The following is a 115,343-nucleotide window of genomic DNA, read 5'->3' as shown; positions in this document are numbered from 1 at the left end:
TATTGAATGAGCATATTGCCCAGTTACGTAAGTTCAAAGCCTGCCTGGAGAAAGAGAATTACGAATACCTGGCCGAGTTGATCGAGAAGGCGAACGGGATCAGGAGAATATTGAAATAGGGCAGCTTCGAGCTGCGAGCCATTAGCTGTGAGCTATCTGCGTATCGAAAAATATGGGGTAACGTTCTATCGACAAGCAAGATTAGGAAAAGCTCATGGCTCACAGCTCGCGGCTAATAGCCTGTCTGAAGAGGGAGGGCGAATTAGCAAATAGCTATTAAACATGAATCCGTTATCCGCTAATTCGCGAATGATAGCCGATAGGCGGAAGGAAGTACAAGTGTGCGACGCAAGAATAGCTGAAATCCACGCTGCTGCTGGGTTTCAAACAAAAAAAGGGTAAAGAGGTATATAAAAAGTACCTTTGCAGCAAATTTTTTATTACATGACGACATTTGAAGCGTTGGGAATTGATGCTAGATTGATTCAGGCAACGGATGAGTTGGGGTATGTGAACCCAACCGCAATACAAGAACAGGCAATCCCCGTATTGCTGAGTGGCACCAAGGACTTTATTGGCCTGGCGCAAACGGGAACCGGCAAAACAGCGGCTTTTGGCCTGCCTTTGCTGCATATTATTGATGCCGCGGCTAAATATCCGCAGGCGCTGGTGGTTTGTCCCACAAGGGAACTCTGCCTGCAGATTGTGAAAGAAATAGAGCTCTTTAAAAAATACATGTCTGGGGTATCCGTAGTGGCTGTGTATGGGGGCGCTTCTATCGGGTTACAGATCCGCGACCTGAAAAGGGGCGTGCAGATCGTGGTAGCTACACCGGGTCGTCTGATCGACCTGATCGAGCGTAAAGCGATCAATCTTGAGCAGATCAAGTACGTGGTACTGGATGAAGCGGATGAAATGCTCAACATGGGTTTCCAGGATGATATCGAATTCATCCTTAAGAATACCCCGGTAAGGGAAAGTACCTGGTTATTCAGTGCTACCATGCCGCCGGAGATCCGCAAAGTGAGCAAGAAGTACATGAAGGATCCCAAAGAGGTAACGGTGGGGAAGGTGAACACGACCAACAAAAGTATCGATCACCAATACTATGTTACCACGGCACAGCACCGTTATGAAACGCTGAAAAGGATCATCGATTTTAACCCGGGTATCTATGGGATCATTTTTACCCGTACCAAGATCGATGCTCAGGAGATCTCTGAAAGACTAACAAGGGAAGGATACGATATTGACGCCCTGCATGGAGACCTGACGCAACAACAGCGTGACCGTGTTATGGGACAGTTCCGCGATAAAAGCCTGCAGTTGCTGATCGCAACCGATGTGGCGGCGCGTGGAATTGATGTGGTGGGTATCACCCACGTGATCAACTACGAATTGCCGGATGATGTGGAGATTTATACACACAGAAGTGGTCGTACTGGTCGTGCCGGTAACCAGGGTATCTGTATCTCGATCGTACATGCGAAAGAGATGTATAAGTTCAAACAGATCGAACGGATCAACAACTCGCAGTTTCACAAGCTGGATATACCGAGTGGCAAGGATGTATGCCGCAAACAGTTCTTCCATTTCATGGATAAATTATTGTCGGCCGATATCAGCCATGGCGATTATGAAACCTATGTTCCCATGCTGGCAGAAAAGTTTGCCGATGTGAGCAAGGAAGATGTACTGAAACGTGTGGCAGCGATGGAGTTTGACCGCTTCCTGAAATATTATGAGAATGCGGAAGACCTGAACCTGCGCGAACGCAGCAAAATGGACCGCAACGACAGAAGCGAACCCAGAAGAAGAGATGATAGAGGTGAAGGTCGTGGCGATAGTCGCAAGGAATATACCAGAGGTGGCGGTTACAGCCGGCTGTTTGTGAACCTGGGAACCAAAGACGGGTTTTTTAAAGCCAGCTTCCTGCAGTTTATCCTGGATATGAGCGACCTGAAAAAAGAAGTACTGGGTAAGATTGATATGAAGGACATGAACAGCTGGATCGAGATCGATCGTGGCGCCGCGCAGCAGATGATCCGTTCTTTGGACGGTAAAAGCTACAAAGGCAGAAGGATCCGTATGAATGATGCGGATAGTGGTGGTCCGGCAGGTTTCTCCAAGAAACCCAGAAGAGGCGAAGGGTAATCAGATGTTAGCAGGTAAACCTGTTGATTGGTGATTGATTGCCGGCCAATAGATGGGTTTACCTGTTAACTGATCAACCAATAAAAAACATAAAAAGTAACAACAACAAACATGGAACAAGCAATCGAACAGGCAACAACGGTGGAGGCATTATTAAAGAAGCGTCCATTAATTATTTCCGGTCCCTGCAGTGCCGAAACAGAAGAGCAGGTGATGCAAACGGCAATGCGTTTGGCAGCTACCGGTAAAGTAGATATCCTGCGTGCAGGTATTTGGAAACCCCGTACCCGTCCCGGTAGTTTTGAAGGAATCGGCACCAAGGGCCTGCCCTGGTTACAGGCCGCCAAAAAAGCTTCCGGATTACCGGTAGCTATTGAAGTAGCCACCGGCAAACAGGTAGAAGATGCCCTGCATTTTGGGGTAGATGTGCTTTGGATCGGCGCCCGTACCACGGTAAACCCGTTCAGTGTGCAGGAAGTAGCAGATGCTTTACGTGGTGTAGAAGTGCCTGTTCTGATCAAAAATCCTATTAACCCGGATCTGGAACTCTGGATCGGTGCGATGGAGCGTGTAGCCAAAGCAGGTATCAAAGATATCGGCCTGATACACCGTGGTTTCAGTTCCTATGGCAATACCGAATATCGCAACGCACCCATGTGGCACCTGGCCATCGAAATGAAGCGTCGCTACCCCGAGTTATTACTGATCAATGACCCTTCTCATATCTGTGGCAGAAGAGATATTTTACAGGAAGTAGCCCAAACGGCTATCGATCTTGACTTTGACGGTCTGATCGTAGAAAGCCATATCGATCCGGATAACGCCTGGAGCGACGCCAAACAGCAGATCACACCGGAACAACTGGGTGAAATGATCGGCAATATCCGCTGGAGAAAAGAAGACATTGCTTCTCCCGAATACCATGCAGCACTCGAAAAATTGCGACAGCAGATCAATAACCTGGATGATGAACTGATGCAGATCCTCGGCCAGCGAATGAAAGTGGCAGAGAATATCGGTCAGTACAAAAAAGATAATAATATCACCATCCTGCAAACCAACCGCTGGAACAGCATTCTGGAAAGGGCTTTCGCCAAAGGCGATAAACTGGGCCTGAGTAAGGAATTTGTAACCAAATACTTTGATGCGGTTCACATGGAAAGTATTACCCACCAGAACAAGATCATGAATTCCTAATGCAAGCATTACAGATAGCGGATTGGCGGATCATATAATCCGCTCATCCGCCATCCGCTAATTCGCTAATCCCATGAAAAAAAGAAGTTTTACATTCTCCACTACCACGGTTAATTATTATTTCGATGCCGATTTTTCGCAGATAGAGAAACTGGCACCGAAAGAAAATGCGGTGATCATTACCGATGAACATGTTTTTGCCAAACACAAGAAGAAATTCAAGGGCTGGAATACGATCGTACTGAAAGCAGGAGAGAAGTATAAAGTGCAGCAGACCGTAGATGTAGTGATTGACCAGCTGATTGCATTCGGGGCCGACCGCAAAACCACGCTGGTAGGTGTGGGCGGCGGTGTGGTAACCGATATTACCGGGTATGTGGCAGGGATTTATATGCGGGGCATCCGTTTCGGACTGGTACCTACTTCCTTACTGGCCATGGTAGATGCGGCCATTGGTGGTAAAAATGGAATTGATGTGGGTGTGTATAAGAACATGGTGGGATTGATCCGTCAACCGGCTTTCCTGCTGTTTGATATCTCATTACTGAAAACCCTGCCCAAAGCAGAATGGCAGAATGGGTTTGCAGAGATCATCAAACATGCCTGTATCAAAGATGCGGTCATGTTCCGCCATTTGCAGAAACACAAACTCAGCGATTTTCAGAAAAGTCCCAAACTCTTGTCTGCCTTGATCGAACAGAACGTATTGATCAAAACCAAAGTAGTGGTAGGCGATGAGTTTGAACAGGGCGAACGGAAACTGCTCAATTTCGGTCATACACTCGGACATGCTATTGAGAATATGTACGATTTAAGTCACGGACAGGCCATCAGTATCGGCATGACCTATGCCGCCGTCATGTCGCAGCAACTGAAACATTTTACCGGTGCAGAACTGGTGGTGAAAGTGCTGGAACAATATGGTCTTCCCACGCTGGCCAAATTCAATACCAAAAAAGCTTTTAAGATCCTGCTGATGGACAAAAAGAAAGACAATGTAAGCATCAACTATATCCTGCTCGAAAAGATCGGGAAAGGCGTGGTGCAGCCCTTGCTCTTTGTTCAGCTCCAGGACATTTTTAAACAATTCGGAAAATAAGACCGGAGCTGGTGTCTAATCCGCAATCCGCCAATCCAACAATGATCGTAAGCATACAACCTTCCCAACTTACCGGATCCATCGTTGCCGCTGCGAGTAAAAGCAGTATGCAAAGGGCCTGCGCGGCAGCTTTGTTAACGGTGGGCGAAACCACCCTGCATAATCCCGGCAATAGTAACGATGACCTGGCAGCCATCGATGTGATCCAAAAACTGGGCGCATCTATTGAAAAAGCCGCCAATGGCGACCTGGTGATCAGTTCCCCGGGGATCTTCCCGAAAAATAAAGAAGTGAACTGTGGCGAAAGCGGCCTCGGTATCCGGATGTTTACCCCCATTGCCGCATTGAGCAGCGAACCCATTACCCTGAATGGAACGGGAAGCCTGCTCACCCGTCCTATGGATTTTTTCGATGAGATCCTGCCGAAACTGGGCGTAACAGTTGTCTCCAATGGCGGTAAACTGCCCCTGCAGATCCAGGGTCCGCTGCAACCGGCCAATATTGAAGTAGATGGCTCACTCAGTTCCCAGTTTTTAACGGGTTTACTGATGGCTTATGGTGCAGCCGGTGCGCATGATGTGGGGATCACTGTCAAAAATCTCAAAAGCAAACCCTATATCGACCTAACCCTCCAGGTGATGAAAGATTTTGGCTGGGAGGTAGAGAACCAGGCATACGAAGTTTTCCGTTTTACCCATACCCGAACCACTCCCGCTGCTGAAGCCGCCATTGAATATACGGTTGAAGGAGATTGGAGCGGCGCTGCTTTTCTGCTCGTAGCCGGTGCCATTGCTGGTCCGATAACGGTAAAAGGGCTGGATATCTATTCTACCCAGGCCGATAAAGCGGTTTTACAGGCATTATCGGATTGTGGCTGCTGTTTATCGATCCGACCTGATGAGATAGAGATTGGTCCACTGCCTTTAAAAGCCTTCCATTTCAACGCCAATGATTGTCCGGACCTCTTCCCCCCGCTGGTTGCCCTTGCCGCTTATTGCGAGGGAACCACTGTGATTGAAGGGGTAAACCGGCTCGCCCATAAAGAAAGTAACCGTGCCCTTACATTACAGCAGGAGTTTGCTAAATTGGGGATCGAAATTAACCTGCAGGGCGACCTGATGCTGATCAAGGGAGGAACCGGGGTAAAAGGAGCGGTTACCCACTCCCGCCACGACCATCGGATAGCCATGGCCTGTGCCGTGGCCGGATTAAAGGCTGATGGCGCAGTAACCATCGAGGAAGCAGAAGCGATCAACAAATCCTATCCTGCTTTTTACCAGCACCTGCAGCAACTCGGTGCCAGTGTTAGTAAGTAGACCAGTAAACGAGTAAACCAGTAAACCAATAAACCCCTCACCCGTGAACAGTTTCGGACGCATTTTCCGCATACATATTTTTGGCGAGTCGCATGGCGAATCGGTAGGGTTGGTTCTGGATGGCTGCCCGGCGGGACTGCCCCTGCGTACAGCTGATTTCCTGGAAGATATTGAACGCCGCAAAGGAGGTGTTCAAAAAGGAACCACCCCCCGTAAAGAAGACGACCTGCCCATTTTCAAGAGCGGGCTCTTTAACGGCCATACCACCGGAGCCCCCATTACCATCCTGTTCGAGAATAAGAATACCCGTAGCGGCGATTATGAGAAACAGCGGGAAGTACCCCGCCCCGGACACGCCGATTTTACGGCCCATGCCAAATACGGCGGTTTCGAGGATTTCAGGGGAGGGGGACATTTCAGCGGCCGCTTAACAGTTTGCCTGGTAGCTGCCGGAGTGATCGCCAAAAAGCTCTTGCAGGGAATAGAAGTTAAATCAACCATCCTGGAAATAGGGGGTGAAACCGATCTGGAAAAAGGATTGAATAAAGCCATCGAAGCCAAAGACAGCATTGGCGGTATTGTGGAATGTCGTGTAAATGGATTGCCTGTTGGACTGGGAGAGCATTTCTTTGATTCTGTAGAATCATTGCTGGCGCATGCCGTATTTGCCATCCCGGCTGTAAAAGGAGTGGAGTTTGGAGCCGGTTTTGCTGCTGCCAAAATGTTCGGGGTAGAGCATAACGATCCCATCCTGGATGCTTCCGGTAAAACCAAGACTAATCATGCCGGTGGTATTGTGGGAGGTATAACAAATGGTAATGAACTGGTTTACAGAATAGTTATAAAGCCTACTTCATCTACTCCTAAAGAACAGGTTACCTTAAATTGGGAGACAAATGAGCTCGAAACCTTCTCGGTAAAGGGGCGCCATGATCTCTGTATCGCCCTTCGCGTACCAGTGGTGATGGAAGCCGTAACCGCCATGGTGCTGGCCGACTTGCTCTTACTTAACCAAAAATTAAAGCCCGTATTGGGCTGATAACCGGTTCAAAACAATAAGTTGCTGCCGCTACCCGTTTTAATCTTTACGGATTAATACGTTATTAAATTCAAATACAATGGAATCAGATTACATATACCACGTTACTACCAAAGAACAGTGGGCCGAAGCTCAGCAGCTTGGTCATTACGATTCAGATACCCTCGCTACCGAAGGTTTTATTCACTGCAGTACTGAACCGCAGGTGGCAGGCGTTTTGGAGAGATATTACAAAGGCAGAGCCGGACTGGTGAAACTGAAGATCGAGAAAGCGAAAGTAGAAAGACCTCTCATATTTGAGCTGGCTGGTTCCATTAATGAGGTCTTCCCTCATATTCATGGCGCCCTAAACCTGGATGCCGTAATTGAAGTTTCTGAAATACAATAAGTTATGCACAGTTACCTCATAAATGCGTCGATCCAGTTATTGCCTGTGGTGCAGGATAGACATCCCTACGAATGGGTGGATGAAGCCATCGCCATCATCCAGCAATCTGGAATCAAACACGAGGTAGGTCCTTTTGCTACTGTATTGGAAGGCACTTATGCCGAAGTGATAGCCGTGATTAACCAGGTTAACGAATATCTTTTATCCCGCGGATGCCCGGAATGGATTTCGAGCATACAACTCCAGATCCGTAGCCAGGGAGATATGACGGCCGATGAAAAGACGGATAAATTCCGGTCGTAAAGAAAGGGCGGGCTGTTCTGGTCAGGGCCAGATAAATTCTCCATATACCCGCTCTCCCCAATATTGGTACCCCGCTTTTTTCTCGTACCTGGTGCCACTCAGTATGGTATGGATAAACCCATTTCTTGCCACTTGTTCTGTATGATAAATTTTTCTTTCTTGGTTGGTTTTCAAATGAATGTCGATTCTATTTGATAATGAACTGTAATTGATAAAGCTGCTGTCGGCACTTTTTGTAAAGCGAAAAGAGGCGGCGAGCTTTTGTTGCATCAGTTTGGTTCGGTACCAGGTGCCACCGGTAGGACTCACCAATGGTTTGCCATTATAGATCACTACACTATCGTTATAAGCCAGCAGGTTCAGGTGGTGCTTGCGGGAGGTACTCAGCCATTGCGTAAGCTTTTGGGTGTGCAGGGAGTCTTCATAACCGTAATCGCTATCAATGAAGGCAATCCGGCTAACTTCCCGGGGTATAGAGGATACAGCGTCCAGGTAGCCAAACAGGAAACTGCCTCCTCCACTATGGCTGTTTAATGCCAGTTCTGTATGGAATGGATGAAAAATGCCAGCTATTGAATCAACCATACGTTTGATCTCCCCTGGCCCATCTGCTTGCTGTCTTTTCCAGGCGGGCCAACTTTTCAGTTCATTGGCCATATAAGCCACCACTACCTGCCTGTCTTTCATAACCTCCCGGATAAACCGGGTTTGGGCTGCAATATGCTGTATATCATAATGCCAGTCATCTCCGGGTGCCATGGTTTTGCCCATGGTCCACTCGATGCTATTCCCGTTAGGCAGGGCGAAAAAGATCAAGAGTAGCTTTTTGGATCTCTTTAACCGGTGCAGACTGTCTGGCAGGTTGATCCATGTGATGGTTTTGTTAGCCGGGTTGAGGATCCGGATAGTGGTTTCTGTTTGCAGTTGCCGGGTAAGAGAGGGGCTTTGTGCCTTTACCCATATCGGCCCGTGGCAGATGATGAACAGGATAAGGAGGGCTGCTGGCAGCTTTGATCTGATCATCTGCATCCATTTTCCATTTTTTATAAATTCTGATATTATCATTGATTAATAGTATATTATAATTGTTTATTTAAACTTTAATGTCAATACAATCGTTAAAATTGGCATGGTTATTGGCAACCTGCGGCAACCATTGGCAGTAAAATTAATAAAAGAAAACTGCCTGGATCCGCCAGCTTTTCCTATTTTACTAATGGGGAAAAGCTGTGACGCGGTGTTAAAATGATCTTCATGATGCAAAAACTGATATTTCTATTCTCTTACCTGCTGATTGGTGTTAGCCTGTCTTTTGCCCAGGTTGATTCCACGCTCAGCCCAAAAACAGTTTTAGGACAGGTGTCGGATTCCTTTCAGGTAACCGGTAAGCCCATAACCGGGATGGCAGCCACCTATAGCAGCAAAGCAGATGGCAGCAAAACCACCAGTAAGGAGATTTTCTACAATGCACAGCCTACCGGCGCCTCTAATCAATTTCCATTAGGAACCTGGGTAAAAGTAACTCACCTCAAAAATGGCAAATGGGCCTTGGTTAGGATCAACGACCGTACTTCAAAAAAGAAATCGGCCCCGGTGATCCAGCTGAGTCGTTCTGTAGTGGCACAATTGGGCTTTTTGCGTACGGGTTCAGCTAAAGTTAAAATAGAGAAAATATTTATAAATAATTATCAATCAAATGATAATGTAGATACTGTACCACTTGTTGTTAAAACAGAACCTATTTCTGATACCATACAAACTGATACCCCGGGTTATATCATCAAAGGGAAATCGGTAAATGGTATTGCCAGCTTTTACAGCAGTAACCTGGATGGCACCCTGACTTCTACGGGGGAGCGATACCGTAATAATAAGCTGACAGCAGCCAGCAATAATTTCCCCCTCAACACCTGGGTAAAAGTAACGAGCCTGTTTAACGGCAAGTCAGTGGTGGTAAGGATCAACGACCGGATGCACCCCCGAATGAAGAAAAAAGGCCGGGTGGTAGACCTTAGCCGGGCTGCCGCCAACCAGCTGGATTTTATATCGCGGGGCATTACCAAAGTGAAAGTAGAAACCATTATCTGGCAGAAAAATGTGCTTATAAGTAAAGACCAAGCAGATAGTTTGCAGGCAGTATCTGATTCTGTGGTTAAGCGGGTAGATTCTTCCCTTATTGCCAGGGATAGTGCTGTTATGGTAAATAAGGATGCCGAAATAATCCTGAAAAAGGAAGATGGAACTTTACAGGGGATTGCCAGCTTTTATAGCAGCAATCTGGATGGTACCAAAACCGCTACCGGCGAGATCTTCCGGAACAAGAAAATGACCGCTGCCAGTAACCAATTCCCCCTAAACACATGGGTTCGGGTAACCAACCTGAAAAACGGAAGATCGGTGATTGTGAGAATCAACGACAGGATGCACCCCCGGATGAAAGTCAAAGGCAGGGTGGTAGACCTGAGCAGATCTGCCGCTCAGAAATTGGGTTTCCTGAAAAAAGGGTTAACCCGGGTAAGAGTGGAGAGGGTTAAAAAGGGCACTCTTAACTAATTGGGTATAATATAAAGTTATCATAATTTTCAAAAGTCAGTTTCTGACTGTATTTTTGCCCCATACATACTAAAACTCGTATTATGAAGAAATTCCTCTTTTCCCTGATAGCACTTGGCTTGTCAGCTGCAGCTTTTGCACAGCCTGCCACCATCAGCTATAAAAAAAGACCTACACTGACTGTTAACTTCCTTTTGAAAGACATGAGAACAGCTGATCTGATTGATCATAGCTCTTTGTCTTCTGTATTAAATAACGGACAATGGACGAAAGTGCGTGATATGTCTCCAGGTCTTGGTCTTCAATACTTTCAGGGGTTGACTGAGCATATCGACTTTATGGGATCTTTGGGTGGTTCATACGTTAAATATCCTTTCTCTTATAAATCCGGTGTTTCGCAGCAAACCAATAGCCGGTTTTTACTGGAAACATCTGCCAGCATGAATTTCAAGCTGTTAACAGATAAACATTTCCTCGTTCCTTACTTTACAGTAGGACTGGGTGCTTCCATGTACGCAGGTACTTATTTTGCAGCATATATGCCGTATGGTATGGGGCTGCAGATGAACCTGGGTGAGGGAACTTTCATTAACACCCAGTTTGGTTATAACGCCAAGATCTCTAATCTCGCTACCAACCACCTGACTTATTCTATCGGTATCGGTTCTCCCTTGAAAGAGAAAAAAGCAGAACCAGTTGTAGCAGCTCCCCCACCACCACCGCCGGTTGAAAAAGATACTGACGGTGATGGTATCCTCGACAGCAAAGACAAATGTCCTACTGTTGCCGGTACTGCCAAATACGACGGTTGCCCTGTACCTGATACAGATGGTGACGGTATTAATGATGAAAACGATAAGTGCCCTACCGTAAAAGGTCTGGCTAAATATCAGGGTTGTCCTGTACCTGATACCGATAAAGACGGCATCAACGATGAAGAAGACAAATGTCCTACCGTAGCAGGTGTTGCCCGTTACCAGGGTTGTCCGATTCCTGACCGTGATAAAGATGGTATCAATGACGAAGAAGATAAATGTCCGGATGTACCAGGTGTTCGCGAGAACAATGGTTGCCCTGTTATCAAAGAAGAGATCGTGAAAAAAGTAGCGGCCAGTGCCAAGAATATATTCTTTGCTACAGGAAGCAACAAACTGCTGGCTAAATCATTCAAATCACTGAACGATGTAGCTGCGATTCTGAAAGAAGATGCTGCCCTGAAACTGGATATTGAAGGTCATACTGATAATACCGGTAGCGACAAAATCAACCAGCCACTGAGCCATAAGCGTGCACAGGCGGTTTATGATTACCTGACTACCAAAGGTGGTATTGATGCCGGTCGTATGACACATGAAGGATTTGGTTCATCCAGACCTGTTGCTGATAACAAAACAGCCAAAGGCCGTAGCCTGAACCGTCGCGTTGAAATGAAATTGAAATATTATTAATCGTATTGGATTAGTAGTAACCTACAAAGAGGGCCATCGTTTGATGGCCCTCTTTACTTTTATAGACACAGTTGTGTAGAACAATCAGATAATGTTGACTTCTCTTTCGAGCAGGATTCCGAACTTTTCCTTAACAGAATCAATGATGGATTGGGACAACTCCCAGATATCCTGTCCGCTTGCTTTTCCGTAGTTCACGAGTACCAGTGCCTGTTTCTCATAACAACCGGCATCCCCTTTGCGATAGCCTTTCCAACCGCATTGTTCTATTAACCAGCCTGCTGCTACTTTGGTATATCCTTCACCAGCAGCATAACCGGGTATAGCAGGATATTGTGCTTGCAGGATATCGTACTGTCCGCTACTGATTACAGGATTCTTGAAAAAGCTACCTGCATTGCCGATCTGTTTGGGATCTGGCAGTTTGCTGCTACGGATCTGGATCACTGCCTGCGAAACCGCCTGGATGCTGAGTTCCTGTATACCCATCTGCTCCAATTCCTTCGCAATGGCTCCATAGCTGGTATGAAAATCAGGTTTTTTGTTGAGACGGTAAGTTACATCAAGGATCACGTATCGGCCTTTGTACCGGTTTTTGAAAATACTTTCCCGGTAACCGAAAGCACAGTCTTCCAACCCGAAATGCCGGATGGTCTTTTCCAGAAGGTCATAGGCACGGAGCTCGTGAAATACATCTTTGATCTCCACGCCGTACGCGCCGATATTCTGCATGGGAGAAGCACCTACATTACCCGGTATCAGACTAAGGTTCTCCACACCTGCATATTCGTGTGCAATACAATATTGTACAAACCCATGCCAGTTTTCACCTGCCTGGGCTTTGACATAGTAGTGATCCTCATCTTCTTTCAGCAGTTCTATGCCTGTCAGATCATTCTTCAGCACCCAGCCATCTACATGTTGGGTAAGTAGCACATTACTGCCGCCACCGAGAATCAGTAATGGATCTGTTGCAGGGATGGTATTGCCTGTTACCAGTTCTGCCAGTTCCTCTACCGAAGTAAAAACAGCAAAGGATCTGGCAGAAACATCGATGCCAAAACTGTTATAGGGACGGAGTGATATATTATGCCTGATCTCCATAAGGGTTATACGGGGTCCACATCGGGCAGGATAGTGACACCGCGGTATCTTTTATTGGATTGAATAATGACTGCCTGCTGCAGTATTTCTCTTTTACATAACTGGATCCTTCTGGCATCTTTGGGCAGTTTGATGAGGATCTCCCACAGGTATTGGTTCCGTACGCGGTCTACCACCGGTTGGGCCGGTCCATTACATTCTGCACCAAAATCCTTTTTCAATCCCTGCATCATAATATGCGCAGCTTCTTCTGCGAGATGTTTTTCCTTGTGTTTGAAAGTTACCTGGATCAACCGGGTAAAAGGCGGATAGGCAAATTGTTTCCTGTTGGCTATTTCGTAAGCAAAGAGCCGGGGAAAAGAATGTGCTTTTACAAACTGCAATACCGGGTGAACCGGATTACTTACCTGTATCAATACCATTCCCTTGCCATCCTTTCTTCCGGCCCTGCCGCTTACCTGTTCCATCAACTGAAAAGCTCGTTCATTTACCCTGAAATCGGTGAAGTTGAGAATGCCATCTGCATCTATCACACCTACCAGGTTCACGTGTTCAAAATCAAGACCTTTCACCACCATCTGTGTGCCTACCAGTATGTCTATCCGCTGCTGTTCAAATAATTTGATCAAGGCATCGTGATCATTTTTTCCTTTTACACTATCATAATCCATTCTCGCGATACGCGCATCGGGGAAAGCTTCGGTGACCAGTTCCTCTATTTTTTCGGTACCAAAATTTTTCTGTGTAAAACCATGACTACCGCAGGCGGCACAGGTTTGGATAACCGGGTAAGAAGTACCGCAATAGTGACAGCTGAGCGTATTCTTTATTTTGTGATAGGTTAAAGTAACATCGCAGTTGCTGCAATGCGGGATCCAGCCACAGGTAGTACAGAGCAGGTAAGGGGAGTAACCCCGCCGGTTCTGGAACAGGATCACCTGTTTCTGTTGTTGCAAAGACGTAGCGATTGCTTCCAGCAGCGTGGGTGTGAGCGCGATCTTACCTTTTTCTTTGGTTGGAACCCGCTTGATATCAATGATATTGATCTGGGGCAGTTCTACCTGTCCGAATCTTTCTTCCAGGGTTACCAGTCCGTATTTCTGCTGCTCACAGTTATAATAGCTTTCAATAGAAGGGGTGGCACTGCCCAGCAATACGCGTGCATCAGATAAAGCGGCATAATAAATAGCCGCATCCCTGGCATGGTAACGGGGTGCCGGATCCTGTTGTTTGTAGGAGGCATCATGTTCTTCATCTGCGATCACCAGTGCGAGGTCTTTGAAAGGAAGGAAGAGAGAAGAACGGGCACCTAAGACTACTTTGGTTTCTCCTGTTTTTACTTTGTTCCAGATCTCTACCCGCTCGTTAGGGTTGAATTTGGAATGATAAATCGCGATATATCCCCCAAAATGCTTCTGCAGCCTCCGGATGATTTGTGAAGTGAGGGCGATTTCGGGCAACATATACAATACCTGTTTACCCTCGCGGATATAGGATTCGATCAGTTTGGTATAAATCTCCGTTTTGCCGCTGGCGGTTACCCCATGTAACAAACAAACGGATTTGTCTGTAAAATGCTGTCTGATTTCACCCAGTGCAATTTCCTGCGCTTCCGATAAAGTGAAATCTATCTGTATGTCTTTGGGAAGGCTGCGGATGCGGTCCGTATTTCTTTTCTCAGCCCTTACTATTCCTTTTTCGCAAAGACCCTTCAATTGTGCGGCCGTGGCGTTCGATTTTTTTAATAACTGCGGTTGGGTTACTTCTCCTGCTGTTTTCTGCAGATGCAGATACGATAACAACAGCTCCATCTGCTTGGGTGCTTTGCTCCAGTTATTCAGCAGATCGGCCAGTTTTTCTTCCTGCTGGTAAACGGGATCAAGTGTGATATAGGTCTCCGTTTTTGTCTTGTATTTTTCCTTCAGTTCCTCCCACACATAACACACGCCTTTCTCGATTAGTTTTTTGATCACCGGGTATACATTCGATACATCCAGTAATTGCTGCACTTCTGTAAGCCTGAGTTCCTTTTTGATCTCCAGTGCCTCTGCCACCAGAAACTCTGCATCGGAGAGATCGCTGAAATCGTAACTTCTCTCTTCATTCCACACCAATATACTTTCGCTAGATAGTTTCAGGTTGGCAGGGATCGCAGCCTGCATCACTTCTCCTTCGCTGCACATATAATATTGGGCCATCCATTCCCATAAAGCCAGTTGATGCGGGTGAATCAGCGGTTCTGTATCCAGCACATTACTGATATCTTTTGGCTGAAAAGCTTCCGGTTTTTCGTTCAGTATTTTTTTTACGATACCGGCATATCGTTTGTTCCTGCCAAAGATCACTTCTACGCGTACGCCGGGTTGTATGCCTGCCTGCCACTGTTCGGGAACGGCCCAGGTATAGTTTTTAGGTAAGGCAAGTGGTATGATAACTTCAACAAACAAACTGTAGAATTTGATCAAAAATACGCTTTAAGCAGATGGATAGTTACGATACCTGCGCAGGCCGGCATCCATCATATCAAATACCCGTTGTTTCAGGTGGGGGATGTCTTTGCTGGTCAGGCCCGATACGGGTACTTCTTCGAGGTATACTACCCGGTTTTTACCAGGTGTAAGTTCAAAGAGACTTCTATAATGTAAGCGGTCAAGTGTATCTACCAGTAACAGGGGTTTAATGGGCGTTTGCGTTTCAATAGCGATCCGGAAAGCACCGTCGTAAAAATGTTTCAAAGGATGTTTTTCATTTTCATTGAAAGTGCCTTCGGGGAAAATAAAAATGGAGATATGGTGTTTCAAAGCCGATTTTAAGGCACGTACACTTTTGGCGCGGGTGTCGGCATTTTTCCGGTTCACGAGTATCACTGCTGCGCGGTAGATCCATCCGAAAACAGGCACTTTCACCATTTCATATTTGCCCAGGGCACGCATGGGCTGGTGTACGGCCAGCACCAACGGAGGAATATCCATATACGAGATATGGTTGGCCACGAAAATATACTGCCGGCTGGTATCATGCGGGTGTTCATAGATCTCTTTGTGCCTGACGCCGATCAGGCAGTACCAGATATAAGCCCAGGCATGACATAAGCGGTATATCATATTACCCCCCGTGATCTTCCCGAAGAACAATGACAGAATCACAAAGGGAAACACCAGCAGCATTACCCCGATGAACGTAAGCAAGGCATACACGCAATAGATGTATTGCAGGAAGCGTAGGATCCGTTTCATCCCCCGAACTTAGGAAATAAAACAATGCTTCCGCTGCCTGTAAACAAAAGAGACACCCGACGGGTATCTCTTTGCGTTTCTCTCATGTATAGGTAGAAAATTCTTGGTTAGAATCTGTAAACGGCGGCCAGTATAAAGCTGGCGGTGCTTTTGGTAGCAGTTCCGTTTCCTTTTACAAAAGCGGCACCGCTGCCACTGTCTAAACGTAATTCAGGAATGATGGTCAGGTTATCCAGTTTTACATTACCCGATAAGGTAGTGGCGAACATTTTTTTAGCACCACCCAGCAATGGCGACAGTTTCCTGTCATCGAAATAATCGGCACGGAGGGTAAGGCCGAATGTTTTGGCGGGGTCATAGTTCAGATAAACCGCATGACTTTTCCAGCTCGAATTGGTGGTTCCCTGTTTGGTTGATTGCAGGCTGCCATCATAAGCAAGACTGAACTGGTCTGATACAGCACCGGTTACCACGAGGTTGAATTGTGTGAGTCCTGTTCCTCCCTGGAAGTTCAGATAGCCTTTCACTTTATCATTGGCAGAACCGGTACTGAATTGTGCTATCAGCACTTTCACACTGTTGGGTGCACTTACATAATCGGTAGGGTTGGCCACACCCAGCATCAGGGCACTTTTGCCACCCAGAGAGATATCAGCTTTGATACCTGTATGGAAGAAAGGACCGTAAGAGAAACCGTAAGACATACTGTAATTACGGTTGGCATAGGCATCCAGCAGTTCATAACCCACATGGGTAGACCATTTACCGAAAGTGAATTTTACTTTATCGGAAGCGGCATAGCTCACAAACGCCTGTTTTACGGCAGTTAAAGTGGTGCCAATATCGTTGTATGAGAACTCCTGTGCACGGCGGCCAAAGCCCACATCTGCCGTGGCAGATACTTTGCCAAAACTATGGTCCACTTTGATGGAAGCCATACCCAGTTCGAAGGAATTTTTTGAATTGGTAAAACTGGTAAAGTTGTTGGTGCCAACAGGGGGATCGTTGAAATTAAAACGATAATACGCATCTACAGATCCTGTAAAAGTGGTGGTTGATTTTTTGCTGGAATCAGATTGTGCATTGGCCGAGACGAGGGTTAAAAATCCAATACAGAATACTCCTGAAATTTTCTTTAACATTGCAATAGGTTTTATGATTAACAAAAGGGTACAGCCGATATACCTGGTCAGAGGTGTATCATATGGCTGTACCTTATTTTTTGGAGACCCGGAAGCTTCTTTGTGCACACCCTGGTCAGAGGGTTCTTCGTTAGTAGAAAGGCACTTTTGTTGATGATGAAACAGCTACCGGTACTATGGGTTATTCCGGATGAATCATGAATCAGGCCAGTTGTGGCGTTCTTCCGTATTTTTCGTTGTGTTGAGAGGCATCCAGACCCTGGATCTCTTCTTCCTCCGTAACACGTAAAGGCAGGATCAGGTCAATGAATTTGAAAATAGCAAAGGATACCACAAAACTGTAGGCAACTACAATGGAGAGTGCTTTCACCTGTGTGAAGAAGAAAGCAGCGTTTCCATAGAACAAACCATCTGCTCCGGCAGCGTTAACCGATTTGGTGGCGAAAATGCCTGTCATCAGCATACCTACCATACCCCCCAGTCCGTGGCAGGGGAATACATCCAGTGTATCGTCCAGGCTGGTTTTGGTTTTATAGTAAACAGCGAGATTAGAAACGATGGCAGCTACGAAACCTACAAAAATGCTTTGTGGCACGGCAACAAAACCGGCAGCAGGGGTGATGGCAACCAGGCCAACCACGGCACCGATACAGAAACCGAGTACGGAAGGTTTTTTACCGCGGATCACATCAAAGAACATCCAGGAAAGACCGGCTGCAGCAGCGGCCGTGTTGGTAGTGGCGAAAGCAGATACAGAGAGTGCATTGGCACCCAGTGCAGATCCGGCATTAAAACCAAACCAGCCAAACCAGAGTAAACCGGTTCCGATCAGTACATACGGAATATTAGCCGGCGGAATTTCCTGTTGTTCCAGGTGAGATTTACGACGTTTTAATACCAGCGCACCGGCCAATGCGGCGCAACCGGCAGAAATATGTACCACGGTACCGCCTGCAAAATCGAGGGCACCCATTTTAAACAGGAAACCTTCAGGATGCCAGGTCCAGTGTGCAATGGGAGCATATACCAGCAGGCTGAACAATGCGATAAACAGGATATAAGCGGTAAAGCGGATCCGTTCAGCTACCGCGCCTACCACCAGTCCGGGAGTAATGATGGCAAACATCAATTGAAACAAAGCGAACAGGGCCAGCGGAATGCTGGGCGCCAGGCTCCAGGGAGCGCCGGAATTGATGCCTTTGAAAAAGAGGTGGGTGGTGGGATTACCGATAAATCCCCCGATAGACTCGCCAAAGCAAAGACTATAGCCTACAAATACCCAGAGAATACTAACCACTCCGGCGGCAACCACACTTTTGATCATGGTAGAGATCACATTCTTGCGGTGAACCATCCCGCCATAGAAAAAAGCCAGACCCGGAGTCATCAGGAATACCAGGGCGGTGGCTACAATGATCCAGGCGATATCGGCGGCACTGTATTTACCCCCATCATCAAAGTTGGGGAGGGAGGGGACAAATAAAGCCGCTACGGCTACTACTAATAAAAGAATGAAAGGTGCAAATTGCTTGACGGTTGATTTTGACATAGACTTAATATTAAATTAAATAATAATAATTATTTACAAATCTAAATTACTCATAAAATTTGTTAGAATTGATAAAATTGTTAACATTTTATTTAAAATAATATATAAAACCATCCAAGCCTTTTTTTCTTAGTTATTCTTTAATTATACAGCGATTTATTGAATAAAATAAAAATGCCTCCGGTTTTCGGAGGCATTTTGCGATACATTAAAATATATTATATGCTTACTAAATAACTCTTGTCCTTCGATTCCAGCACTGAACCACCCATCAGGTACTCATCTACTTTACGGGCGCATTCCCTCCCTTCGCTAATGGCCCATACCACGAGTGATTGTCCGCGACGCATATCCCCCGCTGTAAAAATCTTCTGGATATTGGTCTGGTAAGATTGTTCCGTTGCTTTTATATTTCCTCTTTCATCCAGGTCAATGTCCAGTTGTTTTAAGAGGCCTTCGTGCTGGGGATGTACAAATCCCATAGCCAATAAAGCCAGTTCGCAGGGGATCTCTCTTTCGGAACCGGTAACTTCCTCAAAGCGGGCCTGTCCGCCGCCCTCCGGTGTTTTCCAGGCCAGATCAACCACTCGTAGTGCTTTCAGGTTTCCTTTCTCATCGCCAATAAAGGCTTTGGTTGAAATAGACCAGTGCCGGTTGGCACCTTCTTCATGCGAAGAAGTGGTTTTCAGTGTCATGGGATACGTGGGCCAGGGCATGGATATGGTTCTGCTCTCCGGTGGTTTGGGCATCAGCTCAAACTGGGTAACCGAAGCGGCACCCTGGCGGTTGGAAGTGCCAACACAGTCGCTGCCGGTATCACCGCCTCCAATCACCACTACATTTTTAGCAGTGGCAAAAATATCTTCTCCCTCTACCGGACGGTTGCTGACTCTTTTGTTTTGTTGTTTTAAAAACTCCATCGCAAAATGCACGCCTTTCAGTTCCCTGCCCGGAATATCCAGGTTGCGGGGGATGGTTGAACCACCGGCCAATATGACTACCTGGAATTCGCGCAGCAGATCATTGATGCTGGTATTTACACCCACGTTCGCATTACAACGGAAAGTAACACCTTCTTCCTCCATCAATGCCACTCTTCTTTCCACTACCCATTTTTCGAGTTTGAAATCGGGGATTCCGTAACGCAGTAATCCGCCTGGTGCATCATCTCTCTCAAAAACGGTTACACTATGACCTGCATAATTTAATTGTGCGGCAACGGCCAGGCCGGCTGGTCCGGAACCTACTACGGCTGCTTTTTTACCTGTTCGCAGATTAGGCTTGCGGGGTTTTACAAATCCTTTTTCAAATGCGATCTCGATAATATGTTTTTCTATTTCTTCGATCGCTACCGGTGGTTGGTTAATACCCAATACACAGGCGCTTTCGCAGGGGGCAGGACAAATCCTTCCGGTAAACTCAGGAAAGTTATTGGTGGCACTTAAGATATCGTACGCTTCTGCCCAGCTTTTACGGTAAACGGCATCATTGAATTCGGGAATGATATTACCCAGCGGACAGCCGTTATGGCAAAACGGAACACCGCAGTTCATACAACGGGCTGATTGCTGGTTGAGTTTTTCTTCGGGGAATTTTTCAACAAATTCCCGGTAATCGTTAACACGTTCTTTCGAAGGGCGTTTGCCGGGAAGCTCTCTCGTAAATTCTATAAATCCGGTTGGTTTACCCATTGGGATAATCGTTTATTGGTTTACTGGTTGTTAGTGATCAGTTCGTGTAATGGTTTTTACTTTTGACTTTTTACTTTTGACTTCTCAGTTCTCTCCGCCAGTGCTTTCTTATAATCTCTCGGAAATACTTTCACGAAATTCTTCAGCTGGTTCTCAAAATCGCCCAAAACAAATTTGGCAACGCTGCTGGCTGTGTAAGCGAAATGACGGGTAATCATATCCTGTAACAGCTGCGCATCAGTCTGATCGAGTGGATCAAGATCTACCATTTCTTTGTTACAGAGCTGATCAAACTCACCGTTCACATCATATACATACGCGATACCGCCACTCATGCCTGCTGCAAAATTTCTGCCTGTGCTGCCTAAGATCACAGCTGTTCCGCCGGTCATGTATTCACAACCATGATCGCCCACACCTTCTACCACCACGCTGGCGCCGGAATTTCTTACGGCAAAACGTTCGCCTGCTTTTCCACGGATATAAGCTTCTCCGGCAGTGGCACCATAGAAGGCTACATTACCGATGATGATATTTTCTTCCGGTACAAAAGAAGCCTGTTTGGAAGGATACACGATCAGTTTAGCGCCGCTTAATCCTTTGCCAAAATAGTCATTGGCATCTCCTTCCAGTTCCAGTGTAACGCCTTTGGTGTTAAATGCACCAAAGCTTTGTCCGGCAGTACCGGTGAAGGTGAAGTGGATGGTATCTTCCGGTAATCCTTCGGCTTTATAGATCTTCGTGATTTCATTAGAGAGAATCGTGCCTGCCGTGCGATCTGTATTTTTAATCGGGAAGGAAGCTGCCACTCTTTCTTTTTTCTCAATGGCTGGTTGTGCGGCTTTCAGCAACTGCCAATCCAATACGTCTGCAATACCATGATCCTGCTCTTCCTGTTTGTATAAACCGGTGTCTGCGCTTGCGGGTTCTTTATATAATACACCAGACAGATCCAGTGTGCCATATTTCCAGTGGGTGATGTTTTCGCGCATCTCCAGCGAATCTACCTGGCCAATCATTTCGTTCACAGTTCTGAAACCGAGTTCTGCCATGATCTCCCGTAATTCTTCTGTGATGAAATGGAAAAAGTTAACCACATGATCCGGATTGCCTGTAAAGCGTTTGCGCAGTTCGGGATCCTGTGTAGCTACGCCAACAGGACAGGTATTCATATGACACTTACGCATCATGATACATCCTTCCACGATCAGTGCAGCAGTGGCCACACCCCATTCTTCTGCACCTAATAAAGCGGCAATGGCAATGTCGCGACCGGTTTTCATCTGTCCATCGGCCTGCACTACCACGCGGCTGCGCAATTTATTTTTGACAAGGGTTTGATGTGTTTCTGCAAGCCCCAGTTCCCATGGCAAACCTGCATGTTTGATGGAACTGATGGGAGAAGCACCGGTGCCACCATCAAAACCTGCGATCAATACCACATCGGCTTTGGCTTTGGCCACACCTGCCGCAATGGTACCTACACCTGCTTTAGATACCAGTTTTACATTGATCCTTGCCGCACGGTTGGCATTTTTCAGATCAAAGATCAATTGTGCCAGATCTTCAATGGAATAAATATCGTGGTGAGGTGGTGGAGAGATCAGTCCTACGCCCGGTGTAGAGTGCCTGGTTTTGCCGATCCACTCGTCTACTTTATGGCCGGGTAACTGACCACCCTCGCCGGGTTTGGCACCCTGTGCCATTTTGATCTGCAGTTCATCTGCTTCGGTCAGATAAAAACTGGTTACACCAAAACGGGCAGATGCTACCTGTTTGATGGCCGAACGCATCGAATCCCCGTTAGGTAAACGCTGGTAACGGATCTCATCTTCGCCACCTTCGCCTGTATTACTCTTACCGCCTAAACGGTTCATGGCAATGGCCAGTGTGGTATGCGCTTCCCAGGAAATGGAGCCGAACGACATGGCGCCTGTGGCAAAACGCTTGAATATATTGGCCGCTGGTTCTACTTCATCAATAGAAATAGAAGGGCGGTTGCGTTTGAACTGGAACTGGCTGCGTAAAGTGCAGGCTTTTTCAGTCTGGTCGTTTACCAGTTTAGAATATTTTTTGAATGTGGCATAATCATTCATCCTGGTTGCATGCTGCAAGAGGTGAATGGTTTGCGGATTGAATAAATGGAATTCACCTTTGCGTTTCCACTGATAAATACCGCCCACAGGTAAACGATCGATCGGAATTTCTTTTTTGCTGAAAGCGAAATAATGTTTGGCGAGAACTTCTCTGGCGATCTCATCCAGTCCCATGCCTTGTATACGCGAAGTGGCACCGGTAAAGTATTGATCCACCACGGTTTTATTCAGTCCGATGATCTCGAAGATCTGGGCTCCCTGGTAAGACTGTAAAGTAGAAATTCCCATTTTGGAAAACACTTTCAGTAATCCTTCATTCACCGCTTTTACGTAATTCTTTTTCAGGTATTCTACATCCAGTTCTGTCTGGAGTTTGTTGCCCAGTTTCATATCACGGATAGATGAAAGCGCTAGATAAGGGTTGATGGCGGTGGCACCAAAACCCAGCAGGCAGGCAAAATGGTGTACTTCCCACACATCCCCGGCTTCTACAATAATACCTACCTGGCCACGGTATCCTTTGCGGATGAGGTGGTGGTGTACGGCTGCCGTTGCCAGCAGGGAAGGGATGGGTGCGTGATCGGAGTCGATCGCGCGGTCGGTAAGAATGATCACTTCAAATCCATCTTCTACTGCATCCACTGCATACCGGCAGAGACGGTCAAGGCCTGCTTTCAGCGAACCTGGCTTGCCATCTGACCGGAAATAGGTTTGCAGTGTTTTGGCCTGGAAGATACCTGTATCGATACTACGGATCTTTTCCAACTCGTGGTTATTCAGTACCGGATGTTTCAGTGCTACACTGTGACAGGCCAGCGGATCTTCGACCAGTAAATTACCATTACTGCCGGCAAATGTGGCCAGCGACATCACCATTCTTTCGCGGATGGGATCGATCGGTGGATTGGTTACCTGCGCAAATAGTTGTTTGAAATAACTGCTGAGATGTTGTGGCTGTTCGCTGAGAATAGCGAGCGGAATATCGGTACCCATTGAACCGATGGGTTCTTTACCGTCAATAGCCATGGGGGCAATGATGGTATCGAGATCTTCTGTTGAATAACCGAATACTTTCTGGTATTTAAAGACCTGCTCGTGTTCAAGGTGTGTGAACATAACACGGGGTTCGGGTAATTCTTCCAGGCGGATCTTGTATTTATTCAGCCATTCTGCATACGGCTTTTGTGAGCAGATGTTTGCTTTCAATTCGTCATCACTGATGATGCGACCCTGTTCCATATCAACCACGAACATTTTTCCGGGCTGTAATCTTCCTTTTTCTTTAATGAGGGAAGGATCGATCGGTAACACACCTGTTTCAGATGCCATGATCACACGGTCATCGTGTGTAACAGCGTAACGGGAAGGGCGTAATCCATTCCTGTCCAAAGTGGCACCAATCATTTTACCATCGGTGAAAGAAATGGAAGCGGGGCCATCCCAGGGTTCCATCATACAGGCGTGGAATTCGTAGAAAGCTTTTTTTACCGGATCCATCTGGTCGTTACCGTCCCATGCTTCGGGTATCAGCATCATCATTACATGTGGTAAGGATCTGCCGGTGAGGGTAAGCAGTTCGATCATATTATCCAGGCAGGCAGAATCTGACTGGCCGGCGGTTACGATCGGTAACAGCATTTCCATTTCTTCTTTGCTGAAATAAGGCGAGGTAAACCCTTTTTCGCTGGTGCGTAACCAGTTCAGGTTTCCCTGCAGGGTATTGATCTCGCCGTTATGGGCGATATAACGGAATGGCTGTGCCAGTTTCCAGGAAGGGAAGGTGTTGGTAGCAAAACGGGAGTGTACCAGGCCGAAGGCTGATACCACTCGTTTGTCACTCAGGTCAGGGAAGTATTTCCTTACCTGCATGCTGGTTAACTGTCCTTTGTAAATAAGTGTTTTATAAGAAAGGGAAGCGAGATAAAAACCGATCTCATCTTTTTTTACTGAATTGCTGATGGTATGCGATGCATAGTTGCGAAGTACAAAGAGTTTGCGTTCAAATTCATCGGGATTGGTGATATGATCTGGACAAGCTACAAATACATGCTCCATACAGGGTTCTACAGAAAGGGCAGTGGGACCGATGTCTTCTTTGTTCACCGGCACTTTCCGGTAGGCGAGTATTTCCAAGCCGAGTTTTTCAGCGGCGCGGTTAAAAATGTCGCGGCATTCTTCGCGCAGGCGGATCTCTTTGGGAAAGAATACAACGCCCACGCCATATTTTCCGTAAGCAGGCAGATGAACGCCCAGTTGTAAACACTCATCAAAGAAAAATTCGTGGGGGATCTGCAGCATGATGCCGGCCCCATCGCCGGTATTTACTTCACATCCGCAGGCACCGCGGTGTTCCATATTTTCCAATACGGTCAATGCATCTGCAATGTGCTGGTGCGATTTGTTGCCCTTGATATTCGCTACGAAACCAATGCCACAGGCGTCATGTTCAAACGAAGGGTCATACAAACCTTCGCTATGTCTGGAAACAAGCATGTACAATCGAATTAATGTTCAGGAAATAAAATGGCAGGCAATCGTTGTGTGAATTTATGCAAAAAATCCGTCTTTATGAAAGATTATATGAATAAATTATCAAGATAGGTTGATAAAATTTAAACAAATAGCCGAATTGTTGAATATTATCTATTTGTTAAACTAACGGGTGTTAATCAGTCTGGTAGACGGTCCAGCCGGGTTGGCGTTGAATGGTGGGGTTGGTTCCTTGCTTAAAAAGACCGTACACGGTACTTCCGCTGCCCGTCATAGATGCATACAGGGCACCCTGGGCATAGAACTCTTCTTTGATAGCGGCGATCCCCGGGTAAAGGATGGCCACATTTTTTTCGAAATCATTTACAAGTAGTTCCTTCCATTGGCTGATGGGTAGTTGAATGATCTCGGCTATACTTTTTGCTGGTGGTTGTGGTTGTATGCCCGCAAACGCCTGGGCCGTAGATACATGAATACCGGGATTGATGAGGAGAAAGCGATAAGCTGAGAGGTCGAGGGTAACAGGGCGCATTATTTCGCCCCTGCCTGTTGCAAAACAAGGTTTGTTCAGAATAAAAAACGGGCAATCGCTGCCCAGTTGCAATGCATAACGGATCAGCTGTTCTTCGCTCAGTTCCAGTGCAAAAAGCCTGTTCAGCAATAATAAGGCAAAAGCACCATCGGCGCTGCCGCCGCCCAGTCCGGCACCCATGGGAATCTGTTTATGCAGGTGCATTTCTATACCACCGATCTCGGGGAAATCCTGTTTTAACAGCCGGTACGCTTTTACACAAAGGTTATCATCAGGATTGCCGGCTACTGCCAGACCCGAACTGCTGAACCGGATACCCTGCTCACCCATACGGATGGCTTCGAGCGCATCTTTGAGGGCGATGGGATAAAAAACGGTTTCCAGGTCATGGTAACCATCCTCCCGCTTGCGGATGATATTGAGACCGAGGTTGATTTTGCAGTTGGGAAAAAGAACCATGGTGAGTAGTGAGTAGTGAGTAGTGAGTAAAATTAAATGGAAATAGTAATCACTGACTATTCACCACTCACTACTCACGAATATTATTTCCTTTTATTAATCTCATCTCTGATCGAGATGGCGCGGATATAGTCTTCCTGTTCCAGTACTTCGTTCAGTAATGTCTGCAGTTCTTCCAGGTTCAGGGCACTGAGGTCGTCGTGGGTGGCGCTGTTGTCTTCGATGCCTACGGCTTCTCCTTTGTTCTTTTTAGGAGTGCCGTCTTCCATTAAGATGCCTGCATTTTCGAGGATATGTTCATAGGTATAGATCGGGCAACCAAAACGAACGGCTAAGGCCAGTGCATCGCTGGTGCGGCTGTCGATCTCAACGGTATCATGTTCTGTAAAGCAGACCAGTTTCGAATAAAAAATGCCTTCCTGCAGGTCGCTGATAATGATTTCCTGCAATTCTACGTTAAAAGCATTCATGAAGTTCTTCATCAGATCGTGGGTGAGGGGGCGGCTGGGTTGCATATGTTCCAGCGCTACGGCAATGGCCTGCGCCTCAAATCCGCCGATCACAATGGGTAAACGGCGTAAACCATTCATTTCGCCCAATACCACCGCATAGGAGTGCGTTTGGGTAATGCTGTGCGAAAGGGCCACGATTTCCAGTTCGATCTTCTTCATAGATATAGCAAAAATACGTATAATGAAAACACGAAAAACAGGGGATGGAAGATTGAACAGATGAACAGACGAACAGATGAGCAAGGAACCGACGATCGGAAAGAGAGAATTTGGAGGAGGGATGTTTTATATTTTATAAATACTTAATGTGTATGTTGCTTAATCTAGCTTGATCCATTCCCAATTCATCATTCTCCCATTCGTCTGTTCATCTGTTCCTTGTTCTTCTGTTCGTCTGTTCCCCCTGTTCTTTTGCCTGTTGCCACTATAACCTTAGTTTTGCCGCATGCATTATGTTTCTGCGGAAGGTTTGACGAAGAGTTATGGGATCAATCCCCTGTTTAAGAATATTTCCTTCCATATCAACGAGGGCGAAAAAATAGCCCTGATTGCCCGGAATGGGGTAGGTAAATCAACGTTGCTGCGCATCCTGAATGGGGATGAAACGGCGGATGAGGGTAAATTATTCATCCATAAAGACGTTACTGTGGCCCTGTTTGAACAGGATCCCAAGTTTGATGAGTCTAAAACGGTGTTGGAGAATATCTTCCATACCGATCACCCGGTGATGAATGTGATCCGTGAGTACGAGATAGCCAGCGAAAGCGAAGATGGTTTGGCCTTGAGTGAACTTTTTGGCAAAATGGACGACTTGAATGCCTGGGATTTTGAGGTAAAAGTGAAGCAGATTCTCACCAAACTGAATATCCATCACCTGGAGCAGCCGGTGAGTGATCTGAGTGGTGGACAGCGGAAAAGGGTGGCACTGGCCAAAACCCTGATCGATATCGGGTTTGATCATAAGCATACCTTACTGATGATGGACGAGCCCACCAACCACCTGGATGTGGAGATGATCGAGTGGCTGGAGAATTACCTGAACCAGGAAAACGTAACGCTGCTGCTGGTTACACACGACCGTTATTTTCTTGATGCGGTAAGTGAAGAGATCTGGGAACTGGAAAGGGAGAATATGTATGTGTACCGTGGCGATTATGAAAATTATGTAGAGAAGAAAGCTGCCCGTATTGAAAGTGAGCTGGCCAGCATTGATAAGGCCAAAAACGAATACCGTAAAGAACTGGAGTGGATGCGAAAGCAGCCCAAAGCCCGTACCACCAAAAGTAAAAGTCGGCAGGATAATTTTTACGAAGTAGAAGCCCGCGCCAAACAGCGTATCGAAGACGCTCAGGTGCAACTGCAGGTAAAAATGAGCCGACTGGGTGGCAAAGTGGTGGAGATGAAAAAAGTGTACAAAAGTTATGGCGACCTGCCTATTTTAAAAGGGTTTGATTATACTTTCAGCAAGGGCGAGCGCATTGGCATCATCGGTAAAAACGGGGTGGGTAAATCTACTTTCCTGAATATGCTGCAGCAACTGGAAACGGCTGATAGTGGCAAGATCAATATCGGTGATACGGTGGTGTTCGGTAATTTTTCGCAGCAGGGACTGGTGTTCAAAGAGAATATGCGGGTGATCGAATATGTGAAAACATTTGCCGAGAATTTTCCGCTGGCCAATGGCGGCAGTTTAAGTGCGGCACAGTTTCTTGAATTGTTTCTATTTACGCCGGATAAACAATACACCTATCTCAATTCATTAAGTGGAGGAGAGAAAAAAAGACTGCAGTTACTCATTGTACTGTTCACCAACCCGAATTTTCTGATCCTGGATGAACCTACCAATGACCTGGATCTGCCTACACTGGCCGTACTGGAGAATTTTCTGAGCGATTACCAGGGTTGTGTACTGATTGTGAGCCATGATCGTTATTTCATGGACCGGCTGGTAGATCACCTTTTCGTGTTTGAAGGAGAGGGGGAAGTGCGCGATTTTCCGGGCAACTATACGCAGTACCGGCTTTGGCTGAAGGATAATGAGAAGAAGGAAAATAAATGGGATGTACTGGAGCAGCGGAAAAGTAAGGGAGAAACTACTGAATCAGTCGTGGTGAGTAAAGAAGCGGTAGTTGTGAGTAGTCAGTCGTCAGTGGGTAGTGTGAAGAAGAAAATGAGTTTTAAGGAAAAGCGGGAGTTTGAGCTGCTGGAAAAAGAAATGCCCGAGCTGGAAGCGGAGAAGAAAAAGATCACCGAAGAAATGGGAACGGGTAATCTGCCCTTTGAACAGCTGAATAAATTGAGTGAAAGGATTATCGTGATTGATCAGCTGCTGGGAGAAAAAGAGTTGCGGTGGCTGGAGTTGAGTGAGATGGGGTAGGGTTGGTAATTAAAAATTAGTAATTAGAAATTAAAAATTAATAATTAGTAATTGGGGAAATGCAGAACTGGGGTGGTTCAGCATTTCCCCAATTTTTTTGGAATCAGATAAAGCTGATCAGTTCTACGTCGAAGATCAGGGTACTGTTGGGGCCGATCTGGGCACTTACCTGGCGATCGCCGTAACCAAGATGTGGCGGGATGAAAAAACGCCATTTGCTGCCGGTAGGCATCAATTGTAAACCTTCTGTCCAGCCTTTGATCACCATGTTTAAAGGGAAAGAGGCGGGTCGGCCTCTCTGTACAGAACTATCAAAGATACTGCCATCAATAAGGGTACCGTGGTAATGACAGGTAACTTCGTTATGCGCCAGTGGTCTTTCGCCGGCGCCGGCTACCAATACTTCGTATTGTAAACCGCTGGGCAGTTCTGTTACTTCGGCCCTTTCTTTATTTTTTGTGAGAAAATCCTGCCCTGCTTTCAGGTTGGCAGCGGCTTTTTCTGCTTTCAGTTGTGCTAATTGGTCTGCTACACCCATATCTTTTTTTTGGCAAATATACGCAAGCATCCTGCGAAAACCAGTACCTGCTGCCTCAGGTTATGTTTGTATTATCTTTTGTAATAGAACAGGTAATACTGGTACGAACCCTGTACCTTGTGAGGAATAGGAACAAGTGTATGACAACTATCATTAATAAGTCGGGAGAAACGATTGCTTATCTATACCAGAACATGATCCTTGATATATCCCGCGAAAAAGTGATCGGCCTGCTATTGGGAAATTGTGTTTTTGGCAAGCAGACGGAACCGGCGGGTAAGTTTTTCAACGATACATTCCGCAAAAAAAACGGGAAAATCATCGCTAAATTGGGAGTAGATGTTTCCTCCACGTTTAAAAAATCTCCCAAAGACGCCCAGCTTTCCTTACAGGCCTGGCAGATACTGACGAGGGTTGATAACCACGTATGCTTATGGATTGAAGAAAAGAAATCCTGGACCAAACAGTCATTTATTGAATACCTGCAGGCAGATAAGGAGATGGTGGAAGAGGAATAAACTTTAGTTATCCAAGATTCTGCAAACCCAGTTTAGTTTTTGTTGTAGGTAAATCGGAATGCCTTCAGGTCGGGAACAAATCTGCGCTTACGGTTCCTGTCATACGCCAGTAAGATCTCACCGATTTCTTTAAAAAACGGATACCCTATTTCGTTGTATTCATATTTATCATCGTTCAGAATTCCATCCCTGTTCACATAAATGACGGCACTTAACATACACTCTGTTTTGCTGTTGAAGTCGACTATGTAGGATGCATCAGTCAGATAACCATAACTCCATCCGGGTTTATTAAAGATGCGTATATGGGCAGGCGGTTTTTGTTTGCCGGATTTATAGAGAAAAAATTTGCAATAGCTGTCGAAATATTCGGTGGTATCGTATTTGGGATGTTCACTTTCAGAAGGGTAAGCGGAAAGATATTTTAATACAAGTAACCTGTCTTTTTTGCTGATATGGAAGCGCTTTTTTTCTGGTACAGATTCAGGGAAGAGAACGGATTGGAGCATGTGCTGCAGATCTTCGAGCGGCAGGTTATTATGGCGGGTAAAATCGAATGGCGCTTTGATCAAAGAATCGAATCGGTTGTAATGTGCATTTCCTACCCGTATTTCTTTGCTGTAATCGAAGGTCATCTTGCTATAATATGGTAACAATCGCAAAACCGTATCTGCGCCACGTACAAATGAAATGCCATTGGTATGACGGTTCTCTTCTTCGGTCATGGTAACAAAACGACGTACGATACGGACATCCTGGTAACCTTTGTTCCGGAGTAATCCATTCAACTGGTCCTGCCCGGTAAATTCATACAGACGGTTATATGCATCATTATCACTGACAAGAAATATTTTCTTCACATAATTGGCGATAGAAGGCAAACCATTGGCAGCGGATATGTCTTTGGTAACAGCGGTTTGTCCGCTGAAAGAACTATCTGTGAGCATGGTGGTATTGATATCCAGTCCGGGTTTGCGGAAAGTATTCAGTTTCTCCAGTGCAATTAATGCGGTAGGAAGTTTTACGGTAGAAGCGGGATTAAAATAGCGATTGTGGTCTACGTGCAGGTAATGATTTTTAAATTGAGGCCGGTTATGCTGATCACGATTAATCTCCGTATAAATGATCTGGTATTGAAAACTGTCAGGATTGTTTAGTACATGTAATAAAAGGGGAGAAGCTTGGCTTTTCAGTAACTGCCATAACCAGTCGTCTGTTTGCTCCTGCGCTTCAACAGTTGTATAGAAGCTTATGCAAACAAAAGCGAGTAGCAGGTATTTCCGGATCAAAATGGGGTGTTTTCAAATGGTAATAAATAAATGGCACTTAACGCGCTATAAGACAGGTGACCTGCCTTATAGGTGGTTCCGGGTTATTTCAGGTTCGCTTCAAAAAAATCCAATGTACGTTTCCAGGCATGCAGGGCCGCATCAGCATTGTAACGGGCTTCAGAAGTGTCGTTATGGAAGGCATGGTTTACATTTGGATACATGTACAGTTCATATTTGACCCCTGCTTTTTTTAATGCTTCTTCGTAAGCAGGGATGCCTGCATTAACCCGTTCATCCAGTCCGGCATAGTGTAACTGTACCGGAGCCTTTATTTTGGGCACATCAGCTGCATCCGGTTGTCTGCCATAAAAGGCGACTGCCGCATTCAGTTTGGGTGAGTTAACGGCTAACTGATTGGCCAATGCGCCACCCCAGCAAAAACCAACGCAGCCTACTTTGCGGTTGGTTTCTTTACGGGCCCGAAGGATTTCGACGGATTGTACAAAATTGGCGAGGTTCTTTTTAGCATCCAGTGCCGTAAAAAGTTTGCGGGCTTCGTCTTCAGTGGCGGGTGTGCCTCCTGCTTCCGACAGTGCATCCGGCGCCATAGCCAGATAACCCGCTTTGGCCAGGCGGCGGGTTACATCTTTGATATGATCGTTTAGTCCACGGTTCTCATGAATCACCATTACGGCACCCATGTTCATCTTCTTTTTGGGTTTGGCAGTGTAAGCAAACATCACAATGTCATTTACTTCGTAGGAGATCATTTCTGTATCGAGATCCTCATCATCTTCGGCAATAGTAGCTGCTTTGGCTTTGTTCGACTCCAGTAACGGCGTAATGGATAAAGCCAAGGCCATACTTCCTGTAATGGCAGCGAGACGTTTTAAAAATACTTCACGACTTAAAGGTTTATGTGTATACTCGTCGTACAGGTTAATGATGCGCTGGTCCATAGTAATGGTTTAGATGCTTAAATATAACCAGAAAACGAGTACCTGCAAACAACAAGAGTCAGTGCTAAAGGCTTGTCAGTTCCCTTATCTTTCCCGCTCCTTCCTGCTTTTGCGGGCTTTTCCTTTTTTCGGTTTCAGCTCAGTTGTATGAATAACGTGTGCTGCTTCTACCAGCCTGGTGAGGTGCTCGTAAAGACTAAGGATGGCAGAACGTTCTGATGAACTCAATTCTTTTTGATAGGTGCCTGCTACTGTAACTTTTAACCACTCCCACATCAATTCCCGGATATCGGGCAGGTGCGCAAAATCGAACAGGTCATCAATAACAAGCTGTGGGTCAGCGATTTCGGTCTGGGAAAGCGGTGAGGGTGCATACGTGGATTTTTGAACCAATGGCATGGGTAAAGGGATTAAGCGGAGCTACCTTACGATGGGATGGATGGGTCAATTTGCCTGACAGGATCTCTGGCTCCGTGAAAAAAACAGGCAAATCAGGTATAAACCGCATTGCAGGGTTTATGGGATTACACGTAATTCGTAATGGCTTTGGTAATACAATATTACCCTATAGTCGATGTATTTCATACCGTTTCATCACCTATTTTCTAACGTATTTATACCTGATGCGCCTGATCGAAAGACTTCACGACTACCTGGTTTACAGCAATATCTCAGCTTATTCCTTCGAGCGGAGCTGTGATCTGTCTAATGGTTATCTCGGAAAACAATTGAAGGGCAAGGGCTCGGTGGGTTCGGATATACTCGAAAAGATCAAGGAGAATTATTCCGACCTGAGCCTGGTATGGCTGGTAACCGGTAAAGGCAGGATGTTGCTTTCACCTCCCGGCCATGGCCATGATAAAAAACAACCGCTAACAGAGCTGAATGAGGAACAACAGATTTATTTTGCTTCTAAAGATGAAGTGATCAAACTGCTTAACCGGCAGCTGGAGAAAATGGAAATCATGCTGGTCGATAAAGACAAACTCATCAGCCTATTGGAAGAACAGGTAAGGCAGTTGAGCCAGACGGCGTATAAGCGAACGAGGTAGAAGAATATCGAATATCGAACAGGGAATTTCGAATGTCGAAGTAGCGATTCACTCTACTTCGACGTTCCTTGTTCGATATTCGATATTCGATATTCGTTATTCCTTAGGCATTTTCCATGTACGAAGAAACCGGCTCGCAGGTACAGATCAGGTTTCTGTCTCCATGGGTATTGTTTACCCGTGCTACGCTGGGCCAGAATTTGTTCTGGGTAACATAGTACAGCGGGAAAGCGGCTTCTTTGCGTGAGTAAGCATGTTTCCACTCATCGGCACAGATCACAGCTTGTATATGTGGCGCATTTTTTAAGGCATTATCCACTTTATCGGCTTTACCGTCTTCAATGGCTTTGATCTCTTCATAAATAGAAATGAGGGCATCACAGAAACGATCCAGTTCAGCCTTGTCTTCACTTTCGGTAGGCTCGATCATGATGGTACCCGCTACCGGGAAACTCATGGTAGGCGCATGGAAACCATAGTCGATCAAACGTTTGGCCACATCTTCTGCCTCAACACCCACACTCTGTTTAAACGGACGCAGATCTACAATGAACTCATGCGCACAGGTACCGTTGGTACCGGTATACAGTATCTTGTAATATTTCTCCAGTCTTGCCTTCATGTAATTGGCATTCAGGATCGCATATTCTGTGGACTGACGCAGACCAACTGCTCCCAGCATTTTGATATACCCATAACTGATCAGCAGGATGCTCGCAGAACCATAAGGAGCAGCGCTAACCGAACCGGTACTATTTAATGCCGGGTGGCCGGGTAAATAAGGAGCCAGTTTATCGTTCACGCAGATAGGGCCCATGCCGGGACCGCCACCACCGTGCGGGATAGCGAAGGTTTTGTGCAGGTTCAGGTGGCAAACATCGGCACCGATCATTCCCGGGCTGGTTAATCCTACCTGTGCATTCATATTGGCACCGTCCATGTACACCAAACCACCATTGTCATGGATAACCTGGCAAATATTACGGATGGTTTCTTCAAACACACCGTGTGTGGAAGGGTAGGTAACCATTAAAGCACCCAGTGTGTCTTTGTATTGTTCCGCTTTGGCCTGCAGATCGGCTACATCAATATTACCGGCATCATCACATTTTACCACCACCACTTTGAATCCGCACATCACCGCGCTGGCAGGGTTGGTGCCGTGGGCGCTGATCGGGATCAATACCACATTACGGTGATCTTCTTTTCTTGCCTGGTGGTAAGAACGGATGGTAAGCAGACCCGCATATTCTCCCTGCGCGCCGCTGTTAGGCTGCAGGCTGCAGGCTGTAAAACCGGTGATCTCGCAGAGATAGCTGTTCAGTTCTTCAATAATCTGCTGGTAACCTTCGGTTTGATCGGCAGGTACAAAAGGATGCAAGCCACCAAACTCTGGCCAGCTCACCGGGATCATTTCCGAAGCGGCATTCAGTTTCATGGTACAGCTTCCTAAACTGATCATGCTGGTATTAAGAGAAAGGTCTTTGTTCTCCAGTGATTTGATATAACGCATCATCTGGCTTTCGCTGCGGTGCGTGTTGAATACCGGATGGGTTAAATAAGCAGAGCTGCGCTGCAGGTCGGCTGGTATCTGATACTGAGCAAATGAAAGAGAAGTAGCCGACAATTGGTGTCCGGTACTTTTCTCCGTCAGTGCTTCAAATATTTTCAGGATGCTGTTGGCATCTTCTACGGAACTGGTTTCATCCAGACTGATACCAATACTGCCATCGGCAAAATAGCGGAAATTGGCATGGTATTTTTCAGCCATCGTTTTTACCGATTCAGCCTTTAATCCGGTGATATGTAAAGTATCGAAATAGGCATTGTTAGCCTGTGAAATACCCAGTTTTCCTAATCCCCCTGCTACAGCCTGTGCCAGTGTATGTACGCGGGTTGCGATTTTTTTCAATCCATCCGGTCCGTGGTATACGGTATACATGGCGGCCATATTGGCCAGTAAAGCCTGCGCGGTACAGATATTGGAAGTAGCTTTTTCGCGTTTGATATGCTGTTCGCGGGTTTGCAGGGCCATACGCAGTGCACGGTTGCCCTGTGCGTCAATACTCACACCGATCAGGCGGCCGGGCATTCCTCTTTTAAAATCATCTTTGGTAGCGAAAAACGCGGCGTGTGGTCCGCCAAAGCCCATAGGCACACCAAAACGCTGGGCAGATCCAAGGGCGATATCAGCTCCCAGCTCACCGGGAGATGTTAATAAAGTTAATGCCAGCAGATCGGTAGCCATGATCACCAGTCCTTCAATAGCGTGTACACTGTTGATGAAACTGCGGTAATCTTCTACTGATCCGTTATCGTTCGGGTATTGTACAATGGCACCAAAATAAGTGTTATCCAGTTGGGCGGTTTTGTAATCTCCATACACCAGTTCTACACCAATTGGTTGTGCACGGGTAACCAGCACATCTTTGGTTTGGGGGTATACGGCATTGTCTACAAACAGTTTGGGTTTACTAATTACATCCGTTTTGTTTACATGGTGAAAGATCATGGCCATGGCTTCGGCAGCAGCAGTAGCTTCATCCAGCAGCGATGCGTTGGCGATGGGCAGTCCTGTAAGGTCGGATACCATGGTCTGGAAATTCAACAGACTTTCCAAACGACCCTGTGAAATTTCGGCCTGATAAGGAGTGTATTGGGTATACCATCCCGGGTTTTCAAAAATGTTACGTAAAATCACACTTGGTGTGATAGTGCCGTAATAACCCTGACCTATATAATTTTTATATAATTTATTTTTGGCAGCTACTTTCTTGAGCTCTGTGAGGTAGGTAAACTCACTAACAGCAGAAGGGATATTCAGATCTCCTTTGATGCGGATCGAATCCGGCACTGTTTTACCGATCAATTCGTCTAAAGTACCTGCTCCGATGGTCGCTAACATCTGTTGCGTGTCTGCACTGTTGGGTCCGATGTGCCTGCCCTGAAATTCTGTGGATTGCTGTTCAAATAAGTTCATACGATAGTCTGTAGTTTGAGGTGATTTTGTCGCTTTACAGGGGACCCCGAAAGCAGGCAAAGAACTAAATCGCCGCAAAGGTAAGTGGATATCAGAGTATAATAAAGCTTTTGTTGAACTTGGGGATAGGGGGTGGATTGTAGTGAGAAGTGAGTGGTCAGTGGGGAGGATTATTCGGAAAAACGGGTAAATCCTGCTAATCTTGCAGGAGAACCGGGCTGTTTCTGCCTGCTGTTTCAATTGATATTGTGTATTATGAGTGACGTTAAAATGGACAACTGGGAAAAACGGAGTGGTGAACACCAGAAACTGTATAAGCAGTTCCTGCAGCGGGCCGATAAAAATAAGGTACTGAAATTGCTGCCCGACCTGCATGAAGCGGCTTTTGAGGAGATCGATTGCCTTAGCTGTGCCAATTGCTGCAAAAATTATTCGCCCCGTTTCAAAACACCGGATATCAAACGGATCAGCAAATACCTGGGTATGAAAGAAGGGGATTTTATTGAAACCTATCTCTACCTGGACCAGGAAGGTGATTATGTGACCAAAAGCAAACCCTGCCCGTTTCTGGGAGCAGATAATTACTGTGATATATACGAAGCAAGGCCGTCTGATTGTCACCGCTTCCCCTATACAGATGAAGATGTGTTGCTCAAACGGCCCGCTATTACATTAAAAAATTCTACTTTTTGTCCGGCAGTATATTTTGTGTTGGAGAAACTGATGACTACTTTGAAGTAAGCTCTTCATAAGCAGCCGTGAGGCTTCTTTCTGCACCGCTGTTTTTCCAACTGATGCCGGGTATTTCTTTGGCTTTGATGATCTCCTCTTTGCTTTTACCGGCTTTGATCTGGCTGTCTACAAAATCGAGCAGTCTTTTCAGGTAATCTTCAAATGCCGCCAGATCGCTTAAGGAACCGGTGATCTTTTCAGGGTCTGCGGCATGGCCAAAAACAAAAAGGGTGTCTTTGTTAAATGTTTTTTGTGCTTTCTGCATTACCTGCACCCAGCTTTGGATATTGGCACCGGCAGAGCGGTCTATAAAAGGAGAGACCTGGTTAAACAGCAGGTCGCCGGTATGGGCAATATTGGCATTCTCGAAATGGATGATGGCATCGCCGTTGGTATGTCCGGCACCGAAATAATAAGCCCGGATTTTTTCCTTGCCGATTTTCTGTTTCCAGCTTTTATCAAAAGTGATATCCTGGAACAATTGTTTGTCGGTTGATTTGGCCTGTTCTGCCACACGCCTGTAATTGGCGAGGCAGTTTTCATGTCCTACCACGTGTTCGGCAATGTCTTTAAAGGAAATATTACCACCTGTATGATCTCCGTGGTGGTGGGTATTGATGAGGAATTTGAAAGGCATTTCTTTTTGCTTCTTCAATTCATCAATCAGGTGTTTGGCCGGATCGGGGAACTGGGAATCTACCACCGCATATCCATCAGCAGATTGGTAGAATCCGATGGTGCCGCCTCTTTCGGTAAAAATGCCCACATCTCCGCGCAGCATTTTGATCTTATAAGCGGGCTGCTGTAAAAAAGCAGCAAACATATCTTTCGGAGTAAGTGCCAGTAAGCCGGCTGTTAATCCGGTATTACGCAGAAAGGAACGACGTTGCATGAATATTGGTTTGAGGGTAAAACGGGTTACTAAGATAGGTAAATTTAGTATTCCATTTTCCGCAGGCTGGGGGCTTTGATCCAGGTGCCTGCTACTACCAATAAGGTCATACAGCCGCCAAATACGACGGATGGGATGACGCCCATCAGTTTGGCGGCCACGCCACTTTCAAACTGTCCCAGTTCATTGCTGCTGTTGATGAACATGGAGTTCACGCTCATGACACGGCCCCGCATATTGTCGGGCGTTTTTAATTGAAGGATGGTTCCTCTCACCACTACACTGATACCGTCCAGAATACCGCTGAGTAATAGTACCGCAAACGACAACCAGAAGATCTTTGAAAGGGCGAAGATGATGATGCATGCACCAAATCCGGCCACGGATAAAAGCAGTTTTTTACCTTGTCCGCGACGCATAGGAGAGATGGTAAGTATCACAATGATGAGGATGGAACCGATGTCTGAAGCTGCATTTAACCAGCCAAAGCCGATAGGGCCGGTTTTTAATATGTCTTTGGCAAAAACCGGGATCATGGCTACGGCACCGCCGAACAATACTGCAAACAGATCGAGAGAAAGAGCGCCTAATACTTCTTTGGTTTTAAAAACAAAATTCAATCCCTCTTTCACACTGTCCAATGTTTTTTTCTCACCGGGTTCATTCAGGGGTGGTTTGGGTTTTAACTGGTACATGAATGCCAGTCCGAAGCTGACCAGCACACAAATGATCGCCAATGATCCGGTATTGCCCAAGCCGGCAATGAGAAAACCCACTGTTGCATGCCCGGTTACCGATGCCGATAACCAGATACCCTGGTTCCAGGTGGTAGCATTCTGCAGGATAGATTTGGGTACGATGGATGCCACCATGGTTCCAAAACTCGGGCCCGTAAATGAGCGGAATACACCGGTAAAGAAAATGATCACATAAATACTGAATGCGATCCAGTGGTTACTGATCTGTGTTGAAGTGTATTTTGTGGATAATCCCAGCAGCAGCAGTGCACAGAATAAATAGAGGGACACTCCTTTGAGCAATAATTTTCTTTTTTCGCTGATATCAATCACATGACCTGCATATAAGGAAAGAGATACCGCCGGGATCACTTCCGATAAGCCGATGAGGCCAATAGCAAAGGGTTCATTGGTAAGTTCGTAGATCCACCAGCCCACCAGGGTACCCATCATGCGCAGCCCCATAATAAAGAGAAAACGCCCCATCATCAGGTGCCGGTATTCCGGGATCCGCATAGCGGCAAAGGGGTCGTGTTTCTGCTGGGTTTCTGTCATTGTTTATCGAAGAGCCTGTTGTGAATGGTGAATAGAAATGCTTTATTGCGGAACTACTCCTGTTCAATAGTCAACCAATTTACTACGGTAAGCTGAAATAATGTTGGCCATCTTCATAGTCCTTATCAAGGGCATCGATCACGATCTGCAGGTGTTTTTCGTTGCCCAGGAAATCCGCATTACTGGCGTCTATGAAAATGGTCTTGATATTATGGTGTTTGATATAACTGGTATAGGTTTCCTGGATATTGAAGAGGTATTCATCAGGAATGCTCTGTTCGTAACTGCGGTTCCGTTTTTTGATATTGGCCTGCAGCTTTTGCACCGGCGCATGCAGGTAGATCAATATATCAGGAAAGGTGAGTTGCTGGTGAATGATGTCGAATAATTTCTGGTACAGCCTGAATTCTTCTTCGGGCAGGTTTACTTTGGCAAACAGTAAACATTTGGTGAAGAGATAATCAGAAATCGTGACACTCTGAAAAAGGTCTTTCGTGTGTACCATTTCTTTTAACTGCTTATATCGTTCCGCCATAAAAAACAACTCAAGCGGGAAAGCGTACTGGTCTGGTTTCTCGTAGAATTTTGGCAGGAAAGGATTGTCTGCAAACTCTTCGAGTATTAATCTGGCATTAAAATGTTTGGCTAATAAATGCGTTAACGTGGTTTTGCCAACGCCGATATTTCCCTCAACAGTGATAAAGTGATGCTTCATGAATAGATTCCTCGATGATGGTCAAAATTAACCGCCATCAGATAGCGGTGGGGGATTTTTTTTGCACATTCAATTCGTCGGTACATTCCTCCAGTAATTGCTGAATGGTTTTGTGTAAAACAGGGTGTACCAGTGCCGGGGCTATCTCGTTCAGGGGTAAAAGGGCAAATTTCCTGTCGGGGAGGGCAGGGTGCGGTAATGTTAATAACCCGGTTGCCATAACGAGCCCGTCTATCAGTAAAATATCCAGGTCAATGATCCTCGGCCCCAGTTTGATGGTTCTTTTCCGGCCCATTTTTTCTTCGATCCGCAATAATTGCAGCATCAGCTCTTCGGGGGCCAGATTGGTCTGAACAACCAGTGCCTGGTTATAAAAACTGGGCTGATCCGTTAATCCCCAGGCCGCAGTTTCGTAAATAGCCGAAGAATGAACGATATTGCCACAGGATTGTTCAATTTCGTGAATGGCTTCCTGCAGATAAGCAGATCGGTTACCAAGATTGCCGCCTATCAGCAAATAAGCTGTATTCATAATTGGGATCAGATTTACCGGTTCAAATATCTTTAAATTCATTACTATTTAATACAAAGTTATGCAGGGTTTCTTTAAAACGTTCTTTGCTTCTTTTCTGGCACTGATCATTTTTACCGTTATCGGATTTTTTATACTACTGGGATTTATTGCCAGTGCTACTTCAGCCGATAAACCGGTTGTAGGAAGAGATGCTGTACTGGTGCTGGATCTTTCCGGTGAATTCAAAGAGCAAACACAGGAAAATCCCCTTGATGCGCTGGTGAATGGGGTAGATCATGAGGCTCCGTCTTTATACGATATGGTGCGGATGATACAGCATGCCAAATCCGATTCAGCCATCAAAGGGATCTATATTTTATGCGGAAATAATAACAATGGGTATGCCGCCGGCGAAGAACTCCGCAAGGCACTGGTTGATTTCAAGACCAGCAAAAAGTTTCTGATTGCATATGGTGAAGCCATTTCGCAGAAAGGTTACTATGTGGGTAATGCAGCAGATAAAATTTATTGTCATCCGCAGGGGGGATTGGAATGGACCGGATTTTCTACGAACCTGCTTTTTCTGAAAGGCATGCTGGATAAACTGGAGATCCAGCCGCAGATCTTTTATGCGGGTAAATTTAAAAGCGCCACTGAGCCACTCCGCGAAACACAAATGACGGCTGCCAACCGTTTACAAACCTCCGTATGGCTGGGCGATCTGTACACCGACTTCCTGCATACAGCAGCGCTTGCCCGCAAACTGGATACGGCCCAACTCAGAGCGCTGGCGGTGCAGGGAAGCATACAAACCGCTCATGATGCTTTACAATATGACCTGGTGGATGGATTGAAGTATGATGATGAAGTAAAAAGAGAGATCCAGGACCATTTGCATATCAGCTTTCGGGAGAAAATCAATTTTGTGACTTTTGGTGACTATGCCAAAGCAGTGGATTTTAAAGGAGAATACAGCAGTAATAAAATTGCATTGATTTATGCGGATGGGGATATTGTTTCCGGAAATGGTGATAACGGCCAGGTGGGAAGTGATGCTTTCAGGGCACTGATCCGCAAAGCCAGGCTGGATAATGAAGTAAAAGCGATTGTTTTCCGGGTCAATTCTCCCGGGGGCAGTTCACTCGCCAGTGATGTGATCTGGCGCGAAATAACCCTGGCCCGCAAAGAAAAACCTGTGGTGGTAAGTATGGGTGATCTGGCTGCTTCCGGTGGTTACTATATTGCCTGTAATGCCGATTCCGTTTTTGCCAATGCGAATACCATTACCGGCTCTATTGGTGTGTTCAGTATCATTCCTAATTTTCAGTCCTTTTTTAAAAATAAACTTGGGATCACTTTCGACGGCGTTAAAACGGCCCCTTTCGCAGATATGGGTGGTGGCGACAGACCCCTGAATGAAGCTGAAAAGCGGTTTTTCCAGTCAGCCACAGATTCTATCTATCATACTTTTAAAACAAGAGTAGCTGAAGGAAGAAAAAAAGAGATGGCATATATTGACAGCATTGCCCAGGGAAGGGTGTGGACGGGTACCCGTGGCCGGGAAATAGGGCTGGTAGACAGGATCGGCACCTTACAGGATGCCATTGTTTCTGCTGCAAAAATGGCTGATGTAAAAGAATATAAACTGAAAGAATACCCCGAAAGAAAAACCTTGCTGGAGCAGGTGATGAGCAGTTATAAAAAAGCCATCAAAACCAATCTGATCAAAGAAGAAATCGGAGAGCGACAGTTAAGGGCTTTACAGGAGTTGAAAAAAGTGAAACAAATGGTGGGAACCCCACAGGCAAGATTACCTTTTTCTGTGTCGATTCATTAAACAGTTTGTTGCCGGAATAATCTCTCGTCAAAATAAAAATCGGCGGTATTACCCAGTTTTACTTTTTTAAAATCGGGGTGGAGCGGGTTCAGCAGGTAATTATGTTCCCGGTGTACAATGGCAGAAGGGCAACGGCACAAAAGGGTTTTCGGTAATTGCAAGATCTCTTTTCCCAGCCACTGCGTATAATCAAAGTCACGGTACCAGTTCTTTTTAAGTTCCTGCAGTGGGATCTCATGATAATGGGTTTGCATAGGCACTTCAATTTCCATGAGTTGGATCATCTGTAGGTCTTCCAGTGTTTGGGCGTTGGCCAGAACTTCCAGTAAGGCGAGGGAGATGCTTTCACTGGTATAGATCACCGGAATCCCCGGAGGGTTCCACCTGCCACCTTTTAAACGGGCACCGGTACCCGACAGATCCTTTGCAAATTTTTGATGGGCAAAACGGTATAGGATCATGCGTAAACACCTTGTTGAATACGGGTAAGCTGGTCAATGATCTCCTGAATCCCTCTGTCTGAATAGAGCGATTCAAAATTGAGTGTTTGGCCCATTACATTTTTCTCCTTTTTTAACCAGCGGTACAGAGCCTGTGCATCTGTAAAGGTTGCGAGACCTGTTTGAATCATTTCCTGTAACAGCAGGATCCGGTCTGTATGGATACCATCGAAGGAAGAATTGTTCTTTGCATAACGCTGCAGGGTTCTTTCAGAGAGGTGCAGCATATTGGCCCACTCGGCTTGTGTAAAAGGTACGAGATCGGCAATTTTTTTCAGTTTCTTATACGTATAATCGGCTACCAGCACCTGTTTTTTTACCGGTTGGTAGGCCAGGTCAGGTTCTTCCAGCCGGGCGGGTTTATTTTTAGGGGCCGTATATTTCTGTATTTTCGCCATATCCGTCAAATGTCATACAATTATACGACATTTGTCTGATACTTCCCCATTTTTCTCTTTTTTTTCCAATAGGCAAATAATGGGATAGATTTGTTCACACAATGAATGCTTTATGAAAGGTACTTATAGCCAGTACAGGGCCATGCTGGCCATTACCAGGGGTAGTTTGCGGGCTATTTTCCGTAGTCCTTCTGCGGTTATATTCAGTATCGCTTTTCCCCTGATTTTCATTCTTGTTTTTGGATTTATCGGTAATGGTGGAAGGGTATCCCTGAATGTAGCGTTTGATAAACATACAGATACGGCCAACCCGGTGTATGCGGCCCTTAAAAATATTGCCGGCATCAAACTGGTGAGTAAACCGGATAAGGAAATACAGGAAGACCTGGAAAAAGGAAGGATCACGGCCGTGATTGATATCCGGAAATCCGGTCTTGCCAACCCACCCTATACCATCAACCTCGTTAGTTCGGAAGCGGTGAGTCCACAGAATATACAGGTGTTGCAATCCATCCTGAATGCCGTTATTTCAGGCATTAATCAACAAACCTATGCCAATGCACCTACCATTGCTATTGTTAGTAATACGGTGAAAAAGATCCCCGGCCGCATTTACCGTACCATCGATTTTATCCTTCCGGGTCAATTGGGATTCTCCCTGTTAAGCTCTGGTGTATTTGGTGTGGCATTCCTGTTCTTTAATCTGCGACAGCAATTGGTATTAAAACGTTTTTATGCCACGCCTATCAAACGATCCTATATCGTATTGGGAGAAGCCATTAGCCGGGTATTGTTTCAGATGCTCACATCCATCATTGTGATCGGTGTTGGACATTTTTTGTTCAAATTTACGCTGGTGCATGGTTTGCAGACCTTCCTTGAGATTATGGTACTGAGTTTTATCGCCTTGATCCTTTTTATGGGATTTGGGTTTATTGTAAGCAGTGTGGCTAAAAGTGAGAGTACCATTCCACCTTTTGCCAACCTGATTACTTTGCCGCAGTTTCTGCTGGCGGGCACTTTTTTTTCGATAGAAGCCTTCCCATCCTGGTTACAACCCATCTGCCGCATTTTACCGTTAACTCATTTCAATACTGCCATGCGGAATATCGCTTTTGAAGGAGCCAGCTTGTTCAGCTGCTGGAAAGAATTGGGTATCCTGGGAATCTGGACCGTGGTGGTATATGCGGTAGTTTTTAAAACTTTTAAGTGGGAATAAATCATGAAACTGATCAGACTGGTTTTTTTTAGCGTGTTATCGCTTTTTGCGATTGCTTCCTTTATAGGCATCCTGCTGCCGGCAAATGTGCTTGTTTCGAGAGCAGTAGATGTGATGGCACCTGCCGATTCTGTACGACCCTATCTAACCGATATCCATCAATGGAAAAGCTGGATAGATGGAATGCAACAATCTTCTGTCACCATTGAATCGCCGCTAAAAGCAGACCTGGCAGGGACAAAAGTGGCATTAACTAATATTACAGATTCTTCCGTAGTATCTACCTGGTTATCTCCCAAAGGAAGCCTGCAAACCAGCACCATCCGGGTAATTCAAACCGCTTCTCACGGACAGGTTATCGTGCAATGGCAGTTTGAGCAGAAACTATCCTGGTATCCCTGGGAGCGGTTTGGCTCAATGATGAACGACAAAATTCTGGGTACGATGATGGAGAAAAATCTGCAGAATCTCAAGACCTTGTCTGAACAATAAACATCAGCCGGTAATGGTTGCCAGTATAGACAACAGTACCGTATACACTTTTTCCAACTCGGTTTCTGTGATACAATAGGGTGGCATAAGGTAAACGGTATTGCCCAGGGGCCTGATATAAACACCCTGCTCCATTGCTTTCTGTGTGATAACTGCACTGATGCTGTTCAGGTACTCATCTTTTCCCTGAATGATCTCAAAAGCGAGCAGGGTTCCCAGATGCCGCACATCTTTGATATGTGGATAGGTGTTCAGGGTAGCTGCAAATTTTTCATTCGAATGGCTGATCCAGTTTATTTTCTCCCGGCAGCTCTCTTTTTCCAGCAGATCTAAACTGGCCAAAGCGGCGGTGCAGGCCAGCGGATTGGCTGTAAAAGAATGGCCATGAAAAAAAGTCTTGTATTTATCATCCTGCACAAATGCCTCGTAAATCCGGTTGTTACAGGCAGTAATACCCAATGTCATGGTACCTCCGGTTAAACCTTTGCTCAGGCAGATAATATCCGGTTGTTCGGTGAGGTGCTGACAGGCAAATAAACGGCCGGTACGGCCAAAACCTGTCATCACTTCATCTGCTATACAAATGATACCTGATTGTTTTGCCGTGCGCAGTAATTCGTCCATCAGGTTGGGGGCATACATTTTCATTCCGCCTGCACCCTGCACCAGTGGTTCGTAAATAAAAGCGGCGATCTCTGCTCCGTATTCCCGGATGATCTTCTGGCTGTCGTTGATATTTTCCGGGGTAGGTGTGTCGATAAAGATCACTTCAAAAAGCAGGTCGTGAAAAGCCAGGGTAAAAACACTCCGGTCGCTCACGCTCATGGCCCCGAATGTGTCTCCATGATAGGCGTTGCGGAAAGCCAGAATTTTTTTACGTTGCTGCTGGCCCTGGTTCCACCAGTACTGAACAGCCATTTTGAGGGCCACTTCGGTAGAGGTAGAGCCGTTATCGCTGTAAAAGATCCGGCTCATATTTCCCGGCAAAATGGGTAACAATCTTTCTGCCAACCCCACTGCCGGTTCGTGTGTAAAGCCGGCAAAGATTACCTGCTCCAGCTGTAATGCCTGCTGGTATAATTTTTCTGCTATATAGGGATGTGCATGTCCATGAAGTGTAACCCACCAACTGCTGATGGCATCAATATAACTACTGCCGTCTTCGGCATATAAAATAGTTCCTGCTCCTTTTACAATCGGCACAGGGCTGGGCATATTCTTTTGCTGGGTGAAGGGATGCCAGATTACCTGCCTGTCTCTTGCTGCTAAATTCATGGGGCAAATGTAATCCTGATTTTTTTGCAGGGAGAGGGAGAAACGGAAACATTTTTTAAAAGGTGCAACGATTGTTCACCTGTCTGTGTCAGGGAAGGGAACACTGGCTATGGTGAATGAGCAACAACTGGTAAAAGACTGCCTGAAGAACAAACTGGTCGCCCAGAAACAGTTATATGAACTGTATGCTGAGCGGATGCTGGGGGTATGTTTCCGGTATACCAAAAACCTGAACGATGCGGAGGAAGTACTGCAGATCGGCTTTATCAAGGTATTTCGCAACCTGCACCAGTACCGGCAGGAGGGGGAACTGGGTGCCTGGATCCGAAGGATCATGGTTACTTCTGCCCTGAATTACCTGAAACGGAAGCCGCAATACCAACTGGACTTGGCCTTTGAAGATACCTACCTGCACCCCGTAGAACGGGATACGCCCGATATTACGCTGAATACCAAAGATTTACTGCAACTGATTACGCAACTGCCCACAGGTTATCAAACCATTTTTAACCTCTATGCAGTGGAGGGGTACACGCATGCAGAAATCGGGCAAATGCTGGGTATCAAAGAAGCAACCAGTCGCTCGCAATATGCCAGAGCCAGGGCCTTGTTGATTAACTGGCTGGAAAACAAATCCGGTAACAATATAAAATCGCAATATGGCGGATAGATCATTTGAGGAACAGGTTCGGGAAGAGATGGCCGGTCTGCTCATCAGACCTGGTGTGGCTGTATGGGAAAAACTGGAGGCCGATCTTACCCGTAAGAAAAAAAGACGGGGACTGATCTGGTTTGTTTTTGCCGGACTGGGAATCTTATTGCTCTCAGCAGTATGGTATAACATGCGGGAGGCCGAGCTGAATAAGGAAGAACTTCGGGCTAACATAGTTTCAGGAAGGGATTCGGCTTTACCCAAAAAAGAAGGGAGGGCAACACAACCAGCTAGTAACAATGTGATAACTTTTCATGATAAGGAAAATAAGGAACAGCCCGGTATTATTCATGACAAAACTGAAACAGCAGCCACTTTTTACAAAAAAGTAACGGATAGAAAACCGGTTAAGCAAGTTCTTCCGGTTTTAGCAGACACTACAAAAAAGATCACCGGAGAAACCAATACCAACAGCTCCATTACTGTTGCAGATGCGATAGTGAGTAAGGCGGATAATATGAATGCTGTAACTGATCCTGTTACTCCAGTTCACAAAGAAGAGCTGTCTGACAGTGTTATCGCACCTGCTGCGAAAACAACATTGACATCAGATACAGTTAGTAAAGAGATGACTGCTCAAATAAAAGAAAAGGCTGCTGTAAAAAAACGCTGGCAGCTTAGCCTGGCTGTTGCGGGTGGTATCAGTGGTATGCGTAAACTTCCGGGGCAAACACTGGCCTATCAATCTTCTATCTCTAATCCTTCCGCTGGTGGATTGCCAGGAGGAAACAATACATATAGGGTTCCTTCTCTGCAGGATGCAGGGTCTTACGGAATTGCTTTGTGGGCTGATAAACAACTATCAAAAAGATATGGGGTGGGGATTTCATTGGGATATGAAACCTATCATTCAAAAACAGGCGTGGGCACAAGAGTAGATAGTTCGCTGCAATCTTCTTTTTCCACTTCTGCTGCTGATCAGCGGTTTTATTATATCAGTACCGATAGTGTGCCTTATGTAAACCGGTTTCAATTTGCACAGGCTGCGGTATCGGGTTATGCAAAATATTCTCTGGGTAAATCACTGCAATTAAGGTGGGAGCTGGGCCTGGGTCTATCTGCCTTGCTGGGTAGCAATGCTTTGCATTATGATAATGGAAGAGGAGTTCTTTTTACCAACCGATCTTTGTTAAGAACCCTGCAATGGAATCTCTCTACCGGTGTTGAATTCGGTTTTGGCAAACAGCCTTTTTTATTCCTGGGGCCACAGATAACCTGGTTTATACAATCGCCGTATACAGATCAGGGCAGTGCCGATCAACATCTATTTCGTTCAGCCCTCAGAGCAAGAATAGTTTTGGGTAAAAAAGGGAAATGATGCAACGACGTTTGTACCTGCCGTGTCAGGGAATAAATGTCAGTTATGAAAAAATATTTTTTCGCCCCGCTGCTGTTATCACTGTTTGCGCTATCCTGCACCAAAGACCGGATAGATGAACATTATACCTTTTTCAGGCCGGTATATGCCACCAAAGAAACGGTAAAGACCAATATTAAAAGCAGTGCCCCAGAACTGTTACAAAATCCCGGTAAGCTGGTAATTAAAGATAATATTCTCTACCTGAATGATCTTGATAAAGGAATACACGTAATTGATATCAGTAATCCTGCACAATTAAAAAATATCGCGTTTATCCATATTCCCGGTTGTATAGATATGGCGATCAATGGAAACCACCTGTATGCAGACTGTTATACAGATCTGGAAGTGCTGGATATCACCAACCCTTTACAGATAACAGTAAAACAAGACCTGCCGGGCGTGTTTCCTCACCGGTTCTACAATAATTTTGTGGCTGATACAACAAAAGTGATCCGGCAATGGGTACGTGTGGATACCGTGGTCAGTCATCGGTTTAGTGAGACGGTTGATTATAGCCCCAGAAGAGATTGGATGCTTTTTTCCGCTTCGTCTGCTGTAATGACCGCAACCGGTGCGGGGCTGGGAATCAGCGGTTCTATGGCCAGGTTTGCGCAGCTCAATCAACGGTTATATACAGTAAGTTCCGATGATCTGAAAGTATTTAATGTAACAAGGGAGGATAAACCTTTGTTTGTGAAGGCGGTGGATCTGCAGAATGGGAATATTGAAACCATATTCCCTTATACAGACAAACTTTTTATAGGCTCGCAAACAGGGATGTTTATTTATGATGCCGGTAATCCGGACCAACCGGTTAAGTTGGGTCAGTTTATGCATAGCCGCTCCTGCGATCCGGTGATAGCCGATGGGCGTTATGCCTACGTGACATTACGTTCCGGCAGTTTTTGCGGGGGCTTTAACAACCAGTTGGATGTGATAGATATTAACCAGCTTACGAGTCCGCAACTGGTTAAGTCGTATAGTTTATCTGCACCCGCCGGATTGGCCAAAGACGGCAAATTCCTGTTGATCTGTGATGGAAAAGAAGGATTGAAAATCATGGATGCAACCCATCCCGCAGCAGTAAACCTGCTGGGGCGTGTTCCGGGTATCGATACCTATGATGTGATTGCGATGAACGGAACCGCTTTTGTTGTGGCTAAAGATGGGGTATATACCATTGATTACACCAATCCTGCACAGCCCCGTATACTTAACAGGATCCTGAAAACGGAAAACAAATAACCATGAAAAAGATCTGCCTGCTGTCGGCCCTGCTGCTGGCTAATTATAGCTATTCGCAAAAAACCAACCAGCCATCAACTCTATATATTACACCACAGGTAGGATTGCTGAACGGGGATCATGCGGTGAGTGCACAAGTGGTGTTATCCGGCGGTATGAAAACCAGGACATGGAGTTATGGTATTGGCGCCGGTGTGGATTATTATAAGATCAGATCTGCACCACTTTTTGTTGAGCTGAAAAAAGACTTCGGCAGAAAAGAAACTCCTTTGTTTGCCTATCTGCAATTGGGTGCCAATATCGCCTGGCCATTGTCATCTGATTACCGCGAAAATGTTTATAGCTCCTGGTTTGGTAATACTACCTCCCGTTTCCAGAGCGGCATGTACCGGGAGTTGGGGATAGGCTATACCGGTTGGTATACCAAAAATAAAGGGGTCTGGATCAGCCTCGGATACTCAACCAAAACCATGGCTGAGTTTTATGACGAAGTAATCTACCCCGATTTTCCGCCCTACGACCGTGTTACTAAAACCGAACGGAAATTGGCCTACACTTTTAACCGGTTAGTACTGAAAATAGGTTGTCGTTTATAGGCAATGGGATATCTCTCTGGGGGAGGGAGATATCCCTGTTTTCAGTCAGGATTGCAGAAAGGTAAGATTGCGCTGGATTCCCTTGTATTTACTTCGTTTGATAGGTGATTCTTTAAAGATGCGCGCAAAAGCGTCTTCACTTAATTCCTCCCATTCTTTGGTAGAGAGGTTCAGGATTTCGGGGATGGGGGTAAACTGTAATTCGGTGTTGGGCTTGCTGAACCGGTTCCACGGACAAACATCCTGGCACACATCACATCCGAATAACCAGTTGTTGAATTTGCCCTTCATGTTCTCCGGTATCAAGGCATCTTTCAGTTCGATGGTAAAATAGCTGATACATTTACTGCCATCGATCACTTTGTTTTCTTTGATGGCATCTGTGGGGCAGGCATCTATACATTTATGGCAACTACCGCAATAATCTTTGACCAGCGGATCATCGTACTGAAGTTCCAGATCTACGATCAGGGTAGCAATAAAATAAAAGGAACCGCTTTGTTTATTGATGAGGTTTCCGTTGCGACCGATCCACCCGGCTCCGCTTTTTACCGCCCAGGTTCTTTCCAGCACCGGGGCGGAGTCTACAAAACCACGACCCTGTATTTCTCCAATGGATTGGTTAATGCTGGCGAGGAATTGATGCAGTTTGGTCCTGATCACTTCATGGTAATCTTTTCCGAAAGCGTATTTGGCGATATGCGGGGTTCCTGTTTTCTGTTGCTGTGACGGATAATAATTCTGCAATAATGTAATCACTGATCTGGCGCCAGGTACCAGTTTGCGGGGATCTACACGGAGGTCGAAATGATTTTCCATGTATTGCATGCTGCCATGCATACCCTGCTGCAACCAGGCTTCGAGCCGGCGGGCATCTTCATCCAGTTTTTCTGCTTTGGCAATACCGCAATAGAAAAAACCCAGCTGTTGGGCTGTATGTTTGATGATATGGGTATGCTTGGTCTGGTTGGACAAGAGCTCAGGTACAATTTGACGGTAAAGTTATTTACAGGCAGATGACAACTGCGTATCGATGGATTGTTTCATATCCATAAAGATCTCTTTTCGTTCTTCTCCCAGCCCGCCTTTGGTAAAAAAGATACAGGCATACCCCCGGCAAAAATCTACCATGGGCCAGGTACCGAATAAACCCGGACTGGCCAGTACCTGTGCCTGTCCGTTTTCATCGGCCTGCAGTACCCAGGCACCGAAACCATAGTTATAGCCCTCGGCGGCTTTGGGTGCATATTTGATCATGGCCGGAGTTGTTCGAACCGTTTGCATGTCGGTTATAGCTTTTTCGCTCAGGATCCGTTTACCGTTAAACATGCCTTTGTTCAGGATCATGGATAGAAAGTTCATATAATCACTGGCGGTAGAAATGGCACCGCCGGAAGGGTTTACCGCATTAAAGCTGGAGAAACTGGTATTACGCATCATCAGCGGACGGGTAATATGTTCCTGCATTAACTGTTCAAAACTTCTGCGGGTTAACACTTCCAGTACCCGACCGGCAATGTTCAGTCCGATATTGCTGTAACGGAACTCGAGGCCGGGGTTGGCCATAATATCTTTTTTGGAGGCAAAATCGTTAACCTCTTCTTCGAGTGAAGCATATTTTTTCCGACCAAGCAGGCTTAACATCCGGATGGGTTCTGATTCTATCCCGGTTAGATGCGCGAGGCAGTCTTTAATAGTTATATATCCTTTGGAATACTTAGTGAAAACCGGAAGGTATTTACTCACTTTATCATCCAGCGATAATTTACCCTGATCCACAAAACTCATTACAAGGGCTGCTGTCAGCCATTTACTGCAACTTGCTATTGGTGCCTGTGTTTTGGCATTAAAATCGGTACCCATGGCTTTCTGGTAAACCAGTTTGCCATCCTTGTAAATAAGGGCCACCACATTGCCACCCAGTTCTTTTTTGGAGGCTTCCAGTTTACGGTCGACCTCCGAAAAATCGGGTTGGGCAAGGGCCACCTGAAAGAATAACAGGAAAATGAATACAGCACTGACTTTACCGCAGATAGTTTGAGATTTTACAGACATAATTACCGGATTTATTACTTGGATTATGATTTGCAATAAGGTTTAAAGTTATTTGAAAAAAAGGTAGTTATCACTGTAATCCCAAACTTTGGCTGTATAGAACCATTTTTAACATCCTATGCTGCCCAAAGAATAGAACGCAGAAGAGTGCGACGCAATGAAAGCCCAACACTGACCTCCCTGCCGGCTAACAAAAACTACCGATAAATCAAATAAACGAATAAACCAATAAACAAACAGCCCCCTATATGAACCTGAACAATTATACCATTAAAGCCCAGGAAACCATCCAGGCAGCCCAACAGGTAGCGTTCAATAATGGCAACCCCAATATTGAAACCAACCACCTGTTAAAGGCCCTGTTGGCAGATAAGGACAGTCCGGTAGAGTTCTTGCTGAAAAGGAACAATGTGAACGTGAGTTTTACCGAAAGCAAGGTGGATGAAAGTATTGCCAAATTACCCAAAATCCAGTCTGGCGAACCTGCCCAGAATATCAGCCGCGACCTGAATACCGTTTTTCTGAAGGCTAACAGTACCCTGAAAGAATTCAAAGACGAATTTATCAGCACCGAGCATTTATTGCTGGCTTTGCTGCAGGTAAACGATGATACGGCCAAAACGCTGAAAGCGAACGGCCTTACGGAAAAAGGACTGATCACGGCCATTAAAGATCTGCGGAAAGGAGATAAGATTCAATCGCAGACCCAGGAAACCCAGCTGAATATGCTGAATAAGTTTGCCAAGAACCTGAATGAAATGGCCAGGCAGGGTAAACTGGATCCGGTGATCGGTCGCGATGAAGAGATCCGCAGAACCCTGCATATTTTAACCCGCAGAAGTAAAAACAACCCGATACTGGTGGGTGAACCCGGTGTGGGTAAAACCGCCATTGTGGAAGGGCTTGCTATGCGGATCATTAACGGCGATGTGCCGGATAACCTGCGTTCGAAAACCATTTTTGCGCTGGATATGGGGCAACTGATTGCGGGTGCCAAATACAAGGGAGAATTTGAAGAGCGTTTGAAAGGGGTGGTGAAAGAAGTGGCTACGAGCGATGGGGAGATCATCCTTTTCATTGATGAAATTCATACCCTGATCGGTGCCGGTGGCGGCGAGGGTGCCATGGATGCGGCCAATATTCTGAAACCGGCCCTGGCAAGAGGAGAACTGAGAGCCATTGGTGCCACTACGCTGAATGAATACCAGAAATATTTTGAAAAAGACAAAGCACTTGAACGCCGTTTTCAGAAAGTAATGATCGATGAACCTTCGATGGAAGATGCGATCTCTATTTTGCGCGGATTGAAAGACAGGTACGAAACCCATCACCATGTGCGCATCAAAGACGAAGCGATTATTGCGGCGGTGGAATTATCGAGCCGTTATATGACCGACCGTTTTTTGCCGGATAAGGCGATTGACCTGATTGATGAGAGTGCTGCCAAGCTACGGCTGGAAATGAACTCGATGCCGGAAGAACTGGATAAACTGGAAAGACAGATCCGCCAGCTGGAGATCGAACGGGAAGCCATTAAACGGGAGAATGATGAGACCAAACTGAAAGAACTGAACATAGACATCAGTACCCTGATGGTAGAGCGTGATACCCTGAAATCGAAATGGAAACAGGAAAAAGAACTGGTAGAAAAAGTACAGACCGCCAAAGCCACTATTGAAGATCTGAAACAGCAGGCAGAACAGGCTGAGCGGAACGGGGAATATGGAAAAGTAGCGGAGATCAGGTATGGTAAAGTGAAAGAGCAGGAGACCCTGATTGCAGAAGTAACGGCGCAGATCAACAGTTCTACCGATAAACGTTTGCTGAAAGAAGAAGTAGACGCAGAAGATATTGCAGAAAACGTGGCCAAAGCCACTGGGATACCGGTAGCAAAAATGCTGCAGAGTGAAAGGGAAAAATTACTGCACCTGGAAGAGGAGCTGCATAACAGGGTGGTAGGCCAGGAAGAAGCCATTACTGCCGTAGCAGATGCCATCCGCAGAAGCCGCGCTGGTTTGCAGGATCCTAAAAAGCCGATCGGTTCTTTCATTTTTCTGGGAACCACGGGTGTGGGTAAAACGGAGCTGGCCAAAGCGTTGGCAGAATACCTGTTCGATGATGAGAGTATGATGACCCGGATAGATATGAGTGAATACCAGGAGAAACATACGGTTTCCCGGCTGGTTGGTGCGCCTCCGGGATATGTGGGATATGATGAGGGCGGGCAATTAACCGAATCTGTTCGCCGTAAACCTTATAGTGTGGTGCTGCTCGATGAGATCGAAAAAGCGCACCCCGATGTATGGAACGTGTTACTACAGGTATTGGATGATGGTCGCCTGACCGATAACAAGGGTAGGGTGGTGAATTTCAAGAATACCATCATTATCATGACCAGCAATATCGGTAGTCACCTGATCCAGGATGCTTTTGAAAAAGTGACTGAGAACAATGTGGAAGAAGTAACTGAATCTGCTAAAGTAGAAGTGATGAACCTGCTGCGCCAGACCATCCGGCCGGAGTTTCTGAACCGGGTAGATGAGATCATTATGTTCAGTCCGCTGATGAAGAAACAGATCATGGGCATCGTGAAAATCCAATTGGAGGGATTGAAGAAGCTGGTAGCCGATAACGGCATCACGCTTCACTTCAGTGATTACCTGCTCGAATTTCTTTCGGAACAGGGTTATGACCCCCAGTTTGGAGCAAGACCGCTGAAACGACTGATCCAGAAACAGATCATCAATGCACTGAGTAAGAAAATACTGGCCGGTGATATTGATAAAACAATGCCTGTTTTGGTAGATGTGTTTGATGGAATTGTGGTGTTCAGAAATGAGGAGGATAAATAAGCAGAAACAATAAATGTAGTAAAAGCCGGGATAGGATTATCCCGGTTTTTTTGTGCAGGTATTAGTGTTTTTCCTCGGTTGTACTGCGGCAAATACGCTATGCGGGATTGGCTGGTTGTTATACATTAGTCTTAATTTCTCCACAATTGGAGGACGCAATTTGCGTCCTCCAATTAGAAGGGATGGGAATAATGAATATGTATAAGAACGATACCATGGTGGCTGATGAGGTGATTATGAGTCAGATATACCTAATCAGAGGCTGTAAAGTAATGATCGACAGAGACCTGGCAGTCTTGTATGGGGTTGAAACAAAAAGACTGAAAGAAGCTGTTAGGCGTAATTTTTCCCGTTTCCCCGAAGATTTTATGTTTCAGATGGATAAGGCGGAGTTTGAACAGTGGAGGTCGCAGTTTTTGACTTCTCATTCGCTCAAAATGGGGCTCAGGTATCTGCCTTATTGTTTTACCGAACAGGGTGCTACTATGTTGTCCTGTATCCTAAACAGCGAAAGAGCGATTAAAGTGAATATCCAGCTGATCCGCATTTTTACCAGGATGCGGGAGATGTTATTAACGCATAAGGACATACTGCTGCAACTGGAAAAAATAGAGAAAAGGCTTTCTGGCCATGATGAACAGATACAGACTATTTTCCATTACCTGAAGCAACTGATTAACCCGCCCCAGCCTCCTCGACAAAAAATCGGGTTCCGGAGAAATGACGAATGATTTTTCTTATCTTTTAGCGATAAAAGCAATCTATGAGATATTCTCTATTACTGGTAACTGTTTTGTTACTGACTTCTGCCACAGGATTTTCACAAGCCGCTCCGGTAAAGAAGATCAAGTATGGTAATAACCCCACTGCGGGTAAATACTATGATATCCGCGGTTTTAAAATGTATTGCGAAGTGTATGGCGAGGGCGAACCTTTACTGATCATTCACGGAAATGGCGGAGATATCTCTAATTTCAAGGAGAACATCCCATACTTCTCACAACATTACAAAACCATTATTGCTGATAGCCGTGTGCATGGTAAATCTACAGACAACGGTGATTCCCTCAGTTATGAAATGATGGCGGATGATTATGCAGCTTTGTTATCGGCCATGAAGATTGAATCGGCCAACGTAATTGGCTGGAGTGATGGCGGTATTAATGGATTGTTGCTGGCGATGCGTTATCCTGAAAAAGTAAAGAAACTGGCTATTACCGGAGCCAACCTGCAACCAGATACCAATGCAGTATACCCGGAAGTATGGGACCTCGTTAAGCCAACTTACCAACGATTACAGAAAAAAAACATCAAAACACCGTCAGAAAAAACAGAATGGAAACTGATGCGTTTGCTGGTGGAGCAACCGAATATTTCATTGGCGTCTCTACGTACTATTCAATGCCCAACATTGGTGATTGGCGGGGATCATGATGTGATCAAGGAAGAACATACGATGCTGATCTATAAAAATATCCCGAAAGCCTATCTCTGGATCTTACCGAATTCCGGGCATAGTACTCCCATTATTTACAAAGATGCTTTTAATACAACCGTAGATCAGTTTCTGAAAGAACCGTATCGGATTTTTAAGGGAACGGACAGGTTCAACTAAGCGACTGTTTTACAATATAAATCATCCGGCCGGTTAATGACAACCTGCCGGATGAAAAGTATTTAATCTTCTGCCTTATTCTTCAAGGCCATCAGCAAAGTATAAGCGCCTTTGATAACAATAGCTTTACCTGTTATACTGCCACCATTGAGGACTTCGATGAATCCATTTTCTTTGGTGCCGGTTTCAATGGCTGTCATGAGAAACTGGTTAGCTGTTTTCTGCACAAATACATAATTGCCTCCTTCGTATGCCACAATCGCTTCCTCCGGTAAGGCGGGTACCTGCAGGCTCTTCAATCTGATTTCGGCATTCATATAAGTGCCGGGGAAGAGTGTTTTGTCATAATCTTCAAAATGGCAATGTACATCGGCGGTTCTTTCGGCAGAAAGATCGTGGCTGATGATACTGATCTCACAGGTGTGTTTTCTGTTAGGATCATTATTGGTATAAGCTATCAGTTTCTGTCCGATAGCCAGTTTGGGCAGGTCTTTTTCAAAGACCTGGAGATTCAGGTGGATATCATCCGGGTTAACCAGTTCAAACAGGATATCTGATGGATTTACATACTTGCCAATATTCACATTTACACGGGATACAAACCCATTGATAGGAGAGTAGATATTTACACTTTTGGAAATATTGGTTTCCGTTACGTTCTGCGGGTTGATATTGATCAGACGAAGTTTCTCTGATAATGCCGCAAGGTTGATCTTCTGTGTCTGATAATCCATCTGTGTTTGCTGAAATATTTTGTCGCTGGTGGCTTTGCTCTGGTTCAGTTCTTTCTGACGCTGAAATTCCGCTTCGAGGTAAACCAGTTTAGAGCGCGTGGTTAAATAATCTTGCTGCAGTTGAATGTATAATTGGTCTTCCATTACACCAATCACTTCTCCTTTGCTGATATGCATACCGGGCAGGAGTTTGGTAGAACGGAGAAATCCACCCAATGGCATACTTACTGTGATCATATTCTGCGGGGGTACATCAATCTTGCCGGTTACTTTGATGATAGTAGAGATGCTTTTTTCCTGCACCTGCCCTGTTTCTACTTTGGCAGAAGCCAGTTGCGGTGCGGTAAGCGTGACCAGGTTGGCTACTTCCGGCGCAGGTGTTGTTTTTTCTTCCTGCTTTTTACTGCCACAGGCAGCCAGTAGCACAGACAGAGATACGATATATAGGTACTTCATATAAATTTATTTAGATAATAAGTAAGTAATGTGAATCAGGCTTTCATTCAGCATTTTCAGTGCATCCAGGTAACTACTTTCGATAACAATACTCTGGTTGCTCAGCATTACCCATTCCAGGTAATTGATCTCGCCATTCAGAAACTGCTTGTTGGCTGTTTTAACAATAAGGTCAGCATTGGGTAAGGCGGTCTTCTCAAAATATGCGACAGACTGTAAGCTGGCCATGTATTGTGTAACGGCGGTTTTATATTGGGTTTCGAGCGCCTGTAACTGTAACTGATAATTATTCTCTGATACACGTTCAAAAGCCCTGGCAGAATTGATCCTGGCTTTTTGTGCGCCTGCAAAAATCGGGATGCCGATACCCAACATGGCAGCACTAAAGCGATGGCCACTTCCGTACACAATATTATCCGCGCCTACTCCCCGTATACTGGCATTTGAGTAACCAATATTGATATCCGGTAGCAGTCTGGCTTTTTCCAATGCAGTATTGGCCGTAGCCGCCATTTTCTGCTGTTGCAGAGCGGTCAGTAAGGGATGATCTGCGAGATAAGCGCTGTCCATACCGGCGGGTACTGCCATTTTGAGCGCACCCACTTTTGGTGTCAATGGATCAGTTGTATTCAACAGCAGGTTGAACTGGATCTGCAGTAATTCCATTTCTTCCTGCAAAGCTTTCAACTGCAGATAGATATAACCCCGTTGCGTTTCTGCAGTTGTTTTCTCCAGCACATTGGCTTCTCCTTTCTCCAGGCGCAGGGTTGCTTTACGCAGAAACTCAGCGTAATTGCTATCTGCCCGTAACAACAGTTTTTTCTTTTCCTGCAAAACCAGCATGGAATAAAATACCTGCGCTACAGCTCGTTTCAATTCCGCTTCTTTTACGGCTACTCCGAGTACAGCAGATTTCCATTCTTCTGTAAGGAGATTTTTTTGTTTTGTGTATACCGCAGGAAAACTGAAAGATTGTGTAACGCCGAACTTGGTATCGGTGTAACCACTGTTGATCTGTCCGGCTTCGGCCGAAAAACTGGTTTTGGGAATGCTGGCCGCGGTAAGAATCATTTGTTGCTGCCAGGCCGCTTTCAGTTGCTCATTTTTTACGGTCAGGTTATTTTTCAGGGCTGTATCGATAGCAGACTGGAGACTAACCGGTTGTTGTGCCTGCACACGAAAGGTAGCCAATGACAAAAATAACAGAATGACTGCCACAGGCACATGTCCATGGCCATTTCTTTTTTTCTTCTTTTTGGTGCCAGACTTTTCGAACATAATATACATGATGGGTAAAACAAATAAGGTAAGGAAAGTAGCGATCAGCAAACCGCCGATTACCACTGTTGCCAAGGGCCGCTGTACTTCGGCTCCGGAACCGTTACTGATAGCCATAGGTAAAAATCCCAGCGAAGCAACAAAAGCTGTCATCAACACCGGCCGCAAACGTACTTTGGTGCCCATGAGTACAATATTGTGTAGGTTGGTTAAGCCCTCCGCCTTTAGCCGGTTAAATTCTGCAATCAGTACTATACCATTCAATACCGCCACACCGAATAAAGCAATAAAGCCCACACCTGCACTTATGCTGAAAGGCATTCCCCGCAGGGCCAGGAAAAAGATACCGCCGATGGCAGACAAAGGAATCGCCGTATAAATCAATAAACCATGCTTCAGCGAGTTAAAAGCGAAATGCAGCAATACCAGGATCAGGAAAAGCGAAACAGGTACCGCGATCGTGAGTCTTTTTTTGGCTTCATTCAGGTTTTCGAATGCACCACCATAGGTAATATAATATCCATCCGGCAGTTTGATCTGCTGTTCAGCTTTCTGCTGTAATTCTGTTACGATAGATTCTACATCCCTGTCTTTTACATTAAATCCTACCACAATTCTACGCTTGGCATCTTCTCGCTGTATCTGGTTAGGACCATCTTTGATGGATACAGTGGCCAGTTGCGATAAAGGAATCTGTGTACCCTGCCGGGTAGGTACCAGCAGATTCTGCACATCTTCGAGACTTTTCCGTTTATCCATTTCCAAACGTACTACCAGACTGAAACGTTTCTCTTCTTCAAATACCATTCCGGCAGATTGACCGGCAAATGCGGTGTTTACGATCTGGTTGATATCAGCAATACTTAAACCATACTGCGCAATCAGCGGCCGGTTATATTCAATAATGATCTGTGGCATACCCGTAACCGGCTCAATAAATAAACTCTGGCTTCCCTGTACGGTGTTGACAATCTTGCCCAGTTGTGCGGCATAACGTGCCAGTGTATCCAGGTTCTCGCCAAAGATCTTACACACCACATCCTGCCGGGCACCCGTCATCAGTTCATTAAAACGCATCTGTACGGGAAACTGGAAACCGGTAGTAATACCCGGAACTTCCTGCAAGGCTTCTCCCATTTTCTGCGAAAGCTCTTTGAATGTTTTGGCCGATGTCCATTCTGATTTGTCTTTTAAGATCACCATCAGATCACTGGCTTCCATGGGCATGGGATCGGTGGGGATTTCGCCACTACCGATTTTAGTAACTACTTTCTCTACCTCAGGGAATCTTGTTTTCAGAATATGTGCCGCTTTCTGCGTGCTCTCAATCGTGGTGGTGAGGTTACTACCGGTAAGCACCCTTGTTTCTACAGCAAAATCGCCTTCTTCCAGCGCCGGTATAAATTCGCCTCCCAGTGTGGTAAGAGTATATACAGCTACCACAAACATGGTAACAACGGTTGCTAAAACCAGTTTTGGAAATTTCAGGATACTGCCCAATGCATGCTGGTAAAACCTTTCTACCCGGAACATGAGCTTGTCTGAAATATTGGGCTGGTGTTTCACTTTTTTACTCAGCACTAGGGAACTCATCATCGGGATATAGGTAAGCGACAGAATAAAAGCTCCAAAGAGCGCAAAAGCTACGGTTTGTGCCATCGGCTTGAACATCTTGCCTTCGATACCCTGTAGCGTGAAAATGGGAAGATAAACGATCAGAATGATGATCTGACCAAATACGGCACTGTTCATCATTTTACCGGCAGACTGGTTTACCTGATCATCCATTTCTTTCTGCGAGAGATGGGTGATATGGGCAAATTTCTTGCTGTGCGTTAACTGGTGCATTACCGCTTCTACAATGATCACCGCACCATCTACGATCAGTCCGAAGTCAAGCGCTCCCAGACTCATCAGGTTTCCGCTTACCCCAAACATATTCATGAGAATGACTGCCACCAGCATAGACAGCGGGATCACGGACGCCACCAATAATCCTGCCCGGAAGTTGCCCAGGAAGAGTACCAGAATGAACACCACGATCAGTGCCCCTTCCATCAGGTTTTTGGTAACGGTTCCAATGGCATTGTTCACCATTTTGGTCCGGTCAAGAAAGGGTTCTATCACCACCCCCTTGGGCATGGTTTTCTGGATCTGGGCGATCCTCGCTTTTACGTTTTTAATTACCTCACTGCTATTGGCGCCCTTCAGCATCATCACTACCGCGCCGGACACTTCGCCCTTATCGTTATAACACATGGCGCCATAACGGGTAGCATAACCGGTTTTGATCTCTGCAATATCACGGAGAAATAGCGGGGTGCCGTTAGAGGTCGATTTGATGGAGATATTACCCAGGTCTTCCGGGTTCCCGATCAATCCCTCACTGCGGATAAAAAGTACAGTAGCACCTTTCTCAATATACGCACCGCCGGTATTCTGGTTATTCTTTTCCAGTGCCGTAAATACATCACGGATATTGAGTTGATAGGATTGGAGTTTGTTGGGGTTCACGGCAATTTCGTATTGCTTCAGTTTGCCCCCAAAACTGCTCACTTCTGCCACACCTTTCACTCCCAGTAACTGGCGCCTAACGATCCAGTCCTGAATGGTTCTTAATTGCGTGGCGTCATATTTGGCTTCATAGCCCTCTTCCGGCCTTACCACGTATTGATAAATCTCCCCCAGGCCGGTACTGATGGGGCCCAACTCGGGTGTGCCGATACCGGGCGGAATCTGTCCCTGGATCTTCTGGAGCCTTTCCGCTACCTGTTGTCTTGCCCAGTAAATATCTGTTTCGTCATTAAAAACGATGGTCACCAGCGAAAGCCCGAAACGGGAAAAACTCCGGATCTCCAGCATACCACTGATATTGCTGTTAGCCTGTTCTATCGGAAATGTGACCAGTCGCTCTATATCTGTCGCACCAAAAGAGGGTGCTACGGTAATCACCTGTACCTGGTTATTGGTGATATCGGGAACCGCATCAATGGGCAGTTTGGTGGTTTCGTAAATACCAAACCCCACCAGGGTGAGTACAAACAGCCCGATGATGAGTTTATTACGTATCGAAAAGTTGATAATTTTTGTCAGCATAATACTTGTTGATCATTAATTGGTTAGATGAATTGCATAGAAGGTATTGCCAACACGGACCGTGTTGGCAATACCTATACCAGTAGTGATCAACAGGTTTTGGGAGGTTGCCAGATGGCAGACAGAAACGAAGAACCCCTGAATGCCTCATCTAACAAAGGGAAATTGTTGGATTGACTGGTTACGGGTTTATGGATTTCGGTTGAGAAATTGTGTGGAACAAAGGCTGCAATGGTGGCATTGGTACAACCGTCGTGCGTTTTGAAGGGGAGTTTCATGTCTTTTGCATAGTCCGAATCCTTATCCGTGGAAGGGGTGTAATGCAGGCAGAGGAACTCCCAGAAAGTCAGTTCATTTTTCGCTTTTTTATGTTCCATGAAATGTTCCACCAGCAGGGGTAATTTTACCAATTGGTACATTTCTGTTGTTGAAAACAGGTAATTGGAAAGGAACGATATAGCGATCAATCTTTTCAAGATACCAAAGTTAACAAAAACTGCCCGGTTGAACAACCTGCCTGCCGATGCGGGAGCCGGATTTGCCGGTTATCAAATCGCTGAAAGCAGATTTGTATGGTAAAAAGAGATATCCGAAATTAGAACCCAGACATGATCCAGTTTACCGCTACCATACAACAATTTGCCGAACAGGGCGAAAAAACCGGCTGGACCTATGTGGAAGTGCCGGCAGATCTGGCAGAACAGTTACAGCCGGGCAGTAAAAAATCTTTTCGTGTAAAAGGAAAACTGGACGACCATGCTATTAAAGCTGTGGCCCTCATCCCGATGGGTGGTGGGGTCTATATTCTGCCGCTGAATGCGGCCATGCGCAAAGCCCTCCATAAAAAGAAAGGGGCGATGCTGAACCTACGTCTTTCTGTTGATAAGGAACCCCTGGCCATACCTCCGGCTTTACTGGATTGTCTGGCAGATGAACCGGAAGCCATGGATTTTTTTGAGCTGCTTAAACCCTCGCACCGCAACTATTTTATTAAATGGATAGGTGGGGTTAGTTCAGAAGCGGCTGTAGCCAAACGGATTGCCCAGGTGGTAACTGCCATGCTGCGTAAACAGGATTTTGTTACCATGATCCGAAGCCAAAAGGCCGAAAAAGCCAAATGGGAAGGTCGTTAATACGGCTGGTTCCGCTTATCCCTTTCATTTGTCTAACCTGTAGAATAGTCGTAACTTCTCTGTCAGTTTACTGACATGAAAACCCTTTGTTTATTTACCTGTATCGTGCTGCCGCTCTTCTCAGTGGCCCAGGTGAATATGAGTGCTTCCGGAACAGAGATCAGAGATATCTACGACGTCAGCGGTCGCCCGCTTGTAACACTGAACAATACGCCGGTAGTGGGCAGTCCCTTGTTTGCAGACAGTTGGGCAAAAGGTACCGTTACTTTCGCCAATGGCAGGTATATTACCAATGCTATGCTGCGTTTTAATGTGTACAGTAATGAGCTTGCCTATAAAGTAGGGGATCTGGTCTTTAGATTTCTGGACCAGGTGCAGTCATTCCAGCTAACCTACGTAGATGATGCTGCTTCCGATACCTTTCAGTTCCGCAATGGGTATCCGGCCACCGGCAAAACCGGTCCCACGGTTTTTTATGAAGTATTGGCAACCGGCAGGCGGTACCAGTTATTGAAGCATCATTTTAAGGTACTGAAAGATTATTACGAGTATGGATCAGCACCCACCAAAGCCTACCGTGATGGCACAGAACTTTGGCTCTTCGATAGTAAAACCCAGGGGATGACCCATGTACGCAATATCCATGAACTGGTCAAAGAGATACCTGATCTGGCTGTCTTACTCATCAAACAACCGCTGCACAAGTCCGGTCCTGCAATGGAAAAAGTGCTGGCAGCCTTCATTAACCGGTTGGAGTAGGCTGCGGGGGACCGTTCATCCATTTTTCAGAAAAAGTACGCCCTAAAACTTACTACTTAGTAAGTTTTTAGTATTTTCAACCTGTGGCCCCCAGAAATATTGATACCAAACAGGAGATACTGCGGATCGGAATGGATCTGATCAAGCGGTATGGATACAATGCATTCAGTTATGCAGATATATCCAAAGCACTGGATATGAAAAATGCAGCTGTGCATTATCATTTCAGGGGAAAAGAAGATCTGCTGGCAGGCATACTGGACCAGTACCTGAATGATTATGTGCTGATGGGGAAACAGTTACAGGGCTCCGGCTTTACTGCTTTACAGAAACTGGAAAAGTTTATCGAGCGGTATTCTGTATTAACAGAAATGGATTGTATCTGTATCATCGGCTCTGTAGCATCGGATTTTAATACGTTGCCGGAATCGGTTAAAGTGAAGATCAAAGAGCTGGTTTCGCTGGTATTACAGATGGTAGAAAAAACGCTACAGGAGGGTAAGAAGCGAGGCGAGTTTCATTTCACCGAATCTGCCAAAACCGAGGCTTTGCTGATCATGACCAACCTGGCCGCCGGTGTGCAGCTGTCGCGGATTACAGGTAAGTCCGATTATGAGCTGATCCGTAAGGCGCTGGTAAGACAGGTAAAAGGATAATTTTTTTGACCCTGCAACTTACTTATTAGTAAGTAATTGACAACCTTGTAAAAACACACTATATGAAAAAAATGATCGCATCGCTGCTGCTGGCAGCTGTAAGCTTCAGTTATGTTGAAGCACAATCTTCTTCAGATTTCCAGAAAGGAACGGTTCTCACGGCTGCCAATGAAACCCTGGAGGGAAGCATCCGCGACCAGGCGGCTAAAAAGGGAACTATTCTATTTCAGTCGGCCTCTGGCAAAAAAACAGTGTATAGTCCGGCAGAAATTGCGGGATATAACCTCAATGGCAGCAGTTATATTTCCTATGCCAGCGATTTTTACAAGGTACTGGTTGCTCCCGGTAAAGCAGGTTTATACCAGCGGGTAACCGATAACAGCGGCAAAATGTTATATAATGGCGCGGAAGTGATAAGTGTAACCACTGCAGAAGGCAAGGCAGGCGATTATTATATTCAACTGCAGTCAGACAGTAAATGGATCCGCGTTACACAGAAAGATTTTGAAGTAACAGCAGCTTCACTTTTCTCAGGCTGTTCTTCTGTAACCGATGCAGTAAAAAACAAACAGCTTGATTACACCCAGTTAAGCAAGCTTGTGCAACAGTATAATAGTTGCAGTAAGTAAGCATAATAGCCGGTAACTGCGGGTATGTTCCCCCGGCATACCTGCACCTGGCTGTTGGCTAAATTGTATATTTGGTGTTATTTGCCAAATGGATAGCTCACTGATTCTTGCGAATGTTAACAGGCTGATCTCGCTGTCTGATGATCAGCAATCTTTATTTATATCCTTACTCAAATACAAAAAACTCAGGAAAAGGGAATATCTCCTGCAGGCCGATGATATCTGCCGGTATGAGTATTTTGTGATAGCCGGTTGTCTGCGTTCTTATTACCGCGATGATATGGGGATTGAGCATGTTGTACAGTTTGCCATTGAAGACTGGTGGATAGGCGATATGCGCAGTTTTATCACCCAAACGCCGGCATGGCTCTACATTGATGCGCTGGAAAATACAGAAGTGCTGATGCTGTTGAAAGACGACCTGGATAACCTGTATGCAGCTGTCCCTGGATTTGAGCGCTACTTCCGCATACGCATTCAGAATGCACTGGTATCGGAACAGCAAAGATTAGGTGCTTCCCTAAGTAAAACCGCAGAAGAACGATACCTTGATTTTATCCAGAGATACCCCTTTCTCGAAAAGCGTGTTCCCCAATTACAGATCGCTTCCTACCTGGGCATTACACCGGAATTTTTGAGTAAGATCCGTGCCAGAATTGCCAGAGAAAAATAGAGCAGCTTAATCTGGTTCAAGTATATTTCTTAATCTATGTTATTGGATAATAGTGCTCAGGCTGGAGATTTTTGCAGCTTAAAATAGTATTCAATGAAACAAATGATTTTCAAAACAGAGAATAACTATACCGGCCTGATCGCCAGGCTAACTATAGGGCTTATTCTTTTCCCCCACGGTGCACAGAAAGCGCTGGGTTGGTTTGGCGGGTATGGTTTTTCCGGAACCATGCAGTTTTTTACAGATACGGTGCACCTGCCATGGCTGGTGGGCTTAGCAGTGATCCTGATCGAATTTATCGGTTCCATTTGCCTGCTACTGGGTTTGGCCGGAAGAGTATGGGCCTTAGCTGTTACCGGGTTGATGATCGGCATCATTCCCCAGCATACAGCGAATGGCTTTTTTATGAACTGGTTCGGCAACCAGAAAGGTGAGGGCTTCGAGTATCACCTGCTGATGATGGCACTCGCAATCATCGTATTGACAGGCGGGAGCGGTAAAATGTCTATCGACAGAAAGTTATCTGTATAAAATAGTAAAGAGAGGCTGATACAGTTTCAGCCTCTCTTTGCTATATATGATCTTATTGGTTTATAGTTCAGAATACTCAGTCGGGTGCAAATACAACTGTTCATTTTTCGAAACCGTATTCAGGTATTCGGGCATTACTTTCAGTTTTGTCCATTCCGGATCTGCACCAAAAACTTTCCAGTGTTCATCTCTTTCGGCCATATTGTTGAAACTGGTCATATACATCAGGTTCGGCATTTTGCTGCCGGCAATCACTTCGGCATAAAAAACTGCATTGAAATTGAGGCGCTTGAACAATGCAATTTCTCCGCCCGCATTAAACATCTTCACTTTCTGGCGATACAGCCTTTCGGTAGGGCCCTCATAACTTCTCAATTCATATACCCGATCTGTTTTGTTACCTGAAAGTTCCGGGGCTTTAAAAGAAGGCATTAAGGGGAAAGCTTTCAATACGATATTCTCAATCCTTTTGTAGGCTGGTTCATTGAAAGCTGTATTCCAGTAGGCGTCTCCGTCTTGCTGCAAACGGGAATCCTTCACCAGCAGATCTTCCAGTGAACTCACCTGTTCCAGAGATTTCAAAGGAATAAACAGGTAAATTCTTTTTTCCGAAGCGGTATCATTACCGATCCAATGAAATACACCCACTTTACTGATGCCTGCTCTGTGCAGGGCAGGCAGGTAGGCATTTTTCAGAAAAGCATCTACTTTCTGTACCTGTTCATTACTGGCGAGGCGGTAGAGTTTGATCTCGTAATAATCTCTTTTGGGTTCTTTTTGTGCGTTCACTGTTGTATGGAATAAGCCAACAAACAGTAACAGGATACATAGTGTTTTTTTCATGGTAGTTATATGGATTAATCAGTATGGGTTAAACGATAGATGAGTAAAGCAGCTCTCTGTATCAGCAAAGGAAATTCTTTCAGGTTAATGGTTTCTCCCGGTGCATGTGCTCCCCGTCCGGAAGCACCCAATCCGTCAATACTTCCTTTCATGTACCGGGCCACATAAGAAATATCACCGGCACCTCTTGCACCAGGATCGCCGGCCTTGGTAGCACCAAGCCCCATGGCTTCGGTAACTCCACTCACCACTTCAAGTAGCTGGTTATTTCCTGCAGTTGGCTCCATGGCGGGGATGCCGTCCTGAAACCTGATCTCTGCCTTGCTGCCGTTGAGGTTATTGGCAACGATCCTGCGCATTTTTTCTCTGGCAGCATCTTTCTGCGCTTCCGTTAAAAAACGGAGATCACCGGTTACCACTGTTTCGGGCGAAATGATATTGGTTTTGCCCATGGCTTCACCGCGGGCTTTGGATTCCTGGTATTGCATTTCAGAACCACCGAGTATCAGACCGGGATTAAACGTGAGGTATTTTTCTGTGCTCAGTTCCTCGCGGAAACTATTCAGGATCCGTGCGGCCTCATATATAGCACCATATCCGGCCCCCTTACTGAATACGCCGGATGAATGACCAGTTTTACCGCTGACCTGCAGTTGCCATCCACTGCTACCCCTGCGGGCCGTGGCTATGGAGTTGAGGCCGTTGGCTCCTTCAAATGCCAATGCCAGATCGCAGGTTTTGGCCCGTTCTATAAAATCTTTGCGACTTACACTGGTGGGTTGTCCCGATTTTTCTTCATCGCCGGTAAAATAAACGATGATCTGGGTATCATGCAGTAAACCCGCCGCCTGCAAAGCCTGCAGGGCAGCAATTACCACCACATCTCCGCCCTTCATATCATTGGCCCCCTGTCCGGTAGCCGTTGAATCATTCAAACGGGTATAGGGTGTAAAAGCCATATCGGGTTCAAAAACGGTATCAAGGTGACCGATGATAAACAGTTTTTTCCCTTTTTTCCCCTTGCGGGTAGCTACCAGGTGTCCGGCTCTCTTCAGCGAATCAGGTAAACTCACCCATTCTGTCTGAAACCCGGCTTTTGCAAATTCACGGGCAAAAACATCTCCCACTTTTTTAACCCCGTTAATATGGAGGGTACCACTATTGATATTCACCACTTCTTCCAGCAATTTTTCAGTAGCGGGCAGGTGAAGTTTGATATGACTGATGAGTTTTTTTTCAGCGTCGGATAAAGGTTGCGAAAAAATATTCTGACTTAGAAGCAACGCCAGAACAAAGGCTGGTATCTTACTCATGTGGCATTAATTGAGAGCCACCAAGTTAAGTAAGAATTGCCTGCTTTACAAAACCTGTAAAGAAATCGTAAACACTAACCCCCGGAGTAATGTTTCAGCAACTCGTATGCTTAGGCACTGCTTTGTCTACTACAAAATCTGTAGACATTTATCGGTACAAAAAGTTCTTTAACAAATTATTGAGGCAAGTCCGCACGGTTATTGCTTTTCCGCGAGTAAAGGGATCAGCGTATGGCAGAATGCTACATCATTAAAACAACCACTATGAAAACAAAAAACATCTTTCTGGCCGCCTTGCTGGCTATGGCTGTATCCGCTGTGATGACAGCCTGTAACAAGAGTACTTCTGCCGAGTCGAATGCGGCAGGTAAAGAGCAATTGTCATTGTATCTGACGGATGGTCCGGGTGTATTCGACAATGTGTACATTGATATCCGTTCGGTAAAAGTGCTGGTAGATACCAGTAAAGATACCCGCAGGCATGATAATGACGACTGGGACAGGAGAGGAGAGGATGATAAGAAAAAAGATTCTTCTTTTGTATGGGAAGATCTGGGCATCAAACCCGGCATCTATGATATCCTGAAATTCAGGAATGGTGCCGATACCATTCTCGCATCAGCGGGCATCACCAAAGGTTCTATCCGTTTGATCAAAATTGAACTGGGAACCAATAATACACTGGTAAAAGACAGTGTAACCTACCCCGTACAACTGCCACCGAACGATAAGAACTATGTACTCATCAAGTTAAAAGGTGGAGAGTGCGAGGAACACGCTCCCGGCAAAAAACGCCTCTGGCTTGATTTCGATATCGCCCGTTCGATCGTAGAGAATAACAACAAATTCTTCCTTAAACCTGTGTTCCATTTCTTTGTGGTGAATAATTCAGCCATGGTGGCCGGAAAAGTTACCCCTAAGGAAGCCAAAGCGGTGATCACCCTGTTTAACCAGACAGATACTGCTTACGCGCTACCTAACCAGGAAGGTTATTTTAAAATGAGAGGACTGAAGGAAGGTAATTATTCGCTTTACGTGAATGCTTCCAATGGTTATTTCGATACTACGTTAAACAATATTACCGTAAAAGCAACAGGCGAAACTTCTGTTGGCATTATCACGCTTCGTAAGTAATCAATCAGAATAACAGAAAAGGGAGCCCGGTGCTCCCTTTTTTTATGCGCCGGATTGTTTGTACATTTCCTTATGCAAAACAACACATTCCTGCTTTATGGTGCCAATGGGTATACAGGTCAGCTGATAGCCCGTATGGCGGCAGACTATGGCTTGCAACCCATTCTGGCTGGCCGTAACGAAGCAGCACTCAAAAAACTTTCGGAAGAGTTGGGATATCCCTACCGGGTCATTGATCTGTCTGATACAAAAGCCCTGGAAACAGCGTTACTCGAAGTGCCGGTTGTGCTACATGCCGCAGGGCCTTTCCAGTTTACTGCCCGCAAAATGATTGAAGCCTGCCTGGTTACACATACCCATTATCTCGACATTACCGGAGAGATCGGCGTTTTTGAAATGGCCAAAAAATACCATGCCCAGGCGGCAGATGTGGGTATCATGGTGATGCCGGGTGTTGGTTTTGATGTAGTGCCTACTGATTGCACGGCTTTATACCTGAAAAATCAATTGCCCAACGCTACCCACCTGCAGCTGGCTTTTGCCACACTGGGTGGAAAACTTTCGCACGGAACCGCCACTACCATGGCCGAAGGACTGGGCGAGGGCGGCGCGGTAAGGGAGAACGGAAAAATTGTGCGCAAGCCACTCGGACATAAAGGGCAATGGATCGATTTCGGAGTGAAGAAAATGTTTGTGATGTGCATACCCTGGGGAGATGTGTCTACCGCTTATTCCACCACCGGCATCCCCAATATTGAAACCTATACCGGTGTGGCTCCCAAAACCTTCAAGCTTTTAAAATGGCAATTTCTCTATAACTGGCTGTTGCGCACTTCTTTTATCCGAAACAGAGCCAAACAGCAGATCAAACAGAAACCGGCCGGTCCTTCAGACGATATGCGCAGCAAAGCCATGAGCCTTGTTTGGGGAGAAGTGAAAAACCCAGCCGGTGAAACCCGCTCGGTTCGTATGCGTTGTCCGGAAGGATATACCTTAACCGCTATCAGCAGTCTGCTCATTACCCGAAAGGTGTTAGAGGGTAATTTCAAAACAGGTTACCAGACACCCGCAGGGGCCTATGGAGCCGACCTCGTACTGGAGATTCCGGGAGTTAACAGAGAAGATCTATAAGTTTTATTAGATTTGTTCCCTTTTTCAATTTTAATATATCCCATACATGGCCACAAACCGCAAAGCTGCTATTGGCTTTATCTTTATTACGCTGTTGATTGATGTAACAGGTTTTGGTGTGATCATTCCCGTTATGCCCAAACTGATAGAACAGTTATTGGGGATCGATGATATCAGTAAAGTGTCGCAATATGGCGGATGGTTAACCTTTGCCTATGCTTTCATGCAGTTCCTTTTTGCACCTGTACTGGGTAACTTAAGCGATAAATACGGAAGAAGACCTGTTTTGCTCTTCTCGCTTTTTGGATTCGGGATCGATTATATTTTTCTGGCTTTTGCTCCTTCCATTATCTGGCTCTTTGTGGGTCGTTTGATTGCGGGGGTTACCGGCGCCAGCTTTACTACCGCTTCTGCCTATATCGCCGATATCAGTACCCCCGAAAACCGGGCACAGAATTTCGGGATGATCGGTGCCGCTTTCGGACTCGGTTTCATCATCGGTCCACTGATCGGTGGTTTGCTGGGCGAGTTGGGGCCGCGGGTGCCTTTTATGGTGGCTGCCGGACTGGCACTCACCAACTGGTTATACGGCTACTTTGTGTTGCCTGAATCGCTTGACCAGGAACACCGCCGCCCCTTTGAATGGAGAAGGGCCAATCCACTCGGCTCTTTGCTGCAACTGCGCAAATACCCGGCCGTAGGCGGATTGGTAGGTTCTTTTGTATTGGTATACCTCGGTGCACATGCTGTGCAGACCAACTGGAGCTATTTTAATATTGAAAAATTTCATTGGTCACCTAAAATGATCGGCTTCTCCCTGGGTGCGGTAGGGTTGCTGGTAGGACTGGTACAGGGCGGATTGGTACGGGTGATCAATCCCCGCATCGGTAATGAACGGAGTGTATATATCGGTCTGGGTTTATATGCGTTGGGACTGCTGCTTTTTGCCTTTGCCTCTCAAAGCTGGATGATGTTTGTGTTTCTGATTCCCTATTGTTTGGGAGGCATCGCAGGTCCTGCGCTGCAATCCATCATTTCAGGCCATGTGCCACCCAGCGAGCAGGGCGAATTGCAGGGGGCTTTAACGAGTCTCATGAGTGCCACTTCCATTGTCGGTCCTTTGATTATGACGAACCTATTTGCTTATTTCACCCGAAAAAATGCACCCATTTATTTTCCAGGTTCTTCTTTTTTCCTGGGCTTCCTGTTCATGCTGGGCAGTGCTATCTGGGCCTATGTAGTGTTGCGTGCAGAGAAAGATCCGGCAGGTACCGCGTAGCGAGAGATATCTTTTAGGGGTCACATGGTTATGTGATAGCAGGAAGTACCTTTCTGTATTACTTTCACAGATAAAGCTGTTACATGGCATTAAAAATTTCCTGGAAATATCTCATCGCTTTTATAGCCCTGAATATGATCATGGGCGAGCTGCATGAGCAGGCACATATTCAGATGGGCTACCTGATCTGCGGCTGTTATGGTCCGCGTGATTTTAATGTCTGGACCACCTGCGATACCTGCGCCAATCCATCTCTGGCCTATTGGGCTACGATCATGGGGCCAGTCTTCTCCTATCTTGTGTATTGGTTCTCGGCTTTGTTTTTACTGAAGCAGGCAAATGAAAAGAGAAACAAGTTGGGTATAGCACTGCTCTTTGCCACATTACCCTTTGCCCGCATTTTCACCGCCTGTATGGGTGGGGGAGATGAGAAAACAGTATTGGTGATGGTATGGGGAGAACAGTTTTCACTTCCCTTGCTGAAAGTGATGGCTGCAGCCCTGGTAATGTTGTTCTGCTTACCACCCCTATGGATAGCCATTAAAAGCTTACCCCAAAAGAACCGCTGGTGGTATGCAGCAGGTTTCTGTATCGGTCCACTCTTGTTTGGTGTATTCTGGCAAAGATGGGTACTCAAAAATGCCTTGTCGATGGAATGGTGGAAAGACAGCTATATCGCCGGAACCCCTTTGCTGGTGATTCTGCATTTTCTCCTGATGCTGGTATTACTGATCCGGTTCCGGAAAGCGTTGACGGACTAAACAGATAATATCACACCGTTTTTTTCTGCACCTGCAAATAATACCTGAAGCGGATGATGATCGCCGCTATCACCAGCAGGAAACAAAATTCAGAAAAGAATTTTTCTGCATCCAGCCAGTCGGTAGGCCTGTCTTTTAACAAGGGGTCCATTAATAATCCATGCACCAGAAACAGTAAAGCAGTGGCATAGGATACCAGGTGAATATTCTTCCACAACCGGAATCCCAGTTGCTTTTTAATAACTTTTTGTGTGGTAATGATCACGAGCAGTAATGCATAAAAACTGATCGTTCCCAGCAGTACCACCGTACTTTGTTTGGGGGCATTCACAGGCCAGAGTACCTGTTGCCAGGTAAACTGTTGTTCCTTATCCAACAGCAGAAATACTGGATGCAGTACTACAAAGCATAAAGCAATATACGCTGTCCAGTTATGCAGGTCATCGATACTGATCTGCTGTACGGCAGGAGGTAATTTTTTCCAGTACACCGAACGTTTATAGGCAGTACTCAACAGCATGCCCAGCAGAAAATTAAAGGTCAGCAGTCCGGTGGCACAAAGTCCCATGGCACCTGAAATATCAAGATAGCTCAAACCAAACATAGTCAGTTAGTTGATGATTTTGTTTTGATTAAAAGGGATACTATTTCACCCGGCTGCTGAACCAGCTTTGCCTGATCTGCTGCATGGCTTCCGTAACCGTTTTGCCGGATTGCTCAAAAGATACCACAGAAACAGTTGCATTTTCTCCCAGCACCAGCCGGGTTTGTTTTTCTGTATCCCGGTGTTTATAGGTAACAGTAATAGCTTCACCCGGCTTTTTGGTAGAAAGAAAACTGTTGATGTCTATTGAACTTTTTACGGGTGTGTCATCCAGTTTCAGGATCTCATCGTCTATATCCAGGCCAGCTTCATAAGCCGGACTACCTTTGGTGGTATTGCTCCCGATCACTAGCTTACTTCCGTTCACTCTTGTGTTGGCACCCAGCCAGGCTTTACCTTCTCCTGTTTTCACCAGATCATATCCTGCTTTGGCCAATAAGGTGGCATAATCGATCATCTCGTGCCCGTTGATGTATTTGCTGAAAAAAGCGGCTGCAAAATTATTGTCTGTTACAGAAGCCAGCGCTTCCTGCATGCCGGCAATGGTATACGCCGTTTCGGTTTTGCCAAAACGCTTCCACATGGCCTGCATAAATGTGTCCAGTGTTTTCTGGTATTTTGTCTGCATTTCCAGGTCAAGTGCCAATGCAATAGCTGCTCCGTAGGTATAATAGGAACTGAACATATTGGCATAGTTATTCCTGTCAATAGATACGGCAGCATCTACAAAAACCGCATGGTTACTGGCTTGTACCGGTGAATAGAATTTTCCACCTGCTGTGTTCTGTTTGGTATTGATCAGGGAAGCGAGCTGGTAGAGATAGGAAGCGGGTTGCGACAATCCGGCTCTTGCCAGCAACAACTCTCCATAATACTGGGTAAACCCTTCTGCAAACCACAATTCATGGCTCATATTGCTTTTATCGAAGCGGAAGGGTTCCAGTGTTTTCGGGCGGATCCTTTCTACATTCCAGTTATGAAAATATTCATGCGAGAATACACCCAGCAGACCACCCGCCGAAAAGCTGCTCATCGGGATGGAAATCATGGTTGAATTGCGGTGTTCCATACCATCGCCATGCACATAGGGATTGGCACTGGCAATAAAAGTGTAACTGCCGTAATCGTATTTCGGAAATTCACCGAATACGGCCCGGGCTTCTGTTACCATTTTTTGGATCTTATCTGCCAGCTCATCAAACTGAGATTCGGTGGCTTTGGCTTCCAGTGCAATACGCATGGTATACCTACTGCCATCAGGATTGCTGAGGGGCCATTCACGGAAATGAATGTCGCCGATCTTCGTAGGACTATCCATAAAATACTGGAGTCCCGGAGCGGTGAACGTATAAGGGTCTGCAGTCGTCACCAGCTGGGTGGCCACTATTCCGCGGTTTTCTTTCGGCAACACAAAACGGATAGTGATGGGCGCTTTTTCCAATCCCTGCATCCACATAAACACGGCGGGCATGTTCAGGTGTATGCTTTCGGGATCAATGCCCGCATACGTACCATCGGCATAATTGCCATATAAGGTATAGGAGAGGGTAACCGTTCCCTTGTGCGTGGGCACTTCATAGATATCGCCATCTACTCTTACTACGGAGAGGGTTTTGCCATCCGCATCAGTAGCTTTTACATCATACACATTTTTACCAAATTCATGCGTGGCATAACGGCCGGGGGAGGAGCGGCTCATCCGGAATTGGGCGGTGGTTAAAGGAATGCCTGAAACGGTCAGTTCAATCTGTGCCTCATGATGCACCGCATTGGGAAAGGATACCAGGTAAGAAACTTTCTGGGCACCAACGGTTATCACAGCAACAAGAAGTACCGCAGATATAAACAGCTTTTTCATCATAAACAGAAGATTTAACAGATCAGATGTAGTTAGCTAAGATAAGTGCTGCAAACGAGTTTACACCTACATTGCCTCCTCTCTTATATGAACGGATGAATGAAATGTATAGCTGACACTTAGGCATTTATACCTGTAAAAGCCGCCTATTGGCGCTTATTTAACAGTTCAGAACCATAATTATTAGGAGGGGAAGGGTTTAAGTGTTACCTTTGCGGCCATTAATTATTTACAATTTTACAAATGGACACACAAATCACAGGAACTGTAAAGTTCTTTAACGAAGAAAAAGGTTTTGGATTTATTAAGCATGATAACTCCAGTAAAGAAACTTTTGTACATGCCAATGGCTTGATCGATCAGATCGAAGCAAACGACAAAGTCGTTTTTGATGTACAGGAAGGACGTAAAGGCTTAAATGCCGTTAACGTGAAACGTTTAAGCTAATCACTGAACTTTCTTAACCTACTATAGGCCACTCCGCTCAGCGTAGTGGCCTTTTTGTTTGGAGGAAGCCGGCAGCAGTATCATACCCTTACTACTCACCACTCACTACTCCCGATTCCCCCCATATCGTTATCTTTGCACACTTAAAAAAATCAGTATATGTCAGATACCATGCAACAATTGCAGGAAACCGTTACTTATATCCGTGGATTGGTAAGTGGAGAAGCTGCTACCGGGATCATCCTGGGTAGCGGACTGGGTAACCTCTCAAATGTGATCGTAACCGAAAAAGAGATTTCGTACAACGATATTCCCCATTTTCCGGTAAGCACCGTAGAAGGACACAAAGGCCGTTTGATCTTTGGAGAATTAGGTGGCAAAAAAGTATGGGTAATGGCCGGCCGTTTTCATTTTTATGAAGGATATACCGCACAGCAGGTTGCTTTCCCGGTAAGGGTGATGCGTTTACTGGGGGTACAAACCCTGTTATTGTCTAACGCAGCGGGTGGCGTTAACCCCGCATTCGGTATCGGTGATCTGATGATCATTAACGATCATATCAGCCTCTTTACGGTAAACCCGCTCCTGGGCAAAAATGAAGACAAACTGGGTACCCGTTTCCCGGATATGAGTGAGCCCTACAGCAAAGAACTGATCAAACTGGCGCGGGAAATCGCAGCAAAAAACAATATTTCGCTGCAACAGGGGGTATATACCGGTGTAACCGGACCTACTTTCGAAACCCGTGCTGAATATAAACTGATCCATATCCTGGGTGGCGATGCCGTAGGTATGAGTACCGTGCAGGAAACCATTGCTGCCGTTCATTGCGGCATGCGGGTATTTGCCATCAGCGTTATCACCGACCTCGGGATCCGCGAAGAGGAAAATACCATCACCCACGAAGAAGTATTACAGGCAGCCAAAGAAGCAGAACCCAAGCTTACTTTGCTGTTTACCGAACTAGTAAAAAGCCTGTAAGAGTCAGGAGTCGGGAGTTGGGAGTCTGGAGTCTTTCACAAGCCACTCCAGACTCCCACTCCTGACTGCAGACTATTTTAACGCCATCCTTAGTAGCTTTACCCTTATTTTACAGCACATTTGCAAGCATGCGTCTACTGTCAGGTCGGAAAATATGGTTGGGGCTGTTGTTACTCCTGCTCGGAAACAGTGCGCTGCAGGCACAGTCCCGTTTTGGACAAACGGGCAATCTGCAGACAAATACTGCTCCGATTACATACGACAGCCAGGGCAGACCGATGAAAAAGAATACCGGCAATGATTCTTTGCAGCGGCGCGACAGGAATGCTGACTCGATCACTATTTTCTATAAATACTTTGATTCCAGCAGGCTGCGTACGATTGATTCCTCGATCAATGATTTTACTACCCGTTTTCCCTTGCCCTATTATTATCATACACTCGGTAATTATTCAACGGCGTCGCAGTCTTATTTTTTCAATCCGATTTTGAAGCCTGGTTTTGATGCGGGTTTTCATCAATACGATATCTACAGTTTTACGGTGGAGGGAACTAAACTGTATCAGACCACGCGGCCGTATACAGAACTTTCTTATGTGCTGGGTAGCAAAGCAGAACAGTTATTAAGTGTTACCCATACCCAGAACCGCAACAGTAATCTTAATTTCTCGGTAGAGTACCGGTTCAATAATGCACCCGGCAACCTGAAAAACCAGAATGCCAGTCAGAATAATTTCCGCTTTGTAACGCACTATCAGACGCTGAATAAGAAATACGAGAACTTCCTCGTATTTATCTCTAACAAAAGTGCTTCTTCTGAAAACGGGGGATTGCAGGATGTGGCCAAACTGGATAGCCTGGCTCTGAATGATCCCTATGAACTGGAAACCCGTTTGGGTAAAGCCGGTACTGCCGGACGAAACCCCTTTAATACTGCGGTGAATACCGGTAATATCTACAAGAATACCACTTTCCTGTACCGGCATCATTTTGATCTCGGCTCAAGGGATTCTTTGGTAACAGATTCGGTTACCTACCAGTTATTCTATCCCCGGTTCCGCATAGAACATACGTTCCGCTACACAACCAGTAACTATAATTTTTTCGATAAGTTCGTTGACTCGGCCAGGTATCAAAAATATTTCAATTATACTACGCGCGACAATCAGCCCATCAGTTTCAAAGATGCCTGGAGCGATCTATACAATGAATTCAGTTTGATTTCTTTCCCCGATAAGAATAATCTTTCACAGTTTCTGAAAGCCGGCATTGCCCTGCAGAACCTGAAAGGAACTTTTGATGATTCGGTAGAGACGATATCGTTGTACAACCTTTCTTTACTGGGTGAATACCGTAACCGGACACGTAATCAGGTCTGGGATATTGAAGCAACCGGTCAGTTATATGTGAATGGATTTCATTCAGGCGATTATGCAGCGTATATCAGTATGAAGCGGATGCTGGGGAAAAAGCTGGGCTACCTGAATATCGGGTTTCAGAATGTGAACAGGGCACCTTCTTTTATTCTTAACCCGATCAGCCGGTTTCCGGTGGCTAACCAGGGTGCTTATGGGAAAGAGAATGTGATCCGCTTTTTTGCATTATACGAGAACCCGCGAAATGGCTGGAAACTGGGCGGAGAGTATTTTGCCGTGAACAACTATATGTATTTCGACAGTTTCTTTTCAGCCAAACAATATGCCACGCTGTTTAATGTACTGCATCTGACCGCAGAGAAAAAATTCCGTCTTTCTAAATACTGGAACTGGTATACAGAAATACATCTGCAGCAAACCACCGGACAGCCGCCTGTCAATATTCCTTTTATCTTAACCCGCAACCGAATTGCATTTGAAGGAAATTTTGCAACGAATCTTTTCCTGTCTACCGGCCTGGAAGTCCGCTATACAACCGCGTATAAGGCTGATGATTATTCACCCTTTATCGGCCAGTATTTTGTGCAGAATACCAACACCATTTCCAACCGGCCGGATATAACGGCATTTATGCATTTCAGGATCAAAAGTTTCAAAGGATTTCTACGGGTAGAGAATCTGAATACATTGAATGTGAAGAATGGGTTCTCTTTCAATAAACCCAATTTTATGACCACTTACAATCCGGGAACGGGGCTCTGGACCCGCTTTGGTCTCTGGTGGAACTTTGTAAATTAACGGAGCGGACGCTTAGTGTTTCAGTGCCCTTTTTTTGATCATACCGCCCCGGGTATCTTTCACACTGTTCATTACGACGAATGCGTGCGGATCAATTTTTTCAATTTCGGTATTCAGTTTGTTCAGTTCCAGTCGGGTAACCACTGTGTAAATGATATCGATATCATTCCTTTCGCCATGGCTTCCAAATCCACGTTTTCCTTTATATACGGTTAACCCACGACCAATTTTTTCCATGATCATCATCCTGATTTCTTCGCTATGGGGCGATACAATCGTTACACCGGTATATTCCTCAATCCCCTCAATTACAAAATCCAGTGCTTTGGAGGCAACGAGGTAGGTAATCATGGAGTAGAGGGCAGTTTCAACAGAAAGGAGATAGGCGGCCGCGGAAAAAACGAGCACATTGAACATGATGATAAAATCACCGATGGTAGTACCCAGTTTCTTACTCAGGAAAATGGCCAGTACTTCCGTACCATCTATCACAGCGCCACCTCTCACTGAGAGTCCGATACCTGCGCCCAGAAAAAAACCGCCAAAAACAGAAACCAATAATTTATCATGGGTGATTTGCGGAAAATGCACGAAAGCAACTGTGATAGCCAGACCGGTAATAGCGATGGCTGTTTTGATGGCAAAATTCCGGCCAATTACTTTGTAGCCGAGATACACAAAAGGGATATTCACCGTGATCAGTAGAATGTACAACGGTATATCCGACAGCTCTGAAATCAATAGTGAGATACCCGTGGCACCGCCATCTATAAAATCATTGGGTAAGAGAAAGCTTTCAAGGCCAAACGCGGCAGACATGATACCTGCTGCCATAAAAAAGATATCCCTGACTAACCGTAACAGGTTAATCTTCAATTCGCGGAATCCTTTGGCAAGTTCATAATCAGAATAATCTGCTTCGCCCCGTTCGTTTTCATTTTTGGGGTGCAGTATGGTTCTTGTAATGATTTTTGTCCAGAAAGAATTCATTCAAATGAAGATACAAAAAAAATATTTCTTTGATGTGGCTACGTTTCAAAATAGGCAAGACTACCACCCACCCATTCTTTATCTTTGTTATAGCGCACTCCGATCATTTTCCCTTTACTGAGTCTTGCAAGGTTATTGGTAGCCACAGGTCTGGCTTCTCCTTCTTTCCAGAAATAAAAAATCCTGATCTCTACTTTGGCAGAGATATCCGGGGTAGGTATAACGGCTGCATACTGCACTTTTTTCTGCAGGATCCAGTTTTGCGGGTCGGAAACTTTGGCAATATCTTCTTTGGTCACATCAATCACCACACCTTGTCCGGCAAAAGAGAACAGGGGTTTTAAAACATAATTCTCCAGGTCAGCAGGGATCTCGCTTAGCTGATTCAGGAACCAGGTTTTTGGAACATAGGGGTGATCGATAAACGGTAAAGTGTATTTACTGATGCGATAAAACCAGTTGGGATGTGGCACCCATTCCACATCCAGATCGCTTAAGAGTAATTTTCCCTTTTCCTGGATTGCTGCTGATTGTTGCTGCAGGTCGTCGAATATGATCCGGTTATAGATTCTGTGTACCGCTGTTTTCTTTCCATCTTTCAGGTAAAATAAATGCCGTCCCTCCTGTATCAGCTCAGTTAAACATACAACAGGAATCCCAACGTAATCCGTAGTGCAATAAAAATCAATCCTGGTTTTCTGCTGATGGGGCAGGATCTCCAGCAGGATCACATTTTCCGGCTGGTGTTTGCCCAAGATCACTTCGCGGAGTAACTGCTGGTAACTCTCTTTCGTAAATCCATTCAGGTAAGTATGATAGTTGGCCGGGATGTCGAAATGTTTCCGGGTTACTTCATCGTGCCAGATCTGGTAAGCGAACAGGGTAGGAAAGCCCTGCATTTCGATCAGCTGGGGTTCCAGTTCTCCACTTGCATTCTCACAGATCCCGAAATCAAAAGCGATAAAATGAGTATACGCATTTTCATTCGGCACTTTTACTTCCGGTGGTATGGCATGTGCACTGATGGAACTGAAGTTAAACTGTGTAATTACGTCTACAATACTTTCGCAGGCGGACAGGACTTTATCTTTAAAAATTTTATCAATAAACACCGGTGTTTCTGCCACACGGAATTCGATGGCTCCCGGGTGTTTACTGTGTAATTCCCTTAGGTATGCTTCGTATTTCTCCGTGGTGAAATTTTCGTTGAAATGTTTTCTGACAGAAGGTACCATATAGCTGTATTTGGCTTTGCCTGAAAGTAAAAAATCCTTTTCAATACCCGAAAGATTTTTTAGCTGACTGATTAGTTGTATTTTCCAGTAACAGCTATGCAGTTATTCTGTTATTTTTCAAATGTCTGTACATGGTATTCTTGCGCAATAAATACTTCTTGTCCTTTTTTTCCGTTTTCCTGCTGCTGACAGGATCTGCGCAGGTGTTGCGTGTAGATAATATCACTGTTGAGGCTGGCAAAGCGGAGACTATATATTCCCTGTTTGCCAATACTTTTAAATTGCCGGTGTTGTTTCGTTATCAGCCAGCAGGTGCAGCCGAAACCGGAAAGGTCTGGTTGGGCAATATGGCGGTGTCTTTTACCCGTTCAGATAAAGACACGGCCTTTTTCAGCAAGCTTTCACTGGAACCGCTGCAGCACGGTGAAGCACTGATACAGACACTGACAGGCTTTGGTATATCACTGAATCCTCCTGACATAATTACCCAGCCAGGTACTGAAGGAGAACAATGTAACTGGAAAACGATCGGTGTGCGCGATCTCTGTTCAGAATGGTTACAGGTAGTTATCGCAGATGCACTCAATCCTGCTTTCTTTGCCAGTCAAAGGGCCAACGCTAAAAAAGTATTTGCGGAAAAAGAGGGCGGAGCATTGGGTGTACGGTCAGTACAGAAAATCATTCTGACTACTACCGATGCAGCAAAGAGTTTACAGGCCTGGGTCAGTATTCCCGGCGTTCAACGTTTGGCCGATCTTGGTTTTCGTTTGATAGATGGGCCCGTCATTCTGGTAGAAAAAGGCCATTACAATGCAGTTAAGGAACTGGTGGTGCAGGTGCAATCACTGGCTGCTGCTGAATCATTCCTGCTACAAAAAGGATTGTTACAAAAAGAGGGGAACAAAACCCTGATCCTTCCGGCTGCGGTGCAGGGATTGCGGATACTGCTGGAACAATAAATGAGGTTTTAGGCTACTACCATTTCTCCGATGGCCATATTCAGAAAATTGGGCAGCACGTGCTGGTAGGTCCACATGATCTTTTCCGGATCCTGCAGCTGCTCTACCATGCTTTTCCATTTTGCTTCGCCATGGTTTTCTATCACCGTTTGTTTTTTGTCTTCGCGCAGCAGGTACATATGCATACCGGTAGCATCAGCTTCGGGGTGAAATTGGGTTCCCAGAAAATGGTCATTAAAACGTACAGACATAATGGCCCTTTCATAAGGTACATGGGGCCGGTCTTTTTCTATGGCCAGTATTTTCCCACCCATCTCGCGTAAGCGGGCATGATTGGGTTCTATTACCTGGTAATCGCGGCTGTCTACACTGTAAAAGGGATCTCTCAGTCCTTCAAATACTTTTTCCTGTTTGCCATCTTCAAGCATGTGAATCGGAAATACCCCGAAGGCGGTTGATCTACGCTTGCAAACAGTACCAATTCCGTAATGCCGGCAGGCTAATTGAAAACTGTGGCAGATAAAAAAAACATGTTTTTTAGCAGCATCCTCTGCCTGCCTGTTCCATTCTTCTATCTGGCCAAGCCAGGTAAAATACTGTTTTTCCCACTCGGTGTTCACGGTTTCTAAGGGAGAGCCCGGCCCACCACTGGAGATATAAATATCAAAGGAAGTATCAGGTACTTCGTTTTTTACACGCACATCAAATTCCTGGCAGATCAGTTCTATCTGGTTCGCCGCTTCCCATTGTAAAAGGATATCCCTGATACAACGCATACCCTGGTTGGCCTGACCCTCATACAGATCCAGGATTGCCACCCGCACATATGTATTCTCTTTGCCACTCATAAGCCGCGAAAATAGGGATTTTTAAAAGTTGGTAGTTAATAGTTAAAAGTTAATAGTAAGGAGGCACTTGTTTTTGTAATATCAACTATTAACTTTTAACTATTAATTATTAACTCTTTATTCCAGACTCCTACAAGTAGCTCAAATTGGTTTTAGGTGAAATGGCCAATAAAGTCTCGTACATCAGTTTAATGGTCTCTTCTATATCCCGTTTGTGCAGCATTTCAACCGTGGTATGCATATAACGAAGGGGGATGGAGATCAGTACTGACGGACATCCATCATTGGCATAAGCGAAACTATCTGTATCGGTTCCGGTACTGCGACTCAGGGTTCTGAACTGTACAGGAATCTTGTTCTTGGTGGCTACGTCTTCCACTACTTTCAGCAGTTTGTTATGAATGGCCGGGGCATAGGCTAAAGAAGGGCCTTTGCCACACTGGATATCGCCTTCGATAGCTTTGCTGATCAGCGGGGTGCTGGTATCATGGGTTACATCGGTGATGATGGCAATATCTGGTTTGATCCGGCGGGCAATCATTTCTGCACCGCGTAAACCGATCTCTTCCTGTACGGCATTGACAATGTATAAACCAAAGGGCAATTTTTTCTTGTTCTGCTTCAGCAAACGGGCTACTTCGGCGATCATGAAACCACCCACCCGGTTATCAAAAGCGCGACCGATAAAATAATCATAAGCCAGTTCGTCAAAACCTTCTTCATAGGTAACTACTGCACCGATATGAATACCCAGTGCCTCCACTTCTTTTTTACTGCGGGCACCACAATCCAGTGTCAGGTTATCCACCTTGGGTTGCGGTTCTTTCTGCTCCGGGTTGCTCATGCGCGTATGGATAGCGGGCCATCCGAATACCGCTTTCACAGGCCCTTTTTTACCATGGATCCACACCCGTTTGGCGGGAGCCACCTGGTGATCCACACCACCATTGCGTTTCAGGTAGATCAGTCCCTGTTCATTGATATAGTTCACAAACCAACTGATCTCATCCGCATGGGCTTCTATCACCACTTTAAAAGGAGCGGTAGGATTGATCACGCCCACCGCAGTTCCGTAAGCGTCGGTAAAATGGGTATCTACCAGTGGTTTGATATATTCCAGCCAGATTTTCTGTCCGCCACTTTCAAAACCTACCGGAGAAGGGGTATTGATGTAATTTCTGAAAAAAGCCATGGCTTCATCGCTGAGAATGGATTTGGCTTTTGATTTAGAGGGTGTTTTCGCTTTTGCCATTAGGGTTATTTTATGAATATCATACCTGCGATACCGCAGATTGCTTTAACGAGCATTAATCCGTCAATGATTGCAAGATAATAGAGAATGCTTTTACGCCGGTGCATTGAATAGGCTACAGTTATCAACAATAGGAACGGGATCATGTTAATGAGAATCGTAGGTAAAGGAAACCCACGGATAGTGGTAAATACCAGAAACACGGCCAGTCCCGCCAGACTCAAAGGAATCAATAACGAGAATATGGTAAACCGTAAGCCATATCTCACTACAAAGGTTTTTAGCTGGCTGTTGTGATCCGCAGCATAGTCTTTGATATCGAACATGATACAAAGCATGGTAATATACATGAGGTTTTTCAGGGTAAGCAGGAACATAAACAGGTTGGGAGGATCCAGCCGGTTATGTTCCATATCACTAAAAATCACTGGATATACCGTTACGGCCCCGGCCCATACAAAACCGATCACAAAAGGTTTCAGCCAGCCGTTTCTGCGTAGGTTTCTGGTACTGGAACCCGGCGAAACACTGCCATAATACAAAGCGGCCATTATCGGGAAAATGAGAACCAGCAGCCAGCGCCAGCCCTCCAGGTGAAACAGGTTTTTCCAGTTTTCACGGAGCAGGTAACTGCCGGTTGTAAGGCATACAATGGTTAATGCCAATTGCGACCAGCCAATCAATACCCGGTTTTTGGCATACCAGGCGGTTCTTTTGTTATGGTGTAGCGGATCCGTAACGGGTTCCGAAATATAGGCATGTGTATAATAGAGAACCGTAGCCGCAAAAACAAAAAGGTAGTAGGTTATACTGTTCAGCGGAATATGCTGCTGCAGGTTGGCTTCGATGGATAAAGCAATGGCGCAGAAACCGTAAAAATAGTTTCCAAAAAAGAGTAATCTCGTTAAACCATTCAACCTGTTTATTTTAATAGGATGATATCGCCACTGGTAATGGTATCGCTCATGTTCTGGGCCTTGTCTTTTAACCAGAATTTGAAATAAGCGGTATCGTTTTTGGTGCCACAACCGGTAATGGGGCTGTATCCCTGTACATTGGCATTGTATGCATATCCCAATTCCAGCGTGCCTTTCAGATTCGACGTTCCTGTAAAATTGGGGACTTTGTTTTTGCTGATGAAAGTGGCACCTGGTGTGGCAGGACAGTTACGGGAAAATTTCTGTACCCATAAAGTATCCTGAATATCACCCTCCTTATCAGTAAATTCCAGTTGAAACAGCAAAAGATCACCCTGGTTCAGGGTAGTGGCATTCACACTTTTGATGCTGATCTGGGGTTTGGTGGTATAGGTATCTTTCTTACAGGCATAAAACATCGCCGGGATTGCCAATAGTATCAATAATTTTGTCTTCATTCGGGTCACTTTCATTTCAAATTTAGTTAAAACATTACAATACATAGCTGTGGACGCAATTGATGTTAACAATATTTTCTCTCTTTCTGCCGATCCGGCTGCTTTCAGGGAAGCCTGTTTACAAACATTCCGGTTTCAATACCAGGAGAATCCTGTTTACCGCGAATGGTGCAGCCTTACCGGAACAGATCGGGCTGCTGTAAAGACGCTGAATGCTATCCCTGCGTTGCCCATCTCATTCTTTAAAAGCAGGGAAGTCATGAGCACTTCCTTTGTTCCGCAAACTGTTTTTGAAAGCAGCGGCACCACCCAAAGCCTCACCAGCAGGCATCTGGTAAAAGAAGTTGCTATTTACCGGCAGAGTTTTGTGCAGGCTTTTATACAGTTTTACGGAGATATAACAGACTGGTGTATTCTCGGTTTGCTGCCTTCCTACCTGGAGCGTCAGCATTCCTCCCTGGTGATGATGGTAGATGAGCTGATCCGTTTAAGCGGTCATCCCGCCAGTGGTTTTTACCTCGATGAACACGACCTCCTTTCAAAAACCCTGCAGCAACTGGAAGCTCAATCTCAAAAAACACTGCTGATCGGTGTAACTTTTGGTCTGCTCGATTTTGCCGCTGCTTATCCGCAACAACTCAAACATACCGTGGTAATGGAAACCGGGGGAATGAAAGGCCGCCGAAAAGAACTGACTCGTGCAGAAGTACACCACTTATTGATGGATGGACTCGGCGTTGGTTCGGTACACTCGGAATATGGCATGACGGAACTGCTGAGCCAGGCTTATTCACAGGGAGAAGGCCGGTTTACCTGTCCGCCCTGGATGAAAGTACTGGTGCGGGATGAGGAAGATCCCCTGGCTGTGCAGGAATCGGGGAGGGGCATATTGCAGGTCATAGACCTCGCCAATATATACAGCTGCTCTTTCATCGCCACAGAAGACGTGGGCAGGGTATACGAAGATGGCAGTTTTGAAGTATGGGGCAGGCTGGATAATAGTGATATCAGGGGGTGTAGCCTGTTGGTGGTGTAGAAGCTCGAAGGCAATTGAGAATTAAAAATTAAAAATTAAAAAATATAGGGAGAAAATTTGCTTGGTTGGTATCCCTGATTCCCTTTATATTTGCAGCCCTGAAACACCAATTGTTAATTACTAATTTCTAATTATTAATTAATGATAATCTGCCCAGATGGCGAAATTGGTAGACGCACTGTGTTCAGGTCGCAGCGCTCGCAAGGGTGTGCTGGTTCGAATCCAGTTCTGGGCACAAAAACCTTATAGACTTCCCGTTTATAAGGTTTTTTCTTTTCACCAGCTGTCGTCACCGGGTAAGCGCATGCAGCCTATTTTATCCAAACGACTTTCTGTCGCTGTTTTCTACCACAAATTTTCGGTGTTTTATGCAGGTATTAGGGTGTTTATAGCGTTGTATGTAGTCCGCACATGGTGTAAATTGCCCGTGCAATCATGCAGTGAAAAGCTGTTTCAGTATGGCAGATTGTCATTGTAACATCATTTTCCGCTGCTTTGCCGGTAATGGGCATGCGGGATGGTGTTGGATGGAGCTGGTGACAGTCAATCAGTTAGAAAGAAAATTCGGGTTAAAACGAATGGATTTTGTTTGCATGTATTAGCCGGTATGCGATGTTTTTTGCGGTAGAACAATATCCAAAATACAGTAACTTTGCACAAACAGATATTTAGTTAATATCCAAAAGTTTTAAAGGAGTACCCATAATGAGAATATTGATTGCAGACGATCACACCCTGATCAGGGAAGGTTTGAGGAAGATATTGGTTGAGTCGTTTCCGTTTGCAGATATACATGATGTGTCTGATTCTGCCGATCTGCTGAAAAAAGCGATCCAGGAAAAATGGGATATCATCATTTCAGATATCAGTATGCCCGGTTACTCTGGTATTGAAATCTTAAAGCAGATCAAAGAAAATGCACCGCTGACACCTGTGTTGATGTTAAGCATGCATGCTCCCGAACAATATGCCGTTCGCTCACTGAAAGCCGGTGCCTCCGGTTATCTTACCAAAGAGAGCGCCCCTTATGAATTGGTGAAAGCAGTACAGCAGATTCTCAGTGGCCGGAAATATATCACCAGCGAAGTAGCCGAAGTATTGGCCGGTTCCATTGAACAGAATAATACCCAGGCCCCCCACGAACAGCTTTCAGACCGCGAGTTTGAAGTCTTCAAAATGATCGTTTCAGGCAAAAGTATCTCCGCTATTGGCGAGATCCTTTCGCTCAATGTGAATACGATCAGTACCTACCGCTCCAGGATCATGGAAAAAATGCATTTACAAAGCAATGCCGACCTGGTAAAGTATGCGATCATGAATAATATTATTTAAGGGACTTGCTTCTCAAAAGCGGATTGTAGTACAATAACTACAAAATAACAATATTATACTATTTTCCAGGTCGTTTTATATCATTTTCTTTACACAATAGGGAAGGCTATATTTAATCCGCTTTCCGCTTACCTTATCAATCGATATCCTTAGAATTCACTATCCTCGGAAATTCCATCAATGCTTACCGGTTGCTTGCCATTGTAATGCATTTGCTTACACAAAATTTTCTCCTAGAAAAACCAAGGGACAAAACTGAATAACCCTGTAACATTCCTTGTTATAGGGTTTTTCTTTTGTATGATCGGGCAAATTATTTTTTCGATACGCTAACAGGAAATTTCCAGGCCAGGGGGCACTATGAATTACTTCTGTGTTGGTAGTAGATTAACTACAACAGCTCGATGGGCAATGCTACAATGCATTTTCTGCTACAGGTCTATCTTCGGAGCATCTATTTATTACATGATGGAAAATAAAGGGCTTAAGGTTCTGCTGATTGATGATACCGTGATGATACTCCAGCATCTCAAAACGATCCTGGCAGAAGTGAAAGATATTTCCAGTACGGAGTCTGTGACCAGTGCCGAAGAAGCATTGGTGTTACTAGACGGCTACCAGCCGGATGTAATGGTGCTCGATATTAATATGCCGGGGATGAGTGGAATAGAAATGTTACGCCGCCTCCATCTTCGCAGCATGATCAAGCCGGTTGTCATCATGCTTACCAATAATACTTTTGCCGGCTATCGCGATGAGTGCATGCGTTTAGGCGCTGATTACTTTCTGGATAAGTCGCGCGACTTTTTACTCATCCCTTCCATCGTGGAAAAAGTGAAAGAGAAAAACCTGATGCAATACTGATTAGCCCGATATCAGATTCCCAATACTTCCCTCAGTTTGGAATAACCGGCTTTGCTTACCGGTAGTTTTACCCCGATACTTAATACAGCCAGGTGGCTTTCTTTTTCATAAGGGTCGATCCTGGTAATCAGTTGTACATTGATGATATAGGACCTGTGTATGCGGATAAAATTCTGAGACTCCAGTATTTCTTCAAAATAGCCCATGGTTTTATTCTTGAGGAAAACGCCATCAGCCGTGTGGATTTTCACATAATCATCTGCTGCTTCGAGGTAACGGATAGTTGCCGTGGGAATGATCTTTACTTTGCCATTGTCCTTTACCACTACCCGGTTCTGTTGCACAGGGGTGAGACCGGAACTGTTCAGCAGGTCTGCCGTTGTATTTTTTCTTTCCTGCTGATTTTGCATTTGCCATTTCTGTATCGCTTTGCCAAAGCGTTCCTTGCTGAAAGGTTTCAATAAATAATCCACCGCATGCGTTTCAAAAGCTTTGATCGCATATTCTTCAAAAGCGGTGGTAAAAATCACTGCCGGCGGATTCTCGATCAGTTCCAGCATTTCAAAACCATTGATTTTGGGCATCTGTATATCGAGGAATACCAGGTCGGGCTGGTGCTGCTGAATGGCTTTGATGCCTTCAAAACCATCGTGGCATTCCTGCACCAGTTCCAGCTCGGGAAAATCCTGCAGATATTCTTTTACAATGCTTCTTGCCAGCATTTCGTCGTCTATGATAATTACTTTCATAAGATTAATGATACTGCGGTATCAGAATGGTGGTGGTGAATAAGGTTCCTGTTGTATGGGTTTGTAACAGATCGTGCCGGGCAAACAATAAATACAAACGACGTCTGATAGATGCCAATCCGAACCCCGTTCCCTGTGTGCTAATGGCTGTTTCTTCATCGTAAGGGTTGGTGATGGTGAGTTGTAATTGCTCGTTGATTACAATCGCATCAATGGTGATCAATACAGCTTCGGTAGTATCATATAAACCGAATTTGATCGCATTTTCCACGATCGGCTGCAACAACAGGGAAGGTACTTTCATGTTACGGGCAGCATCATCGATGGTTACGGCTGTTTGCAATCGTTGCCCAAACCGTACTTTCTCAATATCGAGGTATAACTGTAAATGAGTCAATTCTTCTTCAAGAGAAACCCATTGGTGATCGTCTCTTTTTAAAGTGCCCCGCAGAAAATCAGATAACTGCTGAATCATATGCCTTGCTTTCTCCGGCTGACTGCCGGCCAAGGCACTGATAGAGTTGAGGCTGTTGAATAAAAAATGCGGCTGTAGCTGCTGCCGCAGTTGTAAGAGCTCTGCATCTTTGGTCATTTTCTCTGCTTCTTCTTTTCGCCTGTCGGCGGCCTGCTGTTCCTGTAAAGTGTACCATAACAGGCTCAGGATACCCATGCAACCGATCATCAGAAAGCCAATTACATACCGTATGTAGATTGAGTTGTCAAGAAAACGCAGATACGCCGGATCTCCCCCCAGGAAAAAACGCAGGGCGGTTTTGATTACCCATAACCAGACACCACTCAGCACCACACTCATCAGTAATACATACCAATACCTTTCTTTCTGCGGCAGATAGTATTTCATGTTATTGGTGATCAGCAGACAACTGGCAGCCAGTAAAAGATTGCAGAGGATCCCGTCGGTCAGACTTTGCCGCAGCGTGGCGCCGTAACTGCTGATCACCATTACCTGTACCAACGCCCATACCAGCCACCAGACGGCAAATGTGATGCGGAAACGGGAGGCGTTGGTGACAGGACTGATCATGGGTTATAATGACTGTATAAATTGTTCTGTACAGCGTTCGGACAAATATCTTGATTTTACCTGTACCGTATGCTGGTAATTGTCGCCATCAGGATCCTCGTAGATCCGGGAATACACTTCTGCACCATCTGAGAGTTCTTCGAGTGGATGCAGTTCGGTTACATTGATGAATTTCCAGTGAACGGCCTGTTGCAGACTGTTTTCAAAACAATCCTGCTCCTTACTGCCAATCAGTTGGGCTTTGTTAAAAGCCTGCAGCTCATCTTCTGCACAGATCAACCGGAGTTGTTCATCAAATTGGGCTGTATGGTTACCGGGTCCGCAGATGATGCGGTAAACCAGTTTTGCGAGGTACCAATGCATGGAGCTAGTAATTAGTAGTTAATAATTAATAGTTAATAGTTAAGGGGCTGTAAAACAACTTCAGACCCCTAACTCCAAACTATATTAGTAGCTTCTGATTTCGATGCCGCCGAATACGGTGGTTCCTTTGAGGATCAGTACTTTACTGGGATCGAATGTGCCGGGTTGTGCGGGGCGTTTGTCTTCGATGCCGGCAAATACAGCCACGGCTTCTGTACGGATTTCCCAATGGGGAGGAACCACGAGTTTGGTGCCGCCGAATACCTGTATGATTTCGATGCTGACCGGGCCGGTAATATCTGCCTGGCTCAGGTTATATTCAGCACCTCCCATAAAACAGATGATCTCGCCCCCTTTAAAATCTTTGGATGTGATTACTTTTTTAACGCCACCGAATACGGAAGTGCTGTTGATCACATCTTCGGATGATTGTGTTTCATACCCTGTGCCAAAATTCAGATTATCATCCAAACGCCCCCATTTGTCTTTCATTCTGTCACTGTACCATTTTTTTTTAGGACGGAATATGAAGATCAGACCGACACCGATGATGATGATGGGCCAGAAATATGGTTTAAGATTGGTATCGATCATCATTTCATCCCATAAAAAGAATACACCGATGCCTGTCATGATCAGCCAGGAAGCATTGGCAAACCGATGTTTCAGTCCGGTGGTGATGCCCACCACTATCAGTATCATGGGCCAGCTGAATAACCATTCAGGTAAATCAGCTCCCAGTTTTTGTACCAGCAATGCGGCACCTACCAGTATTAATACGAGTCCTGTCCAGAACCTGTCATGTTTTTCGCTGGTGAATCCCCGTTGTCTTTTTTCGTTGTCCATTGGTTTTATTTTATACAGCAAAACTATTGGGCAATAGCAGGCAAGTCAATCCGTTTTAGGCTGTTAGCCGGAAATAGCCGGTAAGTGGCAGGAAACTGTCGGTAAAAAAAGCAGGGATTACTGGTTGCCGGCAAATTTGGATTGCCAGCCGATGAGAATCACCCCTGCAATCACCAGCGCAGTCCCAAAGATCTGTGCCGGAATGATCTCTTCCCCGAGAAACCAATGTGCCTGCAGAATGGTAGATACCGGGCCGATACTGGTAATGATGGATACATTGTTGCTGCCAATGCGTTTCATGCCATTGCTCATCATAAAAGAAGGCAGTACGGTGGCAATGATGGCTAGTGCAATCCCATACCCCACCAGGGTGCCGGTAAAAGGAATTTCCTGCACCCGGTGGGTTACCAGAAAATGAACGAAAATACCTGCCGTGGCAGCCAGCATAGCATACGCAGTATACCTTGTTACGCCCACCCGCTGTACCATACGTCCTGTACCCACCAGATAAAAAGAGTAGGTGATGGCACAGAGAAAGATCATAAAGGAACCATAATAAAACCGGGGATTAGAAGTATCCAGTTTCATCTCGCCAAAATAGGCAATGCCGATACCCAGGTAGGTCAGCACCAACGCGATCAACTGCACCCTGCCCAGTTTTGTTTTGAAATAAAAAGTATTGATCAGTACCGCAAAAGTGGGGTAGAGGAAGAGGATCAGCCTTTCCAGTCCGGCAGAAACATATTGCAGTCCGATAAAATCAAATAAACTACTCAGGTAATACCCCAGTATGCCCATTGTGAGAATCAGCAACCAGTCGCGGCGGGTGAGCAGCTGTTTATTTTCTTTTCTGGCCACCAGCCAGGCTGCCAGCAGGTAAAAAGGAAGAGAGAACAACATCCGCATGCTCAGCAGGGTAACGGCATCTACCTGTGTAGCGTGGAAAGCGAGTTTTACAAGAATGGCTTTGGTAGAGAAAAAGATCGCTCCCAGAAGGGTGATAAGAAAACCGGCGAGCGTGATCTTTTTGTCCATAAACCAGGATCAATAGTATACAGAATATAGGGTGGTTCAAAACATGCAAGCCCTGACCCCCCTTTTTTTTGATTAAGCACTTACATTAAAATCACGCAGCGCATCATTCAGGCTGGTCTTGAGATCGGTGCTGGCTTTCCGCTGACCGATGATGAGGGCGCAACTGACGCTGTATTCGCCGGCATTGAATTTTTTGCTGTAACTGCCGGGGATCACCACACTTCTGGCCGGAACCCGTCCCTTGTATTCAACAGGTTCTGCACCGCTTACATCAATGATCTTGGTAGACTGGGTCAATACCACATTGGCGCCCAAAACAGCTTCTTTCTCCACGATCACACCTTCTACCACGATACAGCGGCTGCCGATAAAACAACCATCTTCGATGATCACCGGACTGGCCTGCAGGGGTTCCAGTACACCACCAATGCCTACGCCGCCGCTCAGGTGTACGCCTTTGCCTATCTGGGCGCAGCTGCCTACGGTGGCCCAGGTATCTACCATAGAGCCTTCGTCAACAAACGCACCGATATTTACATAACTGGGCATCAGTACCACGTTTTTGGCGATATAGGCGCCATAGCGGGCAACGGCATGGGGTACAGCCCTCACACCCAGTTCTTTATAATTGCTTTTCAGCAACATTTTATCATAGAACTCGAAGGGAGGCAGGTTCCAGGTCTGCATCTGCTGTATACCGAAATACATCAGAATGGCCTGTTTAACCCACTCATTCACTACCCATCCGTTGTCGGTTGGTGCAGCTACCCGGAGGCGGCCCTTGTCTACTTCTTCAATCACTGCTCTTACGGCTTCTGTATAAACAGTATCTTTTAAGAGTTCCCGGTTGGCCCAGGCTTCCTGGATCTGTGTTTGTAAAGACATGCGTATTTTTTTTGCAAACATACAGTATGAAAACTTTATGGGAACTTTGTGTTGTAATTGTTCTGTCACAATCAGTAATTTGCCATTATAAACAGCTTTCCCAATCTATGCTGCCATTCAGTAATGATATTGACTATTGCCTGGAGAAACTGCAGGAAGGCGGGTTGATACTCTATCCCACAGATACCGTATGGGGTATTGGCTGCGATGCCACTAATCCTGTGGCGGTGGAAAAAATCTACCAACTGAAACAGCGGGTCGACAGCAGGGCCATGATTGTACTGGTGGCCGATGAGCGGGAGATATTGAAATATGTTACCCAACCCGAGTTACAGATCTTCGACTATATCAAGGGGGTTACCCGTCCCACAACAGTGATTTATGAAGGAGCTGTTGAACTGGCCGATAACCTGCTGGCCGAAGATGGTTCAGTGGCTATCCGGATCTGTGAAGATGAGTTCTGTAAAAACCTGATCAAGCGATTCAGGAAACCGATTGTGAGTACTTCGGCCAATATCAGCGGATATCCCTCCCCCATGTGTTTTACCGATATTGAACCGGCCATCGTAAACGGCGTGGATTATGTGGTTAGCTACCGGCAGGAAGAGACCGAATACCGAAAGCCATCCTCCATCATTAAATGGGAAAAAGACGGAACACTTACTATTATCCGACCCTGAGCATTCCCGGTTTTACTACAGGAAATTCCATTTGTATTGACAGAAAATGTGACTGGCATATAGTCCTGTTTCTGTGGCAGAAATATTTCATAGATAAAGCTGAAAATACTTGCATTCTTCAATAATATGAAGTAGATTTCTATAGCATATTACAAACATGACCCGAATCGTTATCGATATTCCCAACAACAAAATGCAACCTTTTCTCAAGGCCATCCTTGGGTTGGGACTGGATTCTCATGTAATACGCACGAACCGGAAGCGACAGCCCTTTCTCCGGCAACGCAGGCTGGCCAAATCTCTTCAGAAAATTTCTTCCAGTTTTATTTTATTTGATTGGGAATTTTTCAGCAATGAGCTGGAGTACGAGTGAACGGTCTGTTCGATAAATCTTTTCAACCAACTCCCTGTACTTGATTAATTTTACGCCATGCAGCAAATACTGGTGATACAAACTGCTTTTATCGGGGATGTGGTACTGGCAACCGGGATCCTTGAAAAATTACATGCCCATTTTCCGGATGCGCAAATCGATATTCTTGTGCGTAAGGGAAATGAAACCCTGTTTACCGGCCATCCCTTTCTGCGTGAAGTAATCAGCTGGGATAAAAAAACAGCCAAATATGCCCACCTGCTGGCCGTATTAAAACAGATCCGTAATACCCGTTACGATATCCTGATCAATGTGCAGCGGTTTGCTGCTACGGGTTTGCTGACGGCTTTTTCCAGAGCCAGGCAAACTATCGGATTTGATAAGAACCCCTTCAGTTTTTTATTTTCAGATGTGGTACGTCATATCATCAGCGAGAATGACCATACGATGCATGAGATAGAAAGGAATCACCAGCTGATCCGTTCTATCACAGACAATAAGGCTGGTAAACCCAGGTTATATCCCTCTGCCGCCGATCAGGAGGCAGTTCGTAAATGGAAGCAGCAACCCTATGTATGTATTGCTCCGGCTTCTGTATGGTTTACCAAACAATTCCCCAAAGACCAATGGATAAAACTGGTGAATGCATTACCACAAAACCTGCAGGTATACCTGATTGGTGCTCCATCGGATAAGGAATTATGCGAAGAGATCCGCAGCGCTGCGTCTCACAACAACGTAGTTAATCTGGCTGGCAGTCTCCGGTTTCTCGAATCAGCGGCCCTGCAGCAGGATGCGGTGATGAATTATGTAAACGATTCTGCACCCATGCACTTTGCCTCTTCGGTTAATGCACCGGTTACGGCCGTATATTGCTCTACCATACCGGCTTTTGGCTTTGGCCCCCTGTCTGATAACAGCCATATTGTAGAAGTGGCCACTGCTTTGCCTTGCCGCCCCTGTGGTTTACACGGCAAAAAAGCCTGTCCGGAGTTACATTTTAACTGCGCAAGGCAGATCACTACCGAACAACTGCTGGCTGTGTTGCCTAAATAATTAATTGGCAAAGCACCTTACATTTGCAGCAGATGGAGATTCAATGTACAGATAGGGAGTTAGCAATATTGGAGAAGATAGCCGGAGCGGCCGATGCGTTGTCGGTTCCCTGTTACCTGATCGGTGGGTTTGTGCGCGATAAGATCATTGGTCGGCCCACCAAGGATGCAGATATTGTTTGTATGGGCGATGGGATAGAGCTGGCGCACAAAGTGGCCGATGCCTTTCAGCCGCGCCCCACCGTGGCCTATTTCAAGACCTTTGGTACAGCACAGATCAAACTGGATGATTTTGAGATAGAATTTGTAGGCGCCCGTAAAGAAAGTTACAGCCAGGATAGCCGCAAACCCGAAGTGGTTCCCGGTACGCTGGAAGATGACCAGAACCGCCGCGATTTCACCATCAATGCACTGGCCATCAGCCTGAATAAGGCAGATTTCGGTAAACTGGTGGATCCATTTGACGGATTGGGGGATATTGAAAGAAAATGTTTACAAACTCCGCTGGCGCCTGTTCAGACTTTCAGTGACGATCCACTTCGGATGATGCGGGCGATCCGTTTTGCCTCACAACTGCATTTTGAGATTGCCGAAGAAACTTTTCAGGCAATTACAGATAATGCACAGCGTATTAAAATTGTTTCGCAGGAAAGGATTACAGATGAACTGAATAAAATCATGCTCAGTGAGAAACCTTCGGTGGGTTGGGACCTGTTGTTCCGCTCCGGACTATTGGCCCTGATCTTTCCGCAGATGGTAGACCTTTACGGGGCAGAATATGTGGATGGGAAAGGGCATAAAGATAATTTCTATCATACACTGCAGGTGCTGGATAATATTTCAGCGAACACGGATGATCTCTGGCTCCGCTGGGCGGCCCTGCTGCATGATATCGGTAAACCCGCTACCAAAAAGTTTGAAGAGGGCCATGGCTGGACCTTTCATGGCCATGAAGTAGTGGGGGCGAGAATGGTACCCAAAATTTTCACCCGTCTTAAATTGCCATTGAATGAACGGATGCGGATGGTACAGAAACTGGTGATGCTGCACCTTCGGCCCATCAGTCTTACCAAAGAAAATATCACCGACAGCGCCATACGCCGCTTGTTGTTTGATGCGGGTGAAGATATTGATCACCTGATGATGTTATGCGAAGCGGATATCACCAGCAAGAACCCGAACAAAGTAAAACGGTACCTGAAAAATTTTGAACTGGTGCGTCAGCGACTGGAAGCTGTGGAGGAAAATGACAAAATCCGCAACTGGCAGCCACCCATTTCCGGGGAGATGATCATGGCCAAATTCGGGTTATCGCCCGGCAGAACGGTGGGCGTGATCAAAGATGCTATCCGCGAAGCCATCCTCGACGGACTGATCCCCAACGATTTCGATGCGGCACACGCTTTTATGCTTCAAAAAGCTGCCGAACTGAACTTGTCGGCGGTGGAATAAATTGTAATTTTGTGAATGGGCAATGGTGAATGGTGAATTGTCAGTAGTGAATAGTCAGTGGTGAGTGTTTTTGCAGGATATGCCAATAAACCAATAAACGAGTAAACCAATAAACAACACAACCGAATGGCTATATTAAAATTCAGGATCTATCTCGAAGAAGATGATGCAGTGTACAGGGATGTGGTGATCAAACACACGCAGCATTTCCAGGAATTGCATTTTGCGATCTTGAAATCTTATGAGTTTGACTCAAAACACAAAGCCACTTTTTATCGTAGTAACGATAACTGGCAGAAGGGAAGAGAGATCAGTTTTGAACGCTACGATAAACCGTATGTGGTGGAACCTTTATTAATGGCTGATGTAACCATCGGTTCCGAGATCCGTGATACCAACCAGAAATTTGTGTACGAATACGACTTTGAAAAACATTGGGTGTTTCTGGTAGAGCTGATCAATGTGAGTAAGGAAGAAAGCAGTAAGATCACTTACCCTTCTGTAACCCGCGTAGAAGGAATTGGTCCGCAACAGTATGGCACCAAAAGTCTGCTCGGAGACAAATTTGCCGACATAGAAGAGAAATACGACCTCGCCGAGGCGGCCGAAGGATTTGGAACCGAAGGCGAAGAGGGAGATACAGAAGCCGATGAAGAAGAAGCGGCAGACGATAGTACGGGACAGGAAGAAGATTTTTAGGATCGGTTGTCAGGTAGTGGTTGCCTTTACAATTGTAATTGATGTGTTGGGCTGTTTTTAGTTTTCAGGTCAAACCATCCATCTGTTTTTCTATTTCCTCATCTTTTTCTTTTAGACAGTTCAATCGCTACACAACTTTTTGTTTCCTTTTTACACCTGATTATGCAGCCTACGATCATCATCATTGCCGGACCCACTGCCGTAGGCAAAACGGCTTTTGCCATAGAACTGGCCAAACATTTTCAAACGGATATTATCTCTGCCGATTCACGACAGTGTTATCGTGAGATGAAGATCGGTGTGGCCCGGCCATCGGAGCAGGAACTGGCTGCGGTAAAACATTATTTTATCGCTTCCCATTCGGTTACTGAAGACCTGAATGCAGGCAGTTTTGAAAAATATGCATTGGCGGCTTCGGATGAGATTTTTCAAAAGAATCCGGTTGCTGTAATGGTAGGAGGAACTGGATTATATATCAAAGCTTTTTGCGAGGGGATCGCCCCCATGCCGGAAGTGCCGGACGCTGTTCGGCAGGATGTGATTAAAGGTTATGAACAAAAGGGACTGATCTGGTTACAGAAAGAGTTGCAGACCAAGGATCCCGCTTTCTGGGAAGTAGCCGAAAAACAGAACCCGCAGCGATTAATGCGTGCGCTGGAGGTATTTAATGCCACAGGCCAATCCATCATCGTTTTCAGAACGGCTAAAAAAGCGGAACGCCCTTTCCGGGTGGTGAAGATCGGCCTTGATCTGCCGAAGGAAATTTTACACCAACGCATTCACCTGCGGGTAGACCAGATGATGGAGCAAGGTTTGTTGAACGAAGTAAAGTCGCTTTTGCCTTACCGACTCCACAATGCACTGCAGACCGTAGGTTACCGAGAACTCTTTGATCACCTGGATGGCAGGTGCAGCCTGGAAGAAGCCGTTACGAATATCAAGACCAATACCCGGCACTATGCCAAACGACAACTGACCTGGTTCAGGAAGGATGCGGCATTTGAATGGCTGTTGCCGGCTGCCGAATCCCTTCCGCTCGTGTACGGAAAAATAAAAGGTTAAAAATCCTGCGCCTTTTGTGTAATAATTCTCCCTGTTTTATTACAAATATTGCTGATTCGTTATCTTTCGCGTATTGCGTTCCAGAAATCTATCAAAAAAGTATTTTATGAGAAAATGGTTATTCGTACTACCGGCAGCGCTGTTAGTCAGCAGTACCCTGCTGGCACAGGCGCCTAAAATTGCGTTTGAAAAGTACACCCTTCCGAATGGATTAACAGTGATTCTGCACCAGGATAAGTCTGCACCTGTGGTAGCGGTATCAGCTTTGTATCATGTAGGGTCTAAAAACGAAGACACGGCCCGCACCGGTTTCGCTCACTTCTTTGAACACCTGATGTTTGAAGGAAGTGCCAATGTGAAACGGGGTGATTTTGATAAATACACTTCCAATGCGGGAGGGTATAACAATGCCAATACTACGCAGGACAGAACCTATTATTTCGAACTCTTTCCCAGTAACCAGGTAGCACTCGGACTCTGGCTCGAAAGTGAGCGCATGTTGCATGCCAAGATCGAAGACATTGGTGTGAACACGCAGAAAGAAGTGGTAAAAGAAGAAAAGCGCCAGCGCATCGATAACCAGCCTTATGGAACTATCATTGGTGAGATCTTTAAGCGGGCGTTTAAAGTACATCCGTATAAGTGGCAGCCCATTGGTTCCCTGGAACACCTGAGCCGGGCCAAACTGGCTGATTTCATTAATTTTTATCAAACATTTTATGTGCCCAATAATTGTGTGTTGAGTATTGCCGGCGATATCGATATCCCGCAGCTGAAACAGCAGATCAATGGTTATTTCGGCTCCATTCCCAAAGGTAAGAAGCCGATTCCCAGACCTACAGTAACCGAACCGGCATTGGGTGGAGAAGTAAGAGATGTGATAGAAGATAATATTCAATTACCAGCCGTGGTACAGGCTTATCACTCGCCCAAACAGGGAAGTGATGAGTATTATGCCTTCAATGTATTGTCTTCCTTGTTATCGGGCGGAAATTCTTCCCGGATGAACAAAGCCATTGTGGACGAAAAACAACTGGCCGTGCAGGCAGGTGCTTTTAACTATGCACTGGAAGATGCAGGATTGTTCATCACATTCGGTATTGCCAATATGAATGTAAAACCGGAAGATCTTGAAAAAGAGATCCAGGTAGTAGTGGATGGTGTGAAGAATGACCTGGTTGGCGAAAGGGAATTTGAAAAAGTGCGCAACAAGATCACCACCGATTTTGTGAATAAAAATGCTTCCATGGCCGGTATTGCAGAATCGCTGGCCGATTACCAGGTGTATTTTGGCGATGCCAACCTGGTGAACACTGAGATCAACCGCTACAACAAAGTTACCCGCGAAGACCTGATGAAAGTAGCGCAGAAATACCTGAACAAAGAAAACAGGGTAACCCTGTATTATGTACCCAAGGGCAGTAAGAAATAAACTGCAATCTATATGAGGATCCTGTTCTCAACCAACTAAACAAAAGACCATGAAAAAAATATTCTTTTCTTTTCTGATAGCCGCACCCGTAGCTTTACTGGCACAGGCGAAAATTGACAGAACCAAAGCCCCCAAACCCGGTCCGGCACCAGTGATCAAGGTGGGAGAGCCCGCTTCTTTTACACTGGCCAACGGACTGCGTGTTTTTGTGGTGCAGAATACCAAATTGCCCCGTGTATCGGCCACCCTCACCATCGACCGGGAAGCCATCGCCGAAGGTGATAAAGCAGGTCTCGTAAGTATGGCCGGACAGTTATTACGGAGAGGAACCACCACCATGAAAAAAGCGGTACTGGATGAGGAGATCGATTTTCTCGGTGCCAATATCAATACCTCCGCTAAAAATGTAAGTGGCGGTTCGCTGAAAAATAATTTTCCGAAAGTATTTGCATTGATGGCAGATATCGCCTTACGTCCCTCGTTCCCGGCAGATGAACTGGAGAAGATCCGCCGCCAGGCTTTATCCGCACTGGCACAGAACAAGGAAGACGCCAACGCGATTGCTTCCAATGTGGTGAGCAGACTGGTGTATGGCAAAACACATCCTTATGGTGAAGTGGAGACAGAAGAAAGTGTGAAAAAAGTGACCGTAGAAGATATCCGTACCTATTACAGTACCTATTGGAAGCCGAATATCGCCTATCTGATTTTTGTGGGAGATATTACCACAGAAGAAGCCAGGAAACTGGCAGAGACCCATCTGGGTAGCTGGCAGAAGGCAGATGTACCTGCCCCTTCGTTTACCACACCAGCACCACCTGCTAAAACCTATATCGCGATCGTAGACAGGCCCAGTTCTGTACAAAGTGTGATCAACCTGGTAACACCGGTTTTGTACAAACCCGGCCAGCCGGATGCGATTGCGGGATCTGTGATGAATACACTGCTTGGCGGTGGTTCTTCCAGCAGGTTGTATAAAAATCTCCGTGAAAAATATGGCTTTACTTATGGTGCTTACTCGCAGTTAACTGCCGACAGACTGGTGGGTAATTTCACGGCCAGTGCTTCTGTTCGTAATGAAAAAACAGACAGTGCCATCGGTCAGTTTTTTGTAGAACTGAACCGTTTGCGCAAGGAAGCGGTAAACGCCGAAGAACTCAATCAAACCAAAAACGAAATGAGCGGCGGATTTGCCCGTTCGCTGGAAAGTCCGGCTACCATTGCCAATTTTGCCCTGAATGTGGCACGCTATGGTTTGCCCAAAGATTATTACCAGAATTACCTCAAGAATTTGTCTGCGGTAGATGCACAAATGGTGCAGTCGGTGGCCACCAAATATGTGTTGCCCGGAAATATGCATATTGTGATTGTAGGAAATGCCAAACAGATCGCTCCCGGACTGGAGAAATACGGGGAGGTGAAATATTTTGATGTGTACGGTAATGAAAAAGCAGCCCCCACTGAAAAGAAAGTGGATGCGGGTGTTACGGCACAGACAGTTTTCAGCAAAGCCATTGAAGCACAGGGTGGGGAAGCTGCCATTGGCAGCCTGAAAGATGTGACCATGACCGGTGCAGCCAGTGTGATGGGGCAAAACCTCGATTTTTCTGCACAGTATGTGCTGCCTTCGGGTTACCTGCAGAACCTGAGTATGGGTGGAATGTCGCTGGCCAAGCAGTTAACCAAAAACGGTACTTATTCTGTGGTGCAGCAGGGCATGGAGCAAACTTTGAAAGAAGAGAATAAAGAGGAGCTGGATGAAGTGGCTTCGTTAATCCCTGAAATATACATGCAGAAAAAAGGTGGATACAGTTATACGGTAAAAGGTATTGAACAGGTGGAAGGAAAGGATGCGTATAACGTAGAAGTCAGATCGCCCAAAGGAAGGGTGTTTAATTTCTATTACGAGCTGGCATCCGGCTTGCGTGTAAAAGAAACCCGTACGCAGGAAACACCTGCCGGAAATGCCACTATCACGATTACCAATACTGAATTCAAGTCTTATAACGGCGTGAAACTCCCTGTAAAAACAACGCTGGATACAGGTCAGTTCAAGATCAATATCGAACTGGCGGATGTAAAAGTGAACCAGGGATTGAAACTGGACGATCTGAAATAGATGAAACCCCTATAAAACAAAAGGGCGGCCATACATAGCCGCCCTTTTGTTTTATAGGGAACGGGATCAGAATTTAAAACCAAAAGTCATCATCACGGTACCTCTTCCGCCTCTTTGTTCTGCAAAAGTGTTGGGCTTATCATTCAGCCGGTAAGCAAACTGGGCATCCTGGGTAAACATATGTGAATAGGTAAGATCAATGAAAATGCCATGATCGCGGTAGCCCAGTCCACCTGTTGCGAGAATACGGTTGGCTTTGATGGCATCATCTGCATAAGGACTGCCATAATAGGCACCACCGAGGCGGAACATAATGGTGTGTAATTTTAATTCGCCACCCACACGCAGATTGATATTGCCTTTGTAGCTGTCTTTAATGCCATCGTTCAGTATATCATAATAATCGCGCAGGGCATTATCAGATTTGTTGGCGGGCGAAAAACGGGCACCACGATAGTTCACATATTCGAGATCGGCACTGATAAAAGCACGCTGTTGCCGGGTATCGCTGATTTCGCGAAAAACATAACTGGCACTCGCGATCGCTCTCCAGGGAGTGGTCATGTTATATTTTCTTTCGCCTGCTCTGCCGCTGTTTAATTCATTGCTGGTGGCAGTACGGATACCTGCATAGGTTTCTGTGTTGGCGGTGATGGAGGAACTGATCTTGTCTGTATAACCCATTAACTGCGGGCTGTGAAAAGCAAAACCAATACGCCAGTGTTCCTGTGGTTTGTAGATAACACCCAGTTTAACACCTATACCAATGCCTTTTGAGCTGAAGGTTTCTTTGTATTCGAATGATTGAAACTGGTTATCTGTTCGGGTAGTAGCATCCGTTTCGCTGTACACCAGTTCGCGGCGGTAATTGATGAGGGGAATGGTAACACTGCCACCCACATACATTTTATCTTCGAGGTTACCGGCCAGGCCCAGTGCAATTTCGTGGTAACCGCCAAAAGTACTGGCATCATACAATTGGTTAACACCGCTTGAAATGGGAACAAGGCTCTGGTAACCGGCTACACTGCCACCGGGTCCGCTGAGTGTATCTACCAGAAAAGTTCTGAAAGCGAGGGAAGAACCGAAAATATAATTGCTCAGTGCTGCATTGGTATCGGCCCTGTCTTTGGTCAGTTCTTCGAGGTATTGTTCGGTGAAGGAACTGAGATTATTAAATCCTTTGAACTGGATCCGGTTATTATAATTAGCCAGTTGATTCACCGAAAGGGCAATGGCGCTGCTGGTCCATTTTTTTTCTCCCCTGGTATTGGAAGAACTGAAGATGAAACCCATGGCACCATAATTGAAATTGTTTTTGTTATTGCTGGTATCCGTGCCTCGGTAATTGAATTTGTTTTTGTTCAACCCAAAACCCGGACTCAAGACAAATTCATTGGTTTTAAACAAACCGATACCCGCAGGATTTACATGGTTGGCGGTGATATCTCCACCCAAAGAACCCATAACACCTCCTGTGGCCATATTACGTGCGGTACCGTTCTGTGTAAACCAGGCGGTGCGTAAAGCATCGTCAGGGTTCTGTGCCATGGCACTGATAGTGGTTATTGAAAATATAAGCAGTAATACTTTTTTCATACAAATGGTTTTGGATATACGATGGTCCCTCAAAACAGGATACACCGTTTTACTGAGTTAACTGAAATAAGATGAGTGAGATCAGCCCCTGCCTCCCCGGCCTGTGCTGGTACTGGTACCGGTGCTATTGAACCCGCCACTGGTACCGCCGGCATTGCTGCTGGGGGTAGACACAGATCTGGTTGGATTGTTACTCGAAGGCGTCGTATTGGAGAAGGTTCTTGCCGGCCTGTCGTAACTGTAGGCATTAGCTGTACCACTACCACTGAATACCCGCTTCAGCAGGCTACCGAAATTGCTGCTGCCGCTGCTGGGTACAAAACCACCCGTTTTGGGATCGCGGTAGCCATAGTTATCGTTGTTATAACTCTTATTGCGGTAGGCCAGAATATTACTGCCGGAAGTATAACCGCCGGGCGTAGTAGGAATGGTATAATAATGAACCACTGTATACACCGGACTACTCCAGCCCCAGCCATAATTGCCGGGATAATAGGCTCCACCATAACCCAAGCGGGGATTCCAGTAAGGGTTCAGTCCACTATAATATTGGTAGTTATAATTACCAAAATCATAGCGGCTATCATACCAGTAATCAAAATTATCGATACTGCTCCAGCGATAACGGTTGGCGATCTTCATACGGAGATAGCGATCATCCATACTGCTTACATATTCCTGGTATTCGGCCTTTTGTTTTTGCTGCACTTTTTCATCCTGCACTATCTCACGGCCTGGTGAAAAATAGACATCGTCGGGTGTCTGGCCAGCTTTAAAAGCAGTGGAGCACCCTGTGAACAGCGTTAAGCTGATAGCTGATAAGAGTAAAACATGTTTCATACTGCAGGATTGAAGGATTAGATAATGTGAAGTTACCTACATTTGCGCAGCGATGAGGCAACTTACAATTATGTGACAAATCCTTTGCCAACTAACAATTGTAAGTGTTTTAATATGTTAAAAGAAAGTTAAATAATATGGGTAAGGAAATTACTTCACGGGCGCAGGATTATTCGCAATGGTATAACGATCTGGTGATCAAGGGAAGTTTGGCAGATTATAGTGCGGTAAGGGGTTGTATGGTCATCAAACCCTATGGCTTTGCCCTATGGGAAAACATGCGTGATGTGCTGGACCGGATGTTCAAAGACACGGGACATCAAAATGCATACTTTCCTCTGTTTGTTCCCAAGAGCCTGTTTGAAGCCGAAGAGAAGAACGCAGAAGGTTTTGCCAAAGAATGTGCCGTAGTTACCCATTACCGACTGAAAGCCGATCCCAATAACAAAGGCAAACTGATGGTGGATCCGGAAGCCAAACTGGAAGAAGAACTGGTGGTTCGTCCAACCAGTGAAGCCATTATCTGGAATACCTATAAAGGGTGGATCCAATCATACCGCGATCTTCCCATCCTCGTTAACCAATGGGCCAATGTGGTTCGCTGGGAGATGCGTACCCGTTTGTTTCTCCGTACGGCCGAATTTCTCTGGCAGGAAGGACATACAGCGCATGCCACTGCTGCGGAAGCGATTGTGGAAACCAAAAAAATGCTGGAAGTATATGCCGATTTTGTAGAAAACTGGATGGCATTACCGGTGATTAAAGGAGTGAAGAGTCCGAACGAACGTTTTGCCGGCGCAGAAGATACCTATTGTATAGAGGCGCTGATGCAGGATGGCAAGGCTTTACAGGCAGGTACTTCTCATTTTCTGGGACAGAACTTTGCGAAAGCTTTTGATGTGAAATTTACCGACAGGGATAATAAACTGGATTATGTATGGGCTACGAGCTGGGGTGTAAGTACCCGCTTGATCGGCGCCCTGGTAATGGCGCATAGTGATGATGATGGTCTGATACTGCCACCGCGTATTGCACCGGTGCAGGTAGTGATCGTTCCCATTTACAAAGGGGATGAGCAGAAAGCGCAGATTGATGAGAAAGTAGGAGAGATCGTGAAAAACCTGAAAGCAATGGGCGTATCTGTGAAATACGATGATTCTGATAATGCCAGACCCGGATGGAAATTTGCCGAGTATGAACTGAAAGGGGTGCCGGTACGTATGGCCATTGGTGCGCGTGATCTGCAGAACAATGTGGTGGAAGTAGCGAGAAGGGATACCAAAGAAAAGAATACAGTTAGCATGGATGGCATTGAGGCTCATGTGAAGAACCTGCTGGATGAGATCCAGATCAGTATGTTCAATAAAGCCAAACAGTTCCGCGATGAGCGTATTACCAAAACTGATAACTGGGATGAGTTTGTACAACTGCTCGATAACAAGGGCGGATTTGTATCAGCACACTGGGATGGCACTGCAGCAACAGAAGACAGGATCAAGGAGCTTTGTAAAGCTACGATCCGTTGTATCCCATTGGATAACCCACAGGAAGAAGGAAAATGTATTTTAACCGGTAATCCTTCTACACAGCGGGTGTTATTTGCCAGAGCCTATTAAACAGAGGAACAGAGGAGCAAGGAACAGATGAACAGAAGAAGGGGAGCATGATTGATCAAATGGTTTCCGATCCTTGTTCATCTGTTCTTCTGTTCATCTGTTCTATATTCCTTGCCCATGAAGCAAAAGCCCTTACCCGATTATATGCAGCCTTACCTGGATGGTAAGGTTTTATTGTTTGATAAACCCCTGCGCTGGACTTCTTTCGATATGGTACGGAAGATCCGGAACATTACACGGGTGATGAAAGTGGGACATGCGGGTACACTGGATCCCCTGGCTACGGGTTTGCTGATCGTTTGTACGGGAAAGTTTACCAAAAAGATCAATGAATACATGGGGATGGAGAAGGAGTATACAGGCACTTTTACACTGGGTGCCGTTACACCTACCTACGATCTGGAAAGTGAACCACAGGATCTCAAAGATTATTCTCACCTCACCGAAGCAGCTATACAGAAAGCTACCGAACAGTTTACCGGAGAAATTATGCAGGTGCCACCTATTCACTCTGCTATTAAACAGGAAGGTAAACCCGTATACCTTGCCGCCAGAAAAGGGGTGGACGTGAAACTGGAGCCACGGCCGGTTACCATTTATTCTTTTACGATAGAAAAGATAGCCATGCCGGTGGTATATTTCCGTGTGGTATGTTCTACCGGAACTTATATCCGCAGCCTCGCCCATGATTTTGGGGCGGCACTGGGGGTTGGTGGTTATATGAGCAGTCTGCGCAGAACAAGGATCGGAGTATTCTCAGTGGAAGATGCGCAATCGATAAACAGTTTTGAGCAGGAGATCAGGCAACTGGCGGCCGCTTCATCAGAAGGGGAGACCAATGCCTAACTGCAGTGCATAGTTGTTTACTTTTAAACCATTGTCCCGGTTTTCAGACCACTGGAATTTATCCATCCAGCCATTGTTGTATTGCCGGGCAGGGTCTTTTACTTTATAGGCGAGATCGAGCCGGATCAGGAAATAAGAAAAATCGATTCGGAGCCCGGTACCCACGCCAATGGCCAGATCTCGCCCAAGGTTTTTCAGCGAAAATTTTGCATCCGGATCAAGCGAGTTGGTTTTGATATTCCAGACATTGCCAATATCTGCGAACAAAGCACTTCCGATTTTTACACCGGCAATACTGGTTAAGGGGAAACGATATTCGATATTAGCTTCGAACTGCAGATCCCCGAATCTGTCACGATAACTGTTGCTGGTGGTATCGGCTTCACTTCTGCGCGAGCTACCGAGTCCGAGCTGCCGCAAACCCCAGGCACGCATGCTGTAGGGACCACCGGCGGAGAACTGTTTAAAGAAAGGCAGGGTCTTATCTCTGGTGGAATCGTTACCATAGTTATATCCCACACCTGCAAAAGCCCGGTAAGCCAGTTCTGTTTTCCGCATTTTCAGAGAAGCACGATATTCTGCTTCTACTTTGATATATCGGTATACCTCATCACGTAAGCTGCTGATCAAACCAAACATGCCACCGGCTTCTTCAATACCGATACGCATATAATGACTTTTATCCGGGTTATTGGCATTTTTAAAATTCCGGATCAGTGACAGACTCTGGCTGATCACCCTTCCTGAGTTGAAAGAAGTTCGCAGAAAAGGGTTATCTACAAAGAGCTTCCGCAATCCATCCAGGGTGTCAATCGCATACAACTCTATATTCAAGGGTTTGTACAACCACATATTATTGCCCTTTTTCCATTCATATCCCCAGCTGGTTACCAGCGAACGCAACTGGTAAAAATCTCTTCTGTCTACATAAGATCCATTCACAGAAAACAGTGTCTTTTTATTATCGAGCCGGTTTAGGGCCCGCCAGTTTTTGAAAGGCACAATCAGTTTCGGAAAAGCATAGGTATGCCCCACATTGATCAGGAAGGTCTGCAGTAAACGGCTTTGGTTACTGGTGAGCAGACTCAGTTCCACTCCCGTCCGCAAAGTGGTTAAGGACTGGATGGCACTTTTCCATACATTTTTATTGTTGTAGGCGAAATTGGTAGAGATTCCCCACAGATTACCCAATCCGATATCTGCTGTATTGCGGCTGCCTTCCAGGTCTACCGTAAAATTCTGTTTGATAGCCGGAACGAGGAAAAAATAAATATCCAGGCTATCTCCACCCCTGATTTCCGGCCTGCCATCTACCTGTTGCCAGGCACCTATTTGTCCGAGTGTATTGATCGTTTTGAAATAGTTATTCTCATTGTATAAACTACCTCTGCGCAGATAAGTGTGTTCACGCAATGGCCGGTAGTTGAACAACCCTTTTTTGTAACGCATGGTTATGCCTCTGCGGGTGGTATCGAGAAAGTCTGTTTTTTTCAACAGGCTGTCGGGGATATCGGTCATTTTGGTTTCCGGGTAATAATACATCTGGCCGATATAATATTGTTTTAGACGGGCAGAGTCGGTAGTTGGTCTTTTAAAGATGGTGAAATCCCAGGTGGGATTCTCCCTTCTGTCTTTGGCCGCGTCTGCAATGATCTGGGCCTGCTTAAAGGGATCGAGTGTTAGTTGTAATAAACGGGGATCGGTTGTATCGGCCTCTGCATAAATATCATCCCGTGTAAAGCGGTAATAACCATTCTGCCGGTAAACACTCACCAATCTGTCAAGTTCTGCACTGATCAGATTTTTGGTAAATGGTTCGCCTTTTTTCAGCAGGGTACTGGCTTCTACCTCTTTGGTTAGTTTTTGCAGGGTGGTATCTCCCAGCTGAAAAGATACAGAATCGATCTTGATGTTTTTACCCGCTTCAATGGCCATACTTACTTTGGCGCGGATCTGGTCTTTCACGGTATCGATCCTGATTGAATCGGCAAACGTAGCATAGTAATACCCCTGCGAATTCAGGTAGGCATTCATCAGCGAAACGGAGCGGTTAATATTGGCAGAGTCGAATACCGGTGGATTTTTGATTTTGTAAAAAATCCCGAACTGCTGAATCTTTGGTACTTTCAGGCTGTCATCCCAGTAATTTACCAGTTCTTCTGACAGACGTTTTTTCTCATCTTTGGAAATATTTCCTGTGAGGTCGACCTTGTTTTCGTAAACAAAGGCTTTGTTTGCCGGATAATTTCTGACACTGGTAAAATTCAATACCGAACAGGAACTGAAGAGTGCCAGCAGGGTGAAAAAGAGAAAAGAACGAAAAGGTAATTTATGAAAGGTCAAACCCATACAGAATGTTAAGCAAGAATGAGCTCAAATATATCCAATCTTTGTGCCAGAAAAAACAAAGGCAGGAAGAACGGCTGTTTCTGGTAGAAGGTGCCAAACTGGTGGAAGAACTGCTGCAAACCGGCCTAAATGTCCGGAAGATATATGCTTTACCCGTTTGGGGAGAAAAACACAGCCACCTGCCTCAACTAACAGTGATCACCGAAGAGGAGCTGAAAAAGATCAGTAATCTGCAGACCCCCAACCAGGTATTGGCCTTGGTAGAACAGCCCGGCCCTGCTGCAGAACCCGTGCTGGCCAAACAATTAACCCTTGTGCTCGATACTATTCAGGACCCCGGTAACCTGGGCACCATTATCCGGATCGCAGACTGGTTCGGCATTTACCAGTTGGTGGCCAGTATGGATACGGTAGAGCTGTACAATCCCAAAGTGATCCAGAGCACTATGGGAAGTTATGCAAGAGTGAAAGTCTGCTACAGGCCGCTGGCTGATTTTCTATCTGCAGCTACTGTACCGGTATATGGTGCATTACTGAACGGGCAGAATATGTACGAGGTTGCGCCGCTGAAAGAGGGTATCCTGTTGATCGGGAATGAATCAAAGGGAATTCAGGCTGATCTGCTGACCTTTGTTTCTCATCCCATCACCATCCCGCGCATCGGAGGGGCCGAATCGCTGAATGCGGCAGTAGCAGCGGGCATCATTATATCGCATCTTACCCGGCCGGCATTGTAACTGAACTGTTTTATCTGAACTGTATCGCTTTAACCGGCTCAATTTTTTTGATCAGCCAGGTGGGGATGATGAGTGCGAGATAACAAACCACGGCAGTGGCGGCACAAACCAGTAAAAGTTGCCACCAGATAATATACACAGGGGCAACAGCAACATAATAGGAAGCTTCATCCAACCGGATAAAACCTGTGACTTGTTGTAAGAGACAGATGCCGGTTCCGAGGATAAAACCTGTGCCAATACCCGTGAAAGTGATAACGGTGGCATGGTAGAGGAATAACTTTCGGATCAGCCCGTCTGCGGCACCCAATGCTTTTAAAATGCCCACCATCCGGGTTCTCTCCAGTATCAGTATCAGCAGGCAGGTGATCAGGTTGATGATGGCCACTACCGACATGACAATAAAAATCACATTCCTGTTCATATCCTGTATACTGAGCCAGTCGAAGATATTGGGATACACTTCCCGGATACTGCGGCTCATCCAGGTAGCAGGTAACGCATCAGATAAACGGTTGCTTACGCTGTCAATGGACCGGTAATCCTTCAGAAAAATCTCATACCCACCGGTCTGGTTCGGCGCCCAATCATTTACCCGGCGGATCAGGTCCAGATCGCCCAGTACAAAAAGCTTGTCGTATTCCTCTATGCCTGTTTTGTAAATGCCTACTACGGTCAGCTTACGATAGGTACGGGAACCATCAATACCTGAGATAAAGTAGACGGTGATGGTATCAGCGAGTTCAATTTTCAGTTGGGCAGCCAGCTGGCTGGATAAGAGGATCTCTTTGCTGTAAGAGGAATCATTAAAACGGATCCAGCGGCCCTGCCTGAGAAAAGGGTAGAGGCGGCTGCTGTCGTAACTTCTCTCAATTCCTTTCAGTAATACGCCTTCAATCTCTTTGTTTTTTTCGAGTACCGCCGATTTGGTGGCAAAACCCTGTAATTGCTGTACACCCGGATCTTTTTTGATCAGCGCTTCAATGGCACTGTCTTTTTCTATGGCCGTTTCTTCTGCCACCAGCGATTTGTTGGGCTCATATTTCTGTACGCGAACATGTCCCCAGAAACTGAACACTTTCTCCGATACAGTTTGCTGAAAGCCGTTCACAAAAGACAAGGTGATGATCATGGCCATCACACTCAGGGCGGTTGCCGTAATGGACAGACGGATAATAAACCGCGAAAAAGTTTTCTGTCGGTTAAAAGCGATCCTTTTGGCGATATAAAAAGCCAGGTTCAACGGCACGATTTTGGTTCATTCAAAACTACACTGCTACCGGCAATACCCCAAAAGCATTTGGTTACAGAAATGTTGTATGTTTAAATCAGAATTCTTTGTATGTGGAATAGCTTTCTTCTATTATTAATGCTAACCGGCTTTTTGCCTGTGGTTGCGCAGCGAAAGCCGGATCGTGTATATATGCCTGATATCCGGACACCCAAACTGTTTCAGCAGAACAACCAGCAGAGCCTGCCGTTGATCTCGCTGAATTCGGCCGACCAGCTGGAACTGCATTTTGATGATATGAGCGGGTATCCCAAAAACTATTACTATACGTTTGTGTTGTGTAATGCCGACTGGACGCCGGCCGACCTGAGTGCTTTTGATTATATCAAAGGGTTTCCGCAGAACCGGCTCAGTCAGTACCGGGTTTCTACTATTGCAGAAACCCGTTATGTGCATTACCAGGCTTTGTTGCCCGACAGAAACTGTATTCCCACCAAAAGCGGTAATTATCTGCTGAAAGTGTACCTGGATGCGGATACGTCCAAACTGGCTTTTACGAAAAGGATGCTGGTAGTAGACAGCCGGGCCAGTGTAGGGGCGCAGGTGCAGCAGCCATTCGATAACGAAATTCTACGTACACACCAGAAAATACAGCTGGCGGTGAATACGCAGCAACTGAATATTCTTAGTCCGCAGCAGACCAAAATCGTGATCCTGCAGAACAATCGCTGGGATGATGCGATCCGGAATATACAGCCCACTTTTATCAGGGGAAAGATGATGGAGTATAACGCTGAACAGGATTGTATTTTCCCCGCAGGAAAAGAATATCGTTGGGCCGATCTGCAGAGTTTTCGGTTTCTCAGCGACAGGATGGATAAAGTAGATAAAAGCAAAACACCCAACGAAGTGTTTATCAAACCCGACGTAGAAAGAAATAATCTTCGCTACCTGTTTTTCAGGGATAGGAACGGCTGGGATGAGATCAATACCACTGAGTCGTTAAATCCCTGGTGGCAATCTGAGTATGCCAATGTGCATTTTACGTTTGCGCCTGCCAATAACCAGCCATTTGCAGGTAAGTCTGTGTATATTCTGGGCGAGTTTACGGGAAACCAGATAGGAGATACCTCCCGCATGCAGTATGATGCGGCAAATGGTGTATATACCAAAACCCTTTTACTGAAACAGGGTTATTACAGTTATACCTATGTAACCAAAGACAATAAACGGCCGGAAGAAAAAGCGGATCCGGCTTTAACAGAGGGTAATTACTGGGAAACGGAGAATGAGTATACGGTTCTTTTTTACTACCGCTCTTTCAGCAGCAGGCATGATGAACTGGTAGGGATTACCACCGTTAATTCCAGAACGGGAAGGCCTGGGTTTTAATGTTGCCGGAATCCTGGAAAAAGGCTAGCTGTTTCCGTTGAGAATGAAAGAACCCCTTGTTTTAATTTCCGGGAAATCAGAATCTCTAAAAAAATCGCCGGATTTACCTGCCAACCCTTATTTTTGCGCCGGCAGGTCTCACACGACCAGCTCCTGCTGAACTTCCCCAGGGCAGGAATGCAGCAAGGATAAGCGGTTGTAGCGGTGCGATGTGAGTAGCCTGCCACTTTTTTTCTATTCGCGGACGGCGAATTAACGGAAGGCAAAAAATCCGTTAATCCGCCATCCGTTAATCCGAAATGAATCTATGAAATTTTTTATCGACACGGGCAATCTCGCCCAGATCAAAGAAGCCAATGATTTAGGAATCCTGGATGGTGTTACCACCAATCCCAGCCTGATGGCCAAAGAAGGTATAAAAGGTGAAGAAGCCATTGCACAGCATTACAAAGCCATTTGCGAACTGGTGGATGGGGATATCAGTGCCGAAGTATTATCTACTGATTTTGCCGGTATGGTAGAAGAAGGTAAAAAACTCGCCGCCATTCACCCCAATATCGTGGTAAAAGTGCCGATGATCAAAGACGGTATCAAAGCCATCAAATGGTTTACCGATAATGGGATCCGTACTAACTGTACGCTGATTTTCTCTGCCGGACAAGCTATCCTGGCTGCTAAAGCTGGAGCTTCCTATGTGTCTCCTTTTATTGGCCGTATCGATGATAGTGGTTGGGATGGTATGGAGCTGATTGGTCAGATCCGTCATATTTTTGATATACAGGGTTACAAAACCGAAATTCTGGCTGCTTCTATCCGCAATGCACTACATATTATCAAAGCTGCAGAACTGGGTGCTGATGTTTGTACCTGTCCGTTAAGCTCTATTCTGGGATTATTGAAACATCCGTTAACTGATATCGGGTTGGCCCAGTTTCTGGAAGACGCAAAAAAAATGTAATCACCTTCGTACATAATATAAAAAGTAAGCCTCTCATTTCGGGAGGCTTTACTTTTATAGTTCAATTACTTTTCTTTCCTGGCTACTCTCTCTTGCGGCTTCAATGATCTGCATCACCTGTATGCCATCCATGGCAGATACCTGCACCGGTTTGCCTTCTCGAATGGATTGATGGATGCTGTCGTAGTAACCATAATAATTACCCTGTAGCGTTGGGATCCGCTCGCGGATCACCTGACCGTCTTTTTCTGTATGCAGTAAACCCTGCTCCGATATGGGCTCCGTTCCCCAATCAGTGAGGTTGGGCTTTTCGTTGGCAAGTAATTTCACTTCCTGTACATCTGCTCTTGATTTGTGGAAAGATCCTTTGCGCCCATGGATCACATAGGAAGGGAAGGGTTCCCGCACCTGGTAACCCGATTTCAACCGAACGCGCAGCATAGGGTAGTAGAGCAGGATCTCAAAATAATCATCCACTTTTGAACCTGGGCGGGTAATGCGGATATCCGCGAAAACTGCCTGCGGTTTGCCGAATAAATGCAAAGCCTGGTCTATCAGGTGTGGTCCCAGGTCGTTTAAGATTCCCGCACCTGGGGCAGGGGTTTCTTTGTGCGCTTTGGGACTGAGTTCATCTTTAAACCGGTCAAAATGAAATTCTGCTTCCATGATCTCGCCCAGCCAGCCATCTTCCACGATCTTCTTAACTGTTTTGAAATCACTGTCCCATCGACGGTTCTGGAACACAGACAATAAAAGGTTTTTTTCATCAGCCAGTGTTTTCAGCGTTACCGCTTCTGCCACTGTTGTAGTGAATGCTTTTTCCACTACTGCATGTTTTCCTGCTTCCAGTACTTTTTTAGCAAAATCGAAATGCGTACCGGTAGGGGTATTAACGACTACCAGTTCGATGGAATCATCTGCTAAAATCTCTTCCAGTGAACGATAGATGCTAATTCCGGGATAAAACGCTAAAGAATCGGTTTTGGATCTTTCCCAGATGCCCACCAGTTCAAAACCGGAATGAAGGTGAATAAAGGGGGCGTGAAATATTTTTCCCGACATACCGAAAGAGAGGATCGCTGTTTTGATGGGAGACATGGATAATGAGTGGGTGAGTGAATGAGTGAATGAGTGAATGAGTGAATGAGTGAATGTTTTGATTTGTGTGTCGTCCTAAAAATCCGATACGGTTATAAAGAATAAAAATAGGTAATTAAACGGTAGTGGGTATTTTCCTGCTACCGTTTTTGCTTTTATAGGTTTTAATGCTGATTTTGGATTGGAGATGCATTTGGCTGGGCGTTAGATATGA

At 45.7% G+C, this 115,343-nt stretch carries 102 protein-coding genes, 1 tRNA gene and 1 other RNA gene (1 of these 104 running past the window's edge); 56 read left to right on the top strand and 48 right to left on the bottom strand.

Annotated elements, in window-relative coordinates:
• The 8 genes from AC1RNB_RS09455 to AC1RNB_RS09420 all read left to right on the top strand — a co-directional run.
• Positions 1-119 carry the final stretch of a prephenate dehydrogenase gene (locus AC1RNB_RS09455; RefSeq protein WP_493082431.1) on the top strand. Its footprint begins 721 nt before the window's first position, so only the last 119 of its 840 coding nucleotides appear in the window; the start codon falls outside the window, past its left edge; the stop codon is at positions 117-119.
• Positions 120-444: 325 nt separating this feature from the next.
• Complete coding sequence (locus AC1RNB_RS09450) at positions 445-2,154, top strand: DEAD/DEAH box helicase (protein ID WP_493082430.1); 1,710 nt, start codon at positions 445-447, stop codon at positions 2,152-2,154.
• Positions 2,155-2,265: 111 nt separating this feature from the next.
• On the top strand, positions 2,266-3,351 hold the full coding sequence (locus tag AC1RNB_RS09445) for a chorismate mutase (RefSeq protein ID WP_493082429.1): 1,086 nt from the start codon (positions 2,266-2,268) through the stop codon (positions 3,349-3,351).
• Between the two features lie 73 nt (positions 3,352-3,424).
• Entirely contained in the window at positions 3,425-4,450 is a 1,026-nt protein-coding gene (gene aroB, locus AC1RNB_RS09440; RefSeq protein WP_493082428.1) for a 3-dehydroquinate synthase, read from the top strand.
• A gap of 11 nt (positions 4,451-4,461) precedes the next feature.
• Entirely contained in the window at positions 4,462-5,766 is a 1,305-nt protein-coding gene (gene aroA / locus AC1RNB_RS09435) for a 3-phosphoshikimate 1-carboxyvinyltransferase (RefSeq protein ID WP_493082427.1), read from the top strand.
• Positions 5,767-5,809: 43 nt separating this feature from the next.
• Positions 5,810-6,805 carry a chorismate synthase gene (locus tag AC1RNB_RS09430; RefSeq protein ID WP_493082426.1) on the top strand — a complete coding sequence of 332 codons (996 nt, stop codon included), beginning with the start codon at positions 5,810-5,812 and terminating at the stop codon, positions 6,803-6,805.
• A 79-nt stretch (positions 6,806-6,884) separates the two neighbouring features.
• Positions 6,885-7,193 (top strand): DUF952 domain-containing protein, encoded by a 309-nt coding sequence (locus AC1RNB_RS09425; protein ID WP_493082425.1) that lies wholly within the window; start codon positions 6,885-6,887, stop codon positions 7,191-7,193.
• Positions 7,194-7,196: 3 nt separating this feature from the next.
• Positions 7,197-7,496, top strand: coding sequence for a thiamine-binding protein (locus AC1RNB_RS09420; protein WP_493082424.1), 300 nt, complete (start codon positions 7,197-7,199; stop codon positions 7,494-7,496).
• A 21-nt stretch (positions 7,497-7,517) separates the two neighbouring features.
• Here AC1RNB_RS09420 and AC1RNB_RS09415 read toward each other — a convergent pair whose 3' ends face one another.
• A complete protein-coding gene (locus tag AC1RNB_RS09415) occupies positions 7,518-8,519 on the bottom strand; it encodes a hypothetical protein (RefSeq protein ID WP_493082423.1) in 1,002 nt (333 codons plus the stop codon).
• Positions 8,520-8,750: 231 nt separating this feature from the next.
• Between AC1RNB_RS09415 and AC1RNB_RS09410 the strand changes: the two genes are divergently transcribed.
• A complete protein-coding gene (locus AC1RNB_RS09410) occupies positions 8,751-10,049 on the top strand; it encodes a septal ring lytic transglycosylase RlpA family protein (protein ID WP_493082422.1) in 1,299 nt (432 codons plus the stop codon).
• Positions 10,050-10,132: 83 nt separating this feature from the next.
• Positions 10,133-11,497, top strand: coding sequence for an OmpA family protein (locus AC1RNB_RS09405; protein ID WP_493082421.1), 1,365 nt, complete (start codon positions 10,133-10,135; stop codon positions 11,495-11,497).
• Between the two features lie 84 nt (positions 11,498-11,581).
• Here AC1RNB_RS09405 and murB read toward each other — a convergent pair whose 3' ends face one another.
• The 9 genes from murB to AC1RNB_RS09360 form a co-directional block, all read right to left on the bottom strand.
• Positions 11,582-12,601 (bottom strand): UDP-N-acetylmuramate dehydrogenase, encoded by a 1,020-nt coding sequence (gene murB, locus AC1RNB_RS09400; protein ID WP_493082420.1) that lies wholly within the window; start codon positions 12,599-12,601, stop codon positions 11,582-11,584.
• A gap of 5 nt (positions 12,602-12,606) precedes the next feature.
• Entirely contained in the window at positions 12,607-15,048 is a 2,442-nt protein-coding gene (gene priA / locus AC1RNB_RS09395) for a replication restart helicase PriA (protein ID WP_493082419.1), read from the bottom strand.
• A 27-nt stretch (positions 15,049-15,075) separates the two neighbouring features.
• Complete coding sequence (locus tag AC1RNB_RS09390) at positions 15,076-15,837, bottom strand: lysophospholipid acyltransferase family protein (protein WP_493082418.1); 762 nt, start codon at positions 15,835-15,837, stop codon at positions 15,076-15,078.
• Positions 15,838-15,944: 107 nt separating this feature from the next.
• Entirely contained in the window at positions 15,945-16,979 is a 1,035-nt protein-coding gene (locus tag AC1RNB_RS09385; RefSeq protein ID WP_493082417.1) for an outer membrane beta-barrel protein, read from the bottom strand.
• Positions 16,980-17,181: 202 nt separating this feature from the next.
• Positions 17,182-18,528 (bottom strand): ammonium transporter, encoded by a 1,347-nt coding sequence (locus AC1RNB_RS09380; protein WP_493082416.1) that lies wholly within the window; start codon positions 18,526-18,528, stop codon positions 17,182-17,184.
• Between the two features lie 218 nt (positions 18,529-18,746).
• Positions 18,747-20,219: a glutamate synthase subunit beta gene (locus tag AC1RNB_RS09375; RefSeq protein WP_493082415.1), complete on the bottom strand. Its 1,473-nt coding sequence runs from the start codon at positions 20,217-20,219 to the stop codon at positions 18,747-18,749.
• A gap of 56 nt (positions 20,220-20,275) precedes the next feature.
• The gene (gltB, locus tag AC1RNB_RS09370) at positions 20,276-24,808 is read right to left on the bottom strand and encodes a glutamate synthase large subunit (protein WP_493082414.1); all 4,533 of its coding nucleotides are present in this window, start codon (positions 24,806-24,808) and stop codon (positions 20,276-20,278) included.
• A 172-nt stretch (positions 24,809-24,980) separates the two neighbouring features.
• On the bottom strand, positions 24,981-25,796 hold the full coding sequence (gene ispE / locus AC1RNB_RS09365) for a 4-(cytidine 5'-diphospho)-2-C-methyl-D-erythritol kinase (RefSeq protein WP_493082413.1): 816 nt from the start codon (positions 25,794-25,796) through the stop codon (positions 24,981-24,983).
• A gap of 83 nt (positions 25,797-25,879) precedes the next feature.
• Positions 25,880-26,467, bottom strand: a complete 588-nt coding sequence (locus tag AC1RNB_RS09360) for a bifunctional nuclease family protein (RefSeq protein ID WP_493082412.1) — start codon at positions 26,465-26,467, stop codon at positions 25,880-25,882.
• A 286-nt stretch (positions 26,468-26,753) separates the two neighbouring features.
• Between AC1RNB_RS09360 and AC1RNB_RS09355 the strand changes: the two genes are divergently transcribed.
• Positions 26,754-28,685 carry an ABC-F family ATP-binding cassette domain-containing protein gene (locus AC1RNB_RS09355; protein WP_493082411.1) on the top strand — a complete coding sequence of 644 codons (1,932 nt, stop codon included), beginning with the start codon at positions 26,754-26,756 and terminating at the stop codon, positions 28,683-28,685.
• Between the two features lie 103 nt (positions 28,686-28,788).
• On the opposite strand, the gene AC1RNB_RS09350 is transcribed toward AC1RNB_RS09355, so the two are convergent.
• Positions 28,789-29,223, bottom strand: coding sequence for an FKBP-type peptidyl-prolyl cis-trans isomerase (locus AC1RNB_RS09350; RefSeq protein WP_493082410.1), 435 nt, complete (start codon positions 29,221-29,223; stop codon positions 28,789-28,791).
• 140 nt (positions 29,224-29,363) lie between these two features.
• On the opposite strand from AC1RNB_RS09350, the gene AC1RNB_RS09345 reads away from it, so the two are divergent.
• On the top strand, positions 29,364-29,741 hold the full coding sequence (locus tag AC1RNB_RS09345) for a hypothetical protein (RefSeq protein ID WP_493082409.1): 378 nt from the start codon (positions 29,364-29,366) through the stop codon (positions 29,739-29,741).
• A 32-nt stretch (positions 29,742-29,773) separates the two neighbouring features.
• On the opposite strand, the gene AC1RNB_RS09340 is transcribed toward AC1RNB_RS09345, so the two are convergent.
• The 3 genes from AC1RNB_RS09340 to AC1RNB_RS09330 form a co-directional block, all read right to left on the bottom strand.
• Complete coding sequence (locus tag AC1RNB_RS09340) at positions 29,774-31,030, bottom strand: serine hydrolase (protein ID WP_493082408.1); 1,257 nt, start codon at positions 31,028-31,030, stop codon at positions 29,774-29,776.
• An 83-nt stretch (positions 31,031-31,113) separates the two neighbouring features.
• The gene (locus AC1RNB_RS09335) at positions 31,114-31,971 is read right to left on the bottom strand and encodes a dienelactone hydrolase family protein (RefSeq protein ID WP_493082407.1); all 858 of its coding nucleotides are present in this window, start codon (positions 31,969-31,971) and stop codon (positions 31,114-31,116) included.
• 84 nt (positions 31,972-32,055) lie between these two features.
• Positions 32,056-32,370, bottom strand: a complete 315-nt coding sequence (locus AC1RNB_RS09330; RefSeq protein ID WP_493082406.1) for a hypothetical protein — start codon at positions 32,368-32,370, stop codon at positions 32,056-32,058.
• Between AC1RNB_RS09330 and AC1RNB_RS09325 the strand changes: the two genes are divergently transcribed.
• Positions 32,364-33,023 (top strand): hypothetical protein, encoded by a 660-nt coding sequence (locus tag AC1RNB_RS09325; protein WP_493082405.1) that lies wholly within the window; start codon positions 32,364-32,366, stop codon positions 33,021-33,023. The two genes, AC1RNB_RS09330 and AC1RNB_RS09325, sit on opposite strands and share 7 nt — an antisense overlap.
• A 103-nt stretch (positions 33,024-33,126) precedes the next feature.
• On the opposite strand, the gene gcvP is transcribed toward AC1RNB_RS09325, so the two are convergent.
• Positions 33,127-36,003 (bottom strand): aminomethyl-transferring glycine dehydrogenase, encoded by a 2,877-nt coding sequence (gene gcvP / locus AC1RNB_RS09320; RefSeq protein WP_493082404.1) that lies wholly within the window; start codon positions 36,001-36,003, stop codon positions 33,127-33,129.
• A 255-nt stretch (positions 36,004-36,258) separates the two neighbouring features.
• Between gcvP and AC1RNB_RS09315 the strand changes: the two genes are divergently transcribed.
• Positions 36,259-36,744 (top strand): YkgJ family cysteine cluster protein, encoded by a 486-nt coding sequence (locus AC1RNB_RS09315; RefSeq protein ID WP_493082403.1) that lies wholly within the window; start codon positions 36,259-36,261, stop codon positions 36,742-36,744.
• Here AC1RNB_RS09315 and AC1RNB_RS09310 read toward each other — a convergent pair.
• From AC1RNB_RS09310 to folK, 4 genes are all read right to left on the bottom strand, one after another.
• Complete coding sequence (locus AC1RNB_RS09310) at positions 36,731-37,627, bottom strand: MBL fold metallo-hydrolase (protein ID WP_493082402.1); 897 nt, start codon at positions 37,625-37,627, stop codon at positions 36,731-36,733. The two genes, AC1RNB_RS09315 and AC1RNB_RS09310, sit on opposite strands and share 14 nt — an antisense overlap.
• A gap of 44 nt (positions 37,628-37,671) precedes the next feature.
• Positions 37,672-38,919 carry an MFS transporter gene (locus AC1RNB_RS09305; RefSeq protein WP_493082401.1) on the bottom strand — a complete coding sequence of 416 codons (1,248 nt, stop codon included), beginning with the start codon at positions 38,917-38,919 and terminating at the stop codon, positions 37,672-37,674.
• An 82-nt stretch (positions 38,920-39,001) separates the two neighbouring features.
• Positions 39,002-39,634 (bottom strand): deoxynucleoside kinase, encoded by a 633-nt coding sequence (locus AC1RNB_RS09300; protein ID WP_493082400.1) that lies wholly within the window; start codon positions 39,632-39,634, stop codon positions 39,002-39,004.
• A gap of 37 nt (positions 39,635-39,671) precedes the next feature.
• Complete coding sequence (folK, locus tag AC1RNB_RS09295) at positions 39,672-40,166, bottom strand: 2-amino-4-hydroxy-6-hydroxymethyldihydropteridine diphosphokinase (protein ID WP_493082399.1); 495 nt, start codon at positions 40,164-40,166, stop codon at positions 39,672-39,674.
• A gap of 61 nt (positions 40,167-40,227) precedes the next feature.
• On the opposite strand from folK, the gene sppA reads away from it, so the two are divergent.
• Complete coding sequence (sppA, locus tag AC1RNB_RS09290) at positions 40,228-41,985, top strand: signal peptide peptidase SppA (protein ID WP_493082398.1); 1,758 nt, start codon at positions 40,228-40,230, stop codon at positions 41,983-41,985.
• Here sppA and AC1RNB_RS09285 read toward each other — a convergent pair.
• A complete protein-coding gene (locus AC1RNB_RS09285; protein ID WP_493082397.1) occupies positions 41,982-42,446 on the bottom strand; it encodes an RES family NAD+ phosphorylase in 465 nt (154 codons plus the stop codon). The genes sppA and AC1RNB_RS09285 overlap by 4 nt on opposite strands.
• Positions 42,443-42,883: an Xre family toxin-antitoxin system antitoxin gene (locus tag AC1RNB_RS09280; RefSeq protein ID WP_493082396.1), complete on the bottom strand. Its 441-nt coding sequence runs from the start codon at positions 42,881-42,883 to the stop codon at positions 42,443-42,445. Before AC1RNB_RS09280 ends, AC1RNB_RS09285 begins: the two co-directional genes overlap by 4 nt.
• A gap of 112 nt (positions 42,884-42,995) precedes the next feature.
• Between AC1RNB_RS09280 and AC1RNB_RS09275 the strand changes: the two genes are divergently transcribed.
• Positions 42,996-44,102, top strand: coding sequence for an ABC transporter permease (locus AC1RNB_RS09275; RefSeq protein ID WP_493082395.1), 1,107 nt, complete (start codon positions 42,996-42,998; stop codon positions 44,100-44,102).
• A gap of 3 nt (positions 44,103-44,105) precedes the next feature.
• Complete coding sequence (locus AC1RNB_RS09270; RefSeq protein WP_493082394.1) at positions 44,106-44,594, top strand: SRPBCC family protein; 489 nt, start codon at positions 44,106-44,108, stop codon at positions 44,592-44,594.
• Positions 44,595-44,597: 3 nt separating this feature from the next.
• On the opposite strand, the gene bioA is transcribed toward AC1RNB_RS09270, so the two are convergent.
• Positions 44,598-45,869: an adenosylmethionine--8-amino-7-oxononanoate transaminase gene (gene bioA, locus AC1RNB_RS09265; protein WP_493082393.1), complete on the bottom strand. Its 1,272-nt coding sequence runs from the start codon at positions 45,867-45,869 to the stop codon at positions 44,598-44,600.
• An 85-nt stretch (positions 45,870-45,954) separates the two neighbouring features.
• Between bioA and AC1RNB_RS09260 the strand changes: the two genes are divergently transcribed.
• The 4 genes from AC1RNB_RS09260 to AC1RNB_RS09245 are packed head-to-tail and all read left to right on the top strand — an operon-like array spanning position 45,955 to position 49,785.
• On the top strand, positions 45,955-46,539 hold the full coding sequence (locus AC1RNB_RS09260) for an RNA polymerase sigma factor (protein WP_493082392.1): 585 nt from the start codon (positions 45,955-45,957) through the stop codon (positions 46,537-46,539).
• Positions 46,529-47,899, top strand: coding sequence for a hypothetical protein (locus AC1RNB_RS09255; RefSeq protein WP_493082391.1), 1,371 nt, complete (start codon positions 46,529-46,531; stop codon positions 47,897-47,899). The genes AC1RNB_RS09260 and AC1RNB_RS09255 overlap by 11 nt, the downstream gene beginning before the upstream one ends.
• Before the next feature lie 45 nt (positions 47,900-47,944).
• Entirely contained in the window at positions 47,945-49,189 is a 1,245-nt protein-coding gene (locus tag AC1RNB_RS09250) for an LVIVD repeat-containing protein (protein ID WP_493082390.1), read from the top strand.
• A gap of 2 nt (positions 49,190-49,191) precedes the next feature.
• Complete coding sequence (locus tag AC1RNB_RS09245; RefSeq protein WP_493082389.1) at positions 49,192-49,785, top strand: hypothetical protein; 594 nt, start codon at positions 49,192-49,194, stop codon at positions 49,783-49,785.
• A 45-nt stretch (positions 49,786-49,830) separates the two neighbouring features.
• Here AC1RNB_RS09245 and queG read toward each other — a convergent pair whose 3' ends face one another.
• Both queG and AC1RNB_RS09235 read right to left on the bottom strand, forming a co-directional pair.
• Positions 49,831-50,760 carry a tRNA epoxyqueuosine(34) reductase QueG gene (gene queG, locus AC1RNB_RS09240; RefSeq protein ID WP_493082388.1) on the bottom strand — a complete coding sequence of 310 codons (930 nt, stop codon included), beginning with the start codon at positions 50,758-50,760 and terminating at the stop codon, positions 49,831-49,833.
• A gap of 27 nt (positions 50,761-50,787) precedes the next feature.
• Positions 50,788-51,840: a serine hydrolase domain-containing protein gene (locus tag AC1RNB_RS09235; protein ID WP_493082387.1), complete on the bottom strand. Its 1,053-nt coding sequence runs from the start codon at positions 51,838-51,840 to the stop codon at positions 50,788-50,790.
• A gap of 248 nt (positions 51,841-52,088) precedes the next feature.
• Between AC1RNB_RS09235 and clpB the strand changes: the two genes are divergently transcribed.
• The 3 genes from clpB to AC1RNB_RS09220 all read left to right on the top strand — a co-directional run bounded on the left by clpB (position 52,089) and on the right by AC1RNB_RS09220 (position 56,307).
• A complete protein-coding gene (clpB, locus tag AC1RNB_RS09230) occupies positions 52,089-54,692 on the top strand; it encodes an ATP-dependent chaperone ClpB (protein ID WP_493082386.1) in 2,604 nt (867 codons plus the stop codon).
• A 182-nt stretch (positions 54,693-54,874) separates the two neighbouring features.
• The gene (locus AC1RNB_RS09225) at positions 54,875-55,423 is read left to right on the top strand and encodes an ORF6N domain-containing protein (RefSeq protein WP_493082385.1); all 549 of its coding nucleotides are present in this window, start codon (positions 54,875-54,877) and stop codon (positions 55,421-55,423) included.
• A gap of 32 nt (positions 55,424-55,455) precedes the next feature.
• Positions 55,456-56,307 carry an alpha/beta fold hydrolase gene (locus AC1RNB_RS09220; protein WP_493082384.1) on the top strand — a complete coding sequence of 284 codons (852 nt, stop codon included), beginning with the start codon at positions 55,456-55,458 and terminating at the stop codon, positions 56,305-56,307.
• Between the two features lie 62 nt (positions 56,308-56,369).
• On the opposite strand, the gene AC1RNB_RS09215 is transcribed toward AC1RNB_RS09220, so the two are convergent.
• From AC1RNB_RS09215 to AC1RNB_RS09205, 3 genes are all read right to left on the bottom strand, one after another.
• Positions 56,370-57,497, bottom strand: a complete 1,128-nt coding sequence (locus AC1RNB_RS09215) for an efflux RND transporter periplasmic adaptor subunit (protein WP_493082383.1) — start codon at positions 57,495-57,497, stop codon at positions 56,370-56,372.
• A gap of 6 nt (positions 57,498-57,503) precedes the next feature.
• Positions 57,504-61,871 (bottom strand): CusA/CzcA family heavy metal efflux RND transporter, encoded by a 4,368-nt coding sequence (locus tag AC1RNB_RS09210; RefSeq protein ID WP_493082382.1) that lies wholly within the window; start codon positions 61,869-61,871, stop codon positions 57,504-57,506.
• Positions 61,872-61,960: 89 nt separating this feature from the next.
• Positions 61,961-62,347 (bottom strand): hypothetical protein, encoded by a 387-nt coding sequence (locus AC1RNB_RS09205; RefSeq protein WP_493082381.1) that lies wholly within the window; start codon positions 62,345-62,347, stop codon positions 61,961-61,963.
• A gap of 132 nt (positions 62,348-62,479) precedes the next feature.
• On the opposite strand from AC1RNB_RS09205, the gene AC1RNB_RS09200 reads away from it, so the two are divergent.
• The 6 genes from AC1RNB_RS09200 to AC1RNB_RS09175 all read left to right on the top strand — a co-directional run bounded on the left by AC1RNB_RS09200 (position 62,480) and on the right by AC1RNB_RS09175 (position 66,252).
• Positions 62,480-63,004, top strand: coding sequence for a YdeI/OmpD-associated family protein (locus AC1RNB_RS09200; protein ID WP_493082380.1), 525 nt, complete (start codon positions 62,480-62,482; stop codon positions 63,002-63,004).
• 75 nt (positions 63,005-63,079) lie between these two features.
• The gene (locus AC1RNB_RS09195; RefSeq protein WP_493082379.1) at positions 63,080-63,763 is read left to right on the top strand and encodes a hypothetical protein; all 684 of its coding nucleotides are present in this window, start codon (positions 63,080-63,082) and stop codon (positions 63,761-63,763) included.
• A gap of 83 nt (positions 63,764-63,846) precedes the next feature.
• Positions 63,847-64,419, top strand: coding sequence for a TetR/AcrR family transcriptional regulator (locus AC1RNB_RS09190; protein WP_493082378.1), 573 nt, complete (start codon positions 63,847-63,849; stop codon positions 64,417-64,419).
• 62 nt (positions 64,420-64,481) lie between these two features.
• Positions 64,482-65,048, top strand: coding sequence for a hypothetical protein (locus tag AC1RNB_RS09185; protein ID WP_493082377.1), 567 nt, complete (start codon positions 64,482-64,484; stop codon positions 65,046-65,048).
• Between the two features lie 88 nt (positions 65,049-65,136).
• Positions 65,137-65,721 (top strand): Crp/Fnr family transcriptional regulator, encoded by a 585-nt coding sequence (locus tag AC1RNB_RS09180; RefSeq protein ID WP_493082376.1) that lies wholly within the window; start codon positions 65,137-65,139, stop codon positions 65,719-65,721.
• Positions 65,722-65,814: 93 nt separating this feature from the next.
• Positions 65,815-66,252: a DoxX family protein gene (locus AC1RNB_RS09175; protein WP_493082375.1), complete on the top strand. Its 438-nt coding sequence runs from the start codon at positions 65,815-65,817 to the stop codon at positions 66,250-66,252.
• A gap of 60 nt (positions 66,253-66,312) precedes the next feature.
• Here the strand turns inward: AC1RNB_RS09175 and AC1RNB_RS09170 are convergent, their stop codons facing one another.
• Positions 66,313-67,095: an NIPSNAP family protein gene (locus AC1RNB_RS09170; protein ID WP_493082374.1), complete on the bottom strand. Its 783-nt coding sequence runs from the start codon at positions 67,093-67,095 to the stop codon at positions 66,313-66,315.
• A 14-nt stretch (positions 67,096-67,109) separates the two neighbouring features.
• Positions 67,110-68,408, bottom strand: a complete 1,299-nt coding sequence (locus AC1RNB_RS09165) for a M20/M25/M40 family metallo-hydrolase (protein WP_493082373.1) — start codon at positions 68,406-68,408, stop codon at positions 67,110-67,112.
• Positions 68,409-68,672: 264 nt separating this feature from the next.
• Here AC1RNB_RS09165 and AC1RNB_RS09160 point away from each other — a divergent pair, with 264 nt between their 5' ends.
• The 4 genes from AC1RNB_RS09160 (at position 68,673) to AC1RNB_RS09145 (ending at position 72,713) form a co-directional block, all read left to right on the top strand.
• Complete coding sequence (locus tag AC1RNB_RS09160) at positions 68,673-69,542, top strand: DUF4382 domain-containing protein (protein WP_493082372.1); 870 nt, start codon at positions 68,673-68,675, stop codon at positions 69,540-69,542.
• Between the two features lie 72 nt (positions 69,543-69,614).
• Positions 69,615-70,673, top strand: a complete 1,059-nt coding sequence (locus AC1RNB_RS09155; protein ID WP_493082371.1) for a saccharopine dehydrogenase family protein — start codon at positions 69,615-69,617, stop codon at positions 70,671-70,673.
• Positions 70,674-70,719: 46 nt separating this feature from the next.
• Positions 70,720-71,952 carry a TCR/Tet family MFS transporter gene (locus tag AC1RNB_RS09150; protein WP_493082370.1) on the top strand — a complete coding sequence of 411 codons (1,233 nt, stop codon included), beginning with the start codon at positions 70,720-70,722 and terminating at the stop codon, positions 71,950-71,952.
• An 83-nt stretch (positions 71,953-72,035) separates the two neighbouring features.
• Positions 72,036-72,713 (top strand): hypothetical protein, encoded by a 678-nt coding sequence (locus AC1RNB_RS09145; protein ID WP_493082369.1) that lies wholly within the window; start codon positions 72,036-72,038, stop codon positions 72,711-72,713.
• Positions 72,714-72,723: 10 nt separating this feature from the next.
• On the opposite strand, the gene AC1RNB_RS09140 is transcribed toward AC1RNB_RS09145, so the two are convergent.
• On the bottom strand, positions 72,724-73,317 hold the full coding sequence (locus AC1RNB_RS09140; RefSeq protein WP_493082368.1) for a ferric reductase-like transmembrane domain-containing protein: 594 nt from the start codon (positions 73,315-73,317) through the stop codon (positions 72,724-72,726).
• 40 nt (positions 73,318-73,357) lie between these two features.
• Positions 73,358-75,178: a M61 family metallopeptidase gene (locus tag AC1RNB_RS09135; RefSeq protein ID WP_493082367.1), complete on the bottom strand. Its 1,821-nt coding sequence runs from the start codon at positions 75,176-75,178 to the stop codon at positions 73,358-73,360.
• 240 nt (positions 75,179-75,418) lie between these two features.
• On the opposite strand from AC1RNB_RS09135, the gene AC1RNB_RS09130 reads away from it, so the two are divergent.
• The 3 genes from AC1RNB_RS09130 to AC1RNB_RS09120 all read left to right on the top strand — a co-directional run bounded on the left by AC1RNB_RS09130 (position 75,419) and on the right by AC1RNB_RS09120 (position 78,777).
• Positions 75,419-75,622 (top strand): cold-shock protein, encoded by a 204-nt coding sequence (locus AC1RNB_RS09130; RefSeq protein ID WP_493082366.1) that lies wholly within the window; start codon positions 75,419-75,421, stop codon positions 75,620-75,622.
• 159 nt (positions 75,623-75,781) lie between these two features.
• Positions 75,782-76,603, top strand: a complete 822-nt coding sequence (locus AC1RNB_RS09125; protein ID WP_493082365.1) for a purine-nucleoside phosphorylase — start codon at positions 75,782-75,784, stop codon at positions 76,601-76,603.
• A gap of 128 nt (positions 76,604-76,731) precedes the next feature.
• The gene (locus tag AC1RNB_RS09120) at positions 76,732-78,777 is read left to right on the top strand and encodes a putative porin (RefSeq protein ID WP_493082364.1); all 2,046 of its coding nucleotides are present in this window, start codon (positions 76,732-76,734) and stop codon (positions 78,775-78,777) included.
• Positions 78,778-78,789: 12 nt separating this feature from the next.
• Here AC1RNB_RS09120 and AC1RNB_RS09115 read toward each other — a convergent pair whose 3' ends face one another.
• Both AC1RNB_RS09115 and AC1RNB_RS09110 read right to left on the bottom strand, forming a co-directional pair.
• Positions 78,790-79,767 carry a YitT family protein gene (locus AC1RNB_RS09115; RefSeq protein WP_493082363.1) on the bottom strand — a complete coding sequence of 326 codons (978 nt, stop codon included), beginning with the start codon at positions 79,765-79,767 and terminating at the stop codon, positions 78,790-78,792.
• A 38-nt stretch (positions 79,768-79,805) separates the two neighbouring features.
• The gene (locus AC1RNB_RS09110) at positions 79,806-81,002 is read right to left on the bottom strand and encodes a hypothetical protein (protein WP_493082362.1); all 1,197 of its coding nucleotides are present in this window, start codon (positions 81,000-81,002) and stop codon (positions 79,806-79,808) included.
• Positions 81,003-81,133: 131 nt separating this feature from the next.
• On the opposite strand from AC1RNB_RS09110, the gene AC1RNB_RS09105 reads away from it, so the two are divergent.
• A complete protein-coding gene (locus AC1RNB_RS09105; protein WP_493082361.1) occupies positions 81,134-81,961 on the top strand; it encodes a hypothetical protein in 828 nt (275 codons plus the stop codon).
• 8 nt (positions 81,962-81,969) lie between these two features.
• Here AC1RNB_RS09105 and AC1RNB_RS09100 read toward each other — a convergent pair whose 3' ends face one another.
• The 4 genes from AC1RNB_RS09100 to AC1RNB_RS09085 all read right to left on the bottom strand — a co-directional run bounded on the left by AC1RNB_RS09100 (position 81,970) and on the right by AC1RNB_RS09085 (position 85,436).
• Positions 81,970-82,809 (bottom strand): type 1 glutamine amidotransferase, encoded by an 840-nt coding sequence (locus tag AC1RNB_RS09100; protein WP_493082360.1) that lies wholly within the window; start codon positions 82,807-82,809, stop codon positions 81,970-81,972.
• Positions 82,810-82,939: 130 nt separating this feature from the next.
• On the bottom strand, positions 82,940-84,061 hold the full coding sequence (locus tag AC1RNB_RS09095; protein WP_493082359.1) for a M42 family metallopeptidase: 1,122 nt from the start codon (positions 84,059-84,061) through the stop codon (positions 82,940-82,942).
• A gap of 5 nt (positions 84,062-84,066) precedes the next feature.
• The gene (locus tag AC1RNB_RS09090; RefSeq protein ID WP_493082358.1) at positions 84,067-84,978 is read right to left on the bottom strand and encodes a UbiA prenyltransferase family protein; all 912 of its coding nucleotides are present in this window, start codon (positions 84,976-84,978) and stop codon (positions 84,067-84,069) included.
• Positions 84,979-84,983: 5 nt separating this feature from the next.
• Entirely contained in the window at positions 84,984-85,436 is a 453-nt protein-coding gene (locus tag AC1RNB_RS09085) for a hypothetical protein (RefSeq protein WP_493082357.1), read from the bottom strand.
• A gap of 49 nt (positions 85,437-85,485) precedes the next feature.
• Between AC1RNB_RS09085 and AC1RNB_RS09080 the strand changes: the two genes are divergently transcribed.
• From AC1RNB_RS09080 to AC1RNB_RS09065, 4 genes are all read left to right on the top strand, one after another.
• Positions 85,486-86,472, top strand: coding sequence for a LuxE/PaaK family acyltransferase (locus AC1RNB_RS09080; RefSeq protein WP_493082356.1), 987 nt, complete (start codon positions 85,486-85,488; stop codon positions 86,470-86,472).
• 151 nt (positions 86,473-86,623) lie between these two features.
• Positions 86,624-86,707 (top strand) — tRNA-Leu (locus AC1RNB_RS09075).
• Between the two features lie 470 nt (positions 86,708-87,177).
• On the top strand, positions 87,178-87,804 hold the full coding sequence (locus tag AC1RNB_RS09070; protein WP_490835853.1) for a response regulator: 627 nt from the start codon (positions 87,178-87,180) through the stop codon (positions 87,802-87,804).
• A 465-nt stretch (positions 87,805-88,269) separates the two neighbouring features.
• Positions 88,270-88,668: a response regulator gene (locus AC1RNB_RS09065; RefSeq protein WP_493082355.1), complete on the top strand. Its 399-nt coding sequence runs from the start codon at positions 88,270-88,272 to the stop codon at positions 88,666-88,668.
• A gap of 11 nt (positions 88,669-88,679) precedes the next feature.
• On the opposite strand, the gene AC1RNB_RS09060 is transcribed toward AC1RNB_RS09065, so the two are convergent.
• The 6 genes from AC1RNB_RS09060 to AC1RNB_RS09035 all read right to left on the bottom strand — a co-directional run bounded on the left by AC1RNB_RS09060 (position 88,680) and on the right by AC1RNB_RS09035 (position 93,591).
• Positions 88,680-89,417: a LytR/AlgR family response regulator transcription factor gene (locus tag AC1RNB_RS09060; RefSeq protein WP_493082354.1), complete on the bottom strand. Its 738-nt coding sequence runs from the start codon at positions 89,415-89,417 to the stop codon at positions 88,680-88,682.
• Between the two features lie 4 nt (positions 89,418-89,421).
• On the bottom strand, positions 89,422-90,462 hold the full coding sequence (locus AC1RNB_RS09055; RefSeq protein WP_493082353.1) for a sensor histidine kinase: 1,041 nt from the start codon (positions 90,460-90,462) through the stop codon (positions 89,422-89,424).
• 3 nt (positions 90,463-90,465) lie between these two features.
• Positions 90,466-90,825, bottom strand: coding sequence for a DUF4288 domain-containing protein (locus tag AC1RNB_RS09050; RefSeq protein ID WP_493082352.1), 360 nt, complete (start codon positions 90,823-90,825; stop codon positions 90,466-90,468).
• A gap of 84 nt (positions 90,826-90,909) precedes the next feature.
• On the bottom strand, positions 90,910-91,671 hold the full coding sequence (locus AC1RNB_RS09045) for a LiaF transmembrane domain-containing protein (protein ID WP_493082351.1): 762 nt from the start codon (positions 91,669-91,671) through the stop codon (positions 90,910-90,912).
• A 117-nt stretch (positions 91,672-91,788) separates the two neighbouring features.
• Entirely contained in the window at positions 91,789-92,706 is a 918-nt protein-coding gene (locus AC1RNB_RS09040) for a DMT family transporter (RefSeq protein WP_493082350.1), read from the bottom strand.
• Between the two features lie 72 nt (positions 92,707-92,778).
• Positions 92,779-93,591, bottom strand: a complete 813-nt coding sequence (locus tag AC1RNB_RS09035) for a 2,3,4,5-tetrahydropyridine-2,6-dicarboxylate N-succinyltransferase (protein ID WP_493082349.1) — start codon at positions 93,589-93,591, stop codon at positions 92,779-92,781.
• A gap of 107 nt (positions 93,592-93,698) precedes the next feature.
• On the opposite strand from AC1RNB_RS09035, the gene AC1RNB_RS09030 reads away from it, so the two are divergent.
• The 8 genes from AC1RNB_RS09030 (at position 93,699) to AC1RNB_RS08995 (ending at position 102,463) form a co-directional block, all read left to right on the top strand.
• Positions 93,699-94,271, top strand: coding sequence for an L-threonylcarbamoyladenylate synthase (locus tag AC1RNB_RS09030; protein ID WP_493082348.1), 573 nt, complete (start codon positions 93,699-93,701; stop codon positions 94,269-94,271).
• Between the two features lie 157 nt (positions 94,272-94,428).
• Positions 94,429-94,644, top strand: a complete 216-nt coding sequence (locus AC1RNB_RS09025) for a hypothetical protein (RefSeq protein ID WP_493082347.1) — start codon at positions 94,429-94,431, stop codon at positions 94,642-94,644.
• A 57-nt stretch (positions 94,645-94,701) separates the two neighbouring features.
• Positions 94,702-95,700, top strand: coding sequence for a glycosyltransferase family 9 protein (locus AC1RNB_RS09020; protein WP_493082346.1), 999 nt, complete (start codon positions 94,702-94,704; stop codon positions 95,698-95,700).
• Between the two features lie 32 nt (positions 95,701-95,732).
• Positions 95,733-97,151, top strand: a complete 1,419-nt coding sequence (locus tag AC1RNB_RS09015; protein ID WP_493082345.1) for a CCA tRNA nucleotidyltransferase — start codon at positions 95,733-95,735, stop codon at positions 97,149-97,151.
• Positions 97,152-97,277: 126 nt separating this feature from the next.
• Positions 97,278-97,850, top strand: a complete 573-nt coding sequence (locus AC1RNB_RS09010; RefSeq protein WP_493082344.1) for an IS1096 element passenger TnpR family protein — start codon at positions 97,278-97,280, stop codon at positions 97,848-97,850.
• A 162-nt stretch (positions 97,851-98,012) separates the two neighbouring features.
• Positions 98,013-98,912: a tRNA (adenosine(37)-N6)-dimethylallyltransferase MiaA gene (gene miaA, locus AC1RNB_RS09005; RefSeq protein WP_493082343.1), complete on the top strand. Its 900-nt coding sequence runs from the start codon at positions 98,013-98,015 to the stop codon at positions 98,910-98,912.
• Positions 98,913-99,018: 106 nt separating this feature from the next.
• Positions 99,019-100,344 (top strand): M16 family metallopeptidase, encoded by a 1,326-nt coding sequence (locus tag AC1RNB_RS09000; protein WP_493082342.1) that lies wholly within the window; start codon positions 99,019-99,021, stop codon positions 100,342-100,344.
• Positions 100,345-100,393: 49 nt separating this feature from the next.
• Positions 100,394-102,463, top strand: coding sequence for a M16 family metallopeptidase (locus AC1RNB_RS08995; RefSeq protein WP_493082341.1), 2,070 nt, complete (start codon positions 100,394-100,396; stop codon positions 102,461-102,463).
• Between the two features lie 66 nt (positions 102,464-102,529).
• Here AC1RNB_RS08995 and AC1RNB_RS08990 read toward each other — a convergent pair whose 3' ends face one another.
• Positions 102,530-104,062: an OmpP1/FadL family transporter gene (locus AC1RNB_RS08990; RefSeq protein ID WP_493082340.1), complete on the bottom strand. Its 1,533-nt coding sequence runs from the start codon at positions 104,060-104,062 to the stop codon at positions 102,530-102,532.
• An 81-nt stretch (positions 104,063-104,143) separates the two neighbouring features.
• A complete protein-coding gene (locus AC1RNB_RS08985; RefSeq protein ID WP_493082339.1) occupies positions 104,144-104,902 on the bottom strand; it encodes a hypothetical protein in 759 nt (252 codons plus the stop codon).
• Between the two features lie 137 nt (positions 104,903-105,039).
• Here AC1RNB_RS08985 and proS point away from each other — a divergent pair, with 137 nt between their 5' ends.
• Complete coding sequence (gene proS, locus AC1RNB_RS08980; RefSeq protein ID WP_493082338.1) at positions 105,040-106,518, top strand: proline--tRNA ligase; 1,479 nt, start codon at positions 105,040-105,042, stop codon at positions 106,516-106,518.
• A gap of 117 nt (positions 106,519-106,635) precedes the next feature.
• Positions 106,636-107,364, top strand: a complete 729-nt coding sequence (gene truB / locus AC1RNB_RS08975; protein WP_493082337.1) for a tRNA pseudouridine(55) synthase TruB — start codon at positions 106,636-106,638, stop codon at positions 107,362-107,364.
• Here the strand turns inward: truB and tamL are convergent.
• Positions 107,341-109,713, bottom strand: coding sequence for a translocation and assembly module lipoprotein TamL (tamL, locus tag AC1RNB_RS08970; protein ID WP_493082336.1), 2,373 nt, complete (start codon positions 109,711-109,713; stop codon positions 107,341-107,343). The genes truB and tamL overlap by 24 nt on opposite strands.
• A gap of 5 nt (positions 109,714-109,718) precedes the next feature.
• On the opposite strand from tamL, the gene AC1RNB_RS08965 reads away from it, so the two are divergent.
• On the top strand, positions 109,719-110,450 hold the full coding sequence (locus AC1RNB_RS08965; protein ID WP_493082335.1) for an RNA methyltransferase: 732 nt from the start codon (positions 109,719-109,721) through the stop codon (positions 110,448-110,450).
• 10 nt (positions 110,451-110,460) lie between these two features.
• Here the strand turns inward: AC1RNB_RS08965 and AC1RNB_RS08960 are convergent, their stop codons facing one another.
• The gene (locus AC1RNB_RS08960; RefSeq protein ID WP_493082334.1) at positions 110,461-111,699 is read right to left on the bottom strand and encodes an ABC transporter permease; all 1,239 of its coding nucleotides are present in this window, start codon (positions 111,697-111,699) and stop codon (positions 110,461-110,463) included.
• Between the two features lie 174 nt (positions 111,700-111,873).
• Between AC1RNB_RS08960 and AC1RNB_RS08955 the strand changes: the two genes are divergently transcribed.
• The 3 genes from AC1RNB_RS08955 (at position 111,874) to fsa (ending at position 114,031) form a co-directional block, all read left to right on the top strand.
• Positions 111,874-113,073 (top strand): type IX secretion system plug protein, encoded by a 1,200-nt coding sequence (locus tag AC1RNB_RS08955; RefSeq protein WP_493082333.1) that lies wholly within the window; start codon positions 111,874-111,876, stop codon positions 113,071-113,073.
• Positions 113,074-113,202: 129 nt separating this feature from the next.
• Positions 113,203-113,302, top strand: an RNA gene (ffs, locus tag AC1RNB_RS08950) — signal recognition particle sRNA small type.
• Positions 113,303-113,380: 78 nt separating this feature from the next.
• Positions 113,381-114,031, top strand: coding sequence for a fructose-6-phosphate aldolase (fsa, locus tag AC1RNB_RS08945; protein ID WP_493082332.1), 651 nt, complete (start codon positions 113,381-113,383; stop codon positions 114,029-114,031).
• A 54-nt stretch (positions 114,032-114,085) separates the two neighbouring features.
• Here fsa and AC1RNB_RS08940 read toward each other — a convergent pair whose 3' ends face one another.
• The gene (locus AC1RNB_RS08940; protein ID WP_493082331.1) at positions 114,086-115,129 is read right to left on the bottom strand and encodes a Gfo/Idh/MocA family oxidoreductase; all 1,044 of its coding nucleotides are present in this window, start codon (positions 115,127-115,129) and stop codon (positions 114,086-114,088) included.
• Positions 115,130-115,343: the final 214 nt, after the last annotated feature.

The sequence above is a fragment of the Sediminibacterium sp. GW821-FHT12F12 genome, assembly GCF_058806635.1.
The sequence above is the reverse complement of the archived record's forward strand: the minus strand, read 5'-3'. Positions and strand labels throughout refer to the sequence as shown.

Excerpts from the sequence above, each read along its gene's own strand:
- AC1RNB_RS09450 (WP_493082430.1), top strand. The coding sequence starts at position 445 with ATGACGACATTTGAAGCGTTGGGAATTGATGCTAGATTGATTCAGGCA.
- AC1RNB_RS09445 (WP_493082429.1), top strand. The coding sequence starts at position 2,266 with ATGGAACAAGCAATCGAACAGGCAACAACGGTGGAGGCATTATTAAAG.
- aroB (WP_493082428.1), top strand. The coding sequence starts at position 3,425 with ATGAAAAAAAGAAGTTTTACATTCTCCACTACCACGGTTAATTATTAT.
- AC1RNB_RS09425 (WP_493082425.1), top strand. The coding sequence starts at position 6,885 with ATGGAATCAGATTACATATACCACGTTACTACCAAAGAACAGTGGGCC.
- AC1RNB_RS09420 (WP_493082424.1), top strand. The coding sequence starts at position 7,197 with ATGCACAGTTACCTCATAAATGCGTCGATCCAGTTATTGCCTGTGGTG.
- AC1RNB_RS09415 (WP_493082423.1), bottom strand. The coding sequence starts at position 8,519 with ATGATCAGATCAAAGCTGCCAGCAGCCCTCCTTATCCTGTTCATCATC.
- AC1RNB_RS09410 (WP_493082422.1), top strand. The coding sequence starts at position 8,751 with ATGATGCAAAAACTGATATTTCTATTCTCTTACCTGCTGATTGGTGTT.
- AC1RNB_RS09405 (WP_493082421.1), top strand. The coding sequence starts at position 10,133 with ATGAAGAAATTCCTCTTTTCCCTGATAGCACTTGGCTTGTCAGCTGCA.
- murB (WP_493082420.1), bottom strand. The coding sequence starts at position 12,601 with ATGGAGATCAGGCATAATATATCACTCCGTCCCTATAACAGTTTTGGC.
- AC1RNB_RS09390 (WP_493082418.1), bottom strand. The coding sequence starts at position 15,837 with ATGAAACGGATCCTACGCTTCCTGCAATACATCTATTGCGTGTATGCC.
- AC1RNB_RS09385 (WP_493082417.1), bottom strand. The coding sequence starts at position 16,979 with ATGTTAAAGAAAATTTCAGGAGTATTCTGTATTGGATTTTTAACCCTC.
- AC1RNB_RS09380 (WP_493082416.1), bottom strand. The coding sequence starts at position 18,528 with ATGTCAAAATCAACCGTCAAGCAATTTGCACCTTTCATTCTTTTATTA.
- AC1RNB_RS09375 (WP_493082415.1), bottom strand. The coding sequence starts at position 20,219 with ATGGGTAAACCAACCGGATTTATAGAATTTACGAGAGAGCTTCCCGGC.
- gltB (WP_493082414.1), bottom strand. The coding sequence starts at position 24,808 with ATGCTTGTTTCCAGACATAGCGAAGGTTTGTATGACCCTTCGTTTGAA.
- ispE (WP_493082413.1), bottom strand. The coding sequence starts at position 25,796 with ATGGTTCTTTTTCCCAACTGCAAAATCAACCTCGGTCTCAATATCATC.
- AC1RNB_RS09360 (WP_493082412.1), bottom strand. The coding sequence starts at position 26,467 with ATGAAGAAGATCGAACTGGAAATCGTGGCCCTTTCGCACAGCATTACC.
- AC1RNB_RS09355 (WP_493082411.1), top strand. The coding sequence starts at position 26,754 with ATGCATTATGTTTCTGCGGAAGGTTTGACGAAGAGTTATGGGATCAAT.
- AC1RNB_RS09350 (WP_493082410.1), bottom strand. The coding sequence starts at position 29,223 with ATGGGTGTAGCAGACCAATTAGCACAACTGAAAGCAGAAAAAGCCGCT.
- AC1RNB_RS09345 (WP_493082409.1), top strand. The coding sequence starts at position 29,364 with ATGACAACTATCATTAATAAGTCGGGAGAAACGATTGCTTATCTATAC.
- AC1RNB_RS09335 (WP_493082407.1), bottom strand. The coding sequence starts at position 31,971 with ATGGACCAGCGCATCATTAACCTGTACGACGAGTATACACATAAACCT.
- AC1RNB_RS09325 (WP_493082405.1), top strand. The coding sequence starts at position 32,364 with ATGGCATGGGTAAAGGGATTAAGCGGAGCTACCTTACGATGGGATGGA.
- AC1RNB_RS09330 (WP_493082406.1), bottom strand. The coding sequence starts at position 32,370 with ATGCCATTGGTTCAAAAATCCACGTATGCACCCTCACCGCTTTCCCAG.
- gcvP (WP_493082404.1), bottom strand. The coding sequence starts at position 36,003 with ATGAACTTATTTGAACAGCAATCCACAGAATTTCAGGGCAGGCACATC.
- AC1RNB_RS09315 (WP_493082403.1), top strand. The coding sequence starts at position 36,259 with ATGAGTGACGTTAAAATGGACAACTGGGAAAAACGGAGTGGTGAACAC.
- AC1RNB_RS09310 (WP_493082402.1), bottom strand. The coding sequence starts at position 37,627 with ATGCAACGTCGTTCCTTTCTGCGTAATACCGGATTAACAGCCGGCTTA.
- AC1RNB_RS09305 (WP_493082401.1), bottom strand. The coding sequence starts at position 38,919 with ATGACAGAAACCCAGCAGAAACACGACCCCTTTGCCGCTATGCGGATC.
- AC1RNB_RS09300 (WP_493082400.1), bottom strand. The coding sequence starts at position 39,634 with ATGAAGCATCACTTTATCACTGTTGAGGGAAATATCGGCGTTGGCAAA.
- folK (WP_493082399.1), bottom strand. The coding sequence starts at position 40,166 with ATGAATACAGCTTATTTGCTGATAGGCGGCAATCTTGGTAACCGATCT.
- sppA (WP_493082398.1), top strand. The coding sequence starts at position 40,228 with ATGCAGGGTTTCTTTAAAACGTTCTTTGCTTCTTTTCTGGCACTGATC.
- AC1RNB_RS09285 (WP_493082397.1), bottom strand. The coding sequence starts at position 42,446 with ATGATCCTATACCGTTTTGCCCATCAAAAATTTGCAAAGGATCTGTCG.
- AC1RNB_RS09280 (WP_493082396.1), bottom strand. The coding sequence starts at position 42,883 with ATGGCGAAAATACAGAAATATACGGCCCCTAAAAATAAACCCGCCCGG.
- AC1RNB_RS09275 (WP_493082395.1), top strand. The coding sequence starts at position 42,996 with ATGAAAGGTACTTATAGCCAGTACAGGGCCATGCTGGCCATTACCAGG.
- AC1RNB_RS09270 (WP_493082394.1), top strand. The coding sequence starts at position 44,106 with ATGAAACTGATCAGACTGGTTTTTTTTAGCGTGTTATCGCTTTTTGCG.
- bioA (WP_493082393.1), bottom strand. The coding sequence starts at position 45,869 with ATGAATTTAGCAGCAAGAGACAGGCAGGTAATCTGGCATCCCTTCACC.
- AC1RNB_RS09255 (WP_493082391.1), top strand. The coding sequence starts at position 46,529 with ATGGCGGATAGATCATTTGAGGAACAGGTTCGGGAAGAGATGGCCGGT.
- AC1RNB_RS09250 (WP_493082390.1), top strand. The coding sequence starts at position 47,945 with ATGAAAAAATATTTTTTCGCCCCGCTGCTGTTATCACTGTTTGCGCTA.
- AC1RNB_RS09245 (WP_493082389.1), top strand. The coding sequence starts at position 49,192 with ATGAAAAAGATCTGCCTGCTGTCGGCCCTGCTGCTGGCTAATTATAGC.
- AC1RNB_RS09235 (WP_493082387.1), bottom strand. The coding sequence starts at position 51,840 with ATGTCTGTAAAATCTCAAACTATCTGCGGTAAAGTCAGTGCTGTATTC.
- clpB (WP_493082386.1), top strand. The coding sequence starts at position 52,089 with ATGAACCTGAACAATTATACCATTAAAGCCCAGGAAACCATCCAGGCA.
- AC1RNB_RS09225 (WP_493082385.1), top strand. The coding sequence starts at position 54,875 with ATGGGAATAATGAATATGTATAAGAACGATACCATGGTGGCTGATGAG.
- AC1RNB_RS09220 (WP_493082384.1), top strand. The coding sequence starts at position 55,456 with ATGAGATATTCTCTATTACTGGTAACTGTTTTGTTACTGACTTCTGCC.
- AC1RNB_RS09215 (WP_493082383.1), bottom strand. The coding sequence starts at position 57,497 with ATGAAGTACCTATATATCGTATCTCTGTCTGTGCTACTGGCTGCCTGT.
- AC1RNB_RS09210 (WP_493082382.1), bottom strand. The coding sequence starts at position 61,871 with ATGCTGACAAAAATTATCAACTTTTCGATACGTAATAAACTCATCATC.
- AC1RNB_RS09200 (WP_493082380.1), top strand. The coding sequence starts at position 62,480 with ATGATCCAGTTTACCGCTACCATACAACAATTTGCCGAACAGGGCGAA.
- AC1RNB_RS09195 (WP_493082379.1), top strand. The coding sequence starts at position 63,080 with ATGAAAACCCTTTGTTTATTTACCTGTATCGTGCTGCCGCTCTTCTCA.
- AC1RNB_RS09185 (WP_493082377.1), top strand. The coding sequence starts at position 64,482 with ATGAAAAAAATGATCGCATCGCTGCTGCTGGCAGCTGTAAGCTTCAGT.
- AC1RNB_RS09180 (WP_493082376.1), top strand. The coding sequence starts at position 65,137 with ATGGATAGCTCACTGATTCTTGCGAATGTTAACAGGCTGATCTCGCTG.
- AC1RNB_RS09175 (WP_493082375.1), top strand. The coding sequence starts at position 65,815 with ATGAAACAAATGATTTTCAAAACAGAGAATAACTATACCGGCCTGATC.
- AC1RNB_RS09170 (WP_493082374.1), bottom strand. The coding sequence starts at position 67,095 with ATGAAAAAAACACTATGTATCCTGTTACTGTTTGTTGGCTTATTCCAT.
- AC1RNB_RS09165 (WP_493082373.1), bottom strand. The coding sequence starts at position 68,408 with ATGAGTAAGATACCAGCCTTTGTTCTGGCGTTGCTTCTAAGTCAGAAT.
- AC1RNB_RS09160 (WP_493082372.1), top strand. The coding sequence starts at position 68,673 with ATGAAAACAAAAAACATCTTTCTGGCCGCCTTGCTGGCTATGGCTGTA.
- AC1RNB_RS09155 (WP_493082371.1), top strand. The coding sequence starts at position 69,615 with ATGCAAAACAACACATTCCTGCTTTATGGTGCCAATGGGTATACAGGT.
- AC1RNB_RS09150 (WP_493082370.1), top strand. The coding sequence starts at position 70,720 with ATGGCCACAAACCGCAAAGCTGCTATTGGCTTTATCTTTATTACGCTG.
- AC1RNB_RS09145 (WP_493082369.1), top strand. The coding sequence starts at position 72,036 with ATGGCATTAAAAATTTCCTGGAAATATCTCATCGCTTTTATAGCCCTG.
- AC1RNB_RS09140 (WP_493082368.1), bottom strand. The coding sequence starts at position 73,317 with ATGTTTGGTTTGAGCTATCTTGATATTTCAGGTGCCATGGGACTTTGT.
- AC1RNB_RS09135 (WP_493082367.1), bottom strand. The coding sequence starts at position 75,178 with ATGATGAAAAAGCTGTTTATATCTGCGGTACTTCTTGTTGCTGTGATA.
- AC1RNB_RS09130 (WP_493082366.1), top strand. The coding sequence starts at position 75,419 with ATGGACACACAAATCACAGGAACTGTAAAGTTCTTTAACGAAGAAAAA.
- AC1RNB_RS09125 (WP_493082365.1), top strand. The coding sequence starts at position 75,782 with ATGTCAGATACCATGCAACAATTGCAGGAAACCGTTACTTATATCCGT.
- AC1RNB_RS09120 (WP_493082364.1), top strand. The coding sequence starts at position 76,732 with ATGCGTCTACTGTCAGGTCGGAAAATATGGTTGGGGCTGTTGTTACTC.
- AC1RNB_RS09115 (WP_493082363.1), bottom strand. The coding sequence starts at position 79,767 with ATGAATTCTTTCTGGACAAAAATCATTACAAGAACCATACTGCACCCC.
- AC1RNB_RS09110 (WP_493082362.1), bottom strand. The coding sequence starts at position 81,002 with ATGGTACCTTCTGTCAGAAAACATTTCAACGAAAATTTCACCACGGAG.
- AC1RNB_RS09105 (WP_493082361.1), top strand. The coding sequence starts at position 81,134 with ATGGTATTCTTGCGCAATAAATACTTCTTGTCCTTTTTTTCCGTTTTC.
- AC1RNB_RS09100 (WP_493082360.1), bottom strand. The coding sequence starts at position 82,809 with ATGAGTGGCAAAGAGAATACATATGTGCGGGTGGCAATCCTGGATCTG.
- AC1RNB_RS09095 (WP_493082359.1), bottom strand. The coding sequence starts at position 84,061 with ATGGCAAAAGCGAAAACACCCTCTAAATCAAAAGCCAAATCCATTCTC.
- AC1RNB_RS09085 (WP_493082357.1), bottom strand. The coding sequence starts at position 85,436 with ATGAAGACAAAATTATTGATACTATTGGCAATCCCGGCGATGTTTTAT.
- AC1RNB_RS09070 (WP_490835853.1), top strand. The coding sequence starts at position 87,178 with ATGAGAATATTGATTGCAGACGATCACACCCTGATCAGGGAAGGTTTG.
- AC1RNB_RS09065 (WP_493082355.1), top strand. The coding sequence starts at position 88,270 with ATGATGGAAAATAAAGGGCTTAAGGTTCTGCTGATTGATGATACCGTG.
- AC1RNB_RS09060 (WP_493082354.1), bottom strand. The coding sequence starts at position 89,417 with ATGAAAGTAATTATCATAGACGACGAAATGCTGGCAAGAAGCATTGTA.
- AC1RNB_RS09055 (WP_493082353.1), bottom strand. The coding sequence starts at position 90,462 with ATGATCAGTCCTGTCACCAACGCCTCCCGTTTCCGCATCACATTTGCC.
- AC1RNB_RS09050 (WP_493082352.1), bottom strand. The coding sequence starts at position 90,825 with ATGCATTGGTACCTCGCAAAACTGGTTTACCGCATCATCTGCGGACCC.
- AC1RNB_RS09045 (WP_493082351.1), bottom strand. The coding sequence starts at position 91,671 with ATGGACAACGAAAAAAGACAACGGGGATTCACCAGCGAAAAACATGAC.
- AC1RNB_RS09040 (WP_493082350.1), bottom strand. The coding sequence starts at position 92,706 with ATGGACAAAAAGATCACGCTCGCCGGTTTTCTTATCACCCTTCTGGGA.
- AC1RNB_RS09035 (WP_493082349.1), bottom strand. The coding sequence starts at position 93,591 with ATGTCTTTACAAACACAGATCCAGGAAGCCTGGGCCAACCGGGAACTC.
- AC1RNB_RS09030 (WP_493082348.1), top strand. The coding sequence starts at position 93,699 with ATGCTGCCATTCAGTAATGATATTGACTATTGCCTGGAGAAACTGCAG.
- AC1RNB_RS09025 (WP_493082347.1), top strand. The coding sequence starts at position 94,429 with ATGACCCGAATCGTTATCGATATTCCCAACAACAAAATGCAACCTTTT.
- AC1RNB_RS09020 (WP_493082346.1), top strand. The coding sequence starts at position 94,702 with ATGCAGCAAATACTGGTGATACAAACTGCTTTTATCGGGGATGTGGTA.
- AC1RNB_RS09015 (WP_493082345.1), top strand. The coding sequence starts at position 95,733 with ATGGAGATTCAATGTACAGATAGGGAGTTAGCAATATTGGAGAAGATA.
- AC1RNB_RS09010 (WP_493082344.1), top strand. The coding sequence starts at position 97,278 with ATGGCTATATTAAAATTCAGGATCTATCTCGAAGAAGATGATGCAGTG.
- miaA (WP_493082343.1), top strand. The coding sequence starts at position 98,013 with ATGCAGCCTACGATCATCATCATTGCCGGACCCACTGCCGTAGGCAAA.
- AC1RNB_RS09000 (WP_493082342.1), top strand. The coding sequence starts at position 99,019 with ATGAGAAAATGGTTATTCGTACTACCGGCAGCGCTGTTAGTCAGCAGT.
- AC1RNB_RS08995 (WP_493082341.1), top strand. The coding sequence starts at position 100,394 with ATGAAAAAAATATTCTTTTCTTTTCTGATAGCCGCACCCGTAGCTTTA.
- AC1RNB_RS08990 (WP_493082340.1), bottom strand. The coding sequence starts at position 104,062 with ATGAAAAAAGTATTACTGCTTATATTTTCAATAACCACTATCAGTGCC.
- AC1RNB_RS08985 (WP_493082339.1), bottom strand. The coding sequence starts at position 104,902 with ATGAAACATGTTTTACTCTTATCAGCTATCAGCTTAACGCTGTTCACA.
- proS (WP_493082338.1), top strand. The coding sequence starts at position 105,040 with ATGGGTAAGGAAATTACTTCACGGGCGCAGGATTATTCGCAATGGTAT.
- truB (WP_493082337.1), top strand. The coding sequence starts at position 106,636 with ATGAAGCAAAAGCCCTTACCCGATTATATGCAGCCTTACCTGGATGGT.
- tamL (WP_493082336.1), bottom strand. The coding sequence starts at position 109,713 with ATGGGTTTGACCTTTCATAAATTACCTTTTCGTTCTTTTCTCTTTTTC.
- AC1RNB_RS08965 (WP_493082335.1), top strand. The coding sequence starts at position 109,719 with ATGTTAAGCAAGAATGAGCTCAAATATATCCAATCTTTGTGCCAGAAA.
- AC1RNB_RS08955 (WP_493082333.1), top strand. The coding sequence starts at position 111,874 with ATGCCTGATATCCGGACACCCAAACTGTTTCAGCAGAACAACCAGCAG.
- fsa (WP_493082332.1), top strand. The coding sequence starts at position 113,381 with ATGAAATTTTTTATCGACACGGGCAATCTCGCCCAGATCAAAGAAGCC.
- AC1RNB_RS08940 (WP_493082331.1), bottom strand. The coding sequence starts at position 115,129 with ATGTCTCCCATCAAAACAGCGATCCTCTCTTTCGGTATGTCGGGAAAA.